Annotated in this window: 107 protein-coding genes, 1 tRNA gene and 2 pseudogenes (2 of these 110 cut by a window edge); 24 read left to right on the forward strand and 86 right to left on the reverse strand. The window is 65.7% G+C overall.

The annotated features are described in order from the left end of the window. The 4 genes from AC10V3_RS12705 to AC10V3_RS12720 form a co-directional block, all read right to left on the reverse strand. Positions 1–1,306: the 5' portion of a galactose oxidase early set domain-containing protein gene (locus AC10V3_RS12705; protein WP_349609230.1), read on the reverse strand. The gene continues 722 nt to the left of window position 1, outside the view; 1,306 of the gene's 2,028 nt are visible here — the first part of the coding sequence; it begins with the start codon at positions 1,304–1,306; its stop codon lies off the left edge, out of view. Positions 1,307–1,617: 311 nt separating this feature from the next. Beyond that, positions 1,618–2,115, reverse strand: coding sequence for a DoxX family protein (locus tag AC10V3_RS12710; RefSeq protein WP_022535623.1), 498 nt, complete (start codon positions 2,113–2,115; stop codon positions 1,618–1,620). Between the two features lie 38 nt (positions 2,116–2,153). After that, positions 2,154–4,292, reverse strand: coding sequence for a xanthine dehydrogenase family protein molybdopterin-binding subunit (locus tag AC10V3_RS12715; protein WP_022535624.1), 2,139 nt, complete (start codon positions 4,290–4,292; stop codon positions 2,154–2,156). 12 nt (positions 4,293–4,304) lie between these two features. Then, a complete protein-coding gene (locus AC10V3_RS12720; protein WP_022535625.1) occupies positions 4,305–4,760 on the reverse strand; it encodes a (2Fe-2S)-binding protein in 456 nt (151 codons plus the stop codon). A 373-nt stretch (positions 4,761–5,133) separates the two neighbouring features. On the opposite strand from AC10V3_RS12720, the gene AC10V3_RS12725 reads away from it, so the two are divergent. Beyond that, on the forward strand, positions 5,134–6,909 hold the full coding sequence (locus tag AC10V3_RS12725; RefSeq protein WP_022535626.1) for an ABC transporter ATP-binding protein/permease: 1,776 nt from the start codon (positions 5,134–5,136) through the stop codon (positions 6,907–6,909). A gap of 39 nt (positions 6,910–6,948) precedes the next feature. Here the strand turns inward: AC10V3_RS12725 and AC10V3_RS12730 are convergent, their stop codons facing one another. From AC10V3_RS12730 to AC10V3_RS12740, 3 genes are all read right to left on the reverse strand, one after another. Continuing rightward, positions 6,949–7,479 (reverse strand): lecithin retinol acyltransferase family protein, encoded by a 531-nt coding sequence (locus AC10V3_RS12730; protein WP_022535627.1) that lies wholly within the window; start codon positions 7,477–7,479, stop codon positions 6,949–6,951. 499 nt (positions 7,480–7,978) lie between these two features. After that, entirely contained in the window at positions 7,979–9,565 is a 1,587-nt protein-coding gene (gene aceB / locus AC10V3_RS12735; RefSeq protein WP_349609227.1) for a malate synthase A, read from the reverse strand. Positions 9,566–9,614: 49 nt separating this feature from the next. Then, the gene (locus AC10V3_RS12740) at positions 9,615–10,316 is read right to left on the reverse strand and encodes a haloacid dehalogenase type II (RefSeq protein WP_022535629.1); all 702 of its coding nucleotides are present in this window, start codon (positions 10,314–10,316) and stop codon (positions 9,615–9,617) included. Positions 10,317–10,577: 261 nt separating this feature from the next. Between AC10V3_RS12740 and AC10V3_RS12745 the strand changes: the two genes are divergently transcribed. From AC10V3_RS12745 to AC10V3_RS12755, 3 genes are all read left to right on the forward strand, one after another. Next, a complete protein-coding gene (locus tag AC10V3_RS12745) occupies positions 10,578–11,528 on the forward strand; it encodes a LysR family transcriptional regulator (protein WP_022535630.1) in 951 nt (316 codons plus the stop codon). A 169-nt stretch (positions 11,529–11,697) separates the two neighbouring features. Further along, positions 11,698–12,132, forward strand: coding sequence for a universal stress protein (locus AC10V3_RS12750; RefSeq protein WP_022535631.1), 435 nt, complete (start codon positions 11,698–11,700; stop codon positions 12,130–12,132). Between the two features lie 702 nt (positions 12,133–12,834). After that, positions 12,835–13,104, forward strand: a complete 270-nt coding sequence (locus AC10V3_RS12755; RefSeq protein WP_490922293.1) for a hypothetical protein — start codon at positions 12,835–12,837, stop codon at positions 13,102–13,104. 181 nt (positions 13,105–13,285) lie between these two features. Here the strand turns inward: AC10V3_RS12755 and aceA are convergent, their stop codons facing one another. The 32 genes from aceA to AC10V3_RS12915 all read right to left on the reverse strand — a co-directional run bounded on the left by aceA (position 13,286) and on the right by AC10V3_RS12915 (position 48,934). Beyond that, positions 13,286–14,581 carry an isocitrate lyase gene (gene aceA, locus AC10V3_RS12760; protein WP_022535633.1) on the reverse strand — a complete coding sequence of 432 codons (1,296 nt, stop codon included), beginning with the start codon at positions 14,579–14,581 and terminating at the stop codon, positions 13,286–13,288. Between the two features lie 395 nt (positions 14,582–14,976). Further along, on the reverse strand, positions 14,977–15,393 hold the full coding sequence (locus AC10V3_RS12765; protein ID WP_022535634.1) for a gamma-glutamylcyclotransferase family protein: 417 nt from the start codon (positions 15,391–15,393) through the stop codon (positions 14,977–14,979). Between the two features lie 2 nt (positions 15,394–15,395). Further along, positions 15,396–15,893, reverse strand: a complete 498-nt coding sequence (rraA, locus tag AC10V3_RS12770) for a ribonuclease E activity regulator RraA (protein WP_022535635.1) — start codon at positions 15,891–15,893, stop codon at positions 15,396–15,398. 43 nt (positions 15,894–15,936) lie between these two features. After that, the gene (locus tag AC10V3_RS12775; RefSeq protein ID WP_022535636.1) at positions 15,937–17,676 is read right to left on the reverse strand and encodes a thiamine pyrophosphate-binding protein; all 1,740 of its coding nucleotides are present in this window, start codon (positions 17,674–17,676) and stop codon (positions 15,937–15,939) included. A gap of 59 nt (positions 17,677–17,735) precedes the next feature. Further along, positions 17,736–18,983 carry an MFS transporter gene (locus tag AC10V3_RS12780; protein WP_490922295.1) on the reverse strand — a complete coding sequence of 416 codons (1,248 nt, stop codon included), beginning with the start codon at positions 18,981–18,983 and terminating at the stop codon, positions 17,736–17,738. A gap of 144 nt (positions 18,984–19,127) precedes the next feature. Continuing rightward, positions 19,128–19,955 (reverse strand): LytR/AlgR family response regulator transcription factor, encoded by an 828-nt coding sequence (locus tag AC10V3_RS12785; RefSeq protein ID WP_022535638.1) that lies wholly within the window; start codon positions 19,953–19,955, stop codon positions 19,128–19,130. A gap of 81 nt (positions 19,956–20,036) precedes the next feature. After that, positions 20,037–21,218 carry a sensor histidine kinase gene (locus tag AC10V3_RS12790; protein ID WP_022535639.1) on the reverse strand — a complete coding sequence of 394 codons (1,182 nt, stop codon included), beginning with the start codon at positions 21,216–21,218 and terminating at the stop codon, positions 20,037–20,039. 66 nt (positions 21,219–21,284) lie between these two features. After that, positions 21,285–21,674, reverse strand: a complete 390-nt coding sequence (locus AC10V3_RS12795) for an Mpo1-like protein (protein WP_022535640.1) — start codon at positions 21,672–21,674, stop codon at positions 21,285–21,287. A 270-nt stretch (positions 21,675–21,944) separates the two neighbouring features. Next, positions 21,945–22,889, reverse strand: coding sequence for a CysB family HTH-type transcriptional regulator (locus tag AC10V3_RS12800; protein WP_022535641.1), 945 nt, complete (start codon positions 22,887–22,889; stop codon positions 21,945–21,947). After that, a complete protein-coding gene (locus AC10V3_RS12805) occupies positions 22,886–24,022 on the reverse strand; it encodes a sulfate/molybdate ABC transporter ATP-binding protein (RefSeq protein WP_022535642.1) in 1,137 nt (378 codons plus the stop codon). Before AC10V3_RS12805 ends, AC10V3_RS12800 begins: the two co-directional genes overlap by 4 nt. Next, positions 24,019–24,960: a sulfate ABC transporter permease subunit CysW gene (gene cysW, locus AC10V3_RS12810; RefSeq protein ID WP_022535643.1), complete on the reverse strand. Its 942-nt coding sequence runs from the start codon at positions 24,958–24,960 to the stop codon at positions 24,019–24,021. Before cysW ends, AC10V3_RS12805 begins: the two co-directional genes overlap by 4 nt. Before the next feature lies 1 nt (position 24,961). Beyond that, complete coding sequence (gene cysT / locus AC10V3_RS12815) at positions 24,962–25,924, reverse strand: sulfate ABC transporter permease subunit CysT (RefSeq protein WP_022535644.1); 963 nt, start codon at positions 25,922–25,924, stop codon at positions 24,962–24,964. A gap of 160 nt (positions 25,925–26,084) precedes the next feature. Then, the gene (locus tag AC10V3_RS12820) at positions 26,085–26,756 is read right to left on the reverse strand and encodes an RBBP9/YdeN family alpha/beta hydrolase (protein ID WP_022535645.1); all 672 of its coding nucleotides are present in this window, start codon (positions 26,754–26,756) and stop codon (positions 26,085–26,087) included. Further along, a complete protein-coding gene (locus tag AC10V3_RS12825; protein WP_022535646.1) occupies positions 26,753–27,604 on the reverse strand; it encodes an EAL domain-containing protein in 852 nt (283 codons plus the stop codon). The genes AC10V3_RS12820 and AC10V3_RS12825 overlap by 4 nt, the downstream gene beginning before the upstream one ends. A gap of 208 nt (positions 27,605–27,812) precedes the next feature. Continuing rightward, entirely contained in the window at positions 27,813–28,706 is an 894-nt protein-coding gene (locus AC10V3_RS12830; RefSeq protein ID WP_022535647.1) for an ATP-binding cassette domain-containing protein, read from the reverse strand. A 43-nt stretch (positions 28,707–28,749) separates the two neighbouring features. Further along, positions 28,750–29,550 carry an aliphatic sulfonate ABC transporter permease SsuC gene (gene ssuC, locus AC10V3_RS12835; RefSeq protein ID WP_022535648.1) on the reverse strand — a complete coding sequence of 267 codons (801 nt, stop codon included), beginning with the start codon at positions 29,548–29,550 and terminating at the stop codon, positions 28,750–28,752. A 12-nt stretch (positions 29,551–29,562) separates the two neighbouring features. Continuing rightward, positions 29,563–30,726: an FMNH2-dependent alkanesulfonate monooxygenase gene (gene ssuD / locus AC10V3_RS12840; RefSeq protein WP_022535649.1), complete on the reverse strand. Its 1,164-nt coding sequence runs from the start codon at positions 30,724–30,726 to the stop codon at positions 29,563–29,565. A gap of 36 nt (positions 30,727–30,762) precedes the next feature. After that, positions 30,763–31,791 carry a sulfonate ABC transporter substrate-binding protein gene (locus AC10V3_RS12845; RefSeq protein WP_022535650.1) on the reverse strand — a complete coding sequence of 343 codons (1,029 nt, stop codon included), beginning with the start codon at positions 31,789–31,791 and terminating at the stop codon, positions 30,763–30,765. 153 nt (positions 31,792–31,944) lie between these two features. Continuing rightward, positions 31,945–32,568: an NADPH-dependent FMN reductase gene (gene ssuE, locus AC10V3_RS12850; RefSeq protein ID WP_022535651.1), complete on the reverse strand. Its 624-nt coding sequence runs from the start codon at positions 32,566–32,568 to the stop codon at positions 31,945–31,947. 76 nt (positions 32,569–32,644) lie between these two features. Next, positions 32,645–33,649 (reverse strand): sulfate ABC transporter substrate-binding protein, encoded by a 1,005-nt coding sequence (locus tag AC10V3_RS12855; protein ID WP_022535652.1) that lies wholly within the window; start codon positions 33,647–33,649, stop codon positions 32,645–32,647. A gap of 404 nt (positions 33,650–34,053) precedes the next feature. After that, entirely contained in the window at positions 34,054–34,593 is a 540-nt protein-coding gene (locus AC10V3_RS12860; RefSeq protein ID WP_022535653.1) for a ferritin-like domain-containing protein, read from the reverse strand. Between the two features lie 280 nt (positions 34,594–34,873). Beyond that, complete coding sequence (gene clpB, locus AC10V3_RS12865) at positions 34,874–37,462, reverse strand: ATP-dependent chaperone ClpB (RefSeq protein WP_022535654.1); 2,589 nt, start codon at positions 37,460–37,462, stop codon at positions 34,874–34,876. Positions 37,463–37,672: 210 nt separating this feature from the next. Beyond that, positions 37,673–38,584, reverse strand: coding sequence for a MaoC/PaaZ C-terminal domain-containing protein (locus tag AC10V3_RS12870; RefSeq protein WP_022535655.1), 912 nt, complete (start codon positions 38,582–38,584; stop codon positions 37,673–37,675). Continuing rightward, positions 38,584–40,737: a 3-hydroxybutyrate oligomer hydrolase family protein gene (locus AC10V3_RS12875; protein WP_022535656.1), complete on the reverse strand. Its 2,154-nt coding sequence runs from the start codon at positions 40,735–40,737 to the stop codon at positions 38,584–38,586. Before AC10V3_RS12875 ends, AC10V3_RS12870 begins: the two co-directional genes overlap by 1 nt. A 125-nt stretch (positions 40,738–40,862) precedes the next feature. Further along, positions 40,863–42,407: an acyl-CoA synthetase gene (locus AC10V3_RS12880; RefSeq protein WP_454752047.1), complete on the reverse strand. Its 1,545-nt coding sequence runs from the start codon at positions 42,405–42,407 to the stop codon at positions 40,863–40,865. A gap of 17 nt (positions 42,408–42,424) precedes the next feature. Beyond that, positions 42,425–43,501, reverse strand: coding sequence for a branched-chain amino acid ABC transporter permease (locus AC10V3_RS12885; protein ID WP_490922301.1), 1,077 nt, complete (start codon positions 43,499–43,501; stop codon positions 42,425–42,427). 16 nt (positions 43,502–43,517) lie between these two features. Continuing rightward, a complete protein-coding gene (locus AC10V3_RS12890; protein WP_022535659.1) occupies positions 43,518–44,543 on the reverse strand; it encodes a branched-chain amino acid ABC transporter permease in 1,026 nt (341 codons plus the stop codon). Positions 44,544–44,650: 107 nt separating this feature from the next. After that, a complete protein-coding gene (locus tag AC10V3_RS12895; protein ID WP_022535660.1) occupies positions 44,651–45,391 on the reverse strand; it encodes an ABC transporter ATP-binding protein in 741 nt (246 codons plus the stop codon). Then, positions 45,384–46,145 (reverse strand): ABC transporter ATP-binding protein, encoded by a 762-nt coding sequence (locus AC10V3_RS12900; RefSeq protein WP_041681519.1) that lies wholly within the window; start codon positions 46,143–46,145, stop codon positions 45,384–45,386. The genes AC10V3_RS12895 and AC10V3_RS12900 overlap by 8 nt, the downstream gene beginning before the upstream one ends. A 101-nt stretch (positions 46,146–46,246) precedes the next feature. Then, the gene (locus AC10V3_RS12905; RefSeq protein ID WP_022535662.1) at positions 46,247–47,434 is read right to left on the reverse strand and encodes a substrate-binding domain-containing protein; all 1,188 of its coding nucleotides are present in this window, start codon (positions 47,432–47,434) and stop codon (positions 46,247–46,249) included. 76 nt (positions 47,435–47,510) lie between these two features. Beyond that, complete coding sequence (locus AC10V3_RS12910; RefSeq protein ID WP_022535663.1) at positions 47,511–48,293, reverse strand: enoyl-CoA hydratase/isomerase family protein; 783 nt, start codon at positions 48,291–48,293, stop codon at positions 47,511–47,513. Further along, positions 48,290–48,934 carry a TetR/AcrR family transcriptional regulator gene (locus AC10V3_RS12915; RefSeq protein ID WP_022535664.1) on the reverse strand — a complete coding sequence of 215 codons (645 nt, stop codon included), beginning with the start codon at positions 48,932–48,934 and terminating at the stop codon, positions 48,290–48,292. Before AC10V3_RS12915 ends, AC10V3_RS12910 begins: the two co-directional genes overlap by 4 nt. Positions 48,935–49,212: 278 nt before the next feature. On the opposite strand from AC10V3_RS12915, the gene AC10V3_RS12920 reads away from it, so the two are divergent. After that, positions 49,213–50,079 (forward strand): alpha/beta fold hydrolase, encoded by an 867-nt coding sequence (locus tag AC10V3_RS12920; protein ID WP_022535665.1) that lies wholly within the window; start codon positions 49,213–49,215, stop codon positions 50,077–50,079. On the opposite strand, the gene crcB is transcribed toward AC10V3_RS12920, so the two are convergent. The 7 genes from crcB to AC10V3_RS12955 form a co-directional block, all read right to left on the reverse strand. After that, positions 50,061–50,441: a fluoride efflux transporter CrcB gene (gene crcB / locus AC10V3_RS12925; protein ID WP_022535666.1), complete on the reverse strand. Its 381-nt coding sequence runs from the start codon at positions 50,439–50,441 to the stop codon at positions 50,061–50,063. The two genes, AC10V3_RS12920 and crcB, sit on opposite strands and share 19 nt — an antisense overlap. Further along, complete coding sequence (gene moaE / locus AC10V3_RS12930; protein ID WP_022535667.1) at positions 50,441–50,959, reverse strand: molybdopterin synthase catalytic subunit MoaE; 519 nt, start codon at positions 50,957–50,959, stop codon at positions 50,441–50,443. The genes crcB and moaE overlap by 1 nt, the downstream gene beginning before the upstream one ends. A 1-nt stretch (position 50,960) precedes the next feature. Then, positions 50,961–51,218, reverse strand: a complete 258-nt coding sequence (gene moaD / locus AC10V3_RS12935; protein WP_022535668.1) for a molybdopterin converting factor subunit 1 — start codon at positions 51,216–51,218, stop codon at positions 50,961–50,963. Positions 51,219–51,250: 32 nt separating this feature from the next. Beyond that, positions 51,251–52,492, reverse strand: coding sequence for a molybdopterin molybdotransferase MoeA (locus tag AC10V3_RS12940; RefSeq protein WP_022535669.1), 1,242 nt, complete (start codon positions 52,490–52,492; stop codon positions 51,251–51,253). Between the two features lie 192 nt (positions 52,493–52,684). Then, entirely contained in the window at positions 52,685–54,130 is a 1,446-nt protein-coding gene (gene thrC / locus AC10V3_RS12945; protein WP_022535670.1) for a threonine synthase, read from the reverse strand. Between the two features lie 21 nt (positions 54,131–54,151). Then, complete coding sequence (locus AC10V3_RS12950; protein WP_022535671.1) at positions 54,152–55,462, reverse strand: homoserine dehydrogenase; 1,311 nt, start codon at positions 55,460–55,462, stop codon at positions 54,152–54,154. 49 nt (positions 55,463–55,511) lie between these two features. Continuing rightward, positions 55,512–56,747, reverse strand: coding sequence for a pyridoxal phosphate-dependent aminotransferase (locus AC10V3_RS12955; RefSeq protein WP_022535672.1), 1,236 nt, complete (start codon positions 56,745–56,747; stop codon positions 55,512–55,514). Between the two features lie 358 nt (positions 56,748–57,105). Here AC10V3_RS12955 and AC10V3_RS12960 point away from each other — a divergent pair, with 358 nt between their 5' ends. The 5 genes from AC10V3_RS12960 to AC10V3_RS12980 all read left to right on the forward strand — a co-directional run bounded on the left by AC10V3_RS12960 (position 57,106) and on the right by AC10V3_RS12980 (position 61,565). Then, the gene (locus AC10V3_RS12960; RefSeq protein WP_022535673.1) at positions 57,106–57,495 is read left to right on the forward strand and encodes an Mth938-like domain-containing protein; all 390 of its coding nucleotides are present in this window, start codon (positions 57,106–57,108) and stop codon (positions 57,493–57,495) included. 142 nt (positions 57,496–57,637) lie between these two features. Then, positions 57,638–58,102, forward strand: coding sequence for a peroxiredoxin (locus tag AC10V3_RS12965; RefSeq protein ID WP_022535674.1), 465 nt, complete (start codon positions 57,638–57,640; stop codon positions 58,100–58,102). A 376-nt stretch (positions 58,103–58,478) separates the two neighbouring features. Next, positions 58,479–60,182: a PhoH family protein gene (locus tag AC10V3_RS12970; protein WP_022535675.1), complete on the forward strand. Its 1,704-nt coding sequence runs from the start codon at positions 58,479–58,481 to the stop codon at positions 60,180–60,182. A gap of 153 nt (positions 60,183–60,335) precedes the next feature. Further along, on the forward strand, positions 60,336–60,821 hold the full coding sequence (locus AC10V3_RS12975) for a hypothetical protein (protein ID WP_022535676.1): 486 nt from the start codon (positions 60,336–60,338) through the stop codon (positions 60,819–60,821). Between the two features lie 48 nt (positions 60,822–60,869). Further along, complete coding sequence (locus AC10V3_RS12980) at positions 60,870–61,565, forward strand: C40 family peptidase (RefSeq protein ID WP_022535677.1); 696 nt, start codon at positions 60,870–60,872, stop codon at positions 61,563–61,565. Between the two features lie 71 nt (positions 61,566–61,636). On the opposite strand, the gene AC10V3_RS12985 is transcribed toward AC10V3_RS12980, so the two are convergent. The 8 genes from AC10V3_RS12985 to AC10V3_RS13020 form a co-directional block, all read right to left on the reverse strand. Then, the gene (locus AC10V3_RS12985) at positions 61,637–62,644 is read right to left on the reverse strand and encodes an inorganic phosphate transporter (RefSeq protein ID WP_022535678.1); all 1,008 of its coding nucleotides are present in this window, start codon (positions 62,642–62,644) and stop codon (positions 61,637–61,639) included. Positions 62,645–62,657: 13 nt separating this feature from the next. Further along, positions 62,658–63,284: a DUF47 domain-containing protein gene (locus AC10V3_RS12990; protein ID WP_010809517.1), complete on the reverse strand. Its 627-nt coding sequence runs from the start codon at positions 63,282–63,284 to the stop codon at positions 62,658–62,660. 189 nt (positions 63,285–63,473) lie between these two features. Then, a complete protein-coding gene (locus AC10V3_RS12995; protein ID WP_022535679.1) occupies positions 63,474–64,865 on the reverse strand; it encodes a replicative DNA helicase in 1,392 nt (463 codons plus the stop codon). Between the two features lie 234 nt (positions 64,866–65,099). Beyond that, positions 65,100–65,552, reverse strand: coding sequence for a 50S ribosomal protein L9 (gene rplI, locus AC10V3_RS13000; protein WP_022535680.1), 453 nt, complete (start codon positions 65,550–65,552; stop codon positions 65,100–65,102). A 31-nt stretch (positions 65,553–65,583) separates the two neighbouring features. Then, positions 65,584–65,862 carry a 30S ribosomal protein S18 gene (gene rpsR, locus AC10V3_RS13005; RefSeq protein ID WP_022535681.1) on the reverse strand — a complete coding sequence of 93 codons (279 nt, stop codon included), beginning with the start codon at positions 65,860–65,862 and terminating at the stop codon, positions 65,584–65,586. Between the two features lie 3 nt (positions 65,863–65,865). Then, complete coding sequence (gene priB / locus AC10V3_RS13010) at positions 65,866–66,165, reverse strand: primosomal replication protein N (RefSeq protein WP_022535682.1); 300 nt, start codon at positions 66,163–66,165, stop codon at positions 65,866–65,868. Between the two features lie 77 nt (positions 66,166–66,242). Then, positions 66,243–66,617 carry a 30S ribosomal protein S6 gene (gene rpsF / locus AC10V3_RS13015; RefSeq protein WP_022535683.1) on the reverse strand — a complete coding sequence of 125 codons (375 nt, stop codon included), beginning with the start codon at positions 66,615–66,617 and terminating at the stop codon, positions 66,243–66,245. A gap of 134 nt (positions 66,618–66,751) precedes the next feature. Then, the gene (locus AC10V3_RS13020; protein WP_022535684.1) at positions 66,752–67,744 is read right to left on the reverse strand and encodes an asparaginase; all 993 of its coding nucleotides are present in this window, start codon (positions 67,742–67,744) and stop codon (positions 66,752–66,754) included. Positions 67,745–68,031: 287 nt separating this feature from the next. Here AC10V3_RS13020 and lexA point away from each other — a divergent pair, with 287 nt between their 5' ends. Further along, entirely contained in the window at positions 68,032–68,688 is a 657-nt protein-coding gene (gene lexA / locus AC10V3_RS13025; RefSeq protein WP_022535685.1) for a transcriptional repressor LexA, read from the forward strand. Positions 68,689–68,805: 117 nt separating this feature from the next. Continuing rightward, a complete protein-coding gene (locus AC10V3_RS13030) occupies positions 68,806–68,976 on the forward strand; it encodes a hypothetical protein (protein ID WP_022535686.1) in 171 nt (56 codons plus the stop codon). Positions 68,977–69,045: 69 nt separating this feature from the next. On the opposite strand, the gene AC10V3_RS13035 is transcribed toward AC10V3_RS13030, so the two are convergent. Continuing rightward, a complete protein-coding gene (locus tag AC10V3_RS13035; protein ID WP_374063606.1) occupies positions 69,046–69,396 on the reverse strand; it encodes a hypothetical protein in 351 nt (116 codons plus the stop codon). Between the two features lie 212 nt (positions 69,397–69,608). Between AC10V3_RS13035 and AC10V3_RS13040 the strand changes: the two are divergent. Next, a pseudogene (locus AC10V3_RS13040) lies at positions 69,609–69,801 on the forward strand (DUF2188 domain-containing protein). Here AC10V3_RS13040 and AC10V3_RS13045 read toward each other — a convergent pair. Further along, positions 69,732–69,929 (reverse strand): hypothetical protein, encoded by a 198-nt coding sequence (locus AC10V3_RS13045; RefSeq protein ID WP_490923702.1) that lies wholly within the window; start codon positions 69,927–69,929, stop codon positions 69,732–69,734. The pseudogene AC10V3_RS13040 and the gene AC10V3_RS13045 sit on opposite strands and share 70 nt — an antisense overlap. A gap of 73 nt (positions 69,930–70,002) precedes the next feature. Between AC10V3_RS13045 and AC10V3_RS13050 the strand changes: the two genes are divergently transcribed. Then, a complete protein-coding gene (locus AC10V3_RS13050) occupies positions 70,003–70,230 on the forward strand; it encodes a hypothetical protein (protein ID WP_022535688.1) in 228 nt (75 codons plus the stop codon). A gap of 225 nt (positions 70,231–70,455) precedes the next feature. Here the strand turns inward: AC10V3_RS13050 and AC10V3_RS13055 are convergent, their stop codons facing one another. Beyond that, positions 70,456–70,758, reverse strand: coding sequence for a hypothetical protein (locus AC10V3_RS13055; RefSeq protein ID WP_454752050.1), 303 nt, complete (start codon positions 70,756–70,758; stop codon positions 70,456–70,458). A 333-nt stretch (positions 70,759–71,091) separates the two neighbouring features. Between AC10V3_RS13055 and AC10V3_RS13060 the strand changes: the two genes are divergently transcribed. Together AC10V3_RS13060 and AC10V3_RS13065 are read left to right on the forward strand one after the other, a co-directional pair. Then, entirely contained in the window at positions 71,092–71,217 is a 126-nt protein-coding gene (locus AC10V3_RS13060) for a hypothetical protein (protein WP_022535691.1), read from the forward strand. A 40-nt stretch (positions 71,218–71,257) separates the two neighbouring features. Continuing rightward, the gene (locus AC10V3_RS13065; RefSeq protein ID WP_349609184.1) at positions 71,258–71,425 is read left to right on the forward strand and encodes a hypothetical protein; all 168 of its coding nucleotides are present in this window, start codon (positions 71,258–71,260) and stop codon (positions 71,423–71,425) included. Positions 71,426–71,427: 2 nt separating this feature from the next. Here the strand turns inward: AC10V3_RS13065 and AC10V3_RS13070 are convergent, their stop codons facing one another. From AC10V3_RS13070 to AC10V3_RS13080, 3 genes are all read right to left on the reverse strand, one after another. Further along, positions 71,428–71,667 (reverse strand): hypothetical protein, encoded by a 240-nt coding sequence (locus AC10V3_RS13070; protein ID WP_022535693.1) that lies wholly within the window; start codon positions 71,665–71,667, stop codon positions 71,428–71,430. 520 nt (positions 71,668–72,187) lie between these two features. Next, positions 72,188–72,263 (reverse strand) — tRNA-His (locus AC10V3_RS13075). Positions 72,264–72,361: 98 nt separating this feature from the next. Further along, complete coding sequence (locus AC10V3_RS13080) at positions 72,362–72,640, reverse strand: hypothetical protein (protein WP_022535694.1); 279 nt, start codon at positions 72,638–72,640, stop codon at positions 72,362–72,364. Between the two features lie 428 nt (positions 72,641–73,068). On the opposite strand from AC10V3_RS13080, the gene AC10V3_RS13085 reads away from it, so the two are divergent. After that, on the forward strand, positions 73,069–73,221 hold the full coding sequence (locus AC10V3_RS13085; RefSeq protein ID WP_022535695.1) for a hypothetical protein: 153 nt from the start codon (positions 73,069–73,071) through the stop codon (positions 73,219–73,221). Between the two features lie 476 nt (positions 73,222–73,697). Here the strand turns inward: AC10V3_RS13085 and dusA are convergent, their stop codons facing one another. The 4 genes from dusA to AC10V3_RS13105 form a co-directional block, all read right to left on the reverse strand. After that, on the reverse strand, positions 73,698–74,735 hold the full coding sequence (gene dusA / locus AC10V3_RS13090; protein ID WP_454752118.1) for a tRNA dihydrouridine(20/20a) synthase DusA: 1,038 nt from the start codon (positions 74,733–74,735) through the stop codon (positions 73,698–73,700). A gap of 275 nt (positions 74,736–75,010) precedes the next feature. Next, positions 75,011–75,571, reverse strand: a complete 561-nt coding sequence (locus tag AC10V3_RS13095) for an NADPH-dependent FMN reductase (RefSeq protein ID WP_022535697.1) — start codon at positions 75,569–75,571, stop codon at positions 75,011–75,013. A 129-nt stretch (positions 75,572–75,700) separates the two neighbouring features. Continuing rightward, positions 75,701–76,789, reverse strand: coding sequence for an enoyl-CoA hydratase/isomerase family protein (locus tag AC10V3_RS13100; protein ID WP_022535698.1), 1,089 nt, complete (start codon positions 76,787–76,789; stop codon positions 75,701–75,703). Positions 76,790–76,903: 114 nt separating this feature from the next. After that, complete coding sequence (locus AC10V3_RS13105; protein ID WP_022535699.1) at positions 76,904–78,472, reverse strand: methyl-accepting chemotaxis protein; 1,569 nt, start codon at positions 78,470–78,472, stop codon at positions 76,904–76,906. A gap of 231 nt (positions 78,473–78,703) precedes the next feature. Here AC10V3_RS13105 and AC10V3_RS13110 point away from each other — a divergent pair, with 231 nt between their 5' ends. Together AC10V3_RS13110 and AC10V3_RS13115 are read left to right on the forward strand one after the other, a co-directional pair. Then, complete coding sequence (locus AC10V3_RS13110) at positions 78,704–79,567, forward strand: sterol desaturase family protein (RefSeq protein ID WP_022535701.1); 864 nt, start codon at positions 78,704–78,706, stop codon at positions 79,565–79,567. A gap of 1,389 nt (positions 79,568–80,956) precedes the next feature. Then, a pseudogene (locus AC10V3_RS13115) lies at positions 80,957–82,704 on the forward strand (autotransporter family protein). 77 nt (positions 82,705–82,781) lie between these two features. On the opposite strand, the gene typA reads toward AC10V3_RS13115, so the two are convergent. Beyond that, positions 82,782–84,602 carry a translational GTPase TypA gene (typA, locus tag AC10V3_RS13120; protein WP_022535704.1) on the reverse strand — a complete coding sequence of 607 codons (1,821 nt, stop codon included), beginning with the start codon at positions 84,600–84,602 and terminating at the stop codon, positions 82,782–82,784. A gap of 187 nt (positions 84,603–84,789) precedes the next feature. Between typA and AC10V3_RS13125 the strand changes: the two genes are divergently transcribed. From AC10V3_RS13125 to AC10V3_RS13140, 4 genes are all read left to right on the forward strand, one after another. Beyond that, entirely contained in the window at positions 84,790–85,278 is a 489-nt protein-coding gene (locus AC10V3_RS13125) for a MarR family winged helix-turn-helix transcriptional regulator (protein ID WP_022535705.1), read from the forward strand. Between the two features lie 82 nt (positions 85,279–85,360). Continuing rightward, complete coding sequence (locus AC10V3_RS13130; RefSeq protein ID WP_022535706.1) at positions 85,361–86,902, forward strand: AdeC/AdeK/OprM family multidrug efflux complex outer membrane factor; 1,542 nt, start codon at positions 85,361–85,363, stop codon at positions 86,900–86,902. A gap of 44 nt (positions 86,903–86,946) precedes the next feature. Further along, entirely contained in the window at positions 86,947–88,188 is a 1,242-nt protein-coding gene (locus AC10V3_RS13135) for an HlyD/EmrA/EmrK family protein (RefSeq protein ID WP_022535707.1), read from the forward strand. Positions 88,189–88,190: 2 nt separating this feature from the next. Beyond that, a complete protein-coding gene (locus tag AC10V3_RS13140; RefSeq protein ID WP_022535708.1) occupies positions 88,191–89,801 on the forward strand; it encodes a DHA2 family efflux MFS transporter permease subunit in 1,611 nt (536 codons plus the stop codon). Positions 89,802–89,863: 62 nt separating this feature from the next. On the opposite strand, the gene AC10V3_RS13145 is transcribed toward AC10V3_RS13140, so the two are convergent. From AC10V3_RS13145 to AC10V3_RS13185, 9 genes are all read right to left on the reverse strand, one after another. Beyond that, positions 89,864–90,055: a YgaP family membrane protein gene (locus tag AC10V3_RS13145; RefSeq protein ID WP_022535709.1), complete on the reverse strand. Its 192-nt coding sequence runs from the start codon at positions 90,053–90,055 to the stop codon at positions 89,864–89,866. A gap of 194 nt (positions 90,056–90,249) precedes the next feature. Further along, on the reverse strand, positions 90,250–91,197 hold the full coding sequence (truB, locus tag AC10V3_RS13150) for a tRNA pseudouridine(55) synthase TruB (RefSeq protein WP_022535710.1): 948 nt from the start codon (positions 91,195–91,197) through the stop codon (positions 90,250–90,252). A gap of 90 nt (positions 91,198–91,287) precedes the next feature. Beyond that, entirely contained in the window at positions 91,288–91,656 is a 369-nt protein-coding gene (gene rbfA / locus AC10V3_RS13155; RefSeq protein ID WP_022535711.1) for a 30S ribosome-binding factor RbfA, read from the reverse strand. Between the two features lie 60 nt (positions 91,657–91,716). Then, on the reverse strand, positions 91,717–94,614 hold the full coding sequence (infB, locus tag AC10V3_RS13160; RefSeq protein WP_022535712.1) for a translation initiation factor IF-2: 2,898 nt from the start codon (positions 94,612–94,614) through the stop codon (positions 91,717–91,719). 91 nt (positions 94,615–94,705) lie between these two features. Next, positions 94,706–96,181 carry a transcription termination factor NusA gene (nusA, locus tag AC10V3_RS13165; protein WP_022535713.1) on the reverse strand — a complete coding sequence of 492 codons (1,476 nt, stop codon included), beginning with the start codon at positions 96,179–96,181 and terminating at the stop codon, positions 94,706–94,708. After that, the gene (gene rimP / locus AC10V3_RS13170) at positions 96,178–96,666 is read right to left on the reverse strand and encodes a ribosome maturation factor RimP (RefSeq protein WP_022535714.1); all 489 of its coding nucleotides are present in this window, start codon (positions 96,664–96,666) and stop codon (positions 96,178–96,180) included. The genes nusA and rimP overlap by 4 nt, the downstream gene beginning before the upstream one ends. Positions 96,667–96,969: 303 nt before the next feature. Further along, complete coding sequence (rluB, locus tag AC10V3_RS13175; protein WP_022535715.1) at positions 96,970–98,859, reverse strand: 23S rRNA pseudouridine(2605) synthase RluB; 1,890 nt, start codon at positions 98,857–98,859, stop codon at positions 96,970–96,972. 5 nt (positions 98,860–98,864) lie between these two features. Next, positions 98,865–99,824, reverse strand: coding sequence for an SMC-Scp complex subunit ScpB (scpB, locus tag AC10V3_RS13180; protein WP_041681523.1), 960 nt, complete (start codon positions 99,822–99,824; stop codon positions 98,865–98,867). Positions 99,825–100,379: 555 nt separating this feature from the next. Next, positions 100,380–101,138, reverse strand: a complete 759-nt coding sequence (locus tag AC10V3_RS13185; protein ID WP_022535717.1) for a sulfite exporter TauE/SafE family protein — start codon at positions 101,136–101,138, stop codon at positions 100,380–100,382. 77 nt (positions 101,139–101,215) lie between these two features. On the opposite strand from AC10V3_RS13185, the gene fnr reads away from it, so the two are divergent. After that, positions 101,216–101,941 carry a fumarate/nitrate reduction transcriptional regulator Fnr gene (fnr, locus tag AC10V3_RS13190; RefSeq protein ID WP_022535718.1) on the forward strand — a complete coding sequence of 242 codons (726 nt, stop codon included), beginning with the start codon at positions 101,216–101,218 and terminating at the stop codon, positions 101,939–101,941. 48 nt (positions 101,942–101,989) lie between these two features. Here the strand turns inward: fnr and AC10V3_RS13195 are convergent, their stop codons facing one another. From AC10V3_RS13195 to odhB, 12 genes are all read right to left on the reverse strand, one after another. Beyond that, complete coding sequence (locus AC10V3_RS13195; protein WP_022535719.1) at positions 101,990–102,235, reverse strand: hypothetical protein; 246 nt, start codon at positions 102,233–102,235, stop codon at positions 101,990–101,992. After that, positions 102,232–102,441 carry a FixH family protein gene (locus AC10V3_RS13200; protein WP_041681524.1) on the reverse strand — a complete coding sequence of 70 codons (210 nt, stop codon included), beginning with the start codon at positions 102,439–102,441 and terminating at the stop codon, positions 102,232–102,234. The genes AC10V3_RS13195 and AC10V3_RS13200 overlap by 4 nt, the downstream gene beginning before the upstream one ends. Positions 102,442–102,503: 62 nt before the next feature. Beyond that, positions 102,504–103,952, reverse strand: a complete 1,449-nt coding sequence (gene ccoG, locus AC10V3_RS13205; RefSeq protein ID WP_022535721.1) for a cytochrome c oxidase accessory protein CcoG — start codon at positions 103,950–103,952, stop codon at positions 102,504–102,506. A gap of 73 nt (positions 103,953–104,025) precedes the next feature. After that, a complete protein-coding gene (ccoP, locus tag AC10V3_RS13210; protein ID WP_022535722.1) occupies positions 104,026–104,943 on the reverse strand; it encodes a cytochrome-c oxidase, cbb3-type subunit III in 918 nt (305 codons plus the stop codon). A gap of 2 nt (positions 104,944–104,945) precedes the next feature. Next, entirely contained in the window at positions 104,946–105,110 is a 165-nt protein-coding gene (locus tag AC10V3_RS13215; RefSeq protein ID WP_022535723.1) for a cbb3-type cytochrome oxidase subunit 3, read from the reverse strand. A gap of 3 nt (positions 105,111–105,113) precedes the next feature. Next, positions 105,114–105,779, reverse strand: coding sequence for a cytochrome-c oxidase, cbb3-type subunit II (gene ccoO / locus AC10V3_RS13220; RefSeq protein WP_022535724.1), 666 nt, complete (start codon positions 105,777–105,779; stop codon positions 105,114–105,116). 18 nt (positions 105,780–105,797) lie between these two features. Further along, entirely contained in the window at positions 105,798–107,246 is a 1,449-nt protein-coding gene (gene ccoN, locus AC10V3_RS13225; protein WP_022535725.1) for a cytochrome-c oxidase, cbb3-type subunit I, read from the reverse strand. A 151-nt stretch (positions 107,247–107,397) separates the two neighbouring features. Beyond that, positions 107,398–107,544, reverse strand: a complete 147-nt coding sequence (ccoS, locus tag AC10V3_RS13230) for a cbb3-type cytochrome oxidase assembly protein CcoS (protein WP_010809469.1) — start codon at positions 107,542–107,544, stop codon at positions 107,398–107,400. A 2-nt stretch (positions 107,545–107,546) separates the two neighbouring features. Next, positions 107,547–110,102, reverse strand: a complete 2,556-nt coding sequence (locus AC10V3_RS13235; protein ID WP_349604288.1) for a heavy metal translocating P-type ATPase — start codon at positions 110,100–110,102, stop codon at positions 107,547–107,549. A gap of 103 nt (positions 110,103–110,205) precedes the next feature. Further along, positions 110,206–111,303, reverse strand: coding sequence for a cell division protein ZapE (zapE, locus tag AC10V3_RS13240; protein ID WP_041681093.1), 1,098 nt, complete (start codon positions 111,301–111,303; stop codon positions 110,206–110,208). Between the two features lie 90 nt (positions 111,304–111,393). Beyond that, positions 111,394–112,818, reverse strand: coding sequence for a dihydrolipoyl dehydrogenase (gene lpdA / locus AC10V3_RS13245; protein ID WP_490922309.1), 1,425 nt, complete (start codon positions 112,816–112,818; stop codon positions 111,394–111,396). 100 nt (positions 112,819–112,918) lie between these two features. Continuing rightward, positions 112,919–113,016, reverse strand: the 3' end of a protein-coding gene (gene odhB / locus AC10V3_RS13250) for a 2-oxoglutarate dehydrogenase complex dihydrolipoyllysine-residue succinyltransferase (RefSeq protein WP_022535729.1). The gene runs 1,153 nt beyond the window's last position; the window shows 98 of its 1,251 coding nt (coding positions 1,154–1,251); its start codon lies off the right edge, out of view; the stop codon is at positions 112,919–112,921.

A 113,016-nucleotide genomic window follows, 5' to 3' on the forward strand; every position in this document is an offset into this window, starting at 1 on the left:
ATCCGCCGAACAGGAACAGATCCTGCGACCAGGTGCCATTCGCGTTGATCGTCACCATCATGACGCCAGCGCCACTGTCATGGGCATTCTGGGCCGTATCCACATAGGTCCAATGGTTCTCTGCGGGCGTGGCGATCAGGGGGTCGGCGAGCGCGCCCTGGACATCGAGCAGGTAGGTCCTTCCGCTGTAGAAGAAGGGATCGTAGCCTCGAATATTCAACCCTCCAGGTTGTCCAGGCAGCGGTGGTACGACTTCGGAGGAGACGGCGACCTTCCAGTCTTTCTCGCCTGGTCCGGTCTGGACCACAAAAGCGCGGGGATACATCGGCAGCAGCTTCTTTGCATTTTCCAGCGCAACCGTCGTATCGGTCTTCGGATCGTACACTTCCGGCACGGCCTGCCGTACCTTGGTGGCGCTCGCATTGGCCGGCCCTACGCTGGTGTCCTGATCAGAGCCAGACAGGACCAGAATTCGCCCATCGGGCAGCGTCACGGCGCTCGGATACCAGCGTTGATACTTCAGGTCCGAGGAATGCGCTGGATCGGTATTGTTCTCATTCAGCGGATCGCAATGTGACAAGACTCCGGTCGGGTCCATTTCAAAGCCGGATCTGACGCATGGTATCGGTCTGCTTACCCATTGCTCGGTCTTGGGGTCGAATATGTTGACCTTCCTTCCGCCATTGTTGCCGCCCTTGTCATGTAGCCCGACTACGTAGATACGGCCATCAGTCCCGGACACGTGGCCATTACAGAACAGGTTATATCCCAGTCCCCTGGAGAAACCGGCATCCGAGAAGAACGGGTCGGTATAGCTAATGTCCGCGCTGGTCAGATCGGCGATAGCCGTCTTGGTGAATGTGCCGGTATTGATCAGGGACTGCAGTCCACAGACATCGACGATCTGGGCGTTTTCCCGTTCGAGGTCAGGGCTGTAGCGTGACCAGCCGCTCTCGTCGAGTTGGCCAAGTGAGAATCCGCCCTGTACCAGATCAATATATTTCTGGTTGAACCCAGGGAATCCACCGCCCTGCACCGGCGGATTGAGATAGTGCGTTGGCTTGTACTCCGATGGCCGCATCCAGATCAGCATCTTCGGACATTCTGCATACTTCTTGTTCCATATCAGCGAGGCATGGATGAAGTCCTTGTGGATCGGAATCAAGCCGCTGTTTTGTCCGCACACCGCCGCACCGGCGGCTGGACATTCAACTGCCGCCAAAGCGGGACCGGCGGATGCCGCAATCAGCAGAAAAGAACAAATTCCTGTCAACGCCAGCGACAGGGCTCGGTGAAAATTATCCATACGACCTCCTTTGAGGCCATCAACGCGAGAACAGGGGTTGGTGGTTTGTCGCATATCGTTTGTCTCGTTTGTCCTCCTTTCCGTCCATTCAGGTGGCGTCTCGACTGACTGGCACTTGTAGCCAGAACGGTGCCATGACCGCTATCTCGTTGATTCTTTTCGGAGATGTCGCCGTGAGAGAACGGCCGGAAAGCGCAAAGCGGAAAATCGGTTTCAGAGTTGAGACGGGCTGGTTGGGGGGACCGGCCTGATGGGAAGTGTTCCGGTCGCCAACGCGCCAGCCGGCCTGCGCCTGACAGCCGCAGCGCGGCCTATGCCCCGGCGTAACGCCGCGCCGCGCGCAGACTGTCGACCGACCACGCCCCAGCGCCGCGCGCGGCGAGCAGCAGCACCACGACAAGCAGCACCAGCGGATACTCCATTCCGCGATCGATCCACGCGAAATGCTGACGATGGATGTAGCAGATAACCGCCATCTGCACCGTCATCAACGCGGCCACGGGTCGCGTCAGCACCCCCGCTACCAGCATGGCGCCGCCAATCGTTTCCAACAGCGCCACCGCCAGCGCAATCTGCGGCGCCATCGGCAGGTGCAGCACGTTGGCGATCAGGTTGGTGGCGCCGGCCATCGGGTTGGCCATCGAGCCATGGCTGGTGCCGAGCAGCTTGGGCAGGCCGTGCGTCATCATGACGAGGCCGAACACGGCGCGCAGCAGCGCATAGGCCAGCGGTTCCAGGCGGGTCAGGCGCAGCGACAGCGATGTCGGCAGCGTCGCGGCAGTCCGCGGTTCAGGCGAGAGCTGGGTCATTTGGTTGCTCCAGGATTTCGAAAGATTGCAGCGACGCTTCAGGCCTGGCGCGGCTGTAGCGGCAGCGTGCGCAGCCGCTCGCCGGTGAGCGCGAACACGGCGTTGGCCACCGCCGCGGCAATGGGCGGCGTGCCGGGCTCGCCGACGCCGCCGGGCGCATCGGTGCCGGGCACGATATGCACGTCGATGCGCGGCATCTCCGGCATGCGCAGCACCGGGTAGTCGTGGAAATTGGAAGGCAGCGCAGCGCCGTCCTTCAGCGCAAGGTTGCCATATAGCGCCGCGCTCAGCCCGTAGACGATGGCGCCTTCCATCTGCGCGCGGATGTTGTCGGGATTGACGGCGATACCGCAGTCGATCGCGCACACCACGCGATGCACACGCAACGCGCCCTTGCTGACCGAAACTTCCACCGCCTGCGCGCAGAAGCTGCCGAACGATGCATGCACCGCCAGGCCATAGCCGCGGCCGCGCGCAGGCCTGCGTTGCCAGCCGAACTTGTCGGCCGCAAGCTCCAGCACGCGCAGGTGGCGCGGCTCGTCCTTCAGCAGCAGGCGGCGATAGGCCAGCGGATCCTTGCGCGCGGCGCGCGCCAGTTCGTCGACCATGCCCTCCATCACGAAACCGCTGTGGCTGTGGCCAACCGAGCGCCAGTACCAGACCGGGACGCTGGTGCGCGGCGAGTGCGCCTCGACGCGATGCGCGGGGCAGCGCGTCACATACGGAGAATCGGCTACACCCTCGACCGAGGTCTTGTGCACGCCCGGCGTATCCGGGTGGATCGATTGCCCGGCGATGCCATGGCGCCATGCCACCGGCAGTCCGGCCCGGTCCAGCCCCACCCGCACCCGGTGCACGAAGGCGGAGCGATAGTAGCCGCCGCGCATGTCATCCTCGCGCGACCAAACCGTCTTGACCGGAGCGCCCGCTGCCTTGGCCACGTGCACGGCCTCGCCGATAAAGTCCTGCACCGCCCGGCGCCCGAAACCGCCGCCGAGGAAGGTGGTATAGATGCGCACCTGCTCCGGCCTGAGCCCGGACACCTGCGCCGCGGTGCGCTGCGCCAGCGTCTGCATCTGCGTGCCGACCCAGACGTCGCAGCCCTCGGCACCCAGGCGCACCGTGCAATTGAGCGGCTCCATCGCCGCGTGCGCCAGGTAGGGCACGCGGTACTCACGCTCCACCACCTGCGCCGCGCCCCGCATGGCCACGGCCACGTCGCCGGCCTCCGCTGCCACCGGACCGGGCGCGCCCGCCAGCCGCGCGAATTCCTGCAACAGCCGGTCGCTGTCGGGTGCTGCGCCCGCGGCCGGCTCCCATTCGATCTTCAGCGCATCGCGACCCTGCCTGGCCGCCCAGTAGTGATCGGCGACCACCGCGACACCGCTTGGCACCTGCACCACCTGGCGCACGCCTCGCACCGCGCGCGCCGCCCCGTCGTCGACGCTGCGCACCCGCGCGCCAAACGTCGGCGCACGCGCCACCACGGCGGTCAGCAGCCCATCGAACTGCACGTCGATGCCGAATTGCGCGCGGCCAGTGAGCTTGGGCAGGTTGTCGAGGCGCCGTGCGCCCTTGCCGATCCACTTCCATTCGCCCGGCGCCTTCAGCGCGAGCGATGCGGCATCTGGCACCGCCAGCCGCCCGGCATCGTCGGCCAGCTCGCCATAGCGGATGCGCTGCGTGCCGTTGACGACCGCGCCAGTGTCGGTGCGCAGGCTCGCCGCCGGCACGTTGAGGCGCTGCGCCGCGGCCTGCAGCAGCATCGCCCGCGCCGCCGCGCCGGCTTGCCGGTAGCGCGTGAATTCAGTGCGAATGCTGGAGGAGCCGACCGTCGCCTGCATGCCGCCGATAGCGCTGTTGCCATAGGTCGGCGCCGCCGGTGCATGTTCAACGTGGATCCGCGACCAGTCCGCATCGAGCTCCTCGGCGATCAGCAGGGGCAGCGTGGTCCACACGCCCTGCCCCATTTCCGAATGGGCCAGCAGTACCGTGATGCTGTCGTCGGCACCGATGCGCAGGAAGGCATTGGGCGCAAACGTGGTGGTTGACACTGCAGCCTCGACGCCAGGCTGGCGACGCGCCACCGGCACGGTGAAGCCAATCACCAGGCCGCCGCCGAGCACGGCACCGGCCGCGAGGAACTTGCGCCGCGAGGGGTTGGAAAGTGCCTGCACGATCGCTCTCCCTCAGTGCCCGGCCAGCTCGGCGGCGCGATGCACGGCCGCGCGGATGCGCTGGTAGGTGCCGCAGCGGCAGATATTGCCAGCCATGGCCTCGTCAATCTGCGCGTCGGTGGGCGTGCGGGTCTGCTTCAACAGTGCCGCCGCCGACATCATCTGGCCGGACTGGCAGTAACCGCACTGAATCACATCCAACTCGGCCCAGGCCCTCTGCACCGGGTGGCTGCCATCCGGCGACAAACCCTCGATGGTGGTGATCGACTTGCCGGCCGCCGCCGACACCGGTAACACGCAGCTACGCTGCGGCGCGCCGTCCACATGCACGGTGCAGGCGCCGCATTGCGCCATGCCGCACCCGAACTTTGTGCCGGTAAGGCCCGCCAGGTCGCGCAACATCCACAGCAGCGGCATATTGGGATCGGCGTCGACGTCGTGATCCGTTCCGTTGATATTCAGCCTCATCGTCGGCTCCTTGAAATGGTCCGGGGCCGGCGCGGGCAAAGGGCCGCACGCCTTGAACCTGTGGGCGATTCTGCCCACGGCGGCAGGTCTCTACAATCCGCCGCGGATTGGCAGGACTATTCAGGGAAATCCAACAATGCGTCGCTGGGGCTGTTCGACTACCCAGTTCAAAGGGTCGCAGCCGGCGCTGCGGGTGCGCTCGTCTTCCCCTCTGTTCAAAGGGGGAGTTGGTGAACCCGGCCAGTCGCGCGAATTAGCCGGGCATCGATTTTGCTGGTCTATATTCCAATGGTGATTTTTTAATCGTCAGACAGTGTTCCCGCGTCGGGATCCGTGTGACGAGTATGTATCCGGTCACCGCTGGAGAGGCAACATGAGCGTCGTTCCTGAGCCGAGGGTCGCGGGCAGCACTTCGGCCCGAAGGAAAGCCCAAAGGAAAAATACTGGCGCCTCCCACCGGCACGTGTGGACCCGATACTGGGCCATTGCAAAACCTTATTGGTTCTCAAAGGAAAAATGGAAGGCCTCGGGCTTGCTGCTCCTGTTGGTCCTGCTGCTGCTGGGCCAAACCCAAACCGAAGTCCTGTTCATCGAGCAAACCGGCGAATTTACCTCGGCCCTGGCGGCACAAGACGCCGATCGCTTCTGGGCCTCGATCAGAAAATGTCTCTACATCCTGATCGTCGCCGTTCCCACCTACAGCTTTTACCATTTCGTGAGAAATAAACTGGGCCTTTTCTGGAGGCGCTGGTTGACCGATCACTATCTGGACGGATATTTCAAGGCCAGGACTTATTACAAACTCAATGCCAATGCCGCGATCGACAATCCGGATCAGCGGATCACCGAGGATATCAATACCTTCACGCGGCAATCCCTGTTTTTTCTTTCTATTGGCGTCGGCGCACTGCTGCAAATCATTGCATTCAGCGCAGTCTTGTGGTCGATCTCCAGGGAGCTGGTCTACTTTCTTGTTATCTATGCCATCGCCGGCACATTCGTAACCGTCTTTTTTTTCGGCCGCGTCATGATTGGCCTGAATTTCTATCAGTTAAAGCGGGAGGCGGATTTCCGGTTCAGCCTGATCCGGGTTCGTGAGAACGCCGAGTCCATTGCGTTCTATCGGGGTGAAGCGCTGGAGTCGTCCCATGTGCGGGGCCGTTTCGAACATGCCTTCCAGAACTTCAACAGACTCATTAACTGGCAGCTCAATCTGAGCCTGTTCCAGTATGCCTATAACTTCCTCACCATCGTACTGCCCAGTGCCATCGTCGCTTCACGCGTGCTTTCCGGCGAGCTCGAAGTCGGTCGCGCTATCCAGGCTGCTGCTGCATTTGCCGCCGTACTGAACGCATTGACCGTGGTCGTTGACAATTTTGAGGACCTGAGTCGATTCGTGGCGGGACTGGATCGACTGGACACATTCTCCGGCGCCTTGAACGGGATGGCAGCAGCCTCCCCCAGGCCAGCGGACAGGATCGAATCCGTCCTGGACTCCCGCCTGGCGCTGGAACATGTCACCTTGCAGACACCGAACCAGGAGCGAACGCTGGTCAACGACCTGACATTGTCGATCAACCCGGGAGAGGGACTTCTCATTGTCGGTGCCAGCGGCGGAGGAAAGAGTTCTCTGATGCGCGCGATCGCCGGATTGTGGAACAACGGCACGGGATGCATCGTGCGGCCAAGTCCGCAGGAAATGCTGTTCCTGCCGCAGCACCCTTACATGGTGGTGGGCAGCCTGCGCAGCCAGTTGCTATACCCGAACCACATCGGCCAGAAGGTACCTGACGAGGAACTTCTGCAGCTGTTGGAGATGATCAATCTGAAGGATATCGTTGGCCGGTTTGGCGGGCTGGACACGGAAGTGGACTGGGGCAAAGTGTTATCCCTCGGCGAGCAACAGCGACTCACGATCGGACGCGTATTACTCGCCAAACCGCGCTACGTGATGCTCGACGAGGCCACCAGCGCGCTGGACAGTGGCAATGAGGAAAGCATGTATATGCTGCTGGCCGACATGCAGGCGACGCTGGTCAGTGTCAGTCATCGGCCCACACTCCTGAGATTTCACCACCAGGTGCTGGAACTGCCCGGGAACGGGAATTGGTGGCTGCACCCGACCCGGGATTATCGCTTTGGGTGGTAGAGGTTCGCCAGGCCCGGAATCTCACGCTGACGACCTGCCCTACTGGCACGCCGCTGTCTTGGCGGAATACCCGAAAGAACGATTCGGGCGATCGCGCCTTGCGCGATCACGGAAACCATGAAACTTCGCCCTGGCGAGCGCAAACAGTGTCTTGATGCCTACCCAAGGATTCCGCAAGCACTGGCGTACCTGCTCGCTCCGCCTGACGCCTGTCACACACCATGTGCAGAAGTGTTCGCAGTTATTGGTCAGGAACTGATATTGGTCTTCGCCCAGGCGGGACTTCGCCCTTTGCACTACCTCGATTCCGGCATAAGCGGCATCCGGTTCAGCCTGGATTTTTATAGCCTTCCCTGCCGCAAAGGCGCGCAACGCTATGTATTCTATGGGGCGCCGTTTCGCCGAATGATCAAAGCCCCCGTAGTGAATGACCTGCCCACCGCCGACATAAATACCGTGGTGTGTGTAGCCATCCCGCTCGCTAATAAGATGGGCCCCAGCCTCGATAATGCGTTCTATGCTGGCCAACTCTGGCGAAGTCATGAGCCAATCAATATACAGAGTTTCCATGGCGAGCCGCTATTATCTTGAAAGCGATTTATTCAGTACCGCTGGTGAACCTCATGGACATACCCATCGAAGCGCTAATGACCCTTCCCCCGGAGTGAAGGCAAAGCGAGTGCCTCCGAGGAGGTTCCTCCTCGGGAAAAGTGTTCACCGCGCTCATTTCAGATTTGCATTGCGCCAGCTATTGCAGGCAATGCGGTGCAGCTCCGTCACCCCAGGGCTTTTGCGAGCGCACTGCGCGATCGCACCGGCCATGAGACAAGGGTAGGCGCGCAGGCGCAACAAACCCATTCTACGGACGGGTAGTGCTGCCCCTACATAGGCTTCGAACGCTCATACTCGGGTATAAGCCGCGGGACCGGGGCACGTACCGCAAGGTGTCGGTCGAGCGGTTTGAGGCCAGGACGTAACTTTGCTTCTCGCTTTTTTGTCGTGCGCTGGCACCCAAAAGAAAACCCGCGGCCAGGCCGCGGGTTTCATTCCTGCTTACTTATTGAGGGACTCAGACTTCCTCATACAACGGCAGCGTCAGGAACTCGGCAAAATCCTCCGACGTAGACATCTGCTCAAAAATCTCGGCAGCCCGGTCATACGTCTTGGTATCGCCACCAACCAGTTCCTTCACCTTGGCCAGCTCTTCCGGAATCAGCTTGCGCACCAGCTCAGCCGTCACCTTGGTGCCGTCTTCCAGCTTGCCCTTCGGCGACCGAATCCACTGCCACACCTGCGAGCGCGAAATCTCGGCGGTGGCGGCGTCTTCCATCAGGTTGTGGATCGGCACGCAACCGTTGCCGTCCAGCCAGGCGCCCAGGTAGTGGATGCCGACGTTGATGTTCATGCGCAGGCCGTGCTCGGTAATCGGCGTTTCCGGCTTGAAGTCGAGCAGGTCCGCGCCCTTCACCTGCACGTCCGGGCGTTGCTTCTCGAACTGGTTGGGCTTGTCGCCCAGCACCGCGACGAATTCCTTCATCGCCGGCTCGACCAGGCCCGGGTGGGCCACCCAGCCGCCGTCGTAGCCGTCGGTGGCATCGCGGCGCTTGTCGCTGATGATGCCTTCCATGGCGATGGCGTTCTTCTCCGGATCGTTCTTGATCGGGATCAGCGCGCTCATGCCGCCGATGGCGGGAGCGCCGCGCTGGTGGCAGGTCTTGAGCAGCAGCAGCGCATAGGCACGCATGAACGGCGCGGTCATGGTGACCTTGGCACGGTCGGCCAGGCAGAAGTCCTTGTCGTTCTTGAACTTCTTGATGCACGAGAAGATGTAGTCCCAGCGGCCGGCGTTCAGGCCAGCGCTGTGCTCGCGCAGTTCATACAGGATCTCTTCCATCTCGAACGCGGCCAGGATGGTCTCGATCAGCACGGTGGCCTTGATGGTGCCTTGCGGCAGGCCGATCTCGTTCTGCGCCATCACGAAAATGTCGTTCCACAGACGCGCCTCCAGATGGCTTTCCATCTTGGGCAGGTAGAAGAACGGGCCGGCGCCGCGGGCGATCTGCTCCTTGGCGTTGTGGAACAGGAACAGCGCGAAGTCGAAGATGCCGCCCGAGATGCGCTTGCCGTCGATGGTGACGTGCTTTTCATCCAGGTGCCAGCCGCGCGGACGCACCTGCAGCGTGGCGATCTTGTCGTTCAGCTTGTACTGCTTGCCCTTGGATTCCAGGGTCAGCGTGCGGCGCACGGCGGCCTTCAGGTTGACCTGGCCTTGCAGCTGGTTGTGCCAGTTCGGGGTGTTGGAATCCTCGAAGTCGGTCATGTAGCTGTCAGCGCCCGAGTTGAAGGCGTTGATGACCATCTTGGCTTCGACCGGACCGGTGATTTCCACGCGGCGGCATTCCAGCGCCTTGGGCACCGGGGCCACCTTCCAGTCGCCTTCGCGGATGTTCCTGGTTTCCGGCAGGAAGTCGGGGATTTCGCCGGCGTCCAGGCGCTTTGCGCGTGCCACGCGTGCGGCCAGCAGTTCCTGGCGGCGCGGCTCGAAGGCGCGGTGCAGCTTGTCTACCAGGGCCAGGGCTTCCGGCGTGAGGATATCTTCGTAGGCCGGCAGGATTTCGCCGGTAATCTTCATGCCCGCGGGCAGCGTGATAGCCATCAGTGTTCTCCTGTAAACGATAGCGATAGCTTGGTTATTGGGGGGCCTGCTACACCGCCACGCCATGGGCGCGGACGAACTCAAGCAGGTCATTCATGTCGTGCCCGGTGCCGGAGGGGGCTACGTCGAGCCGCTCCGCCGGATGGCCGGCACGGTTGATCCAGAAGGTGGTGTAGCCGTACCAGGTGGCGCCGCACGCGTCCCAGCCGTTGGACGAGACAAAGAGCATCTCTTGCGCGTCCAGGCCGAACGCCAGTGGTCCCAGTGCGTACGCAGCGGGCGCGGTCTTGTACTGGCGCACGGCGTCCACCGACAGCACGTGGTCGAAGAGCCCGGCCATGCCGGCGCTCTTGACCGAGATGTCGAGCATCTCGGCATTGCCATTCGACAGGATGCCCAGCGGCAGTCCGGCGCGGCGCAGGCGCTTGAGCGCGCCCAGGTTCTCCGGGAAGGCCGACAGGCAGGCGTATTCCTTCAGCAGCTGCGCTTCGGCGGCCTCGTTCAGCGCCAGGTTCAGGCGCTCGGCCGCATAGCGCAGCGCGTCCACGGTGATCGCCCAGAAGGGCTTGTAGCGCGCGCCGTCGGGCGCGGCCATGGTGCGGATGCGGGTGTAGTCAATCTGGCGGTCGCGCCACAGTAGCGCCAGCGCCTCGCCGCGGCCCGGGAACAGTTGTTCCGCGCGCGCGGTGACGGAATACACGTCGAACAGCGTGCCGTAGGCATCGAAGACGACTGCGCGGATCTTGTTCATAGGGGCTGGGGCAACCGAATGTCTCTGGCAGGACCACAACTGCGTGGCCCTGTACACCGATGGATGCATGGCATTGTAGGGAGACGCTGCAGTGCGGCAAAGGTGCCCCGGGTCACTTGATCTTTTACTTTTGCACCACTAATCTTGGCTGACTAAAACGATACTCCGCACCAAATCCTCCTCATTGCCGGCCGCACGGGCGCAGAATACCTGTCCACGTGATCGTGCCCGCACAATCAGTGCAACCCCGGGCGAACATTCGTGGACCATTTCAAGCAACTGGAGACTTTTGTATCCGTCGCCTCGCGCGGCAGTTTGTCGGCGGCGGCCGCCGCCGAAGGCGTGGCGCCGGCCATTATCGGGCGGCGCATCGATGCGCTGGAGGAGCGCCTGGGCGTCAAGTTGCTGGTACGCACCACGCGCAAGATCAGCCTGACCTTCGAGGGCTCGGCCTTCCTGGAGGACTGCCAGCGCATCCTGAACGACTTGCACAATGCCGAGGCCAGCGTGTCCGCCGGCGGCGTCAAGGCCAGCGGACACCTGCGCGTGACCGCGCCGGCGGGTTATGGCCGCAAGCACGTGGCGCCGCTGGTGCCGCTGTTTATTGAGTCGCACCCGGATGTGAGCATCACGCTGGACCTGTCGGACCGCGTGGTCGACCTGGTCAATGAAGGCTTCGACTGCGCCATCCGGCTGGGCGACCTGCCCGACTCCAGCCTGGTGTCGATCCGGCTGGCCGAGACGCGCCGCGTGGTGGTGGCCTCACCCGATTACCTGGCGCGCGCGGGCCGCCCGAAGACGCCCGAGGACCTGCAACGCCACAATTGTCTTGCCTTTGGCGCCAGCGCCAACGTGCAGCGCGGCTGGGTGTTCCAGGAGGACGGCCGCGCGGTCACGGTCAAGGTGGGCGGGACCATGGAATGCAGCGACGGCGCCGTACTGCATGAGTGGTGCCTGCAGGGCAACGGGCTGGCCTGGCGTTCGTGGTGGGAAGTGGGCCGCGAAATCGCCACCGGGCGGCTGGTGACGGTGCTGGACGACTTCCAGGCGCCGCCGATCGGCATCCACGCGGTGTTCCCGCAGCGCAAGCACTTGCCGCTGCGCGTGCGGCTGTTTATTGACCACCTGAAGAACACCTATGGCAACCCGGCCTACTGGCGCCGGGCCGAGCAGGCGCTGGTCGTGCCCACGGACGTAGCGCTGGCGGAATGAAGGCGGCGGCTCGTGTGCGCTGAGACACTTTGTTGCCGTTGATATTGCGCAATGCCCTACTCGGCACACTGACTACAATGGATTCGAGACAGGCGCATTCCCGGCGCCGCGGCACCCCCGATGCCGCCCCGCTGCCTGCCCAGATCCCTAGTCAGCAAAGGAGCCCCGCATGTTCCAACACATCCTGTTACCCACCGACGGCTCGGAACTCTCCAAGAAAGCCATCAACGGCGGGCTGGAGCTCGCCAAGGCCATCGGCGCGCGCGTCACGGCCTATGTCTGCCTGGAGGAATATCCGTACACCCCGTTCAGCGAAATCGTGGTCGAGGCGCCGCAGGCCTTCAAGGACCGCATCGAGAACCAGGCCAAGCTTTACCTGAAGGAAGTCGAGAACCTGGCCACCACGGCCGGCGTGACCTTTGACGCCGACATGTCGACCTTTGCCGTACCCTACCTCGGCATCATCGACGCGGCCGAGCGCCATGGCTGCGACGTGATCTTCATGGCCTCGCACGGGCGGCGCGGGCTGTCGGGCCTGCTGCTCGGCAGCGAGACGCAGAAGGTGCTGACGCATACCGACATCCCGGTGATCGTCTATCGCTGAGCCCGCGCGCAGCGCCTATGAACTGCCCCAGGAGCTGAAGCCCGACTCTTGGGGCGTTTTCCTTTCAGGTCCAGCGTCAAAAGGGGAAGCGCTGAGGCCATGCTTTCGAATTGCGAGCATCAGTACTGGTGCAACCCGGCGGCCACCGCCGCGGTATGGAACGCGGTGGGCTTGTCGATCAGGCTCCCTCTTCCCACCGTAGGTGCTGCGGTGACTAGCAGGGCACCGTCACCCTGCAGCAACACCTCTATTTAGAGGGATGCGCGATTGCACGCCATGTACGACCATCCCCAACGGGCGGTTCCGCGACACGCCCACTGCGATTCATAGCCCTCGCCTACCCTGGCCGAGGGCTTTTCTTTTGTCGGACGGCGCCTGATACCGTCCCCGATCTCCCCAGCAGAGACGGGGGCAATGTTTCGTCTCCGTGGCTGTGCACTATTGCCCATTCCACCAATCCGCCAAAGCGCTCTCCGGCCCAGGACGAGGGCTTTTTCTTGGGGAAGCACAAACACCCTTGCCATTCCGCGAAAGCACGTACGCATCCCTCTATTTAGCAGGATGACGGCCCCGTACCCCCACCCTACGCTGAAAGCGTGTGGCGGATCCCCCGGTGCGCCGCGCAATTGCGCCCCGCCGCCGACTTGCCTAGGCGGCGGGGTGCTACTACGACTTGGTTGGCCACGCCCGCACCGTCGTCCTATGCCGCGCAGCACACCCGGCCAGCGCACTTGGCAGCGATCCCATCACCCACACTTGCCAGGCATCGTAATCGGCCTCATTCGGAGCATCGGGCACCGCGCACGGCACGCAGAGGATGCGGCGACCTTCCACAAAATCCTCAGCCTGTGCATGGAACAGGGCGGCATCGACACCAAGGCGCTGCTTGGCCACATGACGGATGCGATGGCGGATCTGTACGCGAACTCGCGCGGGCTGGAACCGATCAAAGTGCGCATCAATGCCGCATAGGTTTTGAACGAATTTTGAACACTTGTTGAACAGCTACCCGCTAACCCGCCCCAGCATTAGGAAACAAAAAAACCGCGCCGTCCCTGAGAGAGAACGGCGCGGCGCCTAAAGCAGAAGACGTGATGGTCGCACGCCTTCCATACCGCCGGGCCCCACGACCCGGCGGAGGTGACCAGGAGAGTCAGGCCACTTTCTTGTCTTCGAAGAACTGCTCGTCTTCGGTAGAACCCTTCAGCGCGGTCGTCGACGACTGGCCGCCTTCGATGGTCTGGGTCACGGCGTCGAAGTAGCCGGTGCCGACTTCGCGCTGGTGCTTGACCGCGGTGAAGCCCTTCTCGGCTGCCTTGAACTCGGCTTCCTGCAGTTCCACGAACGCGCTCATCTGGTTGCGGGCGTAGCCGTAGGCCAGGTTGAACATCGAGTAGTTCAGCGAGTGGAAGCCGGCCAGCGTGATGAACTGGAACTTGTAGCCCATTGCGCCCAGTTCCTTCTGGAACTTGGCGATGGTGGCATCGTCCAGGTTCTTCTTCCAGTTGAACGACGGCGAGCAGTTGTAGGCCAGCATCTTGCCCGGGAACTTGGCGTGCACGGCTTCGGCGAACTTCTTGGCGAACTCGAGGTCCGGCTTGCCGGTTTCGCACCACACCAGGTCAGCCACTTCAGCGTAGGCCAGGGCGCGCGAGATCGACTGATCCAGGCCGTTGCGCACGCGGTAGAAACCTTCCACGGTGCGCTCGCCGGTGCAGAACGGCTTGTCGTTCTCGTCCACGTCCGAGGTCAGCAGGTCGGCGGCCTCGGCGTCGGTACGGGCGATCACAAGGGTCGGCACGCCCGAGACGTCGGCGGCCAGGCGGGCAGCGGTCAGCTTGGCGACGGCTTCGCGGGTCGGCACCAGCACCTTACCGCCCATATGGCCGCACTTCTTCACCGAAGCGAGTTGGTCTTCGAAGTGAACGCCGGCGGCGCCCGCTTCGATCATGGACTTCATCAGTTCGAATGCGTTCAGCACGCCGCCAAAGCCGGCTTCCGCGTCAGCCACGATCGGGGCGAAGAAGTCGGTGTCGCCCTTGCCTTCGCTCCACTGGATCTGGTCGGCGCGCTGGAAGGTGTTGTTGATGCGCTTGACGACTTGCGGCACCGAGTTGGCGGGGTACAGCGACTGGTCAGGGTACATTTCACCGGCCAGGTTGGCGTCGCCGGCGACTTGCCAGCCCGACAGGTAGATGGCCTTCAGGCCGGCCTTCACTTGCTGCATGGCCTGGTTGCCGGTCAGCGCGCCCAGCGAGTTGACGAACGGCTCGGTGTGCAGCAGGTTCCACAGCTTTTCGGAGCCGCGGCGGGCCAGGGTGTGTTCGACCTGGACCGAACCACGCAGGCGCACGACATCTTCGGCGGTGAAGTTGCGCTTGATACCCTTCCAGCGGGGATTGGTATCCCAGTCTTTTTGCAGGGCCTGGATCTGTTCTTGGCGGTTCATGGTCACTCTCCTGAAGCTGTTTTGGGGATGGCTGAGAATCACTTGATCACCTGGCCTGACCGCGCTGCCGTGGGGCTGTATTTCGCGTCTCAAGTCATGTGTCTTATATAAGAGTGTAGGGAATGCTCCCGCGTCGCAACAAGCCCGATATGCAGTTGATGCTTAGTTTTTTTGTTATTTAAATTCAATAACTTGCAGAATTTATTTCACGATGCGGGACATAGTCTTTCATCATGAGAAATGCCGTTGTGCTCTGCAAACCATGTATTTTTGCGGTCCAAAACAGCTTTCCACATCGTGAAAAATAGCCGTTTGCGCCACACGTGAGCCCGTGAGGCTCAGAAAAAGCAAAACGGCGCCGCAAGGGCGCCGTTTGTCTGGGGGAACCAGCCGGATCAGGCCGCAGCCGTATCGCGCGCGCGCCGATACGCAACCCAGTCGCCGCCGTCGATGCGTGGCAACGCCGCGACCGCCGCATCGGACACCGGATAAAGGAGGCAGGTCACGGCATGCCCGCCGTGCAATACGTCCCGCTCCTCGCGCACGAACAGCGTGGCCTGGCCGGGATAGACCTCCTCGATCTCGTCCAGCACCGGCACAAGTGCGTCGGCCACATCGTAGATATCGCCCACTACCGGGCCGGCGTTGTCATCCAGTACCAACCCTGGATAGCTGCCGAAGTCATACAGCCTGCCCGCCACCGTGGCCGTGCCCAGCAACGTGGGCGCGGCAATGCCGTGACGCTGCGCGGCGGCGTTCAGGTCATTGACCTCGCCCGCTCGCAGCGTGCCGTAGACAAAGACGCGCGGCATGCTCAGCCCTCCAGCTTTTCGTCCGAGACCAGCACGCCATCGGCGTCGGCATAGATCCAGTTGCCGGGGCGCACGACGGCGCCAGGCATCTGTACCGTGACGTCACTTTCGCCGATATTGCGCTTCTGGCTCTTCTGCGGATGCGCGGCGAGCGCGCGGATGCCGATATCGCACACGTCCAGCTCGGCGGTATCGCGGATGCAGCCGTTGACGACGATGCCAACCCAGCCATTCTTCTCGGCCAGAACACCGAGGTTGCCGCCGACCAGCGCGCAGCGCTGCGAGCCGCCGCCGTCGATCACCAGCACCCTGCCCTGGCCCGGCGCTTCCAGCACAGTCCGCACCAGCGAGTTGTCTTCGAACACCTTCAGCGTGGCCGCGGGGCCGGCAAAGGCGCCTTGCTTGCCGAAGGCACGGAACACCGGCGCCATGACGCGCAGAGTGCCGGCTGCAAGGCGGTCTTCATGCGCGTCGCACAGGTCGGTGGTGACAGGCTTCATCGATGGTCTCCTGATGGGATGGAAAGAATTCTGTGGGGCCGCCTCAGGCCTTCTGGCTGGCAAGCGCCTGCGCGCGGATCTCGCTCAGCGTGGTGCGCGGCGTGATCACGTCCGGGTCGACGCGGATCTCGATCAGCGTCGAGACCGGCGCGGCCAGCGCCTCGCGCAGCGCGGGCGCGAAGGCTTCGGTGGTGGTCACGATCTCGCCGCGCGCGCCATAGGCGCGTGCCAGCGCGGCAAAGTCCGGGTTATGCAGTTCGGTGCCCAATACATGGCCGGGGTACTCGCGCTCCTGGTGCATGCGGATGGTGCCGTACATGCCGTTGTTGACGACGATAAACACCACCGGTGCCTGGTATTGCATCGACGTGGCCAGTTCCTGGCCATTCATCAGGAAGCAGCCGTCGCCGGCAAGCGCAACCACGGTTCGCTGCGGGAAGGCGATCTTGGCGCCGATCGCGGCCGGCACGCCGTAGCCCATCGCACCGCTGGTCGGGGCCAGCTGGCCGCGCGCGCCGCTCACATACGGGCGGTAGTGGAAATAGCGGTGCAGCCAGCCTGCATAGTTGCCGGCACCGTTGGTCACCACCGCATCGGCCGGCAGCATCTGGTCCAGCGTGCGGATCACCTCGGCCATGTCGACGCCCTGCCCCGTGAACGCCGGGGGCTGCAGGTAGCGTTCATAGTCGGCATGCGCGGCCTCCGTCCAGGCCTTCCAGCGCGGCGTGGCGGCCGGCTGCAGGACGGCGAGGCGCGCGGCGATGGCGGGCATCGACGCGTGGATCATCAGGTCGGCCTGGTAGACGCTGCCCAGTTCCTCCGCGCCGGCATGCACGTGGATCAGCGTCTGCGCCGGCCGCGGCGCGGCGAGCAGCGAATAGCCGCCGGTGGTCATCTCGCCCAGCCGCGGGCCGATTGCCAGCACCAGGTCGGCATTGCGAATGCGCTCGGCCAGCGCCGGGTTGATGCCGATGCCGACATCGCCGGCGTAGTTGGGATGGCGGTTGTCGAACAGGTCCTGGCCGCGGAAGGCGCAGCCGACCGGCAGCGAGAAACGTTCGGCAAAGGCCTGCAGGTCGGCGCACGCCTGCGGCGTCCAGCCGCTGCCGCCGGCCAGCACGAAGGGGCGCTCGGCGGCATTGAGCATGTCGGTGAGCCGCGCCAGGTCGGCCTCGCCCGGCCAGCTCATCACGCGCTGGTAGGCGCGCAGCTGCGGCACGGTGGCGGTCTGCGCCAGCATGTCTTCCGGCAGCGCCAGCACCACCGGCCCCGGGCGGCCCGAGGTGGCGGTCTGGTAGGCGCGTGCGATGTATTCGGGGATGCGTTCGACGCGGTCAATCTGCGCCACCCACTTGGCCATCTGGCCGAACATGCGGCGGTAGTCGATCTCCTGGAAGGCCTCGCGGTCCATGAAGTCGGTGCCGACCTGGCCGATAAACAGGATCATCGGCGTCGAGTCCTGGAAGGCCGTGTGCACGCCGATGCTGGCATTGGTGGCGCCGGGCCCGCGCGTGCAGAAGGCCAGCCCGGGGCGGCCGGTCAGCTTGCCGTAGGCCTCGGCCATCACCGCGGCCCCGCCCTCCTGGCGGCAGACGATGAAGCGGATCTGGTCGCGGCGGCGGTGGAAGCCGTCGAGCACCGCCAGATAGCTTTCACCCGGCACGCCGAAGGCCAGCTCGGCGCCGTGCGCCAGCAGCGCATCGACCAGGATATGGCCGCCCGGCAGTGGCGTGTCGCGATCGGAACCGTCTTGCTGGGGGGAAGTGGCCGGCGTCAATGACATGGAAGCGTCCTCAGGCAAACGAATTCGGAAAGCGGTGCGCGGGTGCGCCGCGGTCGTCGCTAGGCAGCCGCCGCCGCGCCACGGCGCGAGCGGTTGCCGTTGCCCACGGTCACCGCGGTGAAGATCGACAGCAGCTGGAAGCCGCCGATCATGAAGAAAACCCAGGCCGGCAGGCGCGCGTCCATCAGCGCGCCGAAGAACAGCGGGCCGCTGGCCAGGCCGATATCGAGCCCGGAATAGACCACGCCATAGACGCGCCCGGTGGCGCCCGCGGGCGCGGCCGCACGCACCAGCAGGTCGCGCGAGGGTCCTGCGGTACCGGCGCCAAAGCCGATCAGGCCCATCAGCACCGGCACCAGCAGCCCCGGCACCACGTTCAGCCCGACCAGCACCGCCAGCAGGCCCGACACGGTGAAGCTGACCGCGATCAGGCGGTCATGGTTGCTGGTGCGGCTGGCGGCAAAGCCGCCGACGATCATGCCGCCGGCGCTGCACAGCATGTAGATGGTATAGGAGGCAGTGGCCAGCGTGAACGGCATGCCGTACAGGTAGGTCAGCGCGGTAGGCGCAAAGCTCTGGATACCGGCGGCCGAGAACGTGGTCAGCAGGAAGAAGGCCCAGCACACCCACACCTGCGGCAAGCGCAGAAAGCCCAGCAGGCTGCCGCCGGCGGCCTTGGCCGCGGACCGGGCCACGGCGCCGTGCACTTCGCGCGGGTCCAGCACATGGCGCAGCACCACCAATACGGCCAGCACGATAAAGGCCACCGCAGAGGCCGCCGCCAGCGCCACGCGCCAGCTGGCGAGATTGGCGATTGTGACCAGGAACAGCGGCGCCGCGGCCCACCCGAGATTGCCGGAAATGCCGTGCACCGAAAACGCATGGCCCAGCCGCGGCTGCGACACATGCTTGTTCAGCAGCGTGAAGTCGGCTGGATGGAACACGCCGTTGCCCAGTCCCGCCACCGCCGCGCCGAACAGCAGCGCGGCGTAGCCCCCGCTGGTCGACAACAGCAATGCCGCGGTGCCCAGGAAGGCCAGGCCGGCGAACAGCACGGGCCGGGCGCCGAAGCGGTCCACGACGAAGCCCGAGGCCGTCTGCACCACCGCCGACACGGCAAAGAACACCGTCATCAGCAAACCCAGTTCGGCGTAGCTCAGGCCGAATTCCGCCTTGATCCACGGGAACAGCGGCGCCAGCAGAAGGTGATAGAAGTGCGAGACCCCGTGCGCCAGCCCCACCAGCCCGATCACCTGGGCGTCATGACGAAGGGAATTGCGAGTGGGATCGAGTGCGGCGGTGGACATGGTGCTGGCGGTTGGTGGCTCTGCGGCAGGACAGAAATGCGGGGCGGCGGCACACAAAGAAAAACGCGGGCCGAAGCCCGCATCATAGAGGAAAACCGCCCTTCGCTGCAGCCAGGTGGCGGCCAAGCCGCCCGGCCGCATCCCTTACATCTGCTTGAACAGGTGCGCGTACTGGCGCGCCACCGGCAGCAGTTCCGGCCGGTCGCGCAGCCGCAGCGACAGCCGGCCCAGCGACTGGTTGACCGCGCTGGCCACGCAACTGATGTTGACCACGGTGCCGCGGTGGACCTGCCAGAAGCGCTCGGGGTCGAGCTGCTGGGTCAGCTCGCGCAGGCTGGTGCGGATCAGCGCCTCGCCGTTGCTGGAGACCACGTTGACGTACTTGTCGGTGGCTTCCAGGTAAATGACCTCGTCCACGGGGATGATGCGCACCTCCTGCCCCACCAGCGCCTTGATAAAGCGCAGGTACTGCCGCTGCGGCGCGCCGGGGGTGGCGTGTTCGAGCGACTCCAGGCGCGCCAGCAACTGCCCGAGGCGGTCGGTATCGAGCGTGTCGCTGCCAGACTCGTCATCGTCGGCCGTATCGGCGTCGTCGGCATCGGCCTGCAGCCGCTCCTTGAGGCGGTTTACCGTCGCCTCCAGCCGTTCGCGCTGGACCGGCTTGAGTACATAGTCCACCGCCGCGCGCTCGAAGGCCTCCAGCGCAAACTGGTCATACGCGGTGACAAAGACCACCAGCGGCGGCGTATCGAATTCGATCAGCTCGCGCGCCACGTCCATGCCGCTCATGCCCGGCATCCGGATATCCAGGAAGCACACGCGCGGCTGGTGCTCGCGCGCGGCGGCCAGCGCCGCCATGCCGTCGTGGACCACGGAAACGATACGGGCCTCGGGCCACAGCGACTTCAGTTCGGATTCCAGCACGCGCGCCAGCAGCGCTTCGTCGTCGGCAATCAGCAGGGTCGGGGTCATGGGGGGCCTGGGGGCTTGGTCCTGCGCTATCAGCGGCACCGCTCGTGGCGGTGCCTGATGTTCTTGTCAGGGGTGCGGCAGTCAGGGCCGCGGCATTGCCGGAGCCGATACCGGCATGCCCTCCGGCACGGTGGTGGTGGTGACCGTCTGGGTGAGCGTGGGCGCATCGGCCGGCCGCACCAGCGGCAGCGTCAGCCGCACCACCACGCCGCGCGGCGTGTTCTCTTCCATCTGCATGCTGGCCGCCGCGCCGAAGATCCGCGCCAGCCGCTCGCGCACATGCGTGATGCCAAGGCCCGAGCCCTTGCCCGAGGCATGACCAAAGCCCACGCCGGTATCCTCGATGATGACCTGCACCGCATCATCCCCGGCCGCGCGCGCCGACAGCCGGATATGGCCGCCGATCATGCAGGGCTCGATGCCGTGCGTGACCGCGTTCTCCACCAGCGGCTGGATCAGCATGGGCGGGATCTCCACCTGCGCCAGGGCCCGCGGCAGGTCGATGTCGAACGCGAGCCGCTGGCCGAAGCGCATGGCCTGGATATCGAGGTAGCTGCGCAGCAGCTCGAACTCCTGCCGCAGCGTGCATTGCTCGGCGCGGGTGTGCGCCAGCGACATGCGCAGGAAGCCGATCAGGCGCTGCAACAGCAGGCGCGCGGTGGGCGGGTCGGTGGCGATCAGGCCATCGAGGTTGGCCAGCGAATTGAACAGGAAGTGCGGCTCGATCTGCGCCTGCAACGCCATCAGCTGCGCGCGCACCAGTTGCTTTTCCGCTTCCTCGCGCTGCAGCGCGTCGAGCGCGGCCTGGCGCTCCAGGTAGGCGAGCTTCTCGCGCGACCAGTAGAAGTAGATCATCGAGGCCGAGGCCAGCATGCCCACCACCAGGCACATGCGCAGCATGTCGCCGGTTTCCGCGATCGACTTGGGCGGCAGTTCCAGCGCCACGCGCGTGGCCCAGCTGCCGATCACCACCCCAGCCGGCACCGCGGCCGCGGCCAGCAGCAGGAAGGGCCAGCGGCGCGGCCGGTCGTTCCACCAGATCAGCACCCGCGGAATATCGATCAGCAGCCAGATCGACAGGCCGATCAGCTGACTATAGACAAAGTTGTGCCACAGCGTGCCGCCGGTCTGGAAGCCGTAGTTCAGGCTGACGGCGATGACCGTGTTCATGCACAGCACGAACAGCAGGTCGCGGCCGAGGATGGTGAGCCGGGAGGGGATGGCGGTGGCGACGGAGGAGAGGCAGCGTTCCATGGCGGTCATGTTAGCGTGGACTGGGCTTCACGCAATGCGGGGATATGCTGGGGCAGACAACGCATGCGCCACTCATCAGCCCGGCCCCGACGGGCCCGCCTGCGGCGGGCAGCCTGCGCGCCGGCTGGTCAGCGCCCGCCACCATTGGCCTGACAGCACGTAGCGCGGGAACGTGATCCATTGCTCGGCCAGGATGCGGCCGGCGATATCGGCCGGGCCCGCGAACGGCTCCGGCGCATTGGCTTCCAGCCGGTGGCCGCGGCCCTGCAGGGCCATCGACATGCCGATGCAGACCAGCCCCAGCGCCACTGCCGGCAGGCTCAGGCGCAGCAGGCCATAGATGGCCAGCACCGTGCCCGCCATGAACATCGGCACGGCCACGATATGCAGCAGCAGGTTGCGGGGATGCTGGTGGTTGCGGCCATAGCCGCGCCACTGCCAGCGCAGCAGCGGTTCGTCGCGCATGATGGTCTCTCTCCCTTGCCCCTCTTTCCTGGCCCTCGCCCGAACCTGGACAGTCCTGGGCAGGCAGCCGCGCGCCTTATTTGTTGCGCTGCGGTACACGGCGGCGCTCGCTGTGTTGTGGCGAGACGCGGCACGTGCAAGGACTTTACCCCTCACACGGGCGCGAAGAAAGATGCTTGCGACGAACGGCGGGCACGGGGCGCGAACGGTACCGTGCCGGGGTAGACGGCAGGCCAGCAGGTGCGCGGCACGCCGCCTGGGCGAAGGGGATCAGGCCGCCAGGGCCTGGCGCTCCTGCTCCGACAGGGCGCTAGTCACCGTATCGCGCGACAGGTGCGGCGCGAACATGTTGATAAAGGCATGCGCATAGCCGCGCAGGTAGGCGCCACGGCGCACCGCCACGCTGGTGGTGTTGGAGGCGAACAGGTGGTCGGCCGAAATCCGCACCAGCCCGGAGTCCTTGCGCTCGTCATAGGCCATCGAGGCGATGATGCCCACGCCCAGCTCCAGTTCGGCGTAGGTCTTGATCACGTCGGCGTCCAGCGCGGTCAGCACGATCTCGGGCTGCAGCCCCGCTTCGGCAAAGGCGCTGTCGATCTTGCGGCGGCCGGTGAAGCCGGCGTCATAGGTGATGAGCTGGAAGCCGGCCACGTCTTCCAGCGTCGGTTCGGGCAGGCGCGTGAGCGGGTGGTCGGGCGAGACCACCAGCACGTGCTGCCAGGTGTAGGCCTCGAACGAGGTCAGCCCGGCCTCGGTCGCCAGCGCCTCGGTGGCGATGCCGATATCGGCCTGGCCCGTCAGCAGCAGCTCGACGATATGGGTCGGCGATGCCTCCTGCAGGGCCAGCGTCACATGCGGGTATTCGCGGCGGAACGCCTGCACCACGCGCGGCAGCGCATAGCGCGCCTGCGTGTGGGTAGTGGCCACGGTCAGGCGCCCGGTATGGCGGCCGGCGAACTCGTCGCCGGCCTGGCGCAGGTTCTCGGCCTCCTGCAGCAGGCGTTCGACGATGCGCACGATCTCGCGCCCGGGCTCGGTGAGGCCGGTCAGGCGCTTGCCGTAGCGCTCGAAAATCTCCACCCCGAGTTCCTCTTCCAGCTCGCGGATCTGGCGCGATACGCCGGGCTGCGAGGTATAGAGCGCGTTGGCGACTTCGGTCAGGTTGAACTGGCGGCGCACCGCCTCGCGGATCGATCGGAGTTGCTGGAAGTTCATGTCGTCGCCTTTTCTTGTTGGGTGGACGTGGTGCCGCTGGTGCCACTGGTGCCATTCCCGCGCGGTTGCGTAAATACGCGCAGCTGGCGCGGGCGCACCGCGAGCAGCTCGCCTTCACGGAAGCCCGCATGGCGGAAGCGCTCCAGCGGCAGCGCCACTTCGATCACGTCCTGGTTGTCTTCGCGTTCAAGTTCGAGCTGTGCGACCGGGCCCAGCGTCAGCGCGCGGCGCAGCGTGACGGCGATGCCGTCGGCGCCGGGCGCGTAGCGCTCCAGGTCCAGGTCATGGGGGCGCACATAGGCGACCGCATCGCCGGCGGTCTCGTGGCCGCTGCCGACCACCGGCAGCACCGCTTCGCCGGTGTGCAGCAGGCCGCCGCTCTCGCCCACCTCCAGCCGGCCGTGGAACAGGTTCACGTTGCCGAGGAAACCGAACACGAACGGCGTGGCCGGATGGTTGTAGACCGCCTCGGGCGAGCCGTACTGCTCCACGTGGCCGCGATTCATCAGCACCACCTGGTCGGCCACTTCCAGCGCCTCTTCCTGGTCGTGCGTAACGAACACGCTGGTCACGTGCAGCTCATCGTGCAGGCGGCGCAGCCAGCGGCGCAGTTCCTTGCGCACCTTGGCGTCGAGCGCGCCGAAGGGCTCGTCGAGCAGCAGCACGCGCGGCTCCACCGCCAGCGCGCGCGCCAGGGCGATACGCTGGCGCTGGCCACCGGAGAGCTGCGACGGGTAGCGGTCGGCGAGCCAGTCGAGCTGCACCAGCTCCAGCAACGAGCGCACCTTGTCGCGGATCTGCGCTTCGCTCGGGCGCTCCGCGCGCGGCTTGACGCGCAGGCCGAAGGCCACGTTCTCGAACACGCTCATATGCTTGAACAGCGCATAGTGCTGGAACACGAAGCCCACCTGGCGCTGGCGCACATGCTGGTCCGAGGCATCGCGCCCGGCCAGCACGATCTGGCCCGCGTCCGCACGCTCCAGGCCGGCGATGATGCGCAGCAGCGTGGTCTTGCCGCAGCCGGACGGCCCCAGCAGCGCGGTCAGCTCGCCTTCGTCGAAATCGAGCGAGACGTTGTCCAGCGCGACAAAGTCGCCAAAGCGCTTCTCTACGTTCTTGACCTGGATGCTCATGATGCTGTTCCTTGCACGGAAGCTTGCAGTGTTGCCAGCGGACGCTCGGGCGCCGCTTCTTCGGTTTCCTTGCGGGCGCGCCACTCCACCAGCGTCTTGATGCCGAGGGTGACCAGTGCCAGCAGGGTCAGCAGCGAGGCCACCGCAAAGGCTGCCGCAAAGTTGTACTCGTTGTAGAGGATCTCCACGTGCAGCGGCATGGTGTTGGTCAGCCCGCGGATATGGCCCGACACCACCGACACCGCGCCGAACTCGCCCATCGCCCGCGCATTGCACAGGATCACGCCATACAGCAGGCCCCAGCGGATATTGGGCAGCGTGATATGGCGGAAGGTCTGCCAGCCCGAGGCGCCCAGCACGATCGCGGCCTCTTCCTCTTCGCTGCCCTGTGCCTGCATCAGCGGGATCAGCTCGCGCGCCACGAAGGGGAACGTCACGAAGATGGTGGCCAGCACGATGCCCGGCACCGCGAACATGATCTTGATGTCGTGCGCTTCCAGCCACGGACCCAGCCAACCCTGCGCGCCGAACAGCAGCACGTAGACCAGGCCGGAGATCACCGGCGACACCGAGAACGGCAGGTCGATCAGCGTGATCAGCAGGTTCTTGCCGCGGAAGTCGAACTTGGCGATGGCCCACGCCGCCGCCACGCCGAACACCACATTGAGCGGCACCGCGATCGCGGCCACGGTCAGCGTGAGCTGGATCGCGGCGAGCGCGTCCGGCTCGATCAGCGCTTCCCAGTAGGTCTGCACGCCCTTGCGCAAGGCTTCATAGAAGACCGAGGCCAGCGGCACGAACAGGAACAGCGTGAGGAACAGCACTGCCACCGTGATCAGCGTGTAGCGCACCCATGGCGCTTCGCCGGTGGCGTCGAATCTGTGATGGCCCCTGGCGTTGCCCTGCCCGCCCAGGCGTCCGGAAACTGCGCCCGCCATGTCAGAACTCCTTGCCCGTGGCGGGCGCTTCAGGTGCCAGCGCTGCGCGCAAGCCCGACTGGTGGCGGCGCGTCCAGGCCTGCAGCAGGTTGATCAGCAGCAGCAGCGCGAACGAGATCACCAGCATCACCACCGCCACCGCGGTGGCGCCAGCATAGTCGTACTGCTCCAGCTTGGAATAGATCATCAGCGGCGCAATCTCGGACACCATCGGCATGTTGCCGGAGATAAAGACCACCGACCCATACTCGCCGGTCGCACGTGCGAACGACAGCGCAAACCCGGTCAGCAGCGCCGGCAGGATGGCGGGCAGGATCACGCGGTGGAAGGTCTGCAGGCGGTTGGCGCCCAGGCTGGCGGCGGCCTCTTCCAGTTCCTGCTCGACATCCTCCAGCACCGGCTGCACCGTGCGCACCACGAACGGCAGGCCGATAAAGGTCAGCGCCACCACCACGCCCAGCGGCGTGAAGGCGACCTTGATGCCAAGCGGCTCCAGGTAGCGGCCGATCCAGCCATTGCCGGCAAACAGCGCCGTCAGCGCGATACCGGCCACCGCGGTGGGCAGCGCGAACGGCAGGTCCACCAGCGCATCGATCAGACGCTTGCCAGGGAAGCGGTACCGCACCAGTACCCATGCGACCACCAGCCCGAACGCCGTATTGACGATGGCTGCCACCAGCGACGCGCCGAAGCTCAGTTGCAGCGAGGCCACGACGCGCGGCGCCGTGACCGAGGTCCAGAAGGCGTCCCACGTCATCGTGAACGTCTTCAGGAACGTGGCCGACAGCGGGATCAGGACGATCAACGTCAGGTAGAACAGCGTAAAGCCGAGCGACAGGCCGAAGCCGGGCAGCACGGTGAAACGCTGCGTGGCCGGGCCGCGGGGTGCGCGGGCTGCGCCGGATTCCGGCGCGCGGGGGGCGGCTGGCGGCGGCGCGTCCGCCAGGGAAATGGATGGTGGCATGTCGTCTCGTCTGCGAGCGGTGCGCCGCCGGGCCAGGCATGGCCGGCCCCGGCGGGCCCGTTCCTTATGACGCCGGCGCATATCGCGCCGGCCTACGAGACAGATTCTGCAGAGTCGCCCTTATAAACAGAACGAATCTTTCTGAATTTTCTTAGACGGTTTAGATATAAGGGATGGTTGGGGCGACTTCGACACCCGCTTCCCATGCCGCGCTCGGACCACTTCCGGTGCCCGCCTCACCACCCTGGCCGATCCGCTGGACCAGCGTATCGAGCAGCGCGAGGCCCTCAGGCCACTCGCCAAGCCCGGAATCGGTATTGATGTGACCCAGCATGCCCGAATCGACCAGTTCGCTGCCCCACAGCGTGCCCCAGCTGAAAGCGGTGCGTTGCGGCATCCACGGGTCGTTGCGGCTGGCGACAAGAATCGTCGGGAACGGCAGCCGGAACGCAGGCAGCAGCGCCGCCACGCCAAATTTGTCCGGATCCGCTGGCGCCACCAGCAGCGCGCCGGCAATCCCAACCGGATCCAGCGCCGCCTGGCGCAGCGACGCCAGGCAGCCGAAGCTGTGCGCCACCAGCACCGCGCCCCGCGAGGCCACGCGCTGTGCGCGCATCACCCCTTCGGAGACGCGCTCGGCCCACAGCGGCAGGCTCGGGCGCGACCAGTCGTGCTGCTCCACGCGCTGCCAGTCCGGGAATTTCTGCTCCCAGCGGCTTTGCCAGTGCCCCGGTCCGCTGCCATGCAGCCCTGGCACGGTCAGCACCTGCAGGTGCCGCGGGATCTCCAGTCGCGTGCGCGCCCCGGTCGATGGCGAGAGGGATTGCGTCATACCGGCTCCTTGCTCAGTTCATTGACCGTGGCCGCATGGGTCGCCCGCAGTCCGGCCACGCTCATCGGCGCGCCGGCGAAGGCGCCCTGCCCCAGGCCGATGCCGGCGGCCTGGAGCCGCTCCACGCTCTCGGCATCCTGGAGCCGCCGCCCGATCAGGGTGACGCCGGCGCTGTTGGCGCTGGCGCGCAGGCCGGACAACTGGCGGTCGGTCCAGGTGCGGCGCATGTCGAGCTTGAGCCAGTCAGGCAGCGCGTGCGCCATCAATGCGCCCGCTTCTGCCGGATCGGAAGCCTGCAGGCTCACCGCGAAACCGTTGCGGCGGTAGTTGCCCACCACGTGCAGCAGCAACGGCAGGTCGTCGTTGGCACTGGCCGGCACCTGGATCACGAAGCGCTCCAGCGGCAGCCCCAGCGATTGCAGCGCGCGCCGGAAGGCCGCGCCGTGGTCGTCGGCCACCGCGACTAGCAAGCGGTTGTGCACGTTCAGCACCAGTTTTTGCTCGCCGTCGGCGGCAAAGTAGTTGATCGCATGCAGCAGGCGCGAGAGCCGGTCCAGCGACACCAACGTGTGGTCATCGGCCGCCATCGCAAACAGCTTCCACGCAGCCAGGCCTACGCCGTCCTGCGCGTAGGTGTGGACCGAACCCTCGTGCGCCACCACGTGACGGTCAGCCAGCGTCACCAGTGGCTCGAACACGCTGGTCAGCGAGCAGTTGAAGAACTGGCCCTGCACCTGCCCACGCGCGTCGCGCCACAAATGCCGGTCAGCCACGGGCTGGCGCGGCAGCGATTCGAGATAGCGTTGGAGCGCAGGGACTGCGCCCGTCGGTTCATGCACGCCTGGCATGGCGATTCCTTCGGTTGACCGGGCCCCTTGGCCTCAAGGTCTGATTGGTGATGGTGGCGGCTGCAATGTGCGCCGCCGCATCGCGTCCACCCGCTTGCTCATGATAGGAGTTCAGCGGGCGCGAGCGTATGAAGATTCCTTCATGTCGATGTGCGCAGCGCGGCCGAAGCGCTGCGCACGCATCCTGATATGCCGCTACGCAGTCCCGTTACGCAGCCCAGCTGACGGTCAGGGGCGACGGCTGCGTGGCCGCCTCCACTTGCGTGCCGGTTTGCGCAGCCGCCTGTGGCGGCTGCCGCATCACCCGCTGCAACACCGCGGCCTCCAGTTGCGCGAAACCTGCCCCGCCGCGTTCGCGCGGGCGCGGCAGCGCCACGCGCTCGTCCATCGCAATGCGCCCGTCCTCGATCAGCAAGATGCGGTCGGCCAGCGCCACGGCTTCGGACACATCGTGCGTAACCAGCAGCGCCGTGAAGCCAAGGCGCCGCCACAGCCCCTCGATCAGCCCTTGCATCTCGATCCGTGTCAGTGCGTCGAGCGCACCCAGCGGCTCATCGAGCAACAGCAGTTGCGGGTGGTGCACCAATGCGCGCGCCAGTGCCACGCGTTGGCGTTGCCCGCCGGAAAGCCGTGCGGGCCACGCCTGCGCGCGGTCGGCCAGCCCCACCTGCGCCAGCACCTCCGCCGCTTCGGCGCGGCGCTCGCGCGGCAGGCCCAGCGCGACGTTGTCGAGCACGCGTTTCCACGGCAGCAGCCGCGCGTCCTGGAACATCACGCGCACGTCGGCACTGGTGCGGCCGGTCTCGCCATCAACCGCAATGCTGCCGGCATCGGCTCTCTCCAGCCCCGCCACCAGCCGCAGCAACGTGCTCTTGCCGCAGCCGCTGCGCCCGACGATCGCCAGGAATTCGCCCGGCGCCACATCGAGCGCCACGTTGTGCAGCACTTCGCGGCCGTCATAGCGCTTGACCACCTGGCTCACGTGCAGCGCCACACCACCTGCCTTGCGCGGCGCCTCTGCCACCGGCCGTGCCGACTCGCGGCGCGCGAGGCCCGCTTCAAGTTCAGCCAGCGCGGCCTGTTCCACCGGGTACATCTGCATATCGATCTCCTTGCCTTGATTGGGGCGCCAGCGCAGCCTTGCATCAGGCGGCGGCGTAGCCCGGGTGCCAGCGCAGCCAGTAACGCTCCAGCCCGCGCGAGAGCAAGTCGGCCAGCTTGCCCAGCAGCGCATAGAGCAGGATGCCCACCAGCACCACGTCGGTCTGCAGGAACTCGCGCGCGTTCATCGTCATGTAGCCGATGCCGGACTGCGCGGAGATGGTCTCCGCCACGATCAGGATCACCCACATCAGCCCGAGCGAGAACCGCACGCCCACCAGGATGCCGGGCAGCGCGCCCGGCAGGATGACTTCGCGGTACAGCCGCCAGCCGGACAACCCATAGCTGCGCGCCATCTCCACCAGCCCTGTATCGACCGAGCGGATGCCGTGATACGTGTTCAGGTAGACAGGGAAGAACACGCCCAGCGCCACCAGGAACAGCTTGGCGGTCTCGTCGATGCCGAACCACAGGATCACCAGCGGGATCAGCGCCAGCGGCGGGATGTTGCGCACCATCTGCAGCGAGCTGTCGAGCAGCGTGGCCGCGGCGCGGAACGTGCCGGTCAGCAGCCCCAGCAGCAGACCGAGCCCGCCGCCGATGGCAAAGCCGGCCAGCGCGCGCCAGGTGCTGACCCACACGTGCTTCCACAGTTCGCCCGAGCGGGCCAGTTCCCATGCGGCCTGCACCACGGCCAGCGGGGCCGGCAGCACGCGGCTGGACAGCCAGCCGTTCTGCGAGGCGGCCTGCCAGACCACGATCAGCAGCACCGGCACGATCCACGGCGCGAGCGCGCGTGCGAGTTGAGGTGAGTGGCGTGGCGGCGGCAATTGCGGGGCGCTCATGGTTGTCCTCCTTCAGCTCTGCGCCGCGCGCGGCACGATGCCGGTCGCCATCACTTCGCCGAACGGGCCCGACAGCACTTTGCCCGGCAGCTTCTCGCGCACCGAGCGCGGCAGCAGCGGGAACACCAGTTCGGCAAAACGGTAGGCCTCTTCCAGGTGCGGATAGCCGGAGAGCACGAAGGTGTCGATGCCAAGTTCTGCGTACTCGCGCATGCGCTCCGCCACGGTGTGCGGGTCGCCCACCAGCGCAGTGCCGGCACCGCCGCGGACCAGGCCGACACCTGCCCACAGGTTGGGGCTGATCTCCAGCGCCTCGCGCGTGCGGCGCGCGCCACCGGCATGCAGCGCTGCCATGCGGCGCTGCCCTTCCGAATCCATCTTGGCGAACACCGCCTGCGCGCGCGCCACGGTGTCGTCGTCGAGCCGGCTGATCAGGTCATCGGCGGCAGCCCAGGCGGCTTCATCGGTCTCGCGCACGATCACGTGGAGGCGGATGCCGAATTTCACCGTGCGGCCGTGGCGCACGGCGTGGCGGCGCACGTCGTCGAGCTTCTTCGCGACGTCGGCCGGCGGCTCGCCCCAGGTCAGGTAGGTATCGACCTGCTCGCCCGCGAGCGCATGCGCCGGCGCCGACGAACCGCCAAAGTACACCGGCGGGTGTGGGCGCTGCAGCGGAGGGTACAGGACGCGCGCGCCCTTCACGCTCAGGTGCTTGCCTTCGAAATCGACCTGGCCGCTGTCATGGCTGGTGGCCAGCACCTCGCGCCAGATGCGCAGGAATTCGGCCGAGGCTTGGTAGCGCGCGGCGTGGTCGAGGAACAGGCCATCGCCTTCCAGTTCGGCGGTGTCGCCGCCGGTGACCAGGTTGATCAGCAGCCGGCCGTTCGAGATGCGGTCGAAGGTCGCCGCCATGCGTGCGGCCAGCGTCGGCGCCATCAACCCCGGGCGCACCGCGACCAGGAATTTCAGGCGCTGCGTTACCGCCGCCAGCGCGGACGCTGCCACCCACGGGTCTTCGCACGAGCGCCCGGTGGGGATCAGCACCCCTTCGTAGCCCAGCGTATCGGCGGCCACGGCGACCTGCTTCAGGTAGTCGAAATTGACTTCGCGTGCGCCCTCGGAGGTGCCGAGGTAGCGGCTGTCGCCGTGGGTGGGGATAAACCAGAATACGTGCATGTCGTTCTCCTTATGTTCTTGCCAGGTGCGCGATGCCTATCGCTGCGCCTGCTGCTGCGGCACGTCCCAGCGCGCATCAGCCACCTTGATCGGCTTGGGGATCAGCTTGAGCGAGTGGAAGACGTCGGCGATGCGCTGCTGCTCGGCCAGCACTTCGGCGCTGACCGGGCGCGCGCCGTACGAGAAGCGCGATACCGCGAGGTCGAGCACATCGGCGGGCAGGCCGACCTCGCCGGTCAGCACGGCGGTGGCGTCCTTCGGGTTCTTCTCCGCCCAGTTGCCCAGCGTGGCCAGTTCGTCCAGGATCAGCCTGACGATCTCCGGCTTTGCCTGCGCATACGGCCGCGAGGCCAGGTAGAACTGGTGGTTGCTGACCACGTTCTTGCCATCCGCGCCGCGGCCATCGGCCAGCACGCGCGCGCCCAGTTGCTTCTCTGCGGCCGCGAGGAACGGGTCCCAGATCACCCATGCATCGACCGCGCCGCGCTCGAAGGCCGCACGTGCATCGGCCGGCGGCAGGTAGACCGGCTGGATCTCGCCATAAGGCACGCCGGCCTTCTCCAGCTGGCGCACCAGCAGGTAATGCACGTTGGAGCCCTTGTTCAGCGCTACGCGCTTGCCGCGCAAGTCGGCCACCGAGCGGATCGCCGAGCCCTTGGGCACGACGATGGCTTCACCGGTCGGCGCCGGCGGCTCGTTGCCGACATAGACCAGCTGCGCACCCGCGGCCTGCGCAAAGATCGGCGGCGCTTCGCCGACGGTGCCGAAGTCGACCGCGCCGACGTTCAGCCCTTCCAGCAGTTGCGGCCCGGCGGGGAACTCGGTCCATTTGACGGTGATGCCTTGCGGCGCCAGCCGCTTTTCCAGCGTGCCGCGCGCCTTGAGCAGCGTCAGCGTGCCGTACTTCTGGTAGCCGATGCGCAGCACCTTGGCGTCGATGTTCTTCGATTGCGCTTGGGCGTGGCCGGGCAGCAGGCCGTAGGCCAGGCCGGTGGCGACCACCAGCGCGGCGGTGATCAGGCGGCGGCGCTGGTTTGCCGCGCGGGACAGGATGCTCGATGTCATGCGATTTCCCCCATGGCCGGGGCGATGCCCTCCGAGGCCAGATTGATGGCTAGGGTGGTGACGGCAGCAGGCCTCCCTGCCGACCCCGCTTGCGGGTGGCATGGCGTGGCTGCCGCTGCGCCGGGCTGGCCGGCGCCACTTCAGTCAGTCAGTTCAGGCGGAACATCGCTCGGCCACCGCGGCGGCCGCGGCGCGCTGCACCAGCGCGCGGGGCACCACGTCTAGCGGCACGTCGATGCGGGCATGCGCCAGCGCATCGCGCACCCGAAGCACGCTTTCATCGAGGCGCGCCGACAGCGCGGCATCGAAGCGCACCTCGCGCACGTCGGAGGCATCGGAGGTTTCGATCTGCTGGTCCACGGCAAAGATGCCGGGCAGGATCTGGCGCGAGCCCAGCGCGGACAGCACCGGGCGCAGCGCATAGTCGATCGCCAGCGCATGGGCGAGGCTGCCGCCGGTGGCGATCGGCAGCACGATCTTGTCGCGCAGGCCGGTCTGCGGCAGCAGGTCGAGGAAAGCTTTGAGCAGGCCGCTGTAGGCGGCCTTGTACACCGGTGTGGCCAGTACCACCACCTGCGCCTCGGACACGGCGCGCGTGGCGGCGGCGATCGCGGGTTCGTCCACGCGCGCTGCCAGCAGCGGACCCGCCGGCAGTTCGCGCAGGTCGAGATGGCGGGTGCGTTCGCCGGCAGCCTCCAGCGCGGCGCGCATGTGCCCCAGCACATGGCCGGAACGGGACTGGACCGACGGGCTGCCGGAGAGCGTCAGGATGGACATCGGGGCTTCCTTCTTCTTGTTGGGCCGGTCGGCGCCGCGGCCGCCCCACGCGGCCACGGCCCGCCGGTCTCGTGGGTTATTTCTTGCCGGGCTGATAAATCTGGTCGAACGAGCCGCCATCGGCGAAGTGGGTCTTCTGCGCCTTCTGCCAGCCGCCGAACACTTCATCGATGGTGAACAGCTTCACCTTGGGGAAGTTGGCCGCGTACTTGGCCGCAACCTTCTGCGAGATCGGGCGGTAGTAGTTCTTGGCCGCGATCTCCTGGCCTTCATCGGTGTACAGGAACTGCAGGTAGGCCTCGGCCGCCTTGCGCGTGCCCTTCTTGTCGACCACCTTGTCGACCACGGCCACCGGCGGCTCAGCCAGGATCGAGACCGACGGCGCGACGATATCGAACTTGTCGGGGCCCAGCTCCTTGATCGCCAGAATGGCTTCGTTCTCCCACGCGATCAGCACATCGCCCAGGTTGCGCTCGACAAAGGTCGTGGTGGCCCCGCGCGCGCCCGAATCCAGCACCGGCACATGCTTGAGCAGCTCGCCGACGAACTCGCGCGCCTTGGCGTCGTTGCCGCCCGGCTGGCGCAGGGCATAGCCCCACGCGGCCAGGTAGTTCCAGCGCGCGCCGCCCGAGGTCTTGGGGTTGGGCGTGATCACCTGCACGCCGGGCTTGACCAGGTCGCCCCAGTCCTTGATGCCCTTGGGGTTGCCCTTGCGCACCAGGAACACGATGGTCGAGGTGTACGGCGAGGCGTTGTGCGGCAGGCGCTTCTGCCAGTCCGGCTTGATCAGGCCCTTCTCCGCGATGGCGTCGATGTCATAGCCCAGCGCCAGCGTCACCACGTCGGCATCCAGCCCGTCGATCACCGAGCGCGCCTGCTTGCCCGAGCCGCCGTGCGACTGGCGCACGGTCACGGCGTCGCCGCCCTGGGCCTTCCAGGCCTTGGCGAAAGCGGCGTTGACGTCGACATACAACTCACGCGTCGGATCGTAGGAAACGTTCAGCAGGTTGGCAGCCGAGGCAGTCTGCGCCGCCGTCAGTGCGCCAAGTACAGCCAGGCCGATGGCCAGTTTGCGGATCATCTTGTGTTGCTCCCGTCAGTGTCGTGAATGCGCGCCAGGCGCTGTTTGCTTTGTCCGCCTTGGGGCGCGGACTTGTGTCAGGAGCAAGACTACCGAGGGGGCTATCTGAACGGAACGAATGGTTTCGCCGATCCTTTGCTGTTTTTTGCATAAGATCGGACGGAAATAAGGGCATGCCGGCGCACGGGGGCATGCGGCATGCCTAGGGGAAGGAGGAGGATGCGTCACGCCCCAAAAGAAAACGCCCGCACCGGCAAGCCGGTGCGGGCGAAGTTTCCATTCCGGAAACGGGTAGACAAGTCATGAAGAGCGCCCCCGCATCTCCATGACAGGCAAATGTTATCGGCTTGCCGGCGACCTCGGGTTGATCAAGGTCAAGTGCGGGCAAGCTGATGCGCCGGGCCTCAGCCGCCCTGGCGTGCGAGCAGGTCAGCCATTTCGTCGGCATGCTCCTCTTCCACCGCCAGGATGCTTTCCATCAGCCGGCGCGAGGTCGGGTCACGTTCGCCCAGGAACTGGATGATCTCGCGATAGCTGTCGATAGCGATGCGTTCGGCCACCAGGTCTTCCTTGATCATTTCCGTCAGCGAAGTACCCGCCACATATTCAGCGTGGGAGCGGCTGGTCAGGCCGTCGGGCGCGAAGTCGGGCTCGCCGCCGAGTTGGACGATGCGCTCGGCGATCTGGTCGGCATGGCCTTGTTCTTCGTTGGAATGGGCCAGGAATTCATCGGCGACGCTCTTGGAGTTCGGCCCCTTGGCCATGTAATAGTGTCGGCGATAGCGCAGCACGCAGACGATTTCGGTGGCCAGCGCGTCGTTGAGCAGCTTCAGCACGGTATCGCGATCCGCGGCATAGCCCGCGGTCACGGCGCCATCATCGATGTGCTGGCGGGCGCGCTCGCGCAGCGTCTTGACGTCTGTGAGGAAAGACTTATCGGTCATTGAAGGGCTCCTTGGGGATGGGGCTGCGTCAGCGCAGCGCCTTGTAGGGAAAATCAACCCTTTTTGCGACGCGAAAAGTGTGCCACTCGGCGGATGGCGCGCAACGGCGCGTCTGGCGACGACCCGTGGGCATGCGGCGTGAAAAAATTGCACGGGGCGGGACCGCCTTACACGCGATGCGCGATGGCAAGACGAAAAAAAGCCCCTGCGCTGTTCCGTAGGGGCCTGACTGTGATCGACCGCTTGTGTGCTCCGGCTGTCTGTCGAGCCGTGGGAAGCCTTAGTCCAGCTTCCGCCCGAACGTGAACTCCCCGTCGACATAATCCACCGGCACCACATCCTTGGCCGTGAACTTGCCTTCCAGGATCGCCCGCGCCACCGGGTTCTCGATCTGCTGCTGGATGGCCCGCTTGAGCGGACGCGCGCCGAACACCGGGTCGTAGCCCGCGCTGGCAATCTTTTCCAGCGCCCTCTCGCTGACCTCCAGCGTCATGTCCATGCGGGCCAGGCGGGCCTGCAGGCGTTGCAGCTGGATGCGCGCGATCGACTCGATATGCTTCTGGTCAAGCGCGTGGAACACCACCACTTCATCGATCCGGTTTAGGAACTCCGGCCGGAAATGCGTGCGCACTTCCTGCCAGACCGCGCCCTTGATCGCTTCCTGCGGCTCGCCGGCCATCGCCTGGATGATCTGCGAACCCAGGTTGGACGTCATCACGATCACCGTGTTCTTGAAGTCCACCGTGCGGCCCTGGCCATCGGTCAGGCGGCCGTCGTCCAGCACCTGCAGCAGCACGTTGAAGACGTCCGGGTGGGCCTTCTCGACTTCATCGAGCAGCACCACGCTGTACGGCTTGCGGCGCACGGCCTCGGTCAGGTAGCCGCCTTCCTCGTAGCCCACGTATCCCGGCGGCGCGCCGATCAGGCGGCTGACGCTGTGCTTCTCCATGAATTCGCTCATGTCGATGCGGATCAGGTGCTCTTGGGAATCGAACATGAACTCGGCCAGCGCCTTGCACAGCTCGGTCTTGCCGACGCCGGTCGGGCCCAGGAACAGGAACGAGCCATAGGGCCTGTTCTCGTCCGACAGCCCGGCACGCGAACGGCGGATAGCGTCGGACACCAGCCGCACGGCCTCGTCCTGGCCCACCACGCGCGCATGCAGGCGGTCTTCCATCTTCAGCAGCTTCTCGCGCTCGCCCTGCATCATCTTCGACACAGGAATGCCGGTCGCGCGGCTCACCACTTCGGCGATTTCCTCGGCGCCAACCTGCGTGCGCAGCAGCTTGTTGGGCTGCTTCTGCTCGCTGGCTTCGGCATCGGTCGCGGCCTTGAGCTTGCCTTCCAGGCCGGGCAGCTTGCCGTATTGCAGCTCGGCCACCTTGTCCAGCTTGCCTTCGCGCTGCAGCTTGGTAATCTCGAGCTTGACCTTCTCGATCTCTTCCTTCAGCGCGGCCGTGCCCTGCGCGGCGCCCTTCTCGGCCTTCCAGATCTCGTCCAGGTCGGCGTATTCCTTCTCCAGGCGCGCGATCTCCTGCTCGATCAGGTCCAGGCGTTTGAGCGAGGCTTCGTCGGTCTCTTTCTTGACTGCCTCGCGCTCGATCTTCAGCTGGATGGTGCGGCGCTCGAGCTTGTCCATCGCCTCCGGCTTGGAGTCGATTTCCATCTTGATGCGCGCGGCCGCCTCGTCGATCAGGTCGATGGCCTTGTCGGGCAGGAAGCGGTCGGTGATATAGCGATGCGACAGCTCCGCCGCGGCGACGATGGCCGGGTCGGTGATCTCGACGCCGTGGTGCAGCTCATACTTTTCCTGCAGGCCGCGCAGGATGGCGATGGTGGCTTCCACCGTGGGCTCGTCCACCAGCACTTTCTGGAAGCGGCGCTCCAGCGCGGCGTCCTTCTCGATGTACTTGCGGTATTCGTCCAGCGTGGTCGCCCCGATGCAGTGCAGCTCGCCGCGCGCCAGCGCCGGCTTGAGCATGTTGCCCGCATCGATCGCGCCCTCGGCCTTGCCCGCACCCACCATGGTGTGGATCTCGTCGATGAAGACGATGGTCTGGCCTTCATCCTTGGCGACGTCGTTCAGCACCGCCTTCAGGCGTTCCTCGAACTCGCCGCGGTACTTGGCGCCTGCAAGCAGGCCGGCCATGTCGAGCACCAGCACGCGCTTGTTCTTCAGGCTCTCGGGTACCTCGCCGTTGACGATGCGCTGCGCCAGGCCTTCGACAATGGCGGTCTTGCCCACGCCCGGCTCGCCGATCAGCACCGGGTTGTTCTTGGTGCGGCGCTGCAGGATCTGGATCGCGCGGCGGATTTCGTCGTCGCGGCCGATCACGGGGTCGAGCTTGCCGATGCGGGCGCGCTCGGTGAGGTCGATGGTGTACTTCTTGAGCGCCTCGCGCTGGCCTTCGGCCTCGGCGCTGTTGACGGATTCGCCGCCGCGCACGGCCTGGATGGCCGATTCCAGCGACTTGCGGTTCAGGCTGTTCTCGCGCGCGATGCGGCCGGCCTCGCCCTTGTCGTCGGACACGGCCAGCAGGAACAGCTCGCTGGCGATGAACTGGTCGCCGCGCTTGATGGCTTCTTTCTCGGTGGCGTTGAGCAGGTTCACCAGGTCGCGGCCGATCTGAACCTCGCTGGTGCCCTGCACCTGTGGCAGGCGCTTGATGGCGGCATCCAGCGCCGTCTGCAGGCCCTGCACGTTGACGCCGGCGCGCGACAGCAGCGCCTTGGCGGCGCCGTCGTCCTGCGCCAGCAGGGCGCGCAGCACGTGCTGCGGCTCGATGTATTGGTTGTCGTTGCCCAGTGCCAGGCTTTGCGCATCGGCCAGCGCTTCCTGGAACCGGGTGGTCAGTTTGTCAAGACGCATAGGAATCCCTCTCTCAGATAAGGTCGTGTCCTGATGCGAGGGGGCGTCGGCTCACGGTCTTGGCTGCCGGAGCGCCCGTATGCCCTGCCGGACACTGGATGTCTTACCGAAAGATAAGGCTTCGCCGCGACATTTCAAGGCCGCGAACAGACGCGTTGCTACGTCTTGTTGATACGTCTTCGAGTGCAGCATGCGATACGCCCGGAAGCGCTAAGCGGCCCGGCTCTCGCCCTTGTCCGCCAGGTTGCGCACCAGCACCAGCGACTCGCCCTGCACGACCACCCGGCCGTCGGCGCCGGTGACGACGCTGGCCAGGTTGACCAGGTCCTTGCCGGCGCGCAGCCGCACGATGCGCACGCGCGCGGTCAGCGGCTCATCCAGCCGCGCGGCTGAAGCCAGCCGCAGCGACTGCTTCATCCAGCCGGTGCCGCGCCCGGGCAGTTGCGTGCCGAGCAGGTCCGAGAACATACCGGCCAGCAGCGGCAACGGCACAACCGGGCCGCCAAACCCACGCGCGCGGGCGAAGGCGGGGTCGGCGTGGTACGGGTTGGCGTCACCGGTCAGGGCGATGTATTCGTCCAGATCGGCAGATGAGAAAGCCCGGCTCGCGCTGGCTTGCTGGCCGGGGCGCAGGCGATACAGCGCGGGGTCGCCAGCGCCCTCCGGCGCCGCATCAGCCTCGGGCGGCAAGGCGGCGATCCGCTCCGGCGCGGCGTCCGGCAGCCACAGCGACGCGCCCACCGCCGTCGCCCTCCCCACTGCACCTACCTCACCTCCCTCACCCACCTCGCCCTCCCCGCCGCCACTGCTCACCGTGGTGCCGTAGCCGGCGAGTCCGGCGGGCACCGCCGCCGGTCCCAGCACGATCCGCACCGTGTCGCCGACAAAGGCTGGCGACGGGAACATCAGCGTCTGCCCGACCGGCAGCGCCGGTGCGGGCAACTGCCGCCAGGTATGGGCGCACAGCAGCGAAAACAGGAACATGCCGTGCGCCACCGTGGCACCGAAATGCGTGCCACGGGCAAAGGCCGGATCGCAGTGGATCGGGTTATCGTCGCGCGACAACGCCGCGAAGCGGTCGAAGTCGCGCTGCGTCAGCACGCGCGGTGAAGCGTCGGTCATCAGTCGGGCACCTGGACAGTAGAAGCGTTGACGGTAATCGCGTTGGCGGGCGTCGGCGAGGCCGCGAACGGCGGCACATTGGACGGCAGCAGCGTCGGCGCGGTGGTGGTGTTGGAGCTGCCGCCGCGCGGCGTGGTGCGCACTACCTGCGACGGCGGCAGTGGCTTGTTGGCGGTCAGGTTGTCGTAGACCGCGTCGAGCGCGCGGATTACGTAGATGTGCAGCGGCACATAGCGATTGCTATAGCCCGACACCGCCCCGATGAAGGCATCGAAGTGCTGGGCGTTCTCGACCTCGACATAGGTCAGCTTGCTGGTATCGCCCTCCTGCCGCCGGTTGAAGCCGAGGTATGGTCGTGACGTGTGGTTGACCGGCAGCAGGCCGTCGCTGCGACCGTGCACGATCATCGCGGGCTTGCCGCGCAGGTTGCCCGAGCGCAGCGTCTGGGCGAGGCCGGATTGCAGCGCCTGTGACGGAGCGTCGGTACCCGTCAGCAACGCACGCAGGCAATTGGCGCCGTCGAAGTTCGCGTCGGTGCGCTGGGTCGAGACCGAGACCGACCGGCCGTTAAGGAAAGGCCCGTTGACCGGATCGCGGTCATTGATCAGCTGCACCGTGCTGGTGGGCGGCACGCCGTTGCCAGTGGCGAACATCGATGCCAGAGCCGCCGGCGCAATCACTGCCGGCTTGAAATCCGCCAGCGTCGTCGCAAAACTGTAGCCGCACAGGCGATCCGTCACGCTGGCCCGCGCGTACGAGTTGGCATAGGTGACCGAAATCGAGGCCGCTGTATCGAGCGCGGCGAGCGACGGATGGAGATCGTCCGATTCCGGCTCCCACCCCGCCGCATGCAGCGCAGCCAGTGCGCTGGCAGCCTGGTCGCCCAGTGTGCTCCCCGACACGATGTTCTTGTCCGCCAGCGTCTGGCAGCGATTGGCGAAATTAACGTTCTGGCCAAAGGCCGGCGCGAGGGTCAGGGCCGTCGCCTGCGACGCGCATAGCTGGAGTAGGTTGGCCGTGGTCATGTAGTCATAGAGGATGCGGCCCGAGGCACTGACGTTAGTGCTGCCGCGCTTGATCACGACGCCGGTATCAGGCGGCATGTTCAGGTTTGGCTCACCCACCGCCACGCCGTCGATCAGGCCATCGGTATCCTGCTCGGCCGCGGCGACGGCAGCTCCACCGCCGTTTGACACGCTTGAGGCAATGACCAGAATCTTGTCCTTGTCCATGCTGAACTGGCGAGTGCCATCGGCCGCCACCGCCCCGAAGCGGTCATTCATGGCCCAGATGCCGAACTGGACCGCCTGCAGCGTGAACTTGCCCCAGTCCTTCTCCGGGTTCTGCTGCGAATGGGCGTGCTTGAAGGCCAGCCGGTGCGGCGCAGCGGCGGTAAAGTCTGCCAGCGAGATCACCCCTGGCTTCGCCGCGAACTGGGCGCTCTTGCTGGCTGCGGTGCGCGTGGCGCGAGTGCCGTCAATCAGCGGCACGGTGTCAGTGTCCAGGTCGTGTGGCGCGGCGCCTGTTCCCTTGTCGGTATAGGCCACGGCGCAGCCGCGCTTGAGACCCCACTCGCCGACGGCGATGGCGCCGTAGACGCCGCGCGATCCCGACGAGGTGGCTGTGATCATGCAAGGCTTCGCCGTATTGAACGTGTTCGGGATCTGCACCAGCATCGTCACATTCTGATTGCCGGTGCCGTCGTCCGAATACGCCAGGTATTCCACACCCGCGATCTTGCCTTCGGAGGCGGTGACGTTACCCTGCGCATCCACGTTGGGGCCGTACAGCGAGCCGTAGCCGCCGCCGGACGTGGTATCGACGATGGCGCGGTAATTCGAATGAATCGCATAGCGCCGCAACTCGGCCGCGGTTGGTGAAGTCGGGTTGGCCGGCAGCGGCGCCGAGCTGCTGGCCAGGCCGTCCTTGCCGAGGCCAGCAGTCAGCAGGTCGTCGGTGGTGCCGTTGTAGCTGTTGACGGTGACGGCGCCGACAAAGGCGGGCTTGGTGTTGGGGTTGCTGCCGTTGCTGTTGCTGTTCTTGTTGTCGCCGTCGCCCGAGCCGCAGGCGGCTGCGAGCATCGCTGCGCCAGTGGCCAGGACCGTGACTCCGAGGCGGCGCTGCCGCAGCGGCGGAATCTGCGTGGATTGCATGTCACCCTCCTTCTGTCGCCCCGCAAAGGGGGGCAGTCGAGACGTTCGTCAAATGGAAGACTGCGGAGACTGCGAGACTTCGGCAATGCGAAAAGACAGAAACGGCCGGCGCGATGCGCCACGCCTCAGCCGGGAAACCTGGTGCGCAGCTTGTGCTTTTCCACCTTGCCTGACGGCGTGCGCGGCAGTGCGTCGAGAAACCGCACGTGGCGCGGCACCTTGTAGCCGGCCAGTTGCGCCTTGCAGTGGGCGATGACCTGGGCTTCGTCCAGCGTGGCGCCCGGACGCAGCACCACCAGCGCCATGCCGACCTCACCCCAGCGCGCATCGGCGGTGCCGATCACCGCGGCCTCGGCCACGCCGGGGAGCTGGAACAGCACGTTCTCGACCTCGGCCGGATAGACGTTCTCGCCGCCGGAAATAAACATGTCCTTGGCCCGGTCGACGATGTAGTAGTCGCCCTCCTCGTCGCGATACGAGATATCGCCGGAATGCAGCCAGCCGTCGCGGAGCGCGGCAGCCGTCGCTTCGGGCATGTTCCAGTAGCCCGGCGTCACGCCAGGGCCCTTGATCAGCAACTCGCCGCGCTCGCCGGGACCCGCGTCCACGCCCAGCGGATCGACGATGCGCGTGAGCATCGACCCGACCGGCTTGCCGATGGTGCCGATCTTGCGGCGCGCAGTTTCCTCGTCGCAGACGAACACCGTCGGGCCCGTCTCGGTCATGCCGAAGCCGAAGCAGATGGTCACGCCCTTGGCCAGGTAGGCTTCCAGCAGCGGCTTCGGCACCGGCGAGCCGCCCGCCGACATATTGCGCACGCCGCCAAAATCCGCCTGCGCAAAGCGCGGGTGCTGGCTCAGGAACAGGTAGACGGCGGGCACCGCAAAGAACATCGTGATGCCCTTGCCGGAGGCCCGGTCGAGCCTGTCGAGCACGACCTGTGGCTCGAACTGGCGCATGATGTGCACCGTGCCGCCGGCATGCAGCACCGGGTTGGCGTACAGGTTCAGCCCGCCGGTATGGAAGAACGGCAGCACGTTGAGGAACACGTCGTCGCGCGTGATCTTGTTGGCCAGCATGGCGTTGACGGCGTTGAAGAACACCATGCCATAGGTCTGGATCACGCCCTTGGGCTTGCCGGTGGTGCCGGAGGTGTAGAGCAGGTGCCAGACCTCGGACTCATCGCGGCACGGCATCTCGATAATGCGGCCGGAAGCGGCATCGAGCACCGCCTCGTACTCGGTCCAGCCGCCGGGCACGTCGGCGGCCTCGTCGTCCGCCAGGTGCAGCACCGTGCGCAGCGGCACTGTGCGCGCCAGCTCAGCCGCCACGGCGAGGAAGCCGTCGCCGGCTACCAGCACCTCGGGCGTGCAGTCCTGCAGGATCGGCAGCAGTTCCGCCGCCGGCAGGCGCCAGTTCAGGCAGACCATCACCATGCCGGCCTTGGCGCAGCCGTACAGCATCTCGAAGTAGTCCGAGCTGTTGTGCGCCAGCACCGCGACGCGCGCGCCGGGCGCCAGGCGCAGGCCCTCGGTCAGGTATTCGGCGAAGCGGCTTGCGCGCTCGTCGAAATGGCGATATGTGACATGGCGGCCGGTCTCGACGTCCACCAGCGCCACCTTGTCGGGAAAGTGCTGCGCGTTCTTGTGCAGCCAGTCGATGACGTACATGCGCGAGCCTCCGCTGCTCAGGTTGCCACGTCCTGCACGGTGTTGTTGCCGCGCAGCCGTCCCACTACGCCCTGAGGGAAATAGTAGACGCTCAGGATAAACAGCAGGCCCAGCCACAGCAGCCAGCGGTCCGGATGCAGCAGCGACGACAGCAGCGGCAGCGCCGAGGTGGCGTCGCTGGCCAGTTTCATCACGTCCTGCAGGTAGGTCTGCGCCACCAGGAACAGCACCGTGCCGATCACCGCGCCGTAGAGCGTGCCCATGCCGCCGATCACCACGATCAGCAGGATATCGACCATGATCTCGAACGACAGCGAGGTGTCTGGTCCGTTATAGCGCAGCCACAGCGCCATCAGCACGCCGGCCAATGTGGCGAACATCGCAGACAGCACCGTCGACACTGTGCGGTAGACCACGGTGCGGTAGCCGATCGCTTCGGCCCGGAAGTCGTTTTCGCGGATCGCTTGCAGTACGCGCCCGAAGGGGGAGTTGACGATGCGCAGCAGCACCAGGAACAGCACCACCGCGCAGGCGAACACCAGGTAGTAGCTCAGCAGCTTGCCGGTCAGCGGCACGCCGAGCCACTCGGCATCGCCCAGCGAAAAGCCCGGCCGCAGCACCTCGGGCACCTTGAAGGTCAGCCCGTCCTCGCCGCCGGTCCATTCCGACAGCTGCGACACCAGCGTGGCAAAGGCGGTCGCCACCGCCAGCGTGATCATGGCGAAGAAGATCGCGCGAACCCGCAGCGAGAATAGCCCGATCAAAAAGGCCAGCAGCGCCGATACTGCCAGCGCGCCCACAGTGCCCGCCAACAGCGCGCCCCACCCCGGCTCCATGCGCGACATCGCGATCGCCACGCCATAGCCGCCGATGCCGAAGAACATGGTATGGGCGAAGGAGACGATGCCGGTATAGCCCAGCAGCAGGTCATAGCTGGCCACCAGCACCACGAAGATGCAGATCTTGGCCGCCATGTTCAGCGCGCGCGCGCCGGGAAATGCGAACGGGGCGCACGCCAGCGCCACCAGGATCACCAGCAGGATCACTGTCAGCACGCGGCTGCGCGGCAGGTCGCCGGAGAGAAGTCGGAGCATGGTCGTATTCCTCCCGTTAGCGCCGCGCCACCGGGAACAGCCCTTGCGGGCGCCACAGCAGGATCAGCATCATCAGCAGGATGTTGGAGAACAGAGCAACCTTGGGAAACAGGAAGCCGGTGTAGTTGGCCATCAGGCCCACCAGCAGCGCGCCGACGAAGCAGCCGGTGGTCGAACCCAATCCGCCGATGATGATGACGATAAAGATCAGCACATTGACCTGCGCGCCGATCGCCGCGGTGATGTTCTGCTGGTACAGGCCCCACAGCACCCCGCCCAGCCCTGCGAGCCCGGCGCCCACGACGAACACGCCGATAAACAGCCGCCGGATGCGGTAGCCGAGCGCCTCCACCATCTCGCGGTTCTCCACGCCTGCGCGGATCAGCAGGCCGATGCGGGTGCGGTTGAGCAACAGCAGCATGGCGATGAAGATCACCAGTCCCAGCGCCATCGCGATCAGCCGGTATTTCTCGATGGCGGCATCGCCCAGCAGCACCGCGCCGCGGAACGTGGTCGGCACCTGCAGCGCGATGGTCTCCGGGCCCCAGATCGCCTTGATCAGCTGCTCGGCCACGATCATGCCGCCCATCGTGATCAGGATCTGCTTCAGGTGCTGGCCGTAGACGGGGCGCACTACCACGCGTTCGAAGAAGAGTCCGACTGCGCCGGCTGCGACCATCGCTGCGATGATCGCGAGCGCGAACACGGACAGGTTCAGCGCCAGGCTGTCGGCCTCGACCCAGCCTGCCAGCGGTAGCAGCACCGAGGCCGCGACATAGGCACCCAGCGCGATAAAAGCACCATGGCCGAAGTTGAGCACGTCCATCAGGCCGAACACGAGCGTCAGACCGGACGACACCACGAAGATGATCATCCCCATCGCCAGCCCGGCGATGGTCAGCGTGAGCCAGGTCGATGGGCTGCCCACCAGCGGAAAGGCCAGCAGCATCAGCAATGGCGCCAGTGCCAGCGGGGTCCAGTCGAGGCGGACCTTCGGCAGGTCGGCCGGGGTGGCGCTTGGTATGGTCGTAGTTGTTGTCATGTGTCTCGTCCTGCCGCGGCACGTCGTCCCGCGCGCTGTGCTACCAACCGCTGAGTGTGTGCTCCCTCTCCCGCAAGCGGGAGGGGGAGAAAACAATCGGTTCGGTGTTACTGGTGCGCTGCCAGCGACAGCCCCAACAGCTTCTGCTGCAGGGACTCGTCGTCAGCCAGCGCCGCCATCGAGCCGGTATGCACCGTCCGCCCGTCATCCATCACCGCCACCGTATCCCCCACCGACTTCGCCATACTGAAGTTCTGCTCCACCAGCAGGATCGAGACCTCGGTCTGCTTAAGTTCGCGGAACACGTGGATCATGTTCTGGATGATGGCCGGCGCCAGGCCCTTGGTGGGCTCGTCCACGATCAGCAGCTTGCGCGGCTCGATGATGGCGCGCGCCACCGACAGCATCTGCTTCTGGCCGCCCGACAGCACGCCGGCGCGCTGGTGCCAGAAGGTCTTCAGCGCCGGGAACATGCGGAACACCCAGTCCAGCCGGCGCTCGTCGATGGCACCGGTGCGCGCGGCCAGCCGCATGTTCTCGGCCACGGTCAGGTCGGAAAACACGCTCATGTTCTCCGGCACGTAGGCAATGCCCGCTTGCGCGATCGCGGGCGTACTGTGGCGCGTGATGTCGGCGCCGTCGAACGTCACCGTGCCGGCGCTCGCCTGCCACAGGCCCATGATGGTGCGTAGCGTGGTGGTCTTGCCTGCGCCGTTGCGCCCAAGCAGCATCGTCACCCCGCCGCGCGGCACGTCGAAGCTGACGCCGTGCAGGATGTGGTACGGGCCGATATGGGTCTGCACGCCATGCAGCCGCAGGATGGGCGCCGCGTTCCGTGGCTCAGCCATGGTTTCCCTCCTCCTCCGCCATGCCCAGGTAGGCCTGCTGCACCACCGGCGAAGCGATCACCTCGGCCGGGTCGCCGTCGGCCACCAGCGTGCCGTTGTGCAGCACGATGATGCGGTCGGCCAGCGAGCGCACCACGTCCATCTTGTGCTCGACCAGCAGCACGGTCTTGCTGCGGTCCTGGCGAATCTCGCGGATCAGGTCCAGGATCACCGGCACTTCATCGACGCTCATGCCCGCGGTGGGTTCGTCGAACATGAACACGCGCGGCTGCAGCGCCAGCAGGATGCCGACCTCCAGCTTGCGCTGGTCGCCGTGCGGCAGCGACGCCACCGTCAGGTGCTGCTTGCCGGCCAGCGCCACGCGCTCCAGGATCGCCAGCGCCTGCGCGCGCACGTCGCGGTGGCTGGTCCACATCGAGAACAAGTCGATGCCGCGCTGCTGGCGCGCCTGCACCGCCAGCCGCACGTTCTCCAGTACGGAAAGCTGTGGGAACAGGCTGGTCAGCTGGAAGGCCCGGCCGATGCCGCGCCGGGTCTTCTGCGACACCGGCAGGCGCGTCACGTCCTCGCCGTCGAGCAGGATCTGGCCGGCGGTGGGCGGCAGCTGGCCCGAGATCAGGTTGAAGTACGTGGTCTTGCCCGCGCCGTTGGGGCCGACAATGCAGGTCAGCTCGCCGGGCCGGAACGCGCACGATACCGCGTTGACGGCCACATGGCCGCCGAAGCGGATGGTCAGCTCGCGCGTTTCCAGCAACGGCTGCGCGCCGGCCGCCGTCGCGGTGCTGCCGCGCTGGCCGGCCGGCTGCGGTGGCACCGGCGCGGCCACTGTGCGGGCGGAAGAAGCAGGCGCGTTCATCAGCGGTGATTGCGCACGGGCACGTTCATTTCCTCCGGCCTGATCTCGCGCACGAGCTCAGGCACGCCCCAGGCAAAGGCCGGATCGACCTTGATCTTGAAGTGGTACATCGACTGCATGGCCTGGTGATCCTCCTTGCGGAAGGTCATCTTGCCCTTGGGCGTGTCGAACGACATGCCCTCCATCGCCGTGATGAGCTTGTCGGTGCCAGTGTCGCCGTTGGTCTTCTTCAGCGCCTCGACCAGCGCAATGCCCGCGGTCATGCCGCCAGCGGTGAAGAAGTCGGGCGGCGACTTGAACTTGCTGTAGTGGTTGGACACCAGCCACTCGTTGGCCTTGTTCTTCGGGATGCCGAAGTAGTAGTACGTGGCCCCTTCCATGCCGGGGAAGTTCTTGTAGCTGGTCATCGCCGGCAGGATATTGCCGCCGGTGGCGATCTCGATGCCGTAGCGCTTGGGATCCAAGTCGGCGATCTTGAACGGGTTGCCGGCGCCGGCCCAGATGATGAAGATCACCTTGCGGCCGGGCTTGTCCTTGAGCGCATCGAACAGGCGCTGCGCGCCGGCGGTGAAGTCGGTGGTGTTGGTCGGCAGGTATTCCTCGTGGACGATCTTGGCGTTCTTCAGCGCGCCCTTGAACGCCTTGACGCCGTCGCGGCCGAAGGCGTAGTCCTGCGCCAGCGTGGCGATTGTCACGCCAGGCTTGTCCAGCGCCACCGCGTTGGAGATTGCGTCCTGCGACGAGTTGCGGCCGGTGCGGAAGATATAGCGGTTCCACTTGTCGCCGGTGATGGAGTCGGCGACGGCGGGCTCGACCAGCAGCACCTTCTTGTATTCCTCGGCCACCGGCAGCATCGCCAGCGCGGTGCCGGAAGAGGTCGGGCCGACCGCGATATCGGCGCGGTCGTCGCTGTAGGCAGCGGCGAGCTGCGCCTTGGCCACGTCCGGCTTGCCCTGGGTGTCCTTCTCGATCACCACCAGCTTGTTGCCATTGACGGTCATGGTGCCGTTGGTGGCGTACTCCAGCCCCATTATCAGGCCGGTCTGGGTCTGCTTGGCGTAGGCCTCGAGCGCGCCGGTCTTGTCGTAGACGTGGGCGATGCGGATGTCTTTCGCCAGCGCCGCGCCGGCGGCGAGCAGCGCGGCCGCCATGACCATGGCTCGTAGGGTGTGGGTGTTGCGTTGCATTGCTGCCTCCTCGATTCGGTCTCGTTTGTGTTTGTTGGGCTGAAACCTGCTGCAACTGCGTGGGGGTGTTGCTTTGCTATTCGCGCGCGCGGCCTGCAAGGAAGTGCCGCATGCCCTCCGCCGTCTCGGCACTCGCCACCTGTGCGACGAAGGCCACGCGCTCACGCTGCAGGCCCGCTGCCAGCGCGTCGGCATCCCAGCGCAGCAATGCGCGCGTGTGCGCGACGCTGCCGGGCACCTTGGCCGCGATGCCGCGTGCCAGCGCGATGGCCTCGGCCTCCGCCGATCCCGGCGCCGCCAGCGCGGCCGCTATGCCGTGCGTGAGCGCATCCGGCGCGGCCACGATCGTATTGTTCAATTGCCAGGCGCGCGCCCGCGGCGCGCCGACCAGTTGCGGCAGCATCGCGGTCCAGCCGCCGTCCGGGCTGAAGCCGACTACGGTGTAGAACGGCGCAATACGCGCATCCTGCGCCAGCACCGCCATGTCGCACGCCAGAACCAGGCCGAGCGAGCCACCGGTGAGCCAGCCTTCCACCGCCGCCACCATCGGGCAGCGCAGCGCGGCAATGCGCAGGATCGACCGGTTCAGCAGCGCCAGCAGCCGGTCCGCATATTCCGCAATGCCATCACCCTGGTCGGCAAAGGCGGCCACATCGCCGCCGGTCGAGAAGTTCGGTCCCGCATGGGTCAGCACCGCCACGCGGATCGACGGGTCGGCCTCGATTTCATCCAGCGCGTCGAGCAGCGCCTCCAGCAACTCGGGCACCAGGCTGTTGTGCCGCTGCGGCCGGTTCAGGCGCAGCAGCGCCACGCCGTCGGCGCAATCCAGCAGGACCAACGGCTCGCCGTGCGTGCTCATCGCGGCTGCAGGCCGTGCGAGATCAGGTCGAAGGCGGTATCGACCACCTTCTCCATCGATGCGGGCCGCTTCCAGCGCGCATAGCGCATGCCCAGGAAGTTGCTGATGCCGATCAGGCACCAGGCGCGCACCTCGGCATCGCCGGGGACGATCTCGCCCTGCTCTTCGGCGCGCTCGAGGCGCCGGCTGTAGAGCTCGGCAAAGACCTGGAAATAACTGCTGTAGATGGTCTCGTCCACCGAGTAGGAATCGAGCACGATCCGGTACAGGTTCTTGTGGCGCGAAACGAAAGAGAGGAAGGCCTTCAGGCCGAGGCGCTCGGCCTCCATCTGGCTGGCGGCGTTGGCCACGTGCTTGCGCAGGTGCGCGCGCACCAGTTCCAGCATATGGGCGACCAGCGCGCGGAAGATGTCTTCCTTGTCCTTGAAGTACAGGTAGAAGGTGCCCATCGCCACCTTGGCTTCCTGCGTGATTTCGGAGATCGATGCGGCGTAGTAGCCTTTCTCGCCGAACACTTTCTCGGCAGCGCGCAGCAGTGCTTCGCGGGTCTTCTGCCCGCGCGCGGTCTTGGGCGGGCAGATGGCGCCGGCCAAGCCGGGTTCGCGGACTTCGCCAGTCTCGCCAGTTTCGGTCTGGGACATCGTGTCTCCGGTGGCGCTGTGCGCCTTGTCATTGGAATGCCAGCCGCTTCATGTCCTGCAGGCGGTGTCCCGTTCTTGGCAAGTACCTCCTCGCACCTGCCGCCGCCTTTGAATCACTGCCTTGAATCGTTATGCAGGCAAAACCTGATATCTGATTCATGTTTCATCGTATAAATTCACCACGAAGGATGTCAATAGGGATCACCCTCCACCGGGGCAGGTTGCGCGCGGTGGCATCCAGGCCACTTTCCCGACCCACCGCCAGGAGATACCCGTCGTTGGACGCTCCCGCTTCGGCCCCCGCAAGCACCGCGCCCCCGCCTTTTGCCAGCCATCCGGCCGCCGGCGCCCTGCCAGGCTGGCGCGAAACCGGCCAGGGCCGGCCACTGCTGTTACTGCACGGTTGGTCGGTCAGTGGCGAGGCCTTCGACGGCCAGCGTGCGCTGGCGCTGGCGGGATTCCGCGTGATCGCGCCTGACCACGCCGGCCATGGCCTGTCCCGCTACCGCGCCGGCACCACGATCACGGCGCTGGCGCAGGATGTGGCCGGCCTGGTCGCGCACCTGGGGCTCGCTGACGTGGTGGTGGCAGGCTGGTCGATGGGAGCAATGGTGGCATGGGCACTGCTGCGTGACCATCCGGGTCTTCCGCTGGCGGCGGTCGGCAGCATCGACATGACGCCCCGGCTGGTGACGGATCCGGACTGGCCGCATGGCCTGCACGGCGACTATGACATCGAGCACGCCGCGCAGATGGCGGCCCGTATCCGGGCCGACTGGGTCCGGCTGGCGCCGTCTTTCGCGCTGGGATTGTGGGCGGCGGGACGGCGCCCGGACGGCGCCGCAATGCAGCGCATCGCGCAGATGGCAAGCCAGTGCGATGCCGCGGCGCTCGCCGCGCAGTGGGAGGATATGGCGCGCCAGGATTTTCGCGCGACGCTGCGTACGGCGGCCTTGCCGCTGTTCCACCTGTACGGTGCGGCCAGCCGCTTGTACGCGCCGGCGGTCGGCACGGCCACGTTAGCGCTGCAACCTTCGGCAGGATTCAGCGTGGTAGCCGGTGCAGGCCACAGCCCGCATATGGAGCAGCCGCAGGCGTTCAATGCCGCGTTGCTCGCGCTGATCGCTCAGGCCAGCACGCGGTAAGTCCAGAGGCCAAACGCTGTGAGCAGCAGCGAGCCACCCAAGTGCAGCAGCAGGTGCATCGCCGCCCAGCCATAGTCGCCGGCGATCAGGTTCGCCACTACTTCACTGGAAAAGGTCGAGAACGTGGTCAGCCCGCCGAGGAAACCGGTGACGGCCAGCAGGCGCCATTCCGACGGCAGGGCGGCGTGCGTGTCGAAGTAACCCACCGCCAGCCCGATCAGGTAGCCGCCCAGCAGGTTCGCCGCCAGCGTGCCGTAGGGCATGGCCGGGTTGATGGCATTCCACAGCACCGAGAACCCCCAGCGCAGCCACGCACCTACCGCGGCGCCTACGCCCACGGCGACAAACCCCAACGGACCCATCAGGACCGGCTCCCGCCGTCGCCGCCCTCTCCTTGCTGCTCGTCATCGCCGCTGGCGTTGAACGACGCGATGCCCCAGCGCTTGAGCGCGGCTTCGTCGGTGACGCGGGCATCGACCCAGCGCGCGCCTTCCGGCGTTTCTTCCTTCTTCCAGAACGGCGCTTCGGACTTAAGATAGTCCATGATGAATTCGCACGCAGCGAAGGCATTGCCGCGATGCGCGGACGCGACCGCCACCAGCACGATCTGGTCCTGCGGCAGCAGCGGGCCGACGCGATGGATGATGGTCACGCCCAGCAGCGCCCAGCGCGCGCACGCGGCCGCCTCGATCTGAGTCAGCGCCTTCTCGGTCATGCCCGGGTAGTGCTCCAGCTCCATCGCGCTGACGGCGCTGCCGTCGCTGATATCGCGCACCGTGCCGATAAAGCTGGCCACCGCGCCTACCGCCGGGTTGCCGGCGCGCAGGGCCGTTACCTCGGCACCCAGGTCGAAATCCTCGCGCTGTACCCTGACGCTCATCTCAGCCTCCGGTGACGGGCGGGAAGAAGGCGACCTCGCAGCCGTCGGCGATCGCCGTATCGGGCCGCGCCACCGCGTGGTCGACGGCCATGCGCAGCGCGCGGCCTTCGGCCAGGGTCTCGGCCCAGGCGCCGCCGCGCTGGATCAGCCAGTGGCGCAGCTCGCCCACGGTGCGCACGCCCGTCGGCACCTCGATGCGCTCTTCGGCCACGCCGAGTTGTTCGCGCACGCTGGCGAAGAATCGTAGTTCGATGGTCATCACTGCTTCTGCGTCCTGATGATGCGGGCCCGCTATGCGAGCAGGCCGTCAAACGGAATGAACTGCACGGTGTCGCCGCGCGCGATCGCCTGGTTGGGCGGGTTGTCGATCAGGCCATCGCCCCACACGGTAGAGGTCAGCACGCCGGAGCTCTGGTTCGGGAACAAGTCCAGCCCACCCTCCGTGTTGATGCGCGCGCGCAGGAACTCGTTGCGGCGGTCGCCCTTCTTCAGCTCGAAATCGGCACGCAGCGGCAGGCGGCGCGGCGCCACGTCGGCCACGCCCTGCAGGCGCAGAATGAAGGGCCGCACGAACAGCAGGAAGGTGACGAAGCTCGACACCGGGTTGCCCGGCAACCCCAGGAAGAAGGCCGGCTCGGCACCGGCGCTGGTGACCTGCCCGAACGCCAGCGGCTTGCCCGGCTTGATCGCGATCTGCCACATGTCGAGCCGCCCTTCGGCCTCGACCGCGGGCTTGATATGGTCTTCCTCGCCGACCGACACGCCGCCCGAGGTGATGATCAGGTCGTGGCCTTGCGCCGCGCGGCGCAGCGTCTCGCGCGTGGCCGCCAGCGTATCCGGCACGATGCCGAAGTCGCTGACCTCGCAGCCCAGGTTTTCCAGCAGGCCGCGCAGCGTGAAGCGATTCGAGTTGTAGATCGCGCCCGGCTTGAGCGGCTCGCCCGGCATCGCCAGTTCGTCGCCGGTGAAGAACACCGCCACCCGCACGCGCCGCACCACGTCAAGCCTTGCCTGGCCGACCGAGGCACCCAGCCCCAGCGCCTGCGGTGTAAGCCGCGTGCCGGCCGGCAGGATCACGCTGCCGGACTCGATGTCTTCGCCAGCGCGCCGCACCCATTCGCCGGACTGCGGCACATGGTTGACGATCACGTCCTCGCCCTCGGCCGTGCATTGTTCCTGCATCACCACGGCATCGGCACCCGGCGGAATCAGCCCGCCAGTGAAGATGCGCGCGGCGGTGCCGGGTTCAAGCTCAGAACCGACATGCCCTGCCGGAATGCGCTGCGACACGCGCAGCCGCGTGCCCGCGGCCGGCACATCGGCGGCACGCATGGCATAGCCATCCATCGAGGTGTTGTCCGCCGGCGGCACGCGCAGCGTACTGGTCACGGGCGCGGCCAGCACGCGGCCGTTGGCGTCAAGCGTGTCGACCGACTCCACCTGGGCCAGCGGACGGGCGGCAGCGAGCAAGGCGTCGAGCGCCTGCGCCATGGTCAGCATCGGGGGACGGGAAGGTGCTGCGGCTTGGGTCATGGTGCGATGTGCAAAATGGGTTGGCCCATGCGGGTTGACCCAAAAGAAACGGCCCGCGCATTGCCGCCCTCCAGCAAACTGGCGGCGTGCAATCCGGGGGCCGAGGCTCGGGCCCGCAGCCTGATTGTAGCGAGTTGGCACGGACCCGGCACGCGGCAGCGCCGCAGCCCGGTCCCCGCGCCCATGCGTCGCTTACAGGCCGGTGTGGCGGGCGATATAGGCCTTGACCTGCGCGGCGTCGGCCGGCATCACTTCGAAGCGCTGTGGGAGGCGCTCGATGCCCTCGAACTTTGCCGGGCGCTCCGGCTCGTGGCCAAGCGCTTCGCGGATGGTGTCGGCAAACTTGGCGGGCAGCGCGGTTTCCAGCACCACCATCGGCACGCCGGCGCTGAGATGCTCGCGCGCCACCTTGACGCCATCGGCGGTATGGGTATCGATGGTGATGCCATAGCGCGACGACAGGTCGCGGATGGTCGCCACGCGGTCGTCATGCGTGCTGCGGCCCGAGACAAAGCCGTACTCGCGGATGCGGTCGAATTCCGGCGTGCCCGACAGGTCGAAACCGCCCTTCTCTTCCACGTCGCGGAACAGCGCCGCCAGCTTGTCGGCATCCTGGCCCAGCAAGTCGAACACGAAGCGCTCGAAGTTCGAGGCCTTGGAGATATCCATGCTCGGGCTCGACGTGTGGTACGTCTCGGCCGACTTGCGCACGCGGTACGCGCCGGTGCGGAAGAACTCGTCGAGCACGTCGTTCTCGTTGGTGGCAACCACCAGCTTGTCGATCGGCAGGCCCATCATGCGCGCGATATGGCCGGCGCAGACGTTGCCGAAATTGCCGGACGGCACGCAGAACGAGACCTTCTGGCCGGGGCCGCTGGTCGCCAGCAGCCAGCCCTTGAAGTAGTAGACCACCTGGGCCACCACGCGCGCCCAGTTGATCGAGTTGACCGTGCCGATCTTCTGGCGCGCCTTGTAGTCGAGGTCGTTGGAGACCGCCTTGACGATGTCCTGGCAGTCGTCGAACACGCCTTCGACCGCCAGATTGAAGATGTTGGCGTCCTGCAGGCTGAACATCTGCGCGGTCTGGAACGCGCTCATCTTGCGGTGCGGGCTCAGCATGAACACGCGGATGCCGCGCTTGCCACGCATCGCGTACTCGGCGGCGCTGCCGGTATCGCCGGAAGTCGCGCCCAGGATGTTCAGCTCCTGCCCGGCACGGCCCAGCGCGTACTCGAACAGGTTGCCGAGCAGCTGCATCGCCATGTCCTTGAAGGCCAGCGTCGGGCCATTGGACAGGCCCAGCAGTTGCAGCTTCGTACCGCACTCTTCGCCCAGGGTGCGCAGCGGCGTGATGTCGGCGGTGTTGTCGCCTTCGCGCGCGTTGCAATACACCTCGGGGGTATAGGTCTTGCGCGTCAGCGCGCGCAGGTCTTCGGCGGGAATGTCGTCGCTGAACTTGCGCAGGATCTCGTAGGCCAGGTCGGCATACGACAGCTTGCGCCAGGCTTCGAGCTCGTCGGCACTGACTTGCGGGTACTCGACGGGCAGGTACAGGCCGCCGTCCGGCGCCAGGCCGCCCAGCAGGATCTCGGAGAAGGTTTGCGGCAGTTCGTGGCCGCGGGTCGACTTGTATTTCATCTGAATCTGCTGGTCCGGCCCTTAGTTCAGTTCTTCCATGCGCAGCCGCGTCACGCCGGACAGCACGGTCTGCAGCGCCTCGATCTTCGCGATGGCGGCGTTGACATGCTTCTCGCGCGTGATGTGGGTCAGGATGATGATGTCGGTCTGCGGCTCGCCTTCGCGGGATTCCTTCTGCAGCATGGCGTCGATCGAAATACCGCCTTCGGCCAGGATGCGGGTGATCTCGGCCAGCACACCGGTCTCGTCCGACACGCGCATGCGCAGGTAGTACGAGCTGTTGATCTCTCCGATCGGCAGCACCGGCACGCTCGACAGCTCGTCCGGCTGGAACGCAAGGTGCGGCACGCGGTGGTTCGGATCGGCGGTGTGCAGGCGGGTCACGTCGACCAGGTCGGCGATCACGGCCGAGGCGGTCGGCTCGGCGCCGGCGCCCTTGCCGTAGTAGAGCGTCGCGCCCACGGCGTCGCCCTGCACCAGCACGGCGTTCATTGCGCCTTCGACGTTGGCGATCAGGCGCGAGGCCGGCACCAGCGTCGGATGCACGCGCAGCTCCACGCCGTCGTCGCGGCGGCGGGTGATGCCCAGCAGCTTGATGCGGTAGCCCAGTTCCTCGGCGTACTTGATGTCGGTGGCAGCCAGCTTGGTGATGCCTTCCACGTGGGCCTTGTCGAACTGCACCGGCATGCCGAAGGCGATCGCGCTCATCAGCGTGACCTTGTGCGCGGCGTCGATGCCTTCAATGTCGAAGGTCGGGTCGGCTTCGGCATAGCCGAGCTGCTGGGCTTCCTTCAGCACCACATCGAAGTCCAGGCCCTTGTCGCGCATCTCGGACAGGATGAAGTTGGTGGTGCCGTTGATGATGCCGGCGATCCACTGGATGCGGTTGGCGGTCAGGCCTTCGCGCAGCGCCTTGATGATGGGGATACCGCCGGCAACCGCGGCCTCGAAGGCGACGATCACGCCCTTGCGGCGCGCGGCTTCGAAGATCTCGTTGCCGTGCACGGCCAGCAGCGCCTTGTTGGCGGTGACCACGTGCTTGCCGTTCTCGATCGCCTTCAGCACCAGCTCGCGCGCGATGCCGTAGCCGCCGATCAGTTCGATGACGATGTCGATGTCCGGGCGGTTGACCACCTCGTTGGCATCGCTGACGATCTCCACTTCCCCGTTGGTCAGTTCGCGCGCGCGTTCGGTGTTGAGATCGGCCACGATGGCAATCTCGATGCCGCGGCCCGCGCGGCGGCGAATTTCTTCCTGATTACGCTTGAGCACGTTGTACGTGCCGCTACCGACGGTACCGATGCCGAGCAGGCCAACTTTGATGGGGTTCATGGACAATCTTCTGAGTTGCTAAGGATGAGTTGCGGCGCGGCCCGCGAATTCAGGCCGCTACCTTGCCGTGGCGTTTTCGGTACGCCTCGAGGAAGCGCGCGATGCGGCCGATGGCCTCGCGCAGGTCTTCCTCGTGCGGCAGGAACACGATGCGGAAATGATCGGGCTTGGCCCAGTTGAAGCCCGAGCCCTGCACCAGCAGCACCTTGGACTCCTGCAGCAGTTCGTAGATAAACTCCTGGTCGTCCTGCACCGGGTACATCGACAGGTCGAGCTTGGGGAACAGGTACAGCGCGGCCTTGGGCTTGACGCAGGTCACGCCCGGGATCGCGGTGATCAGTTCGTAGGCCAGGTCGCGCTGGCGTCGCAGGCGCCCGCCTTCCGCCACCAGGTCGTTGATGCTCTGGTAGCCGCCCAGCGCGGTCTGGATCGCCCACTGGCCCGGCACGTTGGCGCACAGGCGCATCGACGACAGCATGTTCAGGCCTTCGATGTAATCGATCGCCGGACGCTTGTCGCCGGACACCACCATCCAGCCGGCACGGTAGCCGCACGAGCGGTAGTTCTTCGACAGGCCGTTGAAGGTCACCGTCAGCACGTCGGTCGACAGCGAGGCGATCGAGGTGTGGGTGTTGCCGTCGTACAGGACCTTGTCGTAGATCTCGTCGGCGAAGATGATCAGGTCATGCTCGCGCGCGATCGCGACGATCTCGAGCAGCAGTTCGTCCGAATACAGCGCCCCGGTCGGGTTGTTCGGGTTGATGATGACGATGGCCTTGGTGTGCGGCGTGATGCGGGCCCGGATATCGGCGGGGTCGGGCATCCAGTCGTTGGCTTCGTCGCAGATATAGTGCACCGGCGTGCCGCCGGAGAGGCTCACCGCGGCGGTCCACAGCGGGTAGTCCGGCGCCGGCACCAGCACTTCATCGCCGGTATTGAGCAACGCGTTGACCGCCATCACGATCAGTTCGGAGGCGCCATTGCCGACATAAATGTCGTCCAGGCCAACGCCCTCGATATTTTTTTGCTGGGTATAGTGCATGATCGCCTTGCGCGCGGCGAAAATACCCTTGGAATCAGAATAACCTGCCGAATTTGGCAGATTTCGCATCATGTCCTGCTGAATCTCTTCCGGCGCGTCAAAGCCGAACACGGCCAGGTTGCCGATATTCAGCTTGATGATCTTGTGCCCTTCTTCCTCCATCTGCTTGGCCTTTTCCAGCACCGGACCGCGGATGTCGTAGCAAACATTATTGAGTTTGTTGGATTTCTGGATGGGTTTCACGGCGATGTCGGGGCAGGCTGTCGGGGCTGGCGATAGGTGTGCCGCGTCGGCGGCACCGAACAGGGGAATCCGGGCGAATCTGACGAATGCGGAGGTGCCGTCCGCTGCAATGCAACGCGAACGTGGCAGACAGGGAGGCAAAAGCTATAATTTATCGGATTATGACAGACTTCGGCAGGGATTCTTGCATTGCAGCGTGCGCCAGCGGGGCGCACGGCAACGGCCTGCGGGCGGATGCCCACCCCGTCGCCGATCCTGTCGTCTGTCCTGTCCTTCACACCATGCCCGTCCGCGCTGCCGGCCATCCGTCCCACGGGCCGGCCAACCAGCCCGCGGCGGCCGCCGCAGAGGCCTCCAAGTGAAACTCCACGCCGACCAGCCCCAGTCGCTCAATACCGTCACGGCCTATGGGCCGGGATATATCGAAATCAATCTCGTCCGTCACACCACCTCGCTGCTGGTCATGCCCGAAGGCGAAGTCCGACCCTGGCCGGTCAGCCGCTTCGAAGACCTGGAGCCGGCACATTTCGAGCAACTCGCCGAGCTCGGCCCGGAAGTGGTGCTGCTCGGCACCGGCGCCCGGCTGCGCTTCCCGCACCCGCGCCTGACCGCCTCGCTGTCGCGCCGCCATGTCGGCGTCGACGCCATGGACTTGCAGGCCGCCTGCCGCACCTACAACATCCTGATGGCCGAGGGCCGCAAGGTGGCCGCGGTGCTGCTGCTGGAGCCCGAAGCTGGCGCCGCCTGACCCGGCGCGCCCTGCCGGCCGCGATTGCGAAAGTTGAGCCGGCGCCACGCTTGAAGTCTGGCCGCGCGCCCCAATCTGCTCCCGCTAAGGTGGCAGCCCCCTCCTTCCTGATCCCTCTGCCCCTCGCCCAGGAGCCACAAGCATGACCGTCAGTCTCAACAAGGCCGTATCCGACTTCAGCGCGCCGATGACCGGCGACGCCACCTTCCGTCCTGCCGACTACCGCGGCAAGACGGTGGTGCTGTACTTCTATCCGAAGGACAACACGCCGGGCTGCACCACCGAGGCCATGAACTTCCGCGACCAGTACGACGACTTCACCAAGGCCGGCGTGCAGGTATTTGGCATCTCGCGCGACAGCATTCGCTCGCATGAGAACTTCAAGGCCAAGCTCGAACTGCCCTTCGAACTGATCTCCGACGCCGATGAAGCCGTGTGCTCGCTGTTCGATGTCATCAAGATGAAAAAGCTTTATGGCAAGGAGCACCGGGGCATCGAGCGCAGCACCTTTATCATCGACGGCAAGGGCATCCTGCGCCACGAACTGCGCGGCATCAAGGTGCCGAACCACGTCGACGAAGTGCTGGAGATCGTGCGCGGACTGTGAGTCCTTGCACATGACGCCGCGGGTCATTTGGCGTTGCCGCGACACTGCATCCGGGTGGTGTTGCAAGCGATTGCCAAACCCAAAACCTTCGGATACATTGGCCCGTAATGAGTTCAGATTCCGGATGCCACGCTGCTTCGACTTCCCGGCCCAGGCGGTTCGCGCCACAGGCCGGTAGCGGACCTGCCGTGTCGCCGGTCCGCAAGATAGCCGCCACACCTGTTATGCAGGCATGGCGGCTTTTTTGTTTGCACTCATCCCTGTCCGCGCCGGATGCCTCGCGCATGCATGCCCCGGCCATGGCCCGCGACGCCGTTGCGCACCGCGGCCCGGACGTCTACGCCCCCTTCTTGTCCCCCTGAAAGGAAAGCCAAGCATGCCGCTGCCTACCATGCCCGCCAAGCCTGCCCAATTGCTGGACCCGAGCGAATTCGCTCCGGTTACCGCGGTGCCCAAGGCCAAATCCGCGACACAGGGCAAGAAACCTGTGCCGGCACTCGAGCGCGTGGCATTGCTGGAAACCGGCGACACCCAGGCGCCTGAAGTCCAGGCACGCGCCGCCGGTGGCACCCGCGCCCGCAGCACTGAAACCCCGACCGCACCCGCGCCGGCCGTCAGCGCCGCGCCGGTCAGCCTGCTCAAGCCGTCCGCCGGCCCCACCCGCCGCGCCCGCAAGTCCGAAGGGCCGAGCAAGCTGTTCGTGCTCGACACCAACGTGCTGATGCACGACCCCGCCTCGCTCTTCCGCTTCGAGGAACACGACATCTATCTGCCGATGATGACGCTCGAAGAACTGGACAACCATAAGAAGGGCATGAGCGAAGTCGCGCGCAATGCGCGCATGGTCAGCCGCACGCTCGATTCGCTGGTGGGCGGCACCGATGGCGTTCTCGACGAAGGGCTGCCGCTGGAAAAGCTCGGCAACCGCGATGCGCAGGGCAAGCTGTTCTTCCAGACGCGCCTGAACGACATCAAGCTGCCCGAGGGCCTTCCGCAAGGCAAGGCCGACAACCAGATCCTGGGCGTGGTCAGCGCGCTGCAGCAGCAGTACCCCGAGCGCCAGGTAGTGCTGGTGTCGAAAGACATCAACATGCGCATCAAGGCGCGCGCGCTCGGCCTGCCGGCAGAGGACTACTTCAACGACCAGGTCCTGGAAGACAAGGACCTGCTCTACGCCGGCGTGATGCAGCTGCCCGGCGACTTCTGGACCAGGCACGGCAAGGGCGTGGAAAGCTGGCAGGACCCGAAGTCCGGAGCCATGTTCTATCGCCTGACCGGGCCGCTGGTGCCATCCTTCCTGGTCAACCAGTTCGTCTACCTTGAGCCGGTCGACGGCAGCCTGCCGCTGTACGCGCAGGTCAAGGAGATCAACGGCAAGACCGCGCTGCTGCAGACGCTGAAGGACTACACGCACCACAAGAACAATGTATGGAGCGTGACCGCTCGCAACCGCGAGCAGAATTTCGCGCTCAACCTGCTGATGAACCCGGACATCGACTTCGTCACGCTGCTGGGCCAGGCCGGTACCGGCAAGACCCTGCTGGCGCTGGCTGCGGGCCTGGAGCAAGTACTCGACCAGAAGCTCTACAACGAGATCATCGTCACCCGCGCCACCGTGCCGGTGGGCGAAGACATCGGCTTCCTGCCCGGCACCGAGGAAGAGAAGATGCAGCCGTGGATGGGCGCATTCGACGATAACCTCGAGGTGCTGCAGAAGAGCGACGACAGCGCCGGCGACTGGGGCCGCGCCGCCACGCAGGAGCTCATCCGCTCGCGCATCAAGGTCAAGAGCATGAACTTCATGCGCGGCCGCACCTTCGTCAACAAATTCGTCATCATCGACGAGGCGCAAAACCTGACGCCCAAGCAGATGAAGACGCTGGTGACGCGCGCCGGCCCGGGCACCAAGATCATCTGCCTCGGCAATATCGCGCAGATCGACACGCCGTACCTGACCGAGGGTTCGTCGGGCCTGACCTACGTGGTCGACCGCTTCAAGGGCTGGAGCCACAGCGGCCATATCACGCTGGCGCGCGGCGAGCGCTCGCGCCTGGCTGACCACGCGGGCGACGTGCTCTGACGCGAGCGCTGTCCGGCGCGCCCTGCCTCGGTGGGGTGCGCCGGCGCACCGTGCTGCTGCCCCTGTCGTCAACGGCAAGCGCTTTGCGGCTATGATTGCCGCATGGATGCGCACTGCCTTGCTTCCCGTACCGCATCCCCACTGGAGGCTTCGATGAACCACCAGCATCTGTCCGGCAGGCCTGCGCCTGCCGCCCAGCGTCGCGCGGGCGCTGTCATCGCCCGCAGCCGGCTCAGGCAGCGCCTGGCCCTGGCCATGCTCGCCGCGGCCGGCATGGCCCTGGCTGTCAGTTCGCGCCCCGCCCGCGCCGCGCCCGAGGACATGGTGATCCGCACCATGGGCCCGGTCAGCTACGTTTGCGGCGGCGTTGCCGAAGACGAGCGCCAGGCGCTGGCCGCCAAGGAAAAAGACTTCAATATCGGCATCGTGTTCACCCAGGGCACTGCCGGCGAATACCTGTCCGACGTCGCGGTCAAGCTGGTGCGCGACGAACAGGAAGTCGCCAGCTTCCGCGCCGCCGGCCCGCGTTGCCTGATACGTGCGCCAGAAGGCAGCTACAATATCGAGGCCAGTTACAAGGGCCAGGCCAAGTCCATCAAGGTCAGCACCGGTATGCGCAACGCCCAGCTACGCTGGTAGCGGCAAGCCTCTCCGGTGCGCCGGCAGGCCGGCGACCGGAACCACAGGATGCCATTGCGCCGTACCCGTCTTTTCTCCGACTCCCTGCGCCGACAGGGCCCGCTCGCCAGGGCCCGGCTGCCGCTGCTTTGCGCTACCGCCCTGTTGCTCGCGGCCTGCGCCAGTTCCCCGCCTTCCCGCCATGCAGGCTTGCCGCGCACGCCGGGCAAGCCGATGGTCGACCCCAGCGCCGGCCTGGAAGAAATCTCGATCCAGGCGATGTCGCTGGTCGGCACCCCATACCGCTATGGCGGCAATACGCCGGACGCCGGCTTCGACTGCAGCGGGCTGGTGCGCTACGTGGTCTCGCGCGCGGCCAACGTCAACCTCCCGCGCACGACCGAGGCGATGGGCACGCGCGGCAGCGCGCTGGACCGCAGCGAAGTGGCCTCCGGCGACCTGGTGTTCTTCAATACCACCGGCCGGGCCAATTCGCACGTGGGCATCTACGTCGGGCAGAACCGCTTTGTCCACGCGCCCTCTTCCGGCGGCACAGTGCGGCTGGAGGACATGAGCAAGCCCTACTGGGCGTCGCGCTACAACGGCGCGCGCCGCGTGGTGGCGGCGATCAACCAGCCGCCCGAACCCGCTTCACCGCCGGCGCCATCGGTAGCACCGGTCGCGCCGCCGCTTCCCGTGCCTGCCCCCGCGCCCGCGCCAGTGCAGGACGACGACGATCCCATCGCCGCCTTCGCCAATCGCTGAAGCCAACATGAAGCGCCAAAGCAAAAAGCCAGGCATCTGCCTGGCTTTTTGCTTTGCTGGTCAATTCGGCGTTACAGGATATGCCGGCCGATCCACCATGCGATCGCGGCCATGAAGGCCGACGCCGGAATGGTCAGCACCCAGGCCCAGACGATATTGCCGGCCACGCCCCAGCGCACCGCCGACATCTTCTGTGCCGAGCCCACTCCGACGATGGCGCCCGTGATCGTATGCGTGGTCGACACCGGCACGCCTAGCGCCGAGGCAAAGAACAGCGTCAGCGCACCGCCTGTCTCGGCGCAGAAACCGCCGACCGGCTTGAGCTTGGTGATCTTCTGCCCCATGGTGCGCACGATGCGCCAGCCGCCGAACAGCGTACCCATGCCGATAGCCACGTAGCAGCTCACGATCACCCAGGTCGGCGGCTGACCGCCGGCCATCACATGGCCGCTGGCGATCAGCAACATCCAGATTATGCCGATGGTCTTCTGCGCGTCATTGCCGCCGTGCCCCAGGCTATACAGCGACGCCGACACCAGCTGCAGCCGGCGGAACCAGCGGTCCACCCGCGACGGCGGCGTGCGGAAGAAGGTCCAGCCCACCATCACCATCATCAGCGAGCCCAGCAGGAAGCCCAGCAACGGCGAGATCAGGATAAAGGCCACGGTCTTCAGCAGGCCGCTGCCCACCAGCGCGCCGGTGCCGGCCTTGGCCACCGCCGCGCCCACCAGCCCGCCAATCAGCGCGTGCGACGACGACGACGGGATGCCGTAGTACCAGGTGATGACGTTCCAGGCGATCGCCCCCACCAGGGCGCCGAAGATCACGTAGTGGTCGACGATGCCGACATCGATGGTGCCGGTGCCCACCGTGGCGGCCACCTTCAGGTGAAAGACAAAGATCGCGACAACGTTGCACATCGCCGCCATCGCCACCGCATGGTGCGGCTTGAGCACGCCCGTGGACACCACCGTGGCAATCGAGTTGGCCGCGTCGTGGAAGCCGTTCATAAAGTCGAACAGCAGCGCGAGCGCCACCAGCAGGGCGATCACCCACAGGCTCATTTGAATGGTCTGCATGCCGATTGCCGCCTCAGGCGTTTTCCAGGACGATGCCTTCGATGATGTTGGCGACGTCCTCGCACTTGTCGGTGATCGTCTCGAGCTGCTCGTAGATGGCCTTCAGCTTGATCAGGCGCTTGACGTCGGTCTCGTCGCGGAACAGCTTGGACATCGCCGAGCGCATCACGCGATCTGCTTCGGACTCGAGCTGGTCGATCTGCTGGGCGGTCTTCAGGATGGTACTGGCGTTGCCCATGTCCTCGAGCAGCCCCACTGCGATCTTGACCTGGTCGCAGCACTGCACGCAGATCGCCGCCAGGCGCAGCGCCTCGTCGGTCAGGTTGGTCACGTCGTACAGCGAGATGGTTTCGGCCACGTCTTCCATCAGGTCCAGGATGTCGTCCATGGTCGTGATGAGCTTGTGGATCTCGTCGCGGTCCAGCGGCGTGATAAAGGTCTTGTGCAGCAGGTCGATGGTGTCGTGCGTGATCCGGTCGGCTTTCTTCTCGGTGGCCTGGACACGGCGGGCATGCGCCTCGGCGTTGGGCAAGTCGTTGACCAGTGCCTGCAGTTCATGGGCGGCGGTCACCGCGCAGTCGGCGTGCTGGTTGAAATATTCGAAGAACTTGCCCTCGGTGGGCATGAATCGGCCGAACATGGAATGTCCTTGTTGCAGCGGGAGAGACGCTGCTTTGTGTTGCAGATTGGGAGACGCGTTGCATGACAGCCACCGGGTAGGCGGCTGTCATCAAAGCGCAATATTTTACAGGGTTACGGGGATATTGCCCGCTGAATTGGCACAAACGAGACGGCGCCGCCGCGACTATTGCGCGCAGGCTTGACTTCGTCAGGTGTCGTTGTCGAAGAAAGCCGGGCCGCCGCTGAAGTTGTCGAACTTCGTGAACTGGCCGAGGAAGGTCAGGCGCACGGTGCCGATCGGGCCGTTACGCTGCTTGCCGATAATGATTTCAGCCGTGCCCTTGTCCTGGGAGTCCGGGTTATAGACTTCGTCGCGGTAGATGAACAGGATCACGTCGGCATCCTGTTCGATAGCACCGGATTCACGCAGGTCGGACATCACCGGACGCTTGTTGGGGCGCTGTTCCAGGCTTCGGTTGAGCTGCGACAGTGCGATCACCGGGCAGTTCAGTTCCTTGGCCAGGCCCTTGAGCGAACGGGAGATTTCGGAAATTTCCGTCGCGCGGTTTTCGCCGCCACCGGAACCCGACATCAGCTGGAGGTAATCGATGATGATCAGGCCAAGCTGCCCGCACTGACGCGCCAGGCGCCGCGAACGGGCACGGAGCTCCATCGGGTTCAGCGCCGGCGTTTCGTCGATGAACAGCTGGGCGTCGTTCATGCGCTGGATCGCATGTGTCAGCCGCGGCCAGTCTTCGTCCAGCAGGCGGCCAGTACGTAGCCGGTGCTGGTCGAGGCGGCCTACCGAGCCGAGCATACGCATGGCCAACTGGGTGCCCGCCATTTCCATCGAGAACACTGCCACCGGCAAGCCCTGCTCCACCGCCACGTGTTCGCCGATGTTCAGCGAGAACGCCGTCTTACCCATCGAGGGGCGGCCGGCCACGATGATCAGGTCACCACCCTGCATGCCGCTGGTCATCTTGTCCAGGTCGATGAAGCCGGTCGGCACGCCGGTAACGTCGGTGGTGGAATCGCGGTGGTACAGCTCGTCGATGCGCTCGACCACCTGGGTCAGCAGCGGCTGGATTTCCTGGAAACCCTTCTGTCCGCGCGAGCCTTCTTCGGCAATCGCAAAGACCTTGGATTCGGCCTCGTCGAGCAGCTCACGGACTTCACGCCCCTTCGGCGCAAAGGCCGCCGAGGCGATATCGTCCGCCACCGTCACCAGCTTGCGCAGCACCGAGCGCTCGCGCACGATCTCCGCATAGCGGCGGATATTGGCCGCGCTGGGCGTGTTCTGCGCCAGCGAATTCAGGTACGCCAGGCCGCCCACCTCCTCGGACTTGCCGGCGACCTGCAGCATCTCGTACACCGTGATCACGTCGGCCGGCTTGGTGGCCGAGATCAGCCGGGCGATGCTCTGGAAGATCATCCGGTGGTCGAAGCGGTAGAAGTCCGCCTCCGACAGGAAGTCCGCGATGCGGTCCCAGGCGGCGTTGTCCAGCAGCAGGCCACCCAGCACCGATTGCTCGGCTTCGATGGAGTGCGGCGGGACCTTGAGATTCTCGAGTTGGGAGTCGGCGACGGGCGCGTTCATGGGGAGGGATTATAACGGCGGGCGGACGCACTTCGCCGGACATTTGGCGCTTGCGGTCGGATTACATTCCGGTATCAGCGCAGGCACGGCCTGCGGAGTGCCGCGGGGGTACCGCAACCGTGGCGCGATAGGGACGCCGGCAACAAAAAAGGCAGGAGCCGGGGCTCCTGCCTTCTTGCTTGCAGTGCTTGCGGTGCTTCGGCCGGCGCCAGGGCGCAGGCGAGGCTGCAGAGCTTAGACCTGCTCGCCCAGCACCGACACGGTAACGTCGACCACGACGTCCGTGTGCAGGGCAACGCTGACCGGGTGGTCGCCCACCGTCTTCAGCGGGCCGTTCGGCATGCGAACCTGCGACTTCTCGACCTTGAAGCCTTGGCCTTCCAGGGCCTCAGCGACGTCGGCGTTGGTGACCGAACCGAACAGGCGGCCGTCCACACCCGACTTCTGGCTGATCTGGACGGTCAGGCCGTTCAGCTTCTCGCCTTCGGCTTGCGCGGCGGCCAGCTTCGCGGCAGCGGACTTTTCCAGCTCGGCGCGCTTGACTTCGAACTCGGCGATCGCGGTTTGCGTGGCGCGGCGCGCCTTCTTCGACGGGATCAGGAAGTTACGCGCGTAACCGTCCTTCACCTTGACGATGTCACCCAGGTTGCCCAGGTTGATGACTTTTTCCAGCAGAATGACTTGCATCGTGTTTTCTCCGTTACGGACCTAGGGCCTATCAGTTCTTGTGCAGGTCGGTGTACGGCAGCAGCGCGAGGAAACGCGCACGCTTGATCGCCGTATCCAGCTGACGCTGATAGTGGGCCTTGGTACCGGTCAGGCGGGCCGGCGTGATCTTGCCGTTGTCGCCGATGAAGTCCTTCAGGGTGTCCAGATCCTTGTAGTCGATCTGTTCCACGCCAGCCACGGTGAAGCGGCAGAAGCGCTTGCGCTTGAACAGCGGGTTCTGTTGCTGGAAGCGCTTCTTGTTCTTGTTGTCACGTTTGATGAATGCCATGATTCAATCCTTTTCGAATGCTTTACATCCGGTGATGTGAAAGACGAGAGCCTTGCTGTTGCGGTGCTTGCGGGCGAGGAATCCTTCGCAGTCCAGCAGCGTGCCGAGCGGTAGTCGCTCAAGCCGCTGGCCGACCGGCCCGATCCCCATCGCTGCGATGGCAAACTCGACCTGGCGCGGCGTTTCCGCCTCGACGGCCTCGCCGCTGTACTGCAGGATGCAGTTCACGACGGGCACCCCGGCCGGGGTATAGCGCAGGGCATCGCGTTCCGCCAAGGTGGCGGCAAGCCGAAGCTGGTTCAACGCGGGGCCTCTTGCTGTTTGCCATCGGTGCCGCCGTGGCCGACGCTGTCAGCCGTGGCACGCACCGCAGTCCGCACTCAGGCGGGCTGGCCTTCGGTGGTCGTTTGCGCGGCCTTGCGGGCTTCTTCGCGCTGCACTTCCTTCATCATCGGCGAAGGAGCGGTCTCGGCCTTCTTGGTCTGCACGATCAGGTGGCGCAGGACGGCGTCGTTGAACTTGAACGCGTGTTCCAGTTCAGCCAGGGTTTCCTTGCCGCATTCGATGTTCAGGCAAACGTAGTGAGCCTTGGCCAGCTTCTGGATCATGTAGGCCATCTGGCGACGGCCCCAGTCTTCCACGCGGTGAACGTTGCCGCTCTGCGAGGTGACGAGCTGCTTGTAGCGCTCGATCATGGCCGGCACTTGTTCGCTCTGGTCCGGGTGGACGATGAAGACGATTTCGTAATGACGCATTGACGCTCCTTTTGGGATTAGCCACCCGGGCGTCACGAGTCCGGTGTGGCAAGGTTGAATAGCCTTAAAGTATAGCCCGGAAGCGGCCGAGCGTGCAAGCCGCCTGCCTGTTGGAGCCCCGGGGCCGCACTGGCTCAGGCCCGGGCGAAGACCGCCTGCAGGCGCGCCGGGTCGCGCGCGAGGCCGGGATCCGCCGCCAGCGCCACCACCAGCAGCACCCGCGCCTTGTACGGGTTGAGGTCGGCCGCGGAGACGAATACGCCATCCGCCGGACTGGGCTGCGGCGGGATCGACACATGACCCGCCATGGTGCGCGAGCTGCGCACGACCGCCACGCCGGCGTCGGCGGCATCGGCCAGCGCGGCCGCGAGCCCTTCATGCACAGAGCCGTTGCCGGCCGCAGCCACCACTAGTCCGTCGACACCGGCCTGCACCAGCGCATCCACGGCTACCCTCCCCGGCTGCGCGTAGCTCGCCACGATCTCCACCGTCGGCCAGGCCTCCGGCATCGGGCCAATCGCCCAGGCAGCGCGCGGCGCGCGGGCGAAGCGCACATAGTCGTCCTGCACGAAGCCCAGCGGCCCACTGGCGGAAACAAAGGCATCAATAGCCGAGGTGTGGGTCTTGGCCACGTCGCGTGCCGCGTGGATCTGCTGGTTCAGCACCACCAGCACGCCCTTGCCGCGCGCATCGGGGTGCGTGGCTACGCGGACCGCGTCCAGCAGGTTCAGCGGACCGTCGGCGGACAGCGAGGTCGACGGGCGCATCGCCGCCGTCATCACCACGGGCACCGGGCACGCCTGCGTCAGGTGCAACGCCATCGCGGTTTCTTCCAGCGTGTCGGTCCCGTGTGTGATGACGATGCCGGCGACATCGGCTTGCGCCGACCAGTGCTCCAGCCGCGCGGCCAGCATGCCCCACAGGGCGAAGGTCATGTCCTTGCTATCGACCTGCGCCACCTGCTCCGCCTCGATACGGGCGACGGACTGCAGCGCCGGCAGCGCGCCCAGCAGCGAGGACACGGGCACGGTCGCCGCCTGGTAGCGCGCGCTGCTGGCGGGATTGCCGGACGCGCCGGCAATGGTGCCGCCGGTGGCCAGGACGACAATGCGAGGCAGTTGGGTCATGGGGGCTCAGGAATTCAATACAGGAGGGATGCGAATAGCCGATTGTAACGGCGGACTTGCCGAGGGCCGCGGCCTGAGCGGTCCACCGGCATGCCTATCCATGCGACAGCCCCGAAAAATTCTGCTTGCGCTCAGGCCGATACTGTATAAAATCACAGCATACTGTTTAAACATACAGTGCCCGGCCCGCCGGATGCAGGATTTCCGATTGTCTCGATCCCTTCGATCCCGACGGAATCCCATGCTCCTGGATCTTCCTGCGCGGCCCTGCACGGAACGGCGATCCCATGGCGACCCTGACACCCCGGCAGCAGCAGATTTTCGATCTGATCCGCAACACGATCCGCCGTACCGGCTTCCCGCCCACCCGCGCCGAGATTGCCGCCGAGTTCGGCTTCTCATCCCCCAACGCGGCAGAAGAACACCTGCGCGCGCTGGCCCGCAAGGGCGTGATTGAACTGACGCCGGGCGCCTCGCGCGGCATCCGCCTGAAGGTGTCGCGCAGCGATTCGGAGATGCCGGACCAGTTCTCGCTGCCGATCCCCGGCGTGATGCAGCTGACGCTGCCGCTGGTGGGCCGCGTCGCAGCCGGCAGCCCCATCCTCGCCGCGGAACATATCGACCGCCAGTACCAGGTCGACGCCTCGGTATTTGACGAACGCCCCGATTACCTGCTGCGCGTACGTGGCCTGAGCATGCGCGACGCCGGCATCCTTGACGGCGACCTGCTCGCCGTGCGCCGCGCCAGCGAAGCCCCCAACGGCAAGATCGTGGTGGCGCGCCTCGGTGACGACGTGACGGTCAAGCGCCTGCAACGGCGCGGCGGCCATATCGAACTGATTGCAGAGAACCCGGACTTCGCCAACATCATCGTGGAGCCCGGCCGCGAGGAGTTCTCGCTGGAAGGCATTGCAGTCGGCCTGATCCGCTCTTCCGGCTTCTAGCCGGGCACCGCGGGCCACAGGCCTGCGCGGGCCCGCCCCCGCTTCCATTGTTTTTTGCAGACGCCGCCCGGCTCGCCGGGTGTTGACCCCGCTTTTGCCTGAAAAAGAGGTGCAGCCATGCCGCAAATCCACCACGCCGCCATCCGCCGTCCGGTCAAGCCCGTGCCGTTCCGCCAGTGCAAGGGCGTGCGCGTCTACCAGGGCGCGCAGCGCCGCACCATGGTCGGCAGCATGGCCGCCATCTGCCGGATGCTGGAACTCGAAACCTCCGACAAGCTCGTTGCCTGATCGACAACGCGCGCCGGCACATGCCGGCGCTGGCGGCCGCCATGCATGTCGTTGCACCTTGGCTGCTGCTTAGCTGCGTGCGCAGGCCTTGGTTTCGGTTTCCAGCTCCTGCGGCGTCAGCTGCGGGAACCATGTGTCGCTCTTGCGCAGTTCCAGCGCCGTTCCATCGGGCTTGGCCGTCAGTGAAATCAGGTAGGCGTACTCGAACTGGCCGGTGGCGTTTACCTGGCCAATCCGGATCTCAGTCTGGCTCTTCGCCGGATAGCTAACGACCGTGGCCTCATCGCCGAGGTTATTGCGCAGGCATTTCGCCACATCGCCCATCTGCGCGGGCGTGAACAAGCGCATCGGAGGGCGCGCGCGAATATCCTTTTCGGACGTGCCGCTGGCGCACCCGGCCATCATTGCCGCGATCGCCACGCTGCAGCCGATCACCTTCGCTCGAACAGACATACCAACCCCTTGGGAATGCAAGGCGGGTATGGTACAGGAGGCACACGGATTTCGCGCGGGCTGCGGACGGCCTGCGCGCCGCCCTGACGCAAGCGCCACACATTGCCGGACATCGACCGATACCTCGACGCGCGGCGCCCGCGCCAGACTGTCGGCATCCACCCCAAAAGAGACCGACCGTGGCATCCCGCAATATCCACGTCATACCCGCCGGCGACCAGGGCTGGGCAGTAGCCGTCGCAGGAAGAAGCCATCGCTGCAGGGACCGAGAAAGCATGGCAGGATCGCGTCGAACTGTTCATTCATGGACGCGACAGGCAGATTCGGGAAAGGAATTCCTTCGGGAACGATCCGCGCAATATCCGGGGCTGACCAGGCTCGCAGAGAGCCAAGGCAATACCTGCGAAATATTCGCGCGACGAAGCAAAACGGGCGCCCTTGCGCGGCGCCGTTTTGGAGAAAACGATTTCCCGTCGCCCGACAGTCACGTCAACCTGCATTTCAATACAGTCCATTGGTGCAGCGGCTTCTAACGTGGCAGCATCCCCCTACAGGCAAAATGAAGGAGAAGACATGAACATTTCGTCGCGCGCCGTTGACGACTTGATCCGCATAGCTACGGCCGGGGGTGGGTTTCGCGTTGACGCTACCGTCCATACACTCGACGACCTGATCAGAATTGCTGCCGCCGCAGGCGCAAAGAGATCGCGTGTCACAGTCGTAGGAGCCTCGATTCACGGCACCGACAGCCTGGTCCGCATCGCGGCCGCAGGCAATGGAGCCGTCGAGTTCTTGGACTAAGTTTTGTAGCTTGACCAGGGTGAGTGCATGCTGCGTTGCCCAGATGCGCGGCGCCTCACCTCACTCTCCGATCTGTCAACTGGTCTGCCTGTGCTGGGCCGGGAGCCCTACGGACATGCCGCGCCAGATCTACCTGGTCGTCATGGCGCTCGCCTTCTTCGGCGCAGTCGCCTTCGGCGCCTATTCCAACTACCGCTGGATGAAGCGGCAGGTAGAGGAATTCTCTCACTGACGCAAACTCCATTGAAGGTCTGACTGGCATCGGACCAAATCATTCTCGTAGCGCTGCAAACTCAGGGCTGACGCATCAATCCTTGTCTCTGCCGCGACCGTTGCCACCATCGGCATCACGATTCCGCCCACGGTCATCACCGCGGTCACCGCCACGGCCATTGCCCCGGCCCTCGCCATGATCGCCTCGTCGGTCCCGGCCGCGATTCTCCGCTCGCTCATCGCCGCGATTCCACCCACGCTTCTCGCCGCGGTTTTCGCCTTGATCTCCACCACGGTTCCAGCTGCGGTTGTCACGGTCGCTCCAATCACGGCTCCTGTTTCGCTTCTCGTCCCGGTCCCAACCTCGATCCCAGTCACCGCCCCACTTTCGGTTGCCGCCGTAGTACCTGCCGCCGTCCCAATCGGAGTAACCGCCGCCGTAAATGGGGCGCGAGTGACCGCGGTGATAGTAGCCGTCATCGTAGGGAGCGACGGCGCAGCCGGTGAGAAGTGCTGCCGTGGCCACGGTGAGCACAAGAAGGGGTTTCATGGTGACCTGCGTTTGCAGTTAGCTAATTTGCCGCAAGGATACCGACGGGCACCTCCCCCTGTTGTAAGAAATCGTGTCCCACTGCGCGAGGTCGCGGCATGATCCGCGACCAGTTTCTGCTCGACATCGCACCCGAAAACATCGTCGATAACTTCGCCGGTGGCTGCGGTGCCAGCTGCGGCATTGAACTCGCTCTCGGCCGGCACGTCGACATCGATCATTGACCCCGCCGATCCCACGCTTGCGTTCGTACGCGAGGCACTGATGCGCATCGGCAAGATGAAGGCTTACCGCCTGCCGCAGCACGCCCAGGTTCGCATGTGCGCCAACAGCGTCAGCCCGCCGATGGCGGCAGCACTGGTAAGCGCCAACGTGCCTGAGATGGCGAGCTGGTCGGCGAAGGAATCGAAACGATTTGGAGTAGCCGCATGAGGCTACAAGCCAGTCTTAGTGTTCTCGACGCAAGCCTTTGCGTAAGCAATTGCTTCGGTCATCGCCTCTTCCTCGCTATTGAACGTGGCTTTGATCTTGTGTCGCAAGCCTGGGACAAACTCGTTTGCGTGATCGATTCTGCGCTCGAACAATACGGATGCCTCCCAGGCTCCAGATTTCGACTTCCAGACCGTGCAGTGGCAGTAGTACTCCCCCTCTTCGACCCAGGCATGGCTCGACATGGCGCCCTCCCATCGTTCCGAGGAATCCTAGTATGACGAAAGAACGTTCTTTGGCAAGATGGCGTCCCGTCCACGGCTACTTCGCCGCCATGGACACAGATTCGCGTACATGCCGGCGCGCACGGACTTGCCTTCCTTCGACTGGTCCTGGAAGTGCGTGGGATCGACCTCTTTCTTGAAATGTCGGCAACGGAGCCGGCGACGGTCTGCCCGGCTTGAATGTCCAGGGCTTTCCGCTTTGCCCGGTCATGCTGTGTATGGCAGCGGCCGGACTAATCCGCCCTGCAGCGATCACGGCAAAGCTGGAGCGGCGCGGCTGATGCGTGCGACTTTGCGGCGCACGCAAACCCGGCGACGACGCACCGCCACTACAACAGGAGAGAGGTGAAACGGGCTGCTGCGACGGAGTAGAAAACGAAAACGGCGCCGTGGGCGCCGCTGGAAGATTTCCGCTTTCGTTGGGATGTTCGCATCGAGAACTTACCCACACTGCATAAGTTATTGATGCGAAAGAGAATTTTGGGGTGGCTGATGGGACTCGAACCCACGACGACAGGAATCACAATCCTGGACTCTACCAACTGAGCTACAGCCACCGTAGAGGTCATCAGCGAAGCGCTGATCGACGAAAAACAAGATTATACAAACAGTTTTACGAGATGGCTAGTATCCCGCACAATTTTTTTTGAGAGGGTCACGCCCGGGGTGGGACCCACTTTGCCTCGAGCAGCACGGCTTCCTTGATTGCGTCGATGGTGTCGGCCTCGGTGTCGAACTGACCGAGAAGACGGCGCGACTTGCCGTTCAACACCGCTTCCTGGAGCGCCTTGCCGGCGGCGTCGGACGTGCCGCGCTGCCAGCAGTAGCGAGCGGTCCATTTGCCATCCTGCAACTGCTCGGCGACCCATACCAGCCGGAAGTCTTTAAAGACTTCGCCGAACGGCTCCTCATTTTCCACGTCCGATTTTTCCACGCTTGCCGCCTTCCCGGACCGTGCGAGGTGCCGCTCAGCCGCCAGCGCGTACTTCGCTGGCGCCCCGACCTCAGCATCGGTCCGCGTGCTTGAATTCGCTTCGCCTGTGGCGCTGCGAATGATCGTATCACGCTCATCAACCCGGCAGGCGAACCGCTCAGGGGTCGACGCGCCGCGCCTTGCGGCATATCAGCAATCGCGGGACGAGGGCGCGGCCCCCACCTCGGCAGGGTTCTTGGCGGACATGCTCGAAGCGATACTTTCGCCTGAGGGACATTGACCCCCTCGACTTCCCGTCAGGCAGCCCGCTCCCCAGCGTACTGCCTGCCTCTTTTCCCTCCTCGCTCTTTCCGCGCCGGCAATGCGCGGAACCGGAACCTCAGGGCGGCGCCACGGCCCAACCATCGTTAGTACAAGAAGGAGTGGGAATGCGAAAGCTGTTCTGGCGGATGTCGGGAATCGTGGCGATGACGGCATTGGTGGCCGCACTGGGCGGGTGCGCCGGCGGCGTGACGGACGGACGGGAATCTGGCATTACGACATACGGCACGCTGGATGTCGGCGTGAGCCATACGCGCTAGCGCGAGCGGGTGATCGATGAAACTCTCATGCGCAGTTGCCGTCAAATCCCTGCGTCTGGCGCAGGAATACTGAGCGCAAAAAAAAGAGTCCGCAGCGCGGACTCTTAACTTTAGCGATCTCAAATGCCCTGAAGGCAGTTGCAATGTACCTGTCATCTGCAAACTGCACCATTCGGGTAAACGAAGAGCGCGAAGCGCTCGGCGAACGGCGCCAAACAAAGCCGACGAAAAAAAAGCCCGCCGAAGCGGGCTGAATAATCAGTTGAAGAAAGCCCTGTATTCGAGGGCAGGCACAGTGTATGAAAGTGCCCTGCCTCGGCGAATTAGGGGAATCCCTTTGCGGACGCCAGTTTCCGGGCGAGGAGCATTTCAGGTGCCGCCCGCGCTACCCTCTGGCAAGCATGCACAATTCCGCAATTCGGATTTAGAGCAAAGGCTCGGCAATGCCACGGAGCAGGGCCTGCCGGCAGCATGCATTACGCCGCCAGGGGCGCGGAGGCTGGCGAGTGCAAATGCTCCCGGGCCTCTTCGAACAGCGCATCCACATCCGCGCGCGTACGCGCCGCATTCATCCGCTTTGCATCCGACAGCACGCGGCGCCAGCCCCGCCCGCCGGCAACACCACGGTGCAGGCCGAGCATATGCCGCGTGACGGCACCCATATAACCGCCCCGCTCCACCAGGTCGCCGATATAGCGCTGCATCGACAGTTCGACGTCCAGACGTGAAAGCACCGGCGAACTGGTGTCGCCATAGAAGCGTGCATCCATTTCTGCCAGCACATACGGCTGGTGATAGGCCTCCCGGCCAATCATCACGCCGTCGACGTGCTGCAGGTGACTCTCCATCTCCTCATAGCTGACAATGCCGCCATTGATCAGGATCTCCAACTCAGGAAATTCCTGTTTCAGCTGGTACGCAACTTCATAGCGCAGCGGCGGGATTTCACGGTTCTCTTTCGGGCTCAGGCCTTTCAGGATGGCATTGCGCGCGTGGACGATAAAGGTGCGGCAGCCCGCCTCGGCCACGGTGCCGACAAAATCCCGAACAAAATCATAATGCTCGGTTTTGTCGATGCCGATGCGATGCTTGACGGTCACCGGAATACTGACCGCATCGCGCATCGCCTTCACGCAGTCGGCCACCAGTTGCGGCTCGGCCATCAGGCAGGCACCGAATGCGCCGCGCTGCACACGCTCTGACGGGCAGCCACAATTCAGGTTGACCTCGGCATAGCCCCACTGCTGGCCGAGCTTTGCCGCCATGGCGAGGTCCGCCGGCTCGCTGCCGCCTAGCTGCAGCGCGACCGGATGTTCGGCTGCGTCAAAATCCAGATGCCGCGGCACGTCGCCATGCAGCAGCGCGCCGGTCGTCACCATCTCCGTATACAGCCATGTGTGGCGGCTGAGTTGGCGATGGAATGTGCGGCAATGGCGATCAGTCCAGTCCATCATCGGGGCCACGGAAACGCGTCGCGGGCTCATGGCAGGCGTCTTGCCTTGCAAATCAGTCATTTCTAAGTGGGGTCGGCGTAGGGCACACGCTGTGGTGGCGGGCCTGCCTGCCGATTGGGCTTGTGTGCGGGGCGAAAGCAGGCAATTTTACCACTCGGCGCCCGCAACGTTTGAGTGGGCCCAATCCAGACTTCGCAGGGAATTGGCGCCTGCAATACTGCCCTCAGCCATCGATTATCGGTAGTGTGGAACGCATCGCGGCGCCGGGTGATGCCGCAACAGGCGGCACAGCAAACGGCCACGACGAGCATCGCCGTGGCGCGCGTTGGCGGCGCTCAGCGCGGCGCGGTGCGGTCGATCCAACTGGCGAACGTCGTCAGGTACTTGCCGAGAAAGCCCTTGGTCGATTCGTTGGCGATGCCGCCCTGCTCGTTCAAGAGCTTGTCGACGCCGGCGATATAGGCCTCGGGCTGCTGCAGGACCGGGACATTGAGGAACACCAGTGACTGGCGCAGATGGTGGTTGGCGCCAAACCCGCCGACTGCGCCGGGCGAGGCGCTGATGATGCCGCCGGGCTTGCCGTCCCAGACGCTGCTGCCATAGGGCCGCGAGCCCACGTCGATGGCGTTCTTCAGCGGTGCGGGCACCGAGCGGTTGTATTCCGGCGTCACGAACAGCACCGCATCGGCACGGCGCACGCGGTCGCGGAATGCGGTCCAGGGCTGGGGCGGCTTGTCGTCCAGGTCCTGGTTGTAGAGCTGCAGTTCGCCGATCTCGACAATCTCCAGCTTGAGTTGCGCCGGCGCCAGCGCGATCAGCGCCTTGGCCAGCTTGCGGCTATACGACTCCTTGCGCAGGCTTCCCACCAGTACAACGACATCACGAGGATTGCTCATCACGGCTCCTTTGTCTGTGTGGACGGAATGGCACGGCAGACGCAGGCACCCATGGGTGGCATGTGCCGGCCCGTGCACCACTCTACCCGACTCGGGGCCGGAATGCCGTCAGAGCTGGCAGATAGCCTGTCAGGCCGCCTTGCCTAGCGCCGCCAGCGGATGGTCTTCCGCGCGCCAGGGGCTGTCGAAGAACGACAGCACTTTCTCACGGCCCACGTCGTCCAGGCGCGCATGCTGCCAGCGCGGCTTGTGGTCCTTGTCGATGGCCAGCGCGCGGATGCCCTCGACGCCGTCGCCCTTGCGGAACACGAGGTGCATCATGTCCAGCTCCATGCGCAGCTCGTCCTCCAGCGACATGCGGCGCGCGCGGCGGATCTGCTCGAGTGTCACGCACAGCATCAGCGGCGAGCGGCTGCGCAGCATGGCGGCAGTTTGTGCGGCCCAGTCGCCCGGCGCGTCGCTGACCGCGGCCAGGATCTCCTGCATGGTGTTGCCGGCGAACAAGGCGTCGATCTGCGTCGACAGGCCTGCGAGCGTGCTTTGCGCCGGCACGCAATCAGCGCGGTGCGGCGCCGTGAAGCCCTCGATATGCGCCAGCACGGCATCGCCGCCGGCGAACTGCTGCGCGCGCATCGAATCGACCAGCTCCGCCAGGCGGTTGCCCGGCAGGTAGGCATCGGCCAGCCCGGCGTAAAGCGCGTCGGCCGCGCCGATCACGGTGCCGGTCAGCCCCAGGTATTCGCCGATGCGGCCCGGCGTGCGTGCCAGGAACCAGCCCCCGCCCACGTCGGGGAACAGGCCGATATTGGTTTCCGGCATCGCCATCTTCGTGCGCTCGGTGACCAGGCGCACCCGCGCGCCTTGCGAGATGCCCATGCCGCCGCCCATCACCACACCGTCCATCAGCGCGATATAAGGCTTGGCGTAGCGATGGATCAGGAAGTTGAGCGCGTACTCTTCCACGAAGAACTGGTCGAGCAGCGGATCGCCCTCGTGCGCGGCCTTGTGGAAATAGCGGATATCGCCGCCGGCACTGAACGCCTTGCCGCCGGCACCGGTCACCACCACCGCCACCACCTCTGGCGCCGCGGCCCAGTCCTGCAGCGTCTGCGTGATGGCGCGGATCATGTCGAGCGACAGGGCATTGAGCGCCTGGGGGCGGTTCAGCGTCAGGTATCCGATGCCACCGCGGACCTCTGTCGTGACGAAATCAGTCATGTCGTACTCCTCCAATGCAACTGGCGATTTTACGCCAGTCACACCCGCAGGCACACCCGCGTGGGCAGCTTGCGGCGCATGCGCAGGGCTGTGCGCGTGCGCCGCCCTGCCGCGTCAGGCCAGCCTGAACGTCGCCACCAGCGAAGTCAGACGCTGAGCCTGGTCTTCAAGCGAAGCGGCCGCGGCAGCGGCCTGCTCGACCAGCGCCGCGTTCTGCTGCGTCATGCTGTCCATTTGCGACACCGCCACATTGACCTGCTCGATGCCGTTGGACTGCTCGTCCGAGGCTGCGCTGATATCGCCGATGATCGCGCTGACGCGGCGCACCGCGTCGACAATGTCCTGCATCGCACCGCCCGCGTCATCCACCAGCCCGGTGCCCTCACGCACGTTGGCCACCGAAGCACCGATCAGCGTGCGGATTTCCTTCGACGCGCCGGCGCAACGCTGCGCCAGCTCGCGCACGTCGCCCGCCACCACCGCGAAGCCGCGGCCGCGCTCGCCGGCACGCGCGGCTTCCACGGCGGCGTTCAGCGCAAGGATGTTGGTCTGGAAAGCGATCTTCTCGATCACGTCGATGATGTCGACGATCTTGCCGGCGCTGGCGTCGATCGCCTGCATGGTATTCACCACGCGCGATACGGCTTCGCTGCCGCGCTCGGCCAGCGCGGTCGCATCAGTGGCCAGCGCACGCGCTTCGCGCGCGCTGTCGGCGTTCTGGCGCACGGTGCCGGTCAGCTCTTCCATGCTGGAGGCGGTCTCCTCCAGCGATGCGGCCTGCTGCTCGGTGCGCTGCGACAAATCCGCGTTGCCGCTGGCGATCTGCTTGCTTGCCGAGGCGATCGAATCGGCGCCGCCGCGCACCTCGCCCACCATCGCCACCAGGCTCTGCTGCATGCGGCCCAGCATGCCAAGCATGCGCGCGGTCTCGTTGCGCGCCGACGCGTCGGCCAGCGCTTCGCCGCCAGACACCGCCGCGGCGCTCAGGTCGCCACCGGCGATCTTCTCGAAGCGCGCGATCGCGATATCCAGCGGCTGCACCACTGAACGGCGCAGGCGCCATGCCACCACGGTGCTGAACGCCAGGCCCAGCACCAGCACGCACACCGACAGCGTGAACAGGTTGCGGTAGCGCTGCTGCGACGCCTCGTAGACCAGCTTCGCGCTGGCCACCTGCAGCTGGTTCAGCTCCGAATTGACGGCAGTGAAGGCAATATCGAGCTTCGGAATGGTTTCGAGCACGGCCTTCATCATGGCCTCGCGGTCGCCCGCATGCAGCGCGGCAATCATCGGCGCCACGCCCTGGCGGAAAAGGGCATCGCGCTTGGCAGTGACGTCTTCAACCACCTTCGCTTCCTCTGCCGAGCGCGGCAAGGCGAGATAGGCCTTCCACGCCTTCTCGGATACGCGCGCAAAGCCTTCGGCGGTCGCGGCGCGGGCCCTGGCATCGGTGGGATCGGTGGCCAACGCCGCCTGGTCGAGCAGCACGCGCACCAGCAGCTGGTTCGAGCGCGCCTCGGCGAGGTTGACCGCGGCCGACAGCTGCTGCTCGTAGATCTGGTGCGTGGCGTCATTGCTGCGCGACATGCCGAGCCAACCGACCGCGCCGACGATCAGCAGCAACAAGTTGGTGACGATGGTGAGGAACCACAATCTGGCTCCGATGGTAGTGTTCCTGAACATTGAGGCTCCGGAGGGATAAAGGAATCGGGGCATGCGGCGCACCGCTGCCCTGCTCAACTACGGCGCCCCCGACGCGTCCTTTACCCGCTTTGACCGCCCTCGCATGCGCGACAGAATTGCGTTCCGGTACATCAATCGTCAATGTGCCGAATGGGGCGCGACAGCCCTCCGCGCAGTCCGTTTGGAGTAACCCCTCGTGGCAATTCCGGCCGGAATGTGCACACTGGCGGCATGAACCCTGAATCGCCCGACCCCGGCCTCGTGCTGCTGGCGTTTGCGCCAGTCTTCCTGCTGACCATCGCCGCCGAAGCCCGGTACTGGGCGCGCCGCAACCCGACCGTCTACAGCCTGCGCGACACCGTCTCCAACGCGGCGCTGGCGCTGATGCACCAGGCCTCGGACGCGTTCTTCCTCTGGCTGATGATCCGCACCGTCTACACTTGGTGCTACCAGCATGGTCTGCGCGCGATGCCGGAAACGCTGGGGTCATTTGCCTTGCTGCTGTTGCTGCAGGACTTCCTCTACTACTGGTTCCACCGCGCCAGCCATCGGGTGCGCTGGCTGTGGGCTTCGCACGTGACCCACCATTCGTCGGAAGGGATGAATTTCTCGACGGCGTTCCGGCAGAGCCTGACGTATCCACTGTCAGGCATGTGGCTGTTCTGGATCCCGCTGGCGTGGATCGGATTTACGCCGGACTGGGTGATCCTGGCCGTGGGCCTGAACCTGGCGTTCCAGTTCTTCGTGCATACGCGGCTGGGGCGGCGCTGGCCGCTGGTGGAGACGATCCTCAACACGCCCTCGGTCCATCGCGTGCATCACGCGAAGAATGCGCAATACATCGACCGCAACTACGCCGGCGTGCTGACCATCTGGGACCGTCTGTTCGGCACCTTCGTGCCCGAACACGAGGCGCCGGTGTACGGCATCACGCGCCAGGTGCGCACCCACAACCCGCTGGTGCTGACCTTCCATGAATGGCGCGACATGTTCGCCGATGCCTGGCGCGACCGCGATCTGCGCTACCTGTGGAAGCCGCCCGAATGGCGCAGCCCGCGTGCGCCGGCGCCGCAGGCCATACCGGGAGCGCAATAAGAAACATCCCAGGAACACGCGTACAGAGGCCACCTCGCAGGCCCGTGGACATATGTCCAAATAAATAAGACCATTAATTTCTGCACTGAAAATACGAAATTGACCAGCCGGTCGCCGGCTTTTACTTCCCTCCGGCGGCCCTGCGGATGCATCGCACTTCTACGGACGTGGCGATGATCGGCAAGGACAAACGAAGCGTCGGGTGCGGAGGTTGCGACAATGGCGAGCGCATGGTCAAGATTCACCGTAACGACGGGCTCGCTCACGGTCCTGGTGGTGGCGCAGTTGGAGCTCTGCGCCGCCCACGCGCAGAAGACCATCACTGGTGATGGCAGAACGCAGGTCGACCTGCAGCAGCCCGCTTCTTTCAGCACGTACGCCGTCACCGGCGACCCGACCTCCACGTTCGTCAATTTTGTGGGGACCGCATCGGTTCCCCTGATCGACGCGGTCACGGATGGCGGCTCAGCCAATGCCTACACGTTGAACAACATTGGCACAATCCACACCGCTGGCGCCATGGCAGCCGGGGTCTCATTGAGCTCCGCCGCCACAGGCAGCACGGTGATCAATCACGGCTTCATCGTCGGGGACAGCAGCAGCGATGGCATTCGGATCCAGGGGCCTGGCGCTGTGGTCCGGAACCAGGGGAACATCCAGGGCGGCACCGACGGCGTGCTGATGGGGCTCGGCGGTACGGTGACAAACCTGTCTCACGCCGCGATCGGCGCCAGCGCTGGCCACGGCGTCAGCATCGTGAACCAGAGCGGTAGCGTAGCCAATGCCGGTACGATTGCCGGCAGCCTGATCGGTGTGCTGCTGGATGCCGGCGGCAACGCTGTCAACGGCTCAACGGATGGCGGCACCACAATCACGCCAGGCGCGCGGATCAGCGGTGGTACCTATGGGCTGTGGATTGGCGGCAGCGGCGGCACCGTGATCAACCATGCCGGCAGTACGATCGAGGGCAATGGCAATGCCGGGATAGTCATTACCGGCACCTCCGGGACGGTAGACAACCGCGGCGCGGTCAACGGCATGGAGGACGGCATACGGCTCCACAACGCCGGCACCGTCATCAACAGCGGCGTGGTTCGTGGCGCCACGTCGAGCGGCATATTGCTGTCCAACGGCGGACTGGTCAGGAACGATGCGCCCACCAGCGTCGTGCAGGGCAATCTCCATGGCGTGCTGCTGGCCAATGGCGGCACGGTGGCGCACCTTGGCGGCCGCATCGCGGCGCAGGCCGGCAATGGCATCCAGGCCGGCGGCGGCGCCACCATCGACAGCCACGCCACGATTCACGGCACGGAGAACGCCGTGCAATTCATCTCGGGCAACAACACGCTCGCATTGCACGCCGGCTCCGTCACCACCGGCGCGCTGCGCATGGGCTCCGGCTCCGACCGCGTGACCGTGTTCGCCGGTGCCGACATCAGCGCGGTGCCGTTGTATGAAGGCGGCACCGGCAGCAGTGCGCTAACCTTCGACGGCTACCGCGGCAGCGTGCCCGGCAGCATCGACCCGTGGTCCGCGGTGACTGCTACCGGTGGCGCGGACGTCGCGCTGACCAGCGGCATACTGTACGAAGCCAGTGTGTTCCGGATCGATAGCGGCGCCGCGCTGCGCTTCAGTGGCGATGCCGGGACACTGACCGGCGACGTCAGCAACTCAGGCACGCTTAGCTATGCCAATGGCTCCGGCGCCGGCGCCTATCAGGTGACAGGCACGCTTGCCAATGGCGGGCTGGTGGAACTGGCCTCGGCAACGGGCGGCGCCGGCCAGACGCTGACCACGCGCAACTACGCCGGCAGCGGCGGCACGCTGAGCCTGAAGACGGTCCTGGCTGCCGACAGCACCGCATTGGACCGGCTCGTCATCGACGGCGGCACGGCAACGGAATCACCGGCGTGCGCATCGCCAATGCCGGCGGCCAGGGCGCACCGACCACGGCCAACGGTATCCTGGTGATCGATACCGCTAACGGCGGCACCACGGCGCCCACTGCGTTCGCGCTGGACGGCCGCGCGGTGGCTGGCGCTTACGAGTACCGCCTGTTACGTGGCAGCACTGACGGCAGCAATCCGCAGGCCTGGTACCTGCGCTCGGCAAAACCGCCGCAGCCGACTCCGCCCTCGCCCTCGCCCCCGCCCCCGAATCCTCCCGCTCCGCCCGAGCCGATGTACCGCCCTGAAATCGCCGCCTACCTCGCGAACCAACGGCTGGTCCGCCAGGTGTTCGTGCACAGCCTGCACGACCGCCTGGGCGAGCCGCAGTACGTTGAGGGCCAAGGGTTCCGCCCTGCTCCGGACCGGGCCCGCGCAGGCTGGCTGCGCGCGGCCGGCAAATGGGAAGGCAGCAAGAGCCGCGACGACAATTTCAAGGTCAGCACCGACACCCTCCTGCTGCAGGGCGGCGCGGAACTGGCACGCTGGAACCTGGCCAGCGACACCGACCGCCTGCACCTGGGTGCTATGGGCAGCTACGCCAACGCCGGCAGCCATGCCGAGGCCGATGGCAACCCGGCCCGCGCGAAGGGCAGCGTGCAGGGCTGGAGCGTGGGCGCTTATGGCACCTGGTACCAGAACGACGAGAACAAGCTGGGGGCGTATGTCGATACCTGGCTCCAGTACGGCTGGTTCGACAACAAGGTCGAGAGCGACCAGCTGCCCACTGTCAGATACAACGCCAGCGGCTGGGTCATTTCCGGCGAGGCAGGCTACGCCATCCCCGCGCGCGATGGCTGGGTGGTCGAGCCGCAGGCGCAGCTCATCTACGTCGACTACCGCGCCGACGACATTACCGAAGCCAACGGTACCCGCATCACCGGCGCCGACTCCAGCGGTGCGATCACACGCCTTGGCGCGCGCGTGCATCGCACCTACGTGCGCGACGACGGCCGCAAGATACAGCCGTACGCAACGATGAACTGGTGGCACACCAGCACCGACAGCAATATCTCGTTCAACAAGTTACCGCTGGGCAGCCTGTATCCGACCAACCGCTATGAGCTCAAGCTCGGCGTCAATGCCGATTTCGGCAAGCGCTGGACCGGCTGGGCCAATGTGGGCGGCGCATGGGGCGCGCAGCGCTACTACCAGTACGCGGTGCGCGCAGGTATGAAGTACGCTTGGTGAGGCGCGCACCCGCTTGCCGTCCGCCCAATAAAAAAACCGCACCCTGAGGCGCGGTTTTTTTTGCTGCCTGCCGTGAGTTACACGGATTCGCGTGAAGCACGCTTGCGCTCGTGCTCCTTCAGGTGGCGCTTGCGCAGGCGGATGCTCTTGGGCGTGAGCTCGACCAGCTCGTCGTCGGCGATGAATTCCACCGCATATTCGAGTGACATCTGGATCGGCGGCACCAGGCGCACGGCTTCGTCGGTACCCGAAGCACGCACGTTGGTCAGCTGCTTGCCCTTGATCGGATTGACGACCAGGTCGTTGTCGCGGCTGTGGATGCCGATGATCATGCCTTCGTACAGCGCATCGCCCGGCTTGACGAACATGCGGCCGCGGTCCTGCAGCTTCCACAGCGCGTAGGCCACGGCGTCGCCGTCGTCCTGCGAGATCAGCACGCCGTTGTGGCGCTCGCCCAGGCCGCCTTCGCGCACCGGCGCGTAGTCGTCGAAGATATGGCTGATCAGGCCGGTGCCGCGCGTCAGCGTCATGAACTCGCCCTGGAAGCCGATCAGGCCACGGGCCGGGATGCGGTATTCCAGGCGGGTACGGCCCTTGCCGTCAGAGGCCATATCGAGCAGTTCGCCCTTGCGGCGGCCCAGCTCTTCCATCACGCCGCCCTGGTGGCCGTCTTCGACGTCCACGGTCAGCAGTTCGTACGGCTCGTTCTTGACGCCGTCAATTTCCTTGAACACCACGCGCGGACGCGACACGGCCAGCTCGTAGCCTTCGCGGCGCATGTTTTCCAGCAGGATGGTCAAGTGCAGTTCGCCGCGGCCAGACACTTCAAAGATGGTGTCGTCGCCGGTATCGGCCACGCGCAGCGCCACGTTCGACTTCAGTTCGCGGTCCAGGCGCTCGCGCAGCTGGCGGCTGGTCACGAACTTGCCTTCACGGCCGGCCAGCGGCGAGGTGTTGACGCAGAAGTTCATGGTCAGCGTCGGCTCATCCACCTTCAGCATCGGCAGCGCGTCCTGGGCGTCCGGCGCACACACGGTGCAGCCGATACCCAGTTCTTCGATGCCGTTGATCAGCACGATGTCGCCGGCTTCGGCCTCGGACACGATCTCGCGCTCCAGGCCCTGGAACTTCAGCACCTGGTTGATGCGGCCCTTGATCGGGTTGCCTTCCGGGCCGAACTTGACCACCACGTCCTGCAGCGGACGGGCGCGGCCACGCGAGATGCGGCCTACGCCGATCTTGCCGACGTAGCTGGAGTAGTCCAGCGAGATGATCTGCAGCTGCAGGGGGCCGTCCCGATCGTCGTCACGCACCGGCACCTTGTCCAGCACGGTCTCGAACAGCGGCTTCATGTCGCCGTCGCGCACGTCTTCGGTCAGGCCGGCAAAGCCGTTCAGGCCCGAAGCGTAGATCACCGGGAAGTCGAGCTGCTCGTCGGTGGCACCCAGCTTGTCGAACAGGTCGAAGGTCTGGTTGATCACCCAGTCCGGACGCGCGCCAGGGCGGTCGATCTTGTTGACCACGACGATCGGCTTCAGGCCCAGCGCCAGCGCCTTGCGCGTGACGAATCGGGTCTGGGGCATCGGGCCTTCGACCGCGTCGACCAGCAGCAGCACGCCGTCGACCATCGACAGCACGCGCTCCACTTCACCGCCGAAGTCGGCGTGGCCCGGGGTGTCGACGATATTGATATGGGTGCCGTTGTATTCGACGGCACAGTTCTTCGCGAGAATCGTGATCCCGCGTTCCTTTTCCAGGTCGTTCGAGTCCATCACCCGCTCAGCGACTTGCTGGTTGTCGCGGAAGGTGCCTGCCTGGCGCAGGAGCTGGTCGACCAGGGTGGTCTTGCCATGATCGACGTGGGCGATGATGGCGATATTTCGGATGGCGCGGGTCATTGCTGCGTCTCGCTTGGAGAATCTGAGGTAACCCAACATTCTAGCATGTTGCGGCGCAAGACGCGTTGACCGGACCCGCCACTTATGCTGTGTTTATCGTTGCGGAAACTGGAATAACCAATTTCCGTTCTTGCTTATCGTTAAACGCAAACATATATTTGCCTCAGCAAAGATTGCAAAGGCAAAGATGTCACAGGACCTTTCCTCGGATCGGCCAGCCCCGGATACGGGTGGCCCGTTCGATCCCGCCAGATACCAGATGAACGACAGCGTCGGCTACCTGATGCAGCGCGCCAAGAACATGCTGGCGCACGCGGTCGAACAGGAAGTCTGCGCACTCGACATCACCCACGCCCAGGCGAGCTGCCTGATGATGCTCGCCACCGGCCGCGCCTCCACGGTCACCGACCTCGGCCGCGAGCTGAACACAGACATGGGCTCGGTTACGCGCCTGCTCAGCCGCATGGAAAAGCGCGGCCTAATAGAGCGCCGCCGCCGCGATGCCGACCGGCGCGTGGTGGACCTGTCGCTGACCGCACAAGGCCAGGAGCTGGTCGAGCGCCTGCCGGCGATCTTCTGCAAGGTACTCGCCCACCACTTCCGCGGCTTTTCCGAGGACGAAGTGCAATTGCTGCGCAGCATGCTGCGCCGGGTCATCGACAACAACAGTGGGTAGTGGATGCGCAAGCCAGACCGCCAGGTCAACCGTACTCCGCATCCACCCGTAAAAAAGCATGGCTCCGCAACGGAGCAACATCATGAATCAAGCCCTCTCTTCCCAAGCTCCCACGCCGACGCGCTCGCGCCGGCTGGCGCGGCGCGCCGGCACGCTCGCGCTGACTGCCATCGCCGCCGCGGCGCTGGCCGGCTGCGCGGCCCTCGGCAATTCGCACAGCACCCAGACCATGGCCGACCCGGCCGCCATGGCGACTTCGCAAACCCTGCCTGACGAGCACGGCCAGTGGCCTTCGCAGGACTGGGTCGCACAATTCAAGGACCCGCAACTGAGCGCTCTGGTCGATGAAGCCGTCAAGGACAACCCAAGCCTGCAGGCAGCATTCGCACGCGTGGAGGCCTCGCGTGCCATGGCCGACGCCACCCGCAGTGCGCTCTACCCGCACCTGGAGTTCGAAGGCAGCCTGATCCGCCAGCGCTTCTCCGAGAAAGACCTGTTCGAAGGCACGCCGCTGGCGGGGTCGTGGCAGAACCAGTCGCGCCTGCAGGTGGGCCTGTCCTATGACTTCGACTTCTGGGGCAAGAACCGCGATGCGCTCGAAGCGGCGCTGTCCGACGACCGCGCCGCCGAGGCGGAAAGCCAGGCCTCGCGCCTGATCCTCGCCACCTCGATCGCCCGCAACTACGCCCGCCTGGCTGCGCTGTACGCGCAGCGCGACGTGGCCGAGCGCGCCATCGCGCAGCGCCGCGACCTGACCGACCTGTCGCGCCAGCGCCTGGCGGCCGGCCTGGATACCCAGGTCGAGACCACGCAAGCACGCGGCACGGTGGCAGCGTCGCAGACCGACCTGCAGCGCGTCGACGAAGAAATCGCGCTGGCGCGCAACCAGCTCGCCGCGCTGCTGGGCAAGGGTCCGGACCGCGGCCTGCAGATCCAGCGCCCGGTGCTGCTGGCGCAGCCCACGCCGACGCTGCCGGACAACCTGACCATCGGCCTGCTGGGCCGCCGCCCTGACCTGGTCGCGGCACGCTGGCGCGTGGAAGCGACGTCCAAGGACATCAACGTCGCCAAGAAAGAATTCCTGCCCGACGTCAGCCTGACCGCCTTCGCCGGCCTGGCCGCGCTGGATCCGTCCAACCTGCTGATGGGCATCAGCCGCACCTTCGGCATCGGCCCGACCATCCGCCTGCCGATCTTCGAAGGCGGCAGGCTGCGCGCCAACCTGAAGGGCAAGTACGCGGGCTACGACATCGCCGTGGCCAACTACAACCAGGCACTGGTTGATGCGCTGCGAGAAACCGCCGACACCATGACCAGCATCCGCAGCGTCGACCAGCAGATCCAGACGCAGCGTGAGGCGCTGGACCTGGCCGAGCACGCCTACGCGCTGGCAACCACGCGCTACAAGGCCGGGCTGGGCACGCAGCTGACCGTGCTCAACGCGGAAAGCAACGTGCTGCAGCAGCGCCGGCTCGCGACCGACCTGCAGGCGCGCCGCCTGGACCTGCAGATGGGCCTGATGAAGGCACTCGGCGGCGGCTACCAGGAGCCCGCTGAAGGCCACGACGGGCACGAGAGCCACGCGCAACAACAGAACAACACCCAGGCGGGCGCCCGCGGCTGATCCGCGCACCCAGTGATTGCAGACAAGATTCACCAGAGAACATCATGAGCAATAACCAGCAAGCGACCGGCACCAACGCCCCCCAACCGGCACCGGTCACGCCCAACAACAACGGCAAGCGCAAGCGCATGCTGCTGTCGCTGACCGCGGCGGTCGTGGTCGCGGGCATCGGCTACGGCGTGTACTGGGGCCTGTATGCGCGCCATTTCGAAACCACGGACGATGCCTATGTGGCCGGAAACGTGGTCCAGGTCACGCCGCTGGTGGGCGGCACGGTGGTGTCGATCGCCGCCGACGACACGCAACTGGTCACCGCCGGCCAGCCGCTGATCCAGCTCGACCGTGCCGATACGCAGGTAGCGATGGAGCAGGCCGAGGCGCAGCTGGCGCAGGCCGTGCGCGAAGTGCGCACGCTGTACGTCAACAACGGCTCGCTCGCCGCCAACGTGGCGATGCGCGAGGCCGACGTCGCCAAGGCGCGCGACGACCTGCGCCGCCGCCAGGCAATCGCCGGCTCGGGTGCCGTGTCCAATGAAGAGATCTCGCACGCGCAGTCCGCGCTCAAGGCAGCGGAATCGGCGCTGCTCGCCGCGCGCGAGCAACTGGCCTCGAACAAGGTGCTGACCGACCAGACCACGGTGGAGCAGCACCCGAACGTGCAGCGCGCCGCGGCCAACCTGCGCTCGGCCTACCTGTCGTTCGCGCGCTCGACCATGCCCGCGCCGGTGACCGGCTATGTCGCCAAGCGCTCGGTGCAGGTCGGCCAGCGCGTGGCTGCCGGTGCCCCGCTGATGGCGGTGGTGCCGCTTGACCAGGTCTGGGTCGACGCCAACTTCAAGGAAGTGCAGATCACCCATATGCGCATCGGCCAGCCGGTGACGCTGGAAGCCGACGTGTATGGCTCCAAGGTGGAGTACCACGGCAAGGTGGCCGGCTTCTCGGCCGGTACCGGCTCGGCCTTCTCGCTGCTGCCGGCGCAGAACGCGACCGGCAACTGGATCAAGGTGGTACAGCGCCTCCCGGTGCGCATCGCGCTCGACGCGCAGCAGCTCAAGGACCATCCGCTGCGCGTGGGCCTGTCGATGAACGTGACCGTCGACGTGCGCCGCGAAGAAGGCGCCGCCATGGTCAGCGCCGCGCCGGCCAAGCCGATGCAGACCGACGTCTATGACAAGGTCGCACAGGATGCCGACCAGCTGATCTCGCGCATCATCGCCGCCAACAACGGCGGACGCAGCACGGGCCTGCCCACTGCCGCCGCCAACGCCAAGCCCGCCCACACCTGATCATGGCCAACTCCCTCACCGCTGCGCAGCCTGGCGGCAGCCAGGCGCCGGCGCGGCCGGCGCAGTCGCTGCCCACGCAGCCGCAGCCGCTGACTGGCGGCAAGCTGGTGATCGGCACCATCGCGCTGTCGCTGGCCACGTTCATGAACGTGCTGGACTCGTCGATCGCCAATGTGTCGATCCCGGCGATCTCCGGTGACCTGGGCGTGGCGCCAAACCAGGGCACCTGGGTCATCACCTCGTTCGCGGTGGCCAATGCGATCTCGGTGCCGCTGACCGGCTGGCTGACCACGCGCTTCGGCGCGGTGCGCCTGTTCATCACGTCGATCCTGCTGTTCGTGCTGTCGTCGTGGCTGTGCGGCGTCGCGCCCAACCTGGAAACGCTGCTCGCCGCGCGGGTCCTGCAGGGTGCCGTGGCCGGCCCGATGATCCCGCTGTCGCAGTCGCTGCTGCTGTCGAGCTACCCGCCCGCGAAGAGCACCATGGCGCTGGCGCTGTGGGGCATGACCACGCTGGTGGCGCCGATCATGGGCCCGCTGCTGGGCGGATGGATCTCCGACAACATGAGCTGGCCGTGGATCTTCTACATCAACGTGCCGGTGGGGATCATCACCGCCTATGCGACCTGGGCCATCTACAAGGACCGCGAAACGCCGACCAGGGTGCTGCCGATCGACCGCATCGGCCTGGCGCTGCTGGTGATCTGGGTAGGCTCGATGCAGCTGATGCTCGACAAGGGCAAGGAGTTGGACTGGTTCCACTCGACCGAGATCGTGGTGCTGACGCTGGTGGCGATCGTCGGTTTCCTGTTCTTCCTCGCCTGGGAAACCTATGAGAAGCACCCGATCGTCGACATCAGCCTGTTCAAGGGCCGCAACTTCAGTTCGGGCGTGGTGGCGATCTCGGTCGCGTACGGGCTGTTCTTCGGCAACCTCGTGATCCTGCCGCTGTGGCTACAGACCATCGTCGGCTACACCGCGACCGATGCGGGCATCGTGATGGCGCCGGTCGGCATCTTCGCCATCCTGCTGTCGCCGCTGATCGGGCGCAACCTGCCGAAGATGGATGCGCGCTGGGTCGCCACCGCGGCGTTCATCACCTTCGGCATCGTCAGCCTGATGCGTTCGGGCTTCACCACCCAGGTGGATACCTGGACGCTGATGGTGCCGACGCTGATCCAGGGCGCGGCCATGGCGATGTTCTTTATCCCGCTGACGTCGATCATCCTGTCGGGCCAGCCGGCCGAGAGGATCCCGGCGGCGTCGGGACTGTCGAACTTCGTGCGGATCACGTTTGGCGGCATCGGCGCCTCGATCTCGACCACGGTGTGGGAGAACCGCTCTGCCCTGCACCATGCGCAACTGGTGGAGCAGGTCAACCCCTACAACCCGGTCTACCAGGACCAGCTCAGCCATCTAATGCAGATGGGCATGAGCCAGCCCCAGGCCATCGGCGTAATGGAGCGCAATATCACCCAGCAGGCGGCCATGCTCGGCGCAAACGATATCTTCTGGATCTCGGGAATGCTGTTCTTCGTGCTGATCGGCTTTGTCTGGCTGACGCGGCCTGCCAAGGGCGGTGGCGGGTCGGCGGACGCGATGGCGGCGCACTGAACCGCGGTAAGGCAATGCAAATGGGGCGCCCTGAGGCGTCCCATTTTTTCGCTTCGGCAAGGCTATGCCTGCTTGCGGCCCTTCCCGTACAGCCGATAGACCGGGCAATAGCCCATCACACCAGTCAGCAAAGGCACCAGCCCGATCCAGCCCCACAGCGTCCCGGGCCTGACAAACACCAGTGCGATCAGCGCCGCGCCAACCACGATCCGGATCACACGATCAGCGACACCAACGTTTTTGCAGAACGACATCTTTTGCTCCTGTTTGCCAACTAAACGGAGCGAGCTTGCACCTGGCCGCAGTGGAAGCCTTTGACCAGACCACAATTGGCACATCAGTCGATGCAGAACCGGATTAATCCGAGGCCGCGGAAAAACAAAGAGACCACGTGCCCCGGTCGATCCGGGCTCACGTGGCCTCCTTGCTGACGCCGGCAGGACGCTGCCTATAGCTTTACCAGTCGCTCAGGCCGCAATGCGCCCTCACGCATGCGCGCCACGCCCAGCAGCCGCGCGGGCTCGCCGGCATACACGCGCACCAGCGCTTCCTCGTCCAACTCGGTGCCGGCCGGCAGGTCACGGCGCGCGATGCGCTGGCCTTGCAGGAAACGCCCCGCCGCCGCTTCGTCCAGATGCACCGGCACACACTTCTGCAGCAAGGCATCCACCGGCGCCAGCATGGCCGGGCGCTGCGCGTCGTCCTGCTGTTCGATCTGTTCCAGCGTGACTGCGCCGTCCAGCGTCAGGTCACCTACGGCGATCCGGCGCAGCCCCGTCAGGTGTGCGCCGCAGCCCAGCGCCTCGCCGATATCCTCGGCCAGCGTGCGGATATAGGTGCCCTTGCTGCAGGTCACGCGCATGGTGAACGCGGGCGCCTCCGGCAAGGCGCAGTCGAGCAGTGCGATCGAGCGGATAGTGACCCGGCGCGCCGCGCGCTCCACGGTCTGGCCGGCGCGCGCGTATTCGTACAGCGGGCGGCCGTCCTTCTTCAGCGCCGAATGCATCGGCGGCACCTGGTCGATCTCGCCGAGGAATCGCTGCAGCGCCTGCTCCACCGCGGCGCGGTCGCAGGTGACCTCGCGCACATCGAGCAGTTCGCCTTCGGCGTCGCCGGTACTGGAACGCGCGCCCAGCCGCACCACGGCGTCATAGGTCTTGTCCGCTTCCAGCAGGTCCTGCGAGAACTTGGTGGCCTCGCCGAAGCACAGCGGCAGCAGGCCGGTGGCAAGCGGATCGAGCGTGCCGGTATGCCCGGCCTTGGCCGCGCGCAGCAGGCGCTTGGCGCGCACCAGCGCATCGTTGGACGACAGGCCTAGCGGCTTGTCGAGCAAGAGCACACCATGCACCTCGCGGCGCGGCAGGCGCGGCGGACGGTTGGCGTTGGAATCGGTCATCGGAGGGAAACAGGGGGCGACGGCGATGCGGCGCGCGGATGGCCGCAGCGGTCAGGCCATGAGCCCATGCCTGACGGCATGGGCGCCGGCTCAGTCGTCTTTCGAACGCGTGGCGTTCGCTTCGTTGATCAGCTTGGACATCTCGATCGCGTGTTCGACCGAAGTGTCGTGCAGGAAGCGCAGCGTCGGCACCGTATGGATGTGCAGGCGCTTGTACAGCAGCGAATGCAGGAAGCCGGCCTTCTCGTTGAGGATGGCTTCGGCCGTTGCCGCCTCGGCGCCCAGCACGGTGAAATACACCTTGGCGTGCGCGTAGTCGGGCGTCAGCGCAACCGATTGCAGCGTGACCAGGCCGAGGCGCGGGTCGCGCAGTTCGCGCTGGATCATCTCGGCCAGGTCCTTCTGGATCTGGTCGGAGATGCGGAGATTGCGGGAGGAGATGCTGCCTTTCTTGGCCATTCAATACTGTCTAGTCGAGATGACAACGGCAGGCCGAAGCCTGCCGTTGCTTGCGACGCCTTACAGCGTACGCGCCACCTCGGTGATTTCGTACACTTCGAGCTGGTCGCCTTCCTGAACATCGTTGAAGTTCTTGATGGACAGACCGCACTCGAAGCCTTGCTTGACTTCCTTGACGTCGTCCTTGAAGCGCTTCAGCGAATCCAGCTCGCCGTCGTGGATGACCACGTTGTTGCGCAGCACGCGCACCAGCGAGTTGCGCTTGACCAGGCCGTCGGTAACCATACAGCCGGCCACCGCGCCGATCTTCGGCACGCGGAACACCTGGCGGACTTCCACCTGGCCGATCGTGGTTTCGCGCTTCTCGGGCGCCAGCATGCCCGACATCGCCGCCTTGATCTCGTCTACCGCATCGTAAATGATGTTGTAGTAGCGGATATCGATGCCGTTGTGCTCGGCCAGCTTGCGCGCACCGGCGTCGGCACGCACGTTGAAGCCGATGATGACCGCCTTCGAAGCCGCCGCCAGGTTGACGTCGGACTCGGAGATGCCACCCACGCCACCGTGCACGATCTGCACGCGCACTTCGTCGGTCGACAGCTTCTGCAGCGACTGCACCAGCGCTTCCTGCGAACCCTGCACGTCGGCCTTGACGATCAGCGGCAGCGACTGCACTTCGCCTTCGGCCATCTGTTCGAGCATGTTCTCCAGCTTGGCGGCCTGTTGCTTGGCCAGCTTCACGTCGCGGAACTTGCCCTGGCGGAACAGCGCGATTTCGCGCGCCTTGCGCTCGTCCGGCAGCACCAGCACTTCTTCACCGGCGGCAGGCACTTCCGACAGACCCTGGATTTCCACCGGGATCGACGGGCCGGCTTCCTTGGTCGGCTTGCCGTTCTCGTCCAGCATCGCACGCACACGGCCGTAGGCGCTGCCAGCCAGGACCACATCGCCACGCTTGAGCGTGCCGCTGCTGACCAGGATGGTCGCGATCGGGCCCTTGCCCTTGTCGAGCTGGGCTTCCACCACCAGGCCCTTGGCCGGAGCATCGACCGGAGCGGTCAGTTCCAGCACTTCGGCCTGCAGCAGCACCTGCTCCAGCAGGTCGTCGATACCCGTACCGGCCTTGGCCGACACCGGCACGAACGGCGAGTCGCCGCCGTATTCTTCCGGCAGGACCTGCTCGGCCACCAGTTCCTGCTTGACGCGGTCCGGGTTGGCTTCGGGCTTGTCCATCTTGTTGATCGCCACCACGATGGGCACGCCGGCAGCCTTGGCGTGCGCAATCGCTTCCTTGGTCTGCGGCATCACGCCGTCGTCGGCCGCGACCACCAGGATCACGATGTCGGTAGCCTTGGCGCCGCGGGCACGCATGGCCGTGAAGGCCTCGTGACCCGGGGTGTCCAGGAAGGTGATCACGCCGCGTTCGGTTTCCACATGGTAGGCACCGATATGCTGCGTAATGCCGCCGGCTTCGCCCGCGGCAACCTTGGTGCGACGGATGTAGTCCAGCAGCGAGGTCTTGCCGTGGTCGACGTGACCCATCACGGTCACCACCGGCGGACGCGGCAGCAGCTCGGCGTCGGTGTGGTCTTCGCCATCCACCACCAGCAGCGCTTCCGGATCGTCCAGCTTGGCGGCGAACGCCTTGTGGCCCATTTCTTCCACCACGATCATGGCGGTTTCCTGGTCCAGCACCTGGTTGATGGTCACCATCTGGCCGAGCTTCATCATCTGCTTGATGACCTCGGACGCCTTCACCGCCATCTTGTGCGCGAGATCGGCCACGGAGACGGTTTCAGGCACATGCACTTCACGCACCACCGGCTCGGTCGGCGCCTGGAAGCTGCTGCGGCTGTCGTCGTGTTGCTGCCTGCCGCCGCGGCCACGCGGGCCACCGCGCCAGCCGCCCACGCCGCCCGACGAATCGCCGCGCGTCTTCAGGCCGCTGCCCTTCTTGCGCGAGCCTTCGTCCTGCCAGGTCGACGAAGTGCCGGCCTTGACGACCTTGCCCTTCTTGTCGGCGGTGGTGGTGGTGGTCGTGGCAGCCGGCTTCTTGTCGCCCGGCTTGGCTTCGGCAGCGGTCGCGGAAACCGGCTTGACCGGCTTGTGCAGCGTGCCGGTCTGCTCGGCCTTCTTTTCCTCGGCCTTGCGCTCGGACGGCGCCTTCAGCACGCGTGCCGGCGCATTCAGCATCTGCTGGATGGCGCGGGCTTCGGCTTCTGCTGCCTCGCGACGCTTGCGCGAGGCGATTTCCTGCTCGGCGCGAGCCTTGTCGGCGGCGGCCTTGGCGTCGTCGGCGGCCTTCTGCGCCTCGGCGCGTTCGGCGGCGACTCGGGCCTTCTCGTCCTCGGCTTTCTTGCGCGAGGAGTCTTCCGCGGCCTCGGTCACGGCGCGCGACGCGGCAGCCTCTTCCTCCACCTTCTTGGCGGCGAGTTCGGCCTGGCGGCGCTGCTCCGCTTCCAGGGCTTCCTGCTGGGCGCGGCGCTCGGCTTCCTCGCGCTCGGCTGCCTCGCGGGCGGCCTTGGCATCGGCTTCCTGGCGCGCCAGCAGTTCGGACTGGCGGCGTTCTTCCTCTTCGCGGCGTGCCTGCTCGGCGGCGTCGACGACCGGGGCCTGGGCCTCGGCTGCGTCAGCGTGTGCGTCGGGCTGGGCCTCGTCGCGCTTGATCAGCACGCGCTTCTTGCGTACTTCCACCTGGACCGTACGGGTCTTGCCGGTGGAGTCCGATTGACGGATCTCGGAGGTTTCGCGCTTGGTCAGTGTGATCTTCTTGCGGGCGCTGTCATCGGCCTGGCCGTGCGAACGCTTCAGATAGTCCAGCAGCCTGGTCTTATCCGATTCCGTGATGACGTCTTCTGGCGCAGCTTTGCCCACCCCAGCCGCCTGCAATTGTTCCAGCAGGGCAGCTGCGCTGCGACTCAGTTCTGCGGCCAGTTGGGCAACTGTTGTGCTTGCCATTCAAACCCTTTCAATGCTTGGTTTCTTCGTCGGGACAATCGTATGCGGAAAGCGCGCCCGGGCCAGGTATAGGCCGGCCCGGCCGTGTCCCTCAGTTAAACCAATGTTCCCGTGCTTTCATGATCAGCGCCTTGGCTTCTTCATCGTTGACACCGGTCATCTCGACCAGCTCGTCCACGGCCAGTTCGGCCAGGTCGTCACGCGTATGGATATTGCCTTCGGCCAGCTTGCCGATCAGTTCCGGGTTCAGGCCGTCGAGCGAGCGCAAGTCCTGCGACACCTCTTCCACCTTTTCTTCCCGGGCCAGTTCCATCGTCAGGAGCGCATCACGCGAGCGATTGCGCAGCTCGTTGACGGTGTCTTCGTCAAAGGCCTCGATCTCCATCATTTCACTGATGGGGACATAGGCCACTTCTTCCAGCGTGGAGAAGCCTTCCTCGATCAGGATGTCGGCAACTTCCTCGTCCACGTCCAGCTTGGCCATGAACAGCTTGCGTACGACATCGCTCTCTTCGGCCTGCTTCTGCGCCGATTCTTCCTGGGTCATGATGTTGATCTGCCAGCCGGTCAGCTCGGACGCCAGGCGTACGTTCTGACCGCTGCGGCCGATCGAGACGGCGAGGTTTTCCTCGTCGACCACCACGTCCATGCTGTGCTTCTCTTCATCGACCACGATCGACTGCACCTGTGCAGGTGCCAGCGCGCCGATCACGAACTGCGCCGGGTCTTCCGACCACAGCACGATGTCCACGGCCTCGCCGCCGATCTCGTTGCGCACCGCCGTGACGCGGGTGCCGCGCACGCCGACGCAGGTGCCGATCGGGTCGATGCGCTTGTCGTGCGCCACCACCGCGATTTTGGCGCGCACGCCCGGATCGCGGGCAGCGGCCTTGATCTCCAGCAGGCCTTGTTCCATCTCCGGCACTTCGTTCTCGAAGAGCTTGATCAGGAACTCGGGTGCGGTGCGCGACAGCTCGATCTGCGGCCCGCGCGCTGCGCGGTCCACATTCAGGATGTAGGCACGCACGCGGTCGCCGGTGCGCAGGTTTTCCTTCGGGATGATCTGGTCGCGGGCCAGCAGCGCTTCCACGCGGCCGGACTCGACGATCAGCCCCTTCTTGTCGGCACGCTTGACCGTGCCGGTCATGATCTTTTCGCCGCGATCCAGGTAGTCGTTCAGGATCTGCTCGCGCTCGGCGTCGCGGATGCGCTGCAGGATCACCTGCTTGGCAGCCTGCGCGCCGATGCGGCCGAACTCGACCGACTCGATCTGCTGCTCGATATAGTCGTCCAGCTCGATGCTGGGGTTCTCATCGCGGGCTTCGAACAGCAGGATCTGCTTGTCCGGCTCCTGCAGACCCTGATCATCGGGAACGACCAGCCAGCGGCGGAAGGTTTCATGCTCGCCCGACTCGCGATCGATCGCGACCCGGATATCCACGTCTTCTTCGAAACGCTTCTTGGTGGCCGAGGCGAGCGCCGCCTCCAGGGCACCGAATACCACATCCTTGTCGACGTTCTTCTCACGCGCAAGCGCATCGACGAGCAACAGAACTTCGCGGCTCATTGCTTGTTCCCTTTTCTTTGATTTCCTTTGAAGTCGAATACCGGCACCAGGCGTGCCTTGTCGACATCGGATACGGCAAATTCCAGCAGCGCCGGGCCATCCTTGCCCTCGAACTCCAGGCCGACCTTCTCCGCGCCCGCCTCCCCGGTGGGCGCCTGCAGGATCCCTGTAAAGTTCTTTTGCCCGTTGACCGGCAGGCGCAGCGTGATGCGCGCCTCTGCGCCGACAAAGCGGCCGTAATCGGCCAGCTTCTTCAGCGGCCGGTCCAGTCCGGGCGACGAGACCTCGAGGCGTTCATAGTCGACATTCTCGACCGTAAACACGTGGGTGAGCTGGCGGCTCACCTTTTCACAATCCTCGATGGCAATGCCGGTTTCAGGCTGATCGATGTAGACACGCAGAAGTCCGGCGGGGGCACGCTCGAGCTCAACAAGCTCATATCCCATGCCGTTAAGGGTGGTTTCGATCAAATCTGCCAGATGCACTGTTATCCCGAGTAATGGCCATCAACACCGTGGCAGGCAAACCCGCCGGTGCCGTCCGGGACGACCCTGCTGCAGCCCTGCCTGTCCGCCATCCGCGCCTCGCGCCGGAGCGCGGGGCCGAAAACGGGCGAACCAAAAAAAAATGGGCGCAATGCCCATCATTCGCCCATCCTCGACGAGGATGGCTTTTTGAATAGACTTGAATTATACGCTGATTATGTCGAAAAGGCAAAAGCCTGACATAGTCGCACACTGCGGGCTGCGCCGGCGGGTCTTTTACCCGCCATGAGCAGCATCGAGCACTCAGCGATTGCCGCCGCGGTTTCCCCCGCGGTTACCGCCGCCGCCGCCACCACCGCCGCTGCCACCGCCGCGCGGCGTGCGGTTTCCACCTGGCTTTGCCGCCTTCGGCATCACATTTCCGTTCGCTTCACCGCCGCCACGACGCGGCGGCTTGCCCTGCCCGCCCAGGCCGGCGCCACCGCCACCGCGCGCCTGGCGTGGGCCGGTGCCGCGCCCGCCGCCCAGATTGGCCGCGTGCGAGGTCAGTAGCGTGGGGCCGTGGCTGATATAGCCCATCGACGTCTTCATCGGATCCGGCTGGCCGCCGCGGCTGCCGCCACGGGCACCGCCCTGTTCGTAGCGTGGGAGGCCATCCATGCCGGTGTGCATCGGCATGCCGGCGATGGCGGCTTCGGTGCGCTGCTTGCGCCCGCCGACCTTGGTCGCGCCCTTGCTGGGCTGCTCGCTCTTGCCCGGCACCTTCAGGCCGACGCCGGCCATCAGCGCCTTGACGTCATTGGGCTCGACTTCCTGCCAGCGGCCGCGCTTGAGGCCGCGCGGCAGCAGGAACTGGCCGTAGCGGGTGCGGATCAGGCGCGACACGGTCAGGCCGACCGCCTCGAACATGCGGCGCACTTCACGGTTGCGGCCTTCGGTCAACGCCACGTGGTACCACTGGTTGACGCCCTCGCCGCCGCCATCGGCAATGCGCAGGAAGTTGGCTTCGCCGTCGTCCAGCTTGATGCCGTGCAGCAGGCGCTGGCGATCGGCCTCGGCCAGTTCGCCCAGCGTGCGCACCGCGTACTCGCGCTCCACACCGTAGCGCGGATGCATGAAGCGATTGGCGATATCACCCGAGGTGGTGAAGATCAGCAGGCCTTCGGTATTGAAATCCAGGCGACCCACCGCGACCCACTTGCCGGTCTTGATGCGCGGCAGGTTGTCGAACACGGTCGGACGGCCTTCCGGATCGGACTGGCTGACGATTTCCCCGGCCGGCTTGTGGTACAGCAGCACGCGGGGCGGTTTGGTCGACACCTTGCGATGGATCAGCTTGCCGTTCACGCGGACCTGGTCGGCCGGCAGGATGCGCTGGCCGATATGAGCAGGCAGTCCGTTGACCGAGACGCGGCCCTGCAGGATCAGCTCTTCCATCTCGCGGCGCGAGCCCAGGCCGCCCTCGGCCAGCACCTTGTGCAGCTTGGGGGCGTCGTCCTCGGCCGACAGCTCGCGCACCGGCTTGGCCTTGGTGCGCGGAATGACGGTGTCGTCCTTGTCGTACTGCTCGGAGATCACGAAGCGGAACAGGTCTTCGCTGTTCGCCGCACCCTTGTCCGCGCCGGGCTGGGCCTGGCCTTGCCCCTTGCGCTGCGCCTGCGGCTTGGCGCCGTCCTTGCGGCGGCCCTGCTGGCGGGCGCCGGCGCCCTGCACTTCGGCGGGCGCAGCGCCCTTGCCGGCGCGCTGCTGGCCCGGCTTGCGCTTGCGGCCGGCCTGCTCGGGCTTGTCGGCGCCTTCGCCCTTGGCGGCGCGGTCGATTTTCTCGGCCTTGGTGGTCGAGGCGTGCCCACCCTGGCTGCCCTGGCCACCCTCGCCCTGACCCGTCTTGCGCTTGCCGCGGCCACGCTGGCCACCGCGTCCGCCCGCAGGCGCCGCCGCAGACGCGGCGGCTGCCTCGCCGGCCTCGCCCTGCACCGGTGCCTCGGCACCTTCGGCGCGGCCGGCATCGCGATCCTGCGCTGCCTGGCGGCGAGATGCCACCAGGTTCCTCAGCCCGCGGCGCAGCCCCTTGCGGCGGGGCGCGGCTTCGCTGCCCGATCCGGGTTCTGCGGCGCCGGTATCGGCGGATGCACCCGCATGGCGGGCGTCTTGCTCTACGGAATCAGACAAGGTATTCACTATCGGATGTTGCATGTTGTTCAGTTCGGCACGCGCTCGTCGTGCTCGCTCGGGTGCGGCGGCGTACCGTCTTCTGGCAGTTCGCTGCGCGCCCCGTCCGGATTGGGTTCGGCCTCGGCAGGTTCGATAAGGTCATCCACGGGGTCAGCGCCTTCGCTGGCCTGCTGTCGCGGCTGGACGTCGAAACCATTGGCGGTTTCGGCGCCCTCGGTTCGTTCGGTGCTCTCGGTGCTCTCACCGGCGACCGGCGCTACCATCTCGCCAGCCTCGGCCGCCAGCCCTTCCGGCTGGCCTGCAACGCCCTGCGCCACGGGCGGTTGCAGCTCGGCAGCTTGCTGTTCCGCGGCGGGCGCCGGAACCGCCACAGGATCGGCAAACGCCTCCTCGTCGGCGCTGACTGGCTTGATCGCGGCCAGCTCCTCGAAATCGATGGCCTGCTGTTCCAGCAGGGCAGCCTGGGCCTGCGCCTGGGCGTCTTCCAGCGGCGGCAGTTCATCCAGCGTACGCAGGCCGAGATCGTCCAGGAACGCCTTGGTGGTCGCGTACAGCGCCGGCCGGCCCGGCACGTCGCGGTGGCCGATGACCTCGATCCAGCTGCGGTCTTCCAGCTTCTTGATCACTTCCGTGCTGACGGTCACCCCGCGGATCTCTTCGATATCGCCGCGGGTCACCGGCTGCCGGTAGGCAATGATCGCCAGCGTTTCCATCACCGCACGCGAATACTTTGGCGGTTTTTCCGGATTGAGGCGATCAAGGTATTCACGCATTTCCGGGCGGCTCTGGAAACGCCAACCGCTCGCCAGGGCCACCAGTTCCACACCGCGCTGGCGCCAGTCCTGGCGCAGCTCGTCGAGCAGCACGCGGATCGTGTCCGCACCGACGTCATCGTCAAACAGCCGTCGCAGATCATTGACGCGCAAGGGCTCCTGCGCGCAGATCAGCGCCGTCTCGAGGACGATCTTCGCCTCTTGGGTATTCATGTTGATGGTGTGCAGCCTGTCTTTGCACCTGCTCCCGGACGGATCCGGGGCACCGGAGATTTTGGATACAGCGATGCCGAATGCCATCGCCATCTCATTGCGCAGCTAACCCGGATGCCTGCCGCATCCAAGCCGTGCACTTCCCTTTCTTTGCATCGAATGCCGGGTCGGTCCGGCAGGAGATCGTTCGCAGGCCGTCTTGGGCCGGTCAGCGAACCCCTTGCGTCGCGCGCCCGCACTCAACGGACGATGCTGTCGGCGAACTGAACGCCTCGGACGCAAGAAAAAACGGATATCGGGAGCAAGGCCGGCATCTCCAACACCGCGGTGCCAGCCGGACTTTTGAGCCAGATCTTTTGAACCGGATGGACCGCGGGACGGGCCGGGCCTCGAAAACCTTCCGCTTCCCGTAGCCCCTGAGCGCGCCTTCTGATATGAAGGCCGCCTGGCGCTGCTCGCCACATCGCGCCGCGCGATACCGCAATGCAGGCGATTGTATGGCATTCCCGCCCCAGCCTGCAACCATCATCCGTTGCGCCATGCGGCGGCGGCGCCTCAGAACACCAGGCAGAAACCCTGCCCGGCCAGGGAATGTGGCAGCAGCACCGCTCGGGCGATGCCCAGCCCGCCGAACGCCATCACCGCGACCCCAGCCCCCAGGCGTATGCCACGCCGCCTGGACAGCGTGCGCAGGTAGCCCGACAGGCCGGACAGCACCAGCAGGTTGGGCAGCGTGCCCAGCCCGAACACGCCCATCACCAGCGCCCCCGAGCCGGCGTTGCCCGCCAGCAGTGCCAGCGTCAGCGCGCCATAGACCATGCCGCACGGCACCAGGCCCCAGGCCAGCCCCACCCCATAGCGCCGCGCCAGCCCGCCACGGGCCCGCACGAATGCCGGCATGCCGCCGGCCAGGCGGCCCAGCTGGCCAGCCACCGTAGCGGTGGCGCATGCCGCCAAGCGCTCGAGCCAGGCCAGGGTGAACGCATTGCCCTGAAGCAGCCGCCAGCCCGACCACAGCAGCATGGCGCTGCCCGCACCGAACAGCCAGCGCTGCACCGGCAGGTAGTCCTGCTTCCATGCGGTGGCACCGACCGCGCCCAACAACGCACCCAGCAGCATATAGGTCGAGATCCTGCCGATGTGCATTGCCAGCAACTCACCGAACCACGCGGTCCGGTTTTTCACGAAGTTCACCGTCGCGATGGCGTCGCGCCGCTGTTCCACCGCGAGGGCAAGGCCGCCACACATGGCGGCACAATGCACCCCGCCAAGCAGGGCCAGCAGAAAAACGCTAATAAGCACACCAAATGTCAATTCTGACTCCCTGCCGCATCACATCGCACGGTAAAATGTTGGGGTCGTGCCCTCGCAGCCATTCTTGCAGGTTCCAATTGCTCACCTCCATTCCCATTACCGAGATGTCGCCCCGTTGCTCCACATGCGCGATGGGGCAACTGTGCCTTCCGGTAGGCATGTCCCAGCAAGATCTTGCCAAGATGGACACGCTGGTGCAGGAACGCATTCGCGTTCATAAAGGCGAGACCCTGTACCGCATGGGCGATCCGCTCACCGCTGTCTATGCCATCCGCTTCGGTACGCTGAAGACGCACGTCACCACCGAAGACGGCCGTTCGCAGATTACCGGCTTCCACCTCCCCGGCGAAATCGTCGGCCTCGACGGGCTGGGTGAAATGCAGCACGCATCGGATGCCACGGCGCTGGAAGATACCGAAGTCTGCGTGGTGCGCATGAACGAACTGCAGACCTTGTCCGCCGGGCTGCCGTCGCTGCAGCACCAGTTCCTGCGCCTGATGGGCAAGGAGATCACGCACGACCAGCTGATGCTCGTGACGCTGGGCTCAATGCGCGCCGAGGAACGGCTGGCCGCCTTCCTGATCAACCTGTCCGAGCGCCTGTCGGCGCGCGGTTATTCGGCCTCCGAATTCGTCATGCGCATGAGCCGCGAAGAGATCGGCAGCTACCTGGGCCTGAAGCTCGAAACCGTCAGCCGCCTGTTCTCCCGCTTTGCCGAAGCGGGCCTGATCCAGATTCGCCAGCGCCACGTCAAGCTGGTGGACATCGCCGGCATCAAGCAACTCTACAGCCGCTCCTGCTGAGCGCGCATCGCACTGCCATCGCCGCACCGGCGATGGCAATTTCAAACGTCATTCAAGTTCGTCGGTATCGCTGAGCCGGGTCGGCATGGTGTAGAGCGTGAGCCCGCTGGACAGCGCGCAGAACGCCCACGCCAACAGGAAGCCGATCGTATAGACCGACTCGCGTGACGCGTCGACCGGGTGGCCGAAGAACTTCAGGTCGCCCGGATCCACGACCGAAAAGACCGTCGCGGTTGCAAAGCCCGCCATCAGGAACCCGGGCCACAGTACCCACATCAGCCAGCGCAGCCTCATGGTTGCCTCGCTGCGGCAGCCTTGCGCGGCGCGGCTCCGACCTTCTCGACCACCAGTCCATGCCGCGTTGCCCCCTGCACCGGCAGGTCAGGATGCGAGGACGCGAGCCAGATGGTCACGCCACACGCCACCATCGCCACCAGCGGGCCGCTCATCAACAGCCACGGCCACGGTTCCTTCCACCACGGATTGCCTTGCCGATTCATCTTGCCCCCCTTATCTGCAGCGGTGCGGCGCGGATCCATAACCGCGCCACACCATCCTAGCTTTACAAATCGCGCGGCACGATAAAACTGGTGGATTGCCGGATTTCGGCACTCCCCCGCTCCGTGCCTTCGCTCGTGACCGTCACGCTGATCTTGTGCGTACCCTGCGCCGCGTTCTCAATCGGAACGCGGATGCGGATCGGCAACAGCCGGTTGGAGGTCGGCGCCAGCGCTTCGGCCTGCTTGTCGTATTCAACCGTCAGGTTCTTCAGCTCGTCGCTGTCGGCGCGCACGCTGATGCGCATCGGTCCTTCGGTCGTGTTGATCAGCTGCAGCCGATAGACGTTCTCGATCCAGCGCCCTTCCACTTCGCGGCCCAGCGCGCCGCGGTCGCGGATGATGTCCACCTTCAGCGGCGTGCGCAGCGCAATCGAGGCCACGAAGCCCGCCATCAACGCAATCCAGATCACCGAATAGATGATCACGCGCGGACGCAGCAGCCGCTTGCGCGACGCCGCCGCGGACAGGCCCTTGCGCATCGCGTCTTCCGAGGTGTACCGGATCAGGCCGCGCGGATAGTCCATCTTGTCCATGACCTGGTTGCAGGCGTCGATGCAGGCGCCGCAGCCGATGCACTCGTACTGCAGGCCGTCGCGGATATCGATCCCGGTCGGGCACACCTGCACGCAGATGCTGCAGTTGACGCAATCGCCCAGGCCCGCCTTGTAGTGGTCGGTCTTGCGCGAACGACTGCCGCGCGGCTCGCCGCGGCCAACGTCGTAGGTGACGACATAGGTGTCGCGGTCCACCATCACGCTCTGGAAGCGCGCATACGGGCACATGTACTTGCACACCTGCTCGCGCATGAAGCCGGCGTTGCCCCAGGTGGCGAACGCGTAGAACAGCATCCAGAACGCCTGCCATGGCCCGAGCGAGAGCGCCAGTACCTCTCCGCCCAACTCGCGGATCGGCGCGAAATAGCCGATGAAGGTAAATCCGGTCCACAGCGCGATCAGTACCCACAGGAAGTGCTTGGTCGCTTTCAGGCGCAGCTTGCGCAGGCTCCAGGGATCACCGTCCAGGCGAATGCGTGCGATGCGATCGCCCTCGATCCGCCGCTCGATCCACATGAAGATCTCGGTGTAGACCGTCTGCGGACAGGCGTAACCGCAGAAGAGGCGCCCCGCGATCGCCGTGAACAGGAACAGCGCCAGCGCCGAAATGACCAGCAGCACCGCCAGGTAGATGACGTCCTGCGGCCACAGCACCAGCCCGAAGATGTAGAACTTGCGCGCCCCAAGGTCGAACAGCACGGCCTGGCGGCCATTCCATTGCAGCCAGGGCGTGCCGTAGTAGACCAGCTGGGTCAGGATCACCAGCCAGACCCGCCAGCTGGAAAAGGCGCCCGTCACCGAGCGCGGATAGATCTTGCGGCGGACCTCATACAGTGTTTCGTCAGAGGATTCGCCAGGCACAGCAGCCGACCGCTGTGGGTCGGCCGCCCGGGCCATCTCTTGCCTCCCGGGTGCGTTCATGGGCGTGGTCTCCCGCGGGCGGCCAGCGCCCGCTCACATGAGTCGCCTGTCATTGCCCGGCACCTCCGCCGGTATTGGACAGCCCCCAGACATAGGCGGTCAGCATCCGGATGCGCTCGGGCGTCAGGATTTCCTCATGCGCGGGCATGTGGTTGTTATGCCCCTTCAGGATGGCGTCGACGATGCTGGCTTCCGAGCTGCCATAGAGCCAGACCTTGTCGGACAGGTTCGGCGCACCCAGTGCCTGGTTGCCCTTGCCGCCGGCACCGTGGCAAGCCGCGCAGGTCGACTTGAAGGTGCCCTCGCCACGCGAGGCACGAATCGGATCCGACGACAGGCCCGACAGAGAACGCACGTACTGCGCTACGTCCCCTGCCAGCTTGGCGTCGATGGTCGCGGCAAACGGAGGCATGACGCCATTGCGGCCCTTCGTGATGGTCTGCTGGATCGTTTCCGGCTCGCCGCCGTAGAGCCAGTCGCCGTCGGTCAGGTTCGGGAAGCCGCGGCTGCCGCGTGCATCGGAACCATGGCATTGCGCGCAGTAGTTCAGGAACAGGCGCTGGCCGATCTCGCGCGCCTGCGGGTCGCCCGCCACCTGCTTGACGTCCATCTTCAGGTACTTGGCATAGATCTCCTTCTGCATCTGCTCCTGCGCCGCGCGGTGGGCGGCCAGTTCGCCTTGCGTCGAGGACTTCAGCACGCCGGCGTACGAACCCAGGCCGGGGTAGAGCACCAGGTAGGCCAGCCCGAAAATGCAGGTCAGCAGGAACATCCACATCCACCAGCGCGGCAGCGGGTTGTTCAGCTCGCGCAGGTCGCCGTCCCAGACGTGGCCGGTGTCCTCGGTGGCGCCGGCGGTCTTGGTGATCTTGCGTTGCGAGAACAGCAGCCAGACGCACCAGACGATGCCGACGAGCGCGATCGCGGCAATGTAGTAACTCCAGAAATCGGAAAAGAAATCGCTCATGGCTAGGTGTTCCGGCTCGATGTTGTCGTGGTTTCGTCAGGCAGTGCGAACGGCAGCATGGCGGATTCCCGATTGGCGGACTGCCGGCCGGCGGACCACGCCCACCAGCAGATCCCCAGGAAGACGACCATCGACACGACGGTCGCAATGGCAGTGATCATGGCCATGGCTTACTCCTTGGCCGGTGCCGGGGCAGCGGCGGTTTCAACGCGCACGTTGCGGCGGTTGGTGCCCAGCCCTTGCAGGTAGGCCACCAGCGCGTCTTCCTCGGTCTTGCCCTTGAGCTCGTCCGGTGCCTTTGCAATCCCGGCTTCGCTGTAGGGGACGCCCAGCTTGACCAGTGCGCGCATGCGCGCCTGGATATCGTTGGTGGGCAACTCGGCCTTTTCGAGCCACGGGTAAGACGGCATCACCGATTCCGGCACCACATCGCGCGGATTGCGCAGGTGGATGCGTTGCCAGTCATCCGAATAGCGGCCGCCGACGCGCGCCAGGTCAGGCCCGGTACGCTTGGAGCCCCACAGGAACGGATGGTCGAAGACCGACTCGCCAGCGGTGGAGAAGTGGCCGTAGCGCTCGGTCTCGGCCTGCAGCGTGCGCACCTGCTGCGAGTGGCAGCCGACGCAGCCTTCGCGGATATAGATATCCCGGCCCATCAGCCGCAGCGGCGAATACGGGGTGATACCCGGATCCGGCTCGGTGGTGGAGTGCTGGAAGAACAGCGGCACGATCTGGACCAGACCCGCGATGCTGACCACGAGGATCGTGCAGATGATCAGCCAGCCGATGTTCTTCTCCAGCGTTTCGTGGGAGAAGAATCTTTGTTTGTCGGACATCTTTCTATCCTGGATTGATCAGTGGGCAGAGGCAGGAATGCTGGCCGGGATCGGTGCATCCACGGCACGCTTGCCGACGATGGTCTTGACCGTGTTGTACGCCATCAGCAGCATGCCGGACAGGAAGCAGACGCCACCGAGCAGGCGGATCAGGTAGAACGGGTACTTGGCTTTGACCGCTTCCACGAAGGCGTAGGTCAGCGTGCCGTCAGGCTGGGTGGCACGCCACATCAGGCCCTCCATCACGCCGGCGATCCACATCGAGGCGATGTAGAGCACCACGCCGATGGTCGCGATCCAGAAGTGCCACTCGATCAGGCGCACGCTGTACATCTGCTTCTCGCCAAAGAGCCGCGGAATCAGGTAATACAGCGAACCGATGGAGATCATCGCCACCCAGCCCAGCGCGCCCGAGTGCACGTGGCCGATGGTCCAGTCCGTGTAGTGCGACAGCGCGTTGACGGTCTTGATCGACATCATCGAGCCTTCGAACGTGGCCATGCCGTAGAACGACAGCGCCACCACCAGGAACTTCAGGATCGGGTCGGTGCGCAGTTTGTGCCAGGCGCCCGACAGGGTCATGATGCCGTTGATCATGCCGCCCCACGAGGGCGCCAGCAGGATCAGCGAAAACACCATGCCGAGCGACTGCGCCCAGTCCGGCAGCGCGGTGTACTGCAGGTGGTGCGGACCGGCCCACATGTAGGTGAAGTTCAGCGCCCAGAAGTGGACGATGGACAGGCGGTAGGAGTAGATCGGGCGCTCGGCCTGCTTGGGAATGAAGTAGTACATCATCCCGAGGAAGCTGGTGGTCAGGAAAAAGCCCACCGCGTTATGGCCGTACCACCACTGGATCATGGCGTCCTGCACGCCGGCGTAGGCCGAGTAGGACTTCCACAGCGACACCGGCATCTCGATGTTGTTGACGATATGCAGCAGCGCGATGGTCAGGATGTAGGCGCCGAAGAACCAGTTGGCCACGTAGATGTGTTTGGTCTTGCGCTTGACGATGGTGCCGAAGAACACGATCGCGTAGGCGACCCAGACCGCGGTGATCAGCAGGTCGATTGGCCATTCCAGTTCGGCGTATTCCTTGGAGCTGGTGATGCCCAGCGGCAGCGTGATGGCGGCGGCGACGATGACCAGCTGCCAGCCCCAGAACGTGAAGGCGGCCAGCGGGCCGCAGAACAGCCGTGTCTGGCAGGTACGCTGGACCACGTAGTACGACGTGGCGAACAGCGCGCTACCACCAAAGGCAAAGATCACCGCATTGGTATGCAGCGGCCGCAGGCGGCCGAACGACAGCCAGGGCGTGTTGAAGTTGAGTTCCGGCCAGATCAGCTGTGCTGCCAGCAGCACGCCGACGGCCATGCCGACGATCCCCCAGACTACTGTCATGACAGCGAACTGTCTTACGACGCCGTAATTGAAGGTGTCGACGCGTGAAGACGCGGCAGTGACATCCATTCAGACCCCCAAGCTTAGAGAAGAGAAAAAACCTACTGACGGTGTGACTTTAAAAAAACCGTACGGTCGGTGCGTTGATCTTTATCAAGTCGGTCAGGGCACCTGGTGAACCTCGCCGGCATTGCCATGTCGGAGGCGCACGGCGGCGCACTCACGGCTTGTCGTTGTCCAGCAAAATCGATTCGGCGGGCCGGTCCAGGTCGTCATACTGCCCCGCATGCAAGGCCCACCAGAGCGCGCCGGCGATCACCACGACCAGCACCAGGCTCATCGGCACCAGCAGGTAGAGCGTTTCCATCGTCAGCTTCCCTTGCGCCCGGCGCGCAGCAGGCGCCAGGCGTTGGCCACCACCAGCAGCGACGACAGCGACATGCCGATGCCGGCCATCCAGGCCGTGACAAAACCTGTCGCCGCCAGCGGAATGGCAACCACGTTGTAGAAGAAGGCCCAGCCCAGGTTCTGGCGCACCACGCGACGCGTCTTGCGCGATACCGCCAGCGCGGTGGCGATCTCGGCCACGCCGCCGTGCGTCAGCACTGCGTCGGCACCGGCCTGCGCCAGCGGCGCGCCGCTGCCGATCGCTACCGACACCTGGGCCTGCGCCAGCACCGGCGCATCGTTGATGCCGTCGCCTACCGCGAGCACCACCGCTCCGCCCTGCTGCAGCCGCGCCACATAGTCGCGCTTGCCTTCGGGCGTCACTTCGCCGGCCACGCAGTCGATGCCGAAGTGCGATCCCCACCAATCCACCGCCGCGGCGTTGTCGCCCGAGACCAGATGGCAGCGCACGCCCAGCTCGCGCAACCGTGCGAGCAACTGCGGCGTCTGCTGCCGCTCGATATCGGCGAGCACGAAGCGCGCGAGCGGGCCGGAATCAGCGCCCAGCCACACCACGGTGGCACCGGGATGGGCCGGTTCACCGCCGTGCGCCGGGGCCTGCCTGCCATCGGGCGCCAGCGCTGCCACGAAATCGGCACGGCCGAGCCGCAGGCGACTGCCACCCACCACAGCCTCCAGCCCCTGGCCGGGCACGTTGCGCATGCCAGTTACCTGGATGGGCAGGCCAGTGTTGTCTTGCACCGCAGCCACCAGCGCGCGCGCGATCGGATGTTCGCCCCCGCGTTCCATCGCCGCGGCCAGTGCCAGGCAGCGCGCCTGGTCGAGGTCGGCCAAAGGTTGCACCCCGGCCACGGCAAAGCAGCCTTCGGTCAGCGTTCCGGTCTTGTCGAGCACCACGTCGGTCACGCGCGCCAGCGTTTCGAGCGCATGGGCGCGCGTCAGCAGCACGCCGCACCGCGACAGCGCCGCACCGGCCGCGGCCAGCGCCGCCGGCGTAGCCAGCGACAGTGCGCACGGGCAGCTGACCACCAGCACCGCAATCGTCACCAGCAATGCGCGTGAAGGATCGATCCACAGGCCCCACACCACGCCGGTCAGCGCCGCCAGTGCGAGCAGCGTGGCCACGAACCAGCTCGCGACGCGGTCGGCCAGCGTCGCCAGGCGCGGCTTCTCCGCCAGCGCGCGGTCCAGCACGGCGACGATCTCGGCCAAACGGGTGCCGGCGCCGACGCGCGTGACGCGCACTTCCAGCGGGCTCGCGGTGTTGTAGCAGCCGGCCAGCACGGTTTCCCCGGCGCAGCGGCGCACCGGGCGGCTCTCGCCGGTCAGCATGGATTCATCGAGCTCGCTCGCGCCCGCCACGACGGTGCCGTCGGCGGGAACGATCTCGCCCGCCTTGACCCGGATAAGGTCGCCCACGCGCAGGCGCGCCACCGGCACGCGCTCGCCCGTGGTGCCCATGCCGGGCAGTCGTTCACAGGTGGCGGGCAGCTGGCGCGCCAGCATCTCGGCGCCGCTGCGCGACGCCTGTCGCACGCGCAGTTCCAAGTAGCGGGCCAGCAGCAGGAAGGCGACGAACATCGTCACCGAATCGAAATAGACTTCGCCGATGCCGCGCACGGTGGCCAGCGCACTGGCGACAAAGCCCGCGCCGACGCCGATGGCCACGGGCACGTCCATGCCCATATGACGCTGGCGCAGGCTGCGCCAGGCGCCGGCAAAGATCGGCGAGGCTGCATAGAACACGACCGGCAGCGTCAGCGCGAAGCTGGCCCAGCGCATCAGTTGCAGCTGGCCCGGGTCGATGGTGGCTTCGTGGGTGTAGATCGGCCACGCGTACATCATCACCTGCATCATGCCTAGCATGGCGACGGCCATGCGCATCAGCAGGCCGCGGCGGGCGCGGCGGTCCTGCTGGTCGGTGCGCGAGACTTCGAACGGCCAGGCCATGTAGCCGATGCCGGCCAGCGCGGCCAGCAGCCCCGCCACCGTCTGGGCGCCGTCGCGCCAGCGCACCACCACGCGCCGGGTGGCGACGTTGGCGACCGCGGATTCCACCCCCGGCTGCCGGCTGAGGTGCTGTTCGATCAGCCACGCACAGGCGGCGCAGCGGATGTTCTCCGGCGCCAGCGTGATCTCGGCGCGGCCGCCGTCCAGCGGCCGCACGAACTGGTTGCGCAGCTCAGGGGTGTCGTAGGCGGCCCAGATCGGCTCGGCCTCGCGCCGGGCATCGTCGTCGATCGGGCGGGCAAATCGGGCTTCATCGCCGTAGAGATGGGAAAAACCGGCGGCGTGCAGCGTCTGGGCCAAGGCCTGGCATCCGCCGCAACAGAACACGCGGCGGGTGCCGTCCAGTGCGGCGGCGAGCGGCTCCGGATCGGTTACGGGGAGGCCGCAATGGAAGCACGCAAGCTGCGCGCCGCTGCCGGCCAAGGCACTACCCGCCGGATCGCGGAGCGCTGGCGAGGGGTTGGAGGCCAGCAGGCTGGCAGGGGGGCTGGTGGCTGGGGACGGCATGGGGACCTTTTTTACCCAGTGCAGGGTATAGGGAGGTCCCGGCATCGACCTTGATATAGGTCAATGCGGCCCGGCTATCGTCGCGCCGGGCCGGAAAAAACACTCAGGTGAGCGAGGTGTCCATGGTGCGGCGCTCGGACTCCAGGTACTCACGCGACTGCATCTCGATGATGCGCGACACGGTCCGGTGGAACTCGTTGGCCATCTGGCCTTCGGTGTAGAGCTCGTCCGCGGGCACTTCAGCCGACATCAGCAGCTTGACCTTATGGTCATAGAAGACGTCGATCAGCCAGGTGAAGCGGCGAGCCTCCGACGACATGCGCGGCGTCATGCGCGGCACGTCGGACAGAATCACAGTATGGAACTGGGACGCCAGCTCCAGGTAGTCGTTCTGTGAGCGTGGGCCGCCGCACAGCGTGGCGAAGTCAAACCACACAACGCCGTTGGCCTTGCGCAGCGCGCGCAGCTCGCGGTGCTCGATATGCAGCAGCGGCGATTCGTCGGCCACGCCGGCGATCGAGGTAAAGGCATCGCGCAGCGCGGAACTGGCGTTGGCGCCGAGCGGCGTGTGGTACGCCTGCACCTGCTCCAGCGCGCGCTTGCGGTAATCGATGCCCGCGTCGACATTGAGCACGTCGAGCTTCTGCTGCAGCAGCGCGATGGCCGGCAGCACGCGGTCGCGGTGCAGGCCATCCGGATACAGCAGATCCGGGCGGTAGTTGGAGGTCATCACGAACTGCACGCCGTTTTCGAACATCTGCTGCAGCAGGCGGTGCAGGATCATCGCGTCGGCGACGTCGCTGACGTGGAATTCATCGAAGCAGATCAGCCGGAAGCGGCGCGCGATACGTTTAGCCAGCTCGTCCAGCGGATCCGGGCGGCCGCGCAGCTCTTCGAGCTGGCGATGGACCTCGCGCATGAACTCGTGGAAATGCAGCCGCGTCTTGCGCACCACCGGCACGCAGGTATAGAAGCTGTCCATCAGGAAGGACTTGCCGCGCCCCACCCCACCCCACAGGTAGACGCCCTTGGGCACGTCGGGACGGACCAGCAGCTTCTTCAGCGCGTTGTTGCGGCGGCTCTTGTAGGCCACCCACTCGTCGTAGCACTGCTGCAGCCGGGCCACGGCGCGCAGTTGCGCTTCGTCGGACTGGTAGCCGCGCTCCTTCAGTTCCTTCTCGTAGTACTCGGTGACGTTCATGCTAAGGGGTCCCTGCGGGACGGCCCGCAAGTGAAAACGGCGCGCCGCGGATGCGGCGCGCCGGTACTCAGGCAATGCGAAGCATTCGCCTTACATATTAAGCTGACGCTTGTCGACGGCCAGCGCGGCTTCGCGCATGACTTCCGACATCGACGGGTGCGGATGGCAGACGCGGCCGATATCCTCGCTGGCGGCCTTGAACTCCATCGCTACCACGGCTTCAGCGATCAGGTCCGAAGCGTTGGCAGCCACGATGTGCACGCCCAGGATTTCGTCGGTCTTGGCATCGGCCAGCATCTTGACGAAGCCCTCCGGATGGCCCATGCCCAGCGCACGGCCGTTGGCCATGAACGGGAACTGGCCAGCCTTGAACTCACGGCCTTCGGCCTTGAGCTGGGCTTCGGTCTTGCCAACCCATGCGATTTCCGGGAAGGTGTAGATCACCCACGGAATGCAGTTGTAATCGATGTGCGGCTTCTGGCCGGCGATGCGCTCGGCCACGGCCACGCCTTCGTCCTCGGCCTTGTGCGCCAGCATCGGGCCGCGCACCACGTCGCCGATGGCCCACAGACCCGGCACCTTGGTGGCGCAGTGGTCGTCGACCTCGATGAAACCGCGCTGGTCCACGCCCAGGCCGACAGCGTCCAGGCCCAGGTTGTCGGTGTTGGGCACGCGGCCGACCGAGACGATCAGGCGATCGACTTCCAGCGTCTGCGCGGCGCCGTCCTTGTCGGTATAGCCGACGGTGACGCCATTCTTGCCGGTCTTGACTTCGGTGACATTGACGCCGAGGCTGAACTTCAGGCCCTGCTTGGTCAACAGCTTCTGCGCCTCCTTGGCCACGCCTTCATCGCAGGCGCCCAGGAAGGCCGGCAGCGCTTCCAGCACGGTCACGTCGGCACCCAGGCGGCGCCATACCGAGCCCAGCTCCAGGCCGATCACGCCGGCGCCGATCACGCCCAGCTTCTTCGGCACGGACGGGAACTTGAGCGCGCCCTCGTTATCGCTGATGAGGTCGTTGTCAACGAGGATGCCCGGCAGGTGGCGAGCCTTCGAGCCAGTGGCGATGATCACCTGCTTGGCGGTCACGACTTCACCGGCGATCTCGACCTGGAAGCCCTCGGCGGTCTTGCCAACGAACTTGCCGTAGCCCTTGAGCAGCGTCACCTTGTTCTTGCGGAACAGGAACTCGATGCCCTTGGTCATCCTGCCGACGACGTCATCCTTGCGCTTGAGCATCTTGGCCACGTCGACCTTGACGTCGCTCACGGTGATGCCGTGGTCGCCCAGGTGGTGCTGGACGTTCTCGACCTCTTCCGAGGAAGCCAGCAGCGCCTTGGAGGGGATGCAGCCCACGTTCAGGCAGGTGCCGCCCAGGCGCGGTTCGCTCTTGGGATCGTCGTACGCGTTGCCTTCGCAGCAGGCCACGTTCAGGCCCAGCTGGCCGGCACGGATCGCGGCGATATAGCCGCCGGGGCCGGCGCCGATCACCAGCACGTCGAATTGTTTGCTCATGGATTTCCTTTGTGGGCGCCGGCAGCATGTGCCGGCGCGCCGTCAACACTGGAGATGCGAGATGTGCCCCGCGCGGCAGGCGCGCGGGGGGACCCGGTTATTACAGGTCCAGCAGCAGGCGGGCCGGATCTTCCAGCGCGTCCTTCATGGCGACCAGGCCGAGCACGGCTTCGCGGCCGTCGATGATGCGGTGGTCGT

Source organism: Cupriavidus sp. PB-02 (assembly GCF_058252315.1).

Bases quoted from the DNA above. Each gene is read 5' to 3' on its own strand.
- AC10V3_RS13065 (WP_349609184.1), top strand. From the start codon at position 71,258: ATGCGCATCGGCAAGATGAAGGCTTACCGCCTGCCGCAGCACGCCCAG.
- AC10V3_RS13215 (WP_022535723.1), bottom strand. From the start codon at position 105,110: ATGGCCATGATCACTGCCATTGCGACCGTCGTGTCGATGGTCGTCTTC.
- aceB (WP_349609227.1), bottom strand. From the start codon at position 9,565: ATGGCTATCACGCTGCCCGCGGGCATGAAGATTACCGGCGAAATCCTG.
- ssuC (WP_022535648.1), bottom strand. From the start codon at position 29,550: ATGAGCGCCCCGCAATTGCCGCCGCCACGCCACTCACCTCAACTCGCA.
- AC10V3_RS12790 (WP_022535639.1), bottom strand. From the start codon at position 21,218: ATGACCGCCATGGAACGCTGCCTCTCCTCCGTCGCCACCGCCATCCCC.
- crcB (WP_022535666.1), bottom strand. From the start codon at position 50,441: ATGGGTCCGTTGGGGTTTGTCGCCGTGGGCGTAGGCGCCGCGGTAGGT.
- lpdA (WP_490922309.1), bottom strand. From the start codon at position 112,818: ATGAGCAAACAATTCGACGTGCTGGTGATCGGCGCCGGCCCCGGCGGC.
- AC10V3_RS13200 (WP_041681524.1), bottom strand. From the start codon at position 102,441: ATGAATCGGCAAGGCAATCCGTGGTGGAAGGAACCGTGGCCGTGGCTG.
- AC10V3_RS12830 (WP_022535647.1), bottom strand. From the start codon at position 28,706: ATGCAGATGTACCCGGTGGAACAGGCCGCGCTGGCTGAACTTGAAGCG.
- AC10V3_RS13045 (WP_490923702.1), bottom strand. From the start codon at position 69,929: ATGCAGGTTGACGTGACTGTCGGGCGACGGGAAATCGTTTTCTCCAAA.
- AC10V3_RS12805 (WP_022535642.1), bottom strand. From the start codon at position 24,022: ATGAGCATCCAGGTCAAGAACGTAGAGAAGCGCTTTGGCGACTTTGTC.
- AC10V3_RS13070 (WP_022535693.1), bottom strand. From the start codon at position 71,667: ATGTCGAGCCATGCCTGGGTCGAAGAGGGGGAGTACTACTGCCACTGC.
- AC10V3_RS12860 (WP_022535653.1), bottom strand. From the start codon at position 34,593: ATGACCGATAAGTCTTTCCTCACAGACGTCAAGACGCTGCGCGAGCGC.
- AC10V3_RS12940 (WP_022535669.1), bottom strand. From the start codon at position 52,492: ATGACCCAAGCCGCAGCACCTTCCCGTCCCCCGATGCTGACCATGGCG.
- AC10V3_RS12915 (WP_022535664.1), bottom strand. From the start codon at position 48,934: ATGTCCCAGACCGAAACTGGCGAGACTGGCGAAGTCCGCGAACCCGGC.
- ccoS (WP_010809469.1), bottom strand. From the start codon at position 107,544: ATGGAAACGCTCTACCTGCTGGTGCCGATGAGCCTGGTGCTGGTCGTG.
- AC10V3_RS13235 (WP_349604288.1), bottom strand. From the start codon at position 110,102: ATGCCGTCCCCAGCCACCAGCCCCCCTGCCAGCCTGCTGGCCTCCAAC.
- AC10V3_RS12980 (WP_022535677.1), top strand. From the start codon at position 60,870: ATGCCATTGCGCCGTACCCGTCTTTTCTCCGACTCCCTGCGCCGACAG.
- AC10V3_RS12870 (WP_022535655.1), bottom strand. From the start codon at position 38,584: ATGACCGACGCTTCACCGCGCGTGCTGACGCAGCGCGACTTCGACCGC.
- rplI (WP_022535680.1), bottom strand. From the start codon at position 65,552: ATGCAAGTCATTCTGCTGGAAAAAGTCATCAACCTGGGCAACCTGGGT.
- ssuD (WP_022535649.1), bottom strand. From the start codon at position 30,726: ATGCACGTATTCTGGTTTATCCCCACCCACGGCGACAGCCGCTACCTC.
- ccoN (WP_022535725.1), bottom strand. From the start codon at position 107,246: ATGGATGTCACTGCCGCGTCTTCACGCGTCGACACCTTCAATTACGGC.
- AC10V3_RS12910 (WP_022535663.1), bottom strand. From the start codon at position 48,293: ATGAGCACGCACGGCGAGCCGTTGGTCCTGCTGGATTGCGCCGACGGC.
- scpB (WP_041681523.1), bottom strand. From the start codon at position 99,824: ATGAATACCCAAGAGGCGAAGATCGTCCTCGAGACGGCGCTGATCTGC.
- zapE (WP_041681093.1), bottom strand. From the start codon at position 111,303: ATGAACGTCACCGAGTACTACGAGAAGGAACTGAAGGAGCGCGGCTAC.
- AC10V3_RS12795 (WP_022535640.1), bottom strand. From the start codon at position 21,674: ATGCGCGACGAACCGCTGCTGCGCTGGCAGTGGCGCGGCTATGGCCGC.
- cysW (WP_022535643.1), bottom strand. From the start codon at position 24,960: ATGGCGGGCGCAGTTTCCGGACGCCTGGGCGGGCAGGGCAACGCCAGG.
- AC10V3_RS12885 (WP_490922301.1), bottom strand. From the start codon at position 43,501: ATGCTCCGACTTCTCTCCGGCGACCTGCCGCGCAGCCGCGTGCTGACA.
- AC10V3_RS13095 (WP_022535697.1), bottom strand. From the start codon at position 75,571: ATGAGCAATCCTCGTGATGTCGTTGTACTGGTGGGAAGCCTGCGCAAG.
- rpsF (WP_022535683.1), bottom strand. From the start codon at position 66,617: ATGCGTCATTACGAAATCGTCTTCATCGTCCACCCGGACCAGAGCGAA.
- AC10V3_RS12895 (WP_022535660.1), bottom strand. From the start codon at position 45,391: ATGGCTGAGCCACGGAACGCGGCGCCCATCCTGCGGCTGCATGGCGTG.
- AC10V3_RS12800 (WP_022535641.1), bottom strand. From the start codon at position 22,889: ATGAACTTCCAGCAACTCCGATCGATCCGCGAGGCGGTGCGCCGCCAG.
- AC10V3_RS13085 (WP_022535695.1), top strand. From the start codon at position 73,069: ATGCGAAAGCTGTTCTGGCGGATGTCGGGAATCGTGGCGATGACGGCA.
- AC10V3_RS12765 (WP_022535634.1), bottom strand. From the start codon at position 15,393: ATGCCGCGCGTCTTTGTCTACGGCACGCTGCGAGCGGGCGAGGTCAAT.
- AC10V3_RS12880 (WP_454752047.1), bottom strand. From the start codon at position 42,407: ATGTACGTCATCGACTGGCTGCACAAGAACGCGCAGCACTTTCCCGAC.
- AC10V3_RS12995 (WP_022535679.1), bottom strand. From the start codon at position 64,865: ATGAACGCGCCCGTCGCCGACTCCCAACTCGAGAATCTCAAGGTCCCG.
- AC10V3_RS12720 (WP_022535625.1), bottom strand. From the start codon at position 4,760: ATGAGGCTGAATATCAACGGAACGGATCACGACGTCGACGCCGATCCC.
- AC10V3_RS12990 (WP_010809517.1), bottom strand. From the start codon at position 63,284: ATGTTCGGCCGATTCATGCCCACCGAGGGCAAGTTCTTCGAATATTTC.
- rluB (WP_022535715.1), bottom strand. From the start codon at position 98,859: ATGCAACATCCGATAGTGAATACCTTGTCTGATTCCGTAGAGCAAGAC.
- infB (WP_022535712.1), bottom strand. From the start codon at position 94,614: ATGGCAAGCACAACAGTTGCCCAACTGGCCGCAGAACTGAGTCGCAGC.
- AC10V3_RS12730 (WP_022535627.1), bottom strand. From the start codon at position 7,479: ATGGAAACTCTGTATATTGATTGGCTCATGACTTCGCCAGAGTTGGCC.
- aceA (WP_022535633.1), bottom strand. From the start codon at position 14,581: ATGAACCGCCAAGAACAGATCCAGGCCCTGCAAAAAGACTGGGATACC.
- AC10V3_RS12965 (WP_022535674.1), top strand. From the start codon at position 57,638: ATGACCGTCAGTCTCAACAAGGCCGTATCCGACTTCAGCGCGCCGATG.
- lexA (WP_022535685.1), top strand. From the start codon at position 68,032: ATGGCGACCCTGACACCCCGGCAGCAGCAGATTTTCGATCTGATCCGC.
- rbfA (WP_022535711.1), bottom strand. From the start codon at position 91,656: ATGGCCAAGAAAGGCAGCATCTCCTCCCGCAATCTCCGCATCTCCGAC.
- AC10V3_RS12755 (WP_490922293.1), top strand. From the start codon at position 12,835: ATGCCGCGCAGCACACCCGGCCAGCGCACTTGGCAGCGATCCCATCAC.
- AC10V3_RS12905 (WP_022535662.1), bottom strand. From the start codon at position 47,434: ATGCAACGCAACACCCACACCCTACGAGCCATGGTCATGGCGGCCGCG.
- AC10V3_RS13195 (WP_022535719.1), bottom strand. From the start codon at position 102,235: ATGAGGCTGCGCTGGCTGATGTGGGTACTGTGGCCCGGGTTCCTGATG.
- AC10V3_RS12985 (WP_022535678.1), bottom strand. From the start codon at position 62,644: ATGCAGACCATTCAAATGAGCCTGTGGGTGATCGCCCTGCTGGTGGCG.
- moaE (WP_022535667.1), bottom strand. From the start codon at position 50,959: ATGAGCGTCAGGGTACAGCGCGAGGATTTCGACCTGGGTGCCGAGGTA.
- AC10V3_RS12875 (WP_022535656.1), bottom strand. From the start codon at position 40,737: ATGCAATCCACGCAGATTCCGCCGCTGCGGCAGCGCCGCCTCGGAGTC.
- dusA (WP_454752118.1), bottom strand. From the start codon at position 74,735: ATGACTGATTTGCAAGGCAAGACGCCTGCCATGAGCCCGCGACGCGTT.
- AC10V3_RS12785 (WP_022535638.1), bottom strand. From the start codon at position 19,955: ATGACCCCGACCCTGCTGATTGCCGACGACGAAGCGCTGCTGGCGCGC.
- AC10V3_RS13125 (WP_022535705.1), top strand. From the start codon at position 84,790: ATGTCACAGGACCTTTCCTCGGATCGGCCAGCCCCGGATACGGGTGGC.
- AC10V3_RS13140 (WP_022535708.1), top strand. From the start codon at position 88,191: ATGGCCAACTCCCTCACCGCTGCGCAGCCTGGCGGCAGCCAGGCGCCG.
- AC10V3_RS13100 (WP_022535698.1), bottom strand. From the start codon at position 76,789: ATGACTGATTTCGTCACGACAGAGGTCCGCGGTGGCATCGGATACCTG.
- AC10V3_RS12740 (WP_022535629.1), bottom strand. From the start codon at position 10,316: ATGAACAAGATCCGCGCAGTCGTCTTCGATGCCTACGGCACGCTGTTC.
- AC10V3_RS12950 (WP_022535671.1), bottom strand. From the start codon at position 55,462: ATGAACCCCATCAAAGTTGGCCTGCTCGGCATCGGTACCGTCGGTAGC.
- rraA (WP_022535635.1), bottom strand. From the start codon at position 15,893: ATGAAGCCTGTCACCACCGACCTGTGCGACGCGCATGAAGACCGCCTT.
- AC10V3_RS13145 (WP_022535709.1), bottom strand. From the start codon at position 90,055: ATGTCGTTCTGCAAAAACGTTGGTGTCGCTGATCGTGTGATCCGGATC.
- AC10V3_RS12845 (WP_022535650.1), bottom strand. From the start codon at position 31,791: ATGACATCGAGCATCCTGTCCCGCGCGGCAAACCAGCGCCGCCGCCTG.
- AC10V3_RS12725 (WP_022535626.1), top strand. From the start codon at position 5,134: ATGAGCGTCGTTCCTGAGCCGAGGGTCGCGGGCAGCACTTCGGCCCGA.
- AC10V3_RS13020 (WP_022535684.1), bottom strand. From the start codon at position 67,744: ATGACCCAACTGCCTCGCATTGTCGTCCTGGCCACCGGCGGCACCATT.
- AC10V3_RS13110 (WP_022535701.1), top strand. From the start codon at position 78,704: ATGAACCCTGAATCGCCCGACCCCGGCCTCGTGCTGCTGGCGTTTGCG.
- nusA (WP_022535713.1), bottom strand. From the start codon at position 96,181: ATGAGCCGCGAAGTTCTGTTGCTCGTCGATGCGCTTGCGCGTGAGAAG.
- rpsR (WP_022535681.1), bottom strand. From the start codon at position 65,862: ATGGCATTCATCAAACGTGACAACAAGAACAAGAAGCGCTTCCAGCAA.
- ccoO (WP_022535724.1), bottom strand. From the start codon at position 105,779: ATGTCCGACAAACAAAGATTCTTCTCCCACGAAACGCTGGAGAAGAAC.
- AC10V3_RS13060 (WP_022535691.1), top strand. From the start codon at position 71,092: ATGATCCGCGACCAGTTTCTGCTCGACATCGCACCCGAAAACATCGTC.
- cysT (WP_022535644.1), bottom strand. From the start codon at position 25,924: ATGCCACCATCCATTTCCCTGGCGGACGCGCCGCCGCCAGCCGCCCCC.
- AC10V3_RS12780 (WP_490922295.1), bottom strand. From the start codon at position 18,983: ATGTCCACCGCCGCACTCGATCCCACTCGCAATTCCCTTCGTCATGAC.
- AC10V3_RS12825 (WP_022535646.1), bottom strand. From the start codon at position 27,604: ATGCCAGGCGTGCATGAACCGACGGGCGCAGTCCCTGCGCTCCAACGC.
- ssuE (WP_022535651.1), bottom strand. From the start codon at position 32,568: ATGTCCATCCTGACGCTCTCCGGCAGCCCGTCGGTCCAGTCCCGTTCC.
- ccoP (WP_022535722.1), bottom strand. From the start codon at position 104,943: ATGAGCGATTTCTTTTCCGATTTCTGGAGTTACTACATTGCCGCGATC.
- AC10V3_RS12750 (WP_022535631.1), top strand. From the start codon at position 11,698: ATGTTCCAACACATCCTGTTACCCACCGACGGCTCGGAACTCTCCAAG.
- typA (WP_022535704.1), bottom strand. From the start codon at position 84,602: ATGACCCGCGCCATCCGAAATATCGCCATCATCGCCCACGTCGATCAT.
- clpB (WP_022535654.1), bottom strand. From the start codon at position 37,462: ATGCGTCTTGACAAACTGACCACCCGGTTCCAGGAAGCGCTGGCCGAT.
- AC10V3_RS12710 (WP_022535623.1), bottom strand. From the start codon at position 2,115: ATGACCCAGCTCTCGCCTGAACCGCGGACTGCCGCGACGCTGCCGACA.
- AC10V3_RS12820 (WP_022535645.1), bottom strand. From the start codon at position 26,756: ATGACGCAATCCCTCTCGCCATCGACCGGGGCGCGCACGCGACTGGAG.
- truB (WP_022535710.1), bottom strand. From the start codon at position 91,197: ATGACCGATTCCAACGCCAACCGTCCGCCGCGCCTGCCGCGCCGCGAG.
- AC10V3_RS13030 (WP_022535686.1), top strand. From the start codon at position 68,806: ATGCCGCAAATCCACCACGCCGCCATCCGCCGTCCGGTCAAGCCCGTG.
- AC10V3_RS12775 (WP_022535636.1), bottom strand. From the start codon at position 17,676: ATGTCATTGACGCCGGCCACTTCCCCCCAGCAAGACGGTTCCGATCGC.
- AC10V3_RS12855 (WP_022535652.1), bottom strand. From the start codon at position 33,649: ATGATCCGCAAACTGGCCATCGGCCTGGCTGTACTTGGCGCACTGACG.
- AC10V3_RS12890 (WP_022535659.1), bottom strand. From the start codon at position 44,543: ATGACAACAACTACGACCATACCAAGCGCCACCCCGGCCGACCTGCCG.
- AC10V3_RS13130 (WP_022535706.1), top strand. From the start codon at position 85,361: ATGAATCAAGCCCTCTCTTCCCAAGCTCCCACGCCGACGCGCTCGCGC.
- thrC (WP_022535670.1), bottom strand. From the start codon at position 54,130: ATGAAATACAAGTCGACCCGCGGCCACGAACTGCCGCAAACCTTCTCC.
- AC10V3_RS12970 (WP_022535675.1), top strand. From the start codon at position 58,479: ATGCCGCTGCCTACCATGCCCGCCAAGCCTGCCCAATTGCTGGACCCG.
- moaD (WP_022535668.1), bottom strand. From the start codon at position 51,218: ATGACCATCGAACTACGATTCTTCGCCAGCGTGCGCGAACAACTCGGC.
- ccoG (WP_022535721.1), bottom strand. From the start codon at position 103,952: ATGGCCCGGGCGGCCGACCCACAGCGGTCGGCTGCTGTGCCTGGCGAA.
- AC10V3_RS13105 (WP_022535699.1), bottom strand. From the start codon at position 78,472: ATGTTCAGGAACACTACCATCGGAGCCAGATTGTGGTTCCTCACCATC.
- AC10V3_RS13135 (WP_022535707.1), top strand. From the start codon at position 86,947: ATGAGCAATAACCAGCAAGCGACCGGCACCAACGCCCCCCAACCGGCA.
- AC10V3_RS13050 (WP_022535688.1), top strand. From the start codon at position 70,003: ATGAACATTTCGTCGCGCGCCGTTGACGACTTGATCCGCATAGCTACG.
- AC10V3_RS12975 (WP_022535676.1), top strand. From the start codon at position 60,336: ATGAACCACCAGCATCTGTCCGGCAGGCCTGCGCCTGCCGCCCAGCGT.